101 protein-coding genes and 1 pseudogene (1 of these 102 running past the window's edge) are annotated in these 114293 nt (G+C 66.8%); 52 read left to right on the forward strand and 50 right to left on the reverse strand.

Annotation, left to right across the window (positions count from 1 at the left end):
* Window positions 1-21: 21 nt before the first annotated feature.
* From AC5P57_RS16870 to moaA, 8 genes are all read right to left on the reverse strand, one after another.
* Complete coding sequence (locus AC5P57_RS16870) at window positions 22-1440, reverse strand: NarK family nitrate/nitrite MFS transporter (RefSeq protein ID WP_142806131.1); 1419 nt, start codon at window positions 1438-1440, stop codon at window positions 22-24.
* A gap of 145 nt (window positions 1441-1585) precedes the next feature.
* Complete coding sequence (locus AC5P57_RS16875; protein WP_099553426.1) at window positions 1586-1951, reverse strand: DUF7009 family protein; 366 nt, start codon at window positions 1949-1951, stop codon at window positions 1586-1588.
* Window positions 1948-2490, reverse strand: a complete 543-nt coding sequence (gene mobA / locus AC5P57_RS16880) for a molybdenum cofactor guanylyltransferase (protein ID WP_262235012.1) — start codon at window positions 2488-2490, stop codon at window positions 1948-1950. Before mobA ends, AC5P57_RS16875 begins: the two co-directional genes overlap by 4 nt.
* Before the next feature lie 108 nt (window positions 2491-2598).
* On the reverse strand, window positions 2599-3099 hold the full coding sequence (locus AC5P57_RS16885) for a molybdenum cofactor biosynthesis protein MoaE (RefSeq protein WP_049444673.1): 501 nt from the start codon (window positions 3097-3099) through the stop codon (window positions 2599-2601).
* Window positions 3100-3102: 3 nt separating this feature from the next.
* Window positions 3103-3363, reverse strand: coding sequence for a MoaD/ThiS family protein (locus AC5P57_RS16890; protein WP_017354494.1), 261 nt, complete (start codon window positions 3361-3363; stop codon window positions 3103-3105).
* Complete coding sequence (locus tag AC5P57_RS16895; protein ID WP_262235011.1) at window positions 3363-4616, reverse strand: molybdopterin molybdotransferase MoeA; 1254 nt, start codon at window positions 4614-4616, stop codon at window positions 3363-3365. The genes AC5P57_RS16890 and AC5P57_RS16895 overlap by 1 nt, the downstream gene beginning before the upstream one ends.
* Complete coding sequence (gene moaCB, locus AC5P57_RS16900; protein WP_099553417.1) at window positions 4616-5611, reverse strand: bifunctional molybdenum cofactor biosynthesis protein MoaC/MoaB; 996 nt, start codon at window positions 5609-5611, stop codon at window positions 4616-4618. The genes AC5P57_RS16895 and moaCB overlap by 1 nt, the downstream gene beginning before the upstream one ends.
* Before the next feature lie 8 nt (window positions 5612-5619).
* Window positions 5620-6600, reverse strand: a complete 981-nt coding sequence (gene moaA, locus AC5P57_RS16905; RefSeq protein WP_142806137.1) for a GTP 3',8-cyclase MoaA — start codon at window positions 6598-6600, stop codon at window positions 5620-5622.
* 194 nt (window positions 6601-6794) lie between these two features.
* Here moaA and AC5P57_RS16910 point away from each other — a divergent pair, with 194 nt between their 5' ends.
* Entirely contained in the window at window positions 6795-7199 is a 405-nt protein-coding gene (locus tag AC5P57_RS16910) for a hypothetical protein (protein WP_024958877.1), read from the forward strand.
* Here AC5P57_RS16910 and AC5P57_RS16915 read toward each other — a convergent pair.
* A complete protein-coding gene (locus AC5P57_RS16915; RefSeq protein WP_005416862.1) occupies window positions 7193-7522 on the reverse strand; it encodes a hypothetical protein in 330 nt (109 codons plus the stop codon). The genes AC5P57_RS16910 and AC5P57_RS16915 overlap by 7 nt on opposite strands.
* A gap of 574 nt (window positions 7523-8096) precedes the next feature.
* On the opposite strand from AC5P57_RS16915, the gene AC5P57_RS16920 reads away from it, so the two are divergent.
* Entirely contained in the window at window positions 8097-8471 is a 375-nt protein-coding gene (locus AC5P57_RS16920; RefSeq protein ID WP_142806139.1) for a hypothetical protein, read from the forward strand.
* A 45-nt stretch (window positions 8472-8516) separates the two neighbouring features.
* Here AC5P57_RS16920 and AC5P57_RS16925 read toward each other — a convergent pair whose 3' ends face one another.
* The 5 genes and pseudogenes from AC5P57_RS16925 to AC5P57_RS16945 all read right to left on the reverse strand — a co-directional run bounded on the left by AC5P57_RS16925 (window position 8517) and on the right by AC5P57_RS16945 (window position 15995).
* Window positions 8517-8852 carry a DUF6984 family protein gene (locus tag AC5P57_RS16925; RefSeq protein ID WP_046986185.1) on the reverse strand — a complete coding sequence of 112 codons (336 nt, stop codon included), beginning with the start codon at window positions 8850-8852 and terminating at the stop codon, window positions 8517-8519.
* A gap of 357 nt (window positions 8853-9209) precedes the next feature.
* Window positions 9210-10221 (reverse strand): annotated as a pseudogene (locus tag AC5P57_RS16930) (RHS repeat-associated core domain-containing protein); the annotation flags it as partial.
* 14 nt (window positions 10222-10235) lie between these two features.
* Window positions 10236-10808 carry a hypothetical protein gene (locus AC5P57_RS16935; protein ID WP_262235010.1) on the reverse strand — a complete coding sequence of 191 codons (573 nt, stop codon included), beginning with the start codon at window positions 10806-10808 and terminating at the stop codon, window positions 10236-10238.
* A gap of 1 nt (window position 10809) precedes the next feature.
* A complete protein-coding gene (locus tag AC5P57_RS16940; RefSeq protein ID WP_262235009.1) occupies window positions 10810-11235 on the reverse strand; it encodes a hypothetical protein in 426 nt (141 codons plus the stop codon).
* A gap of 101 nt (window positions 11236-11336) precedes the next feature.
* Entirely contained in the window at window positions 11337-15995 is a 4659-nt protein-coding gene (locus AC5P57_RS16945; protein WP_262235008.1) for an RHS repeat-associated core domain-containing protein, read from the reverse strand.
* 358 nt (window positions 15996-16353) lie between these two features.
* Between AC5P57_RS16945 and AC5P57_RS16950 the strand changes: the two genes are divergently transcribed.
* Entirely contained in the window at window positions 16354-17175 is an 822-nt protein-coding gene (locus AC5P57_RS16950; protein ID WP_262235007.1) for an alpha/beta fold hydrolase, read from the forward strand.
* 35 nt (window positions 17176-17210) lie between these two features.
* On the opposite strand, the gene AC5P57_RS16955 is transcribed toward AC5P57_RS16950, so the two are convergent.
* Window positions 17211-18005 (reverse strand): AraC family transcriptional regulator, encoded by a 795-nt coding sequence (locus AC5P57_RS16955; RefSeq protein WP_262235187.1) that lies wholly within the window; start codon window positions 18003-18005, stop codon window positions 17211-17213.
* Between the two features lie 166 nt (window positions 18006-18171).
* On the opposite strand from AC5P57_RS16955, the gene AC5P57_RS16960 reads away from it, so the two are divergent.
* The 9 genes from AC5P57_RS16960 to eptA all read left to right on the forward strand — a co-directional run bounded on the left by AC5P57_RS16960 (window position 18172) and on the right by eptA (window position 27719).
* Entirely contained in the window at window positions 18172-20046 is a 1875-nt protein-coding gene (locus AC5P57_RS16960) for an FUSC family protein (protein ID WP_495219684.1), read from the forward strand.
* Between the two features lie 4 nt (window positions 20047-20050).
* Window positions 20051-20260, forward strand: a complete 210-nt coding sequence (locus AC5P57_RS16965; RefSeq protein ID WP_032962478.1) for a DUF1656 domain-containing protein — start codon at window positions 20051-20053, stop codon at window positions 20258-20260.
* Between the two features lies 1 nt (window position 20261).
* Window positions 20262-21146: an HlyD family secretion protein gene (locus AC5P57_RS16970; RefSeq protein ID WP_262235006.1), complete on the forward strand. Its 885-nt coding sequence runs from the start codon at window positions 20262-20264 to the stop codon at window positions 21144-21146.
* A complete protein-coding gene (locus AC5P57_RS16975; RefSeq protein WP_262235005.1) occupies window positions 21143-22579 on the forward strand; it encodes an efflux transporter outer membrane subunit in 1437 nt (478 codons plus the stop codon). Before AC5P57_RS16970 ends, AC5P57_RS16975 begins: the two co-directional genes overlap by 4 nt.
* Before the next feature lie 274 nt (window positions 22580-22853).
* A complete protein-coding gene (locus tag AC5P57_RS16980; RefSeq protein ID WP_430542866.1) occupies window positions 22854-23384 on the forward strand; it encodes a nuclear transport factor 2 family protein in 531 nt (176 codons plus the stop codon).
* A gap of 103 nt (window positions 23385-23487) precedes the next feature.
* Window positions 23488-24162 (forward strand): response regulator transcription factor, encoded by a 675-nt coding sequence (locus AC5P57_RS16985; protein WP_014647407.1) that lies wholly within the window; start codon window positions 23488-23490, stop codon window positions 24160-24162.
* Window positions 24159-25391 carry a sensor histidine kinase gene (locus tag AC5P57_RS16990; RefSeq protein WP_262235003.1) on the forward strand — a complete coding sequence of 411 codons (1233 nt, stop codon included), beginning with the start codon at window positions 24159-24161 and terminating at the stop codon, window positions 25389-25391. The genes AC5P57_RS16985 and AC5P57_RS16990 overlap by 4 nt, the downstream gene beginning before the upstream one ends.
* 59 nt (window positions 25392-25450) lie before the next feature.
* Window positions 25451-25837 carry a diacylglycerol kinase gene (locus AC5P57_RS16995; protein WP_099553388.1) on the forward strand — a complete coding sequence of 129 codons (387 nt, stop codon included), beginning with the start codon at window positions 25451-25453 and terminating at the stop codon, window positions 25835-25837.
* Between the two features lie 73 nt (window positions 25838-25910).
* Window positions 25911-27719, forward strand: a complete 1809-nt coding sequence (gene eptA / locus AC5P57_RS17000; RefSeq protein ID WP_495219675.1) for a phosphoethanolamine transferase EptA — start codon at window positions 25911-25913, stop codon at window positions 27717-27719.
* Here eptA and AC5P57_RS17005 read toward each other — a convergent pair.
* The gene (locus AC5P57_RS17005) at window positions 27623-28543 is read right to left on the reverse strand and encodes a M14 family metallopeptidase (protein ID WP_099553384.1); all 921 of its coding nucleotides are present in this window, start codon (window positions 28541-28543) and stop codon (window positions 27623-27625) included. The genes eptA and AC5P57_RS17005 overlap by 97 nt on opposite strands.
* A 145-nt stretch (window positions 28544-28688) precedes the next feature.
* On the opposite strand from AC5P57_RS17005, the gene AC5P57_RS17010 reads away from it, so the two are divergent.
* From AC5P57_RS17010 to AC5P57_RS17035, 6 genes are all read left to right on the forward strand, one after another.
* Complete coding sequence (locus tag AC5P57_RS17010; RefSeq protein WP_262235001.1) at window positions 28689-29342, forward strand: DUF3348 domain-containing protein; 654 nt, start codon at window positions 28689-28691, stop codon at window positions 29340-29342.
* A 10-nt stretch (window positions 29343-29352) separates the two neighbouring features.
* Entirely contained in the window at window positions 29353-31617 is a 2265-nt protein-coding gene (locus AC5P57_RS17015) for a DUF802 domain-containing protein (protein WP_262235000.1), read from the forward strand.
* Entirely contained in the window at window positions 31614-32252 is a 639-nt protein-coding gene (locus tag AC5P57_RS17020) for an OmpA family protein (protein WP_099553377.1), read from the forward strand. Before AC5P57_RS17015 ends, AC5P57_RS17020 begins: the two co-directional genes overlap by 4 nt.
* Entirely contained in the window at window positions 32242-32619 is a 378-nt protein-coding gene (locus tag AC5P57_RS17025; protein ID WP_142806152.1) for a DUF2894 domain-containing protein, read from the forward strand. The genes AC5P57_RS17020 and AC5P57_RS17025 overlap by 11 nt, the downstream gene beginning before the upstream one ends.
* Before the next feature lie 312 nt (window positions 32620-32931).
* On the forward strand, window positions 32932-35250 hold the full coding sequence (locus AC5P57_RS17030; RefSeq protein ID WP_262234999.1) for a TonB-dependent receptor: 2319 nt from the start codon (window positions 32932-32934) through the stop codon (window positions 35248-35250).
* A 20-nt stretch (window positions 35251-35270) separates the two neighbouring features.
* Window positions 35271-36728 (forward strand): esterase-like activity of phytase family protein, encoded by a 1458-nt coding sequence (locus tag AC5P57_RS17035; protein WP_262234998.1) that lies wholly within the window; start codon window positions 35271-35273, stop codon window positions 36726-36728.
* A gap of 119 nt (window positions 36729-36847) precedes the next feature.
* On the opposite strand, the gene AC5P57_RS17040 is transcribed toward AC5P57_RS17035, so the two are convergent.
* From AC5P57_RS17040 to AC5P57_RS17080, 9 genes are all read right to left on the reverse strand, one after another.
* Window positions 36848-37606 carry a 2,3-dihydro-2,3-dihydroxybenzoate dehydrogenase gene (locus AC5P57_RS17040; protein WP_099553369.1) on the reverse strand — a complete coding sequence of 253 codons (759 nt, stop codon included), beginning with the start codon at window positions 37604-37606 and terminating at the stop codon, window positions 36848-36850.
* A complete protein-coding gene (locus AC5P57_RS17045) occupies window positions 37597-41487 on the reverse strand; it encodes an enterobactin synthase subunit F (protein ID WP_262234997.1) in 3891 nt (1296 codons plus the stop codon). Before AC5P57_RS17045 ends, AC5P57_RS17040 begins: the two co-directional genes overlap by 10 nt.
* On the reverse strand, window positions 41484-41741 hold the full coding sequence (locus tag AC5P57_RS17050) for a phosphopantetheine-binding protein (RefSeq protein ID WP_099498057.1): 258 nt from the start codon (window positions 41739-41741) through the stop codon (window positions 41484-41486). The genes AC5P57_RS17045 and AC5P57_RS17050 overlap by 4 nt, the downstream gene beginning before the upstream one ends.
* Entirely contained in the window at window positions 41741-42373 is a 633-nt protein-coding gene (locus AC5P57_RS17055) for an isochorismatase family protein (protein WP_024958585.1), read from the reverse strand. The genes AC5P57_RS17050 and AC5P57_RS17055 overlap by 1 nt, the downstream gene beginning before the upstream one ends.
* Window positions 42373-44025 (reverse strand): (2,3-dihydroxybenzoyl)adenylate synthase, encoded by a 1653-nt coding sequence (locus AC5P57_RS17060; protein WP_262234996.1) that lies wholly within the window; start codon window positions 44023-44025, stop codon window positions 42373-42375. Before AC5P57_RS17060 ends, AC5P57_RS17055 begins: the two co-directional genes overlap by 1 nt.
* A complete protein-coding gene (locus AC5P57_RS17065; RefSeq protein ID WP_262234995.1) occupies window positions 44022-45215 on the reverse strand; it encodes an isochorismate synthase in 1194 nt (397 codons plus the stop codon). Before AC5P57_RS17065 ends, AC5P57_RS17060 begins: the two co-directional genes overlap by 4 nt.
* The gene (locus AC5P57_RS17070) at window positions 45212-46408 is read right to left on the reverse strand and encodes an MFS transporter (protein ID WP_099553361.1); all 1197 of its coding nucleotides are present in this window, start codon (window positions 46406-46408) and stop codon (window positions 45212-45214) included. The genes AC5P57_RS17065 and AC5P57_RS17070 overlap by 4 nt, the downstream gene beginning before the upstream one ends.
* Before the next feature lie 153 nt (window positions 46409-46561).
* Complete coding sequence (locus AC5P57_RS17075) at window positions 46562-46873, reverse strand: DUF3817 domain-containing protein (RefSeq protein WP_262235185.1); 312 nt, start codon at window positions 46871-46873, stop codon at window positions 46562-46564.
* Between the two features lie 125 nt (window positions 46874-46998).
* Window positions 46999-47934 (reverse strand): TIGR03571 family LLM class oxidoreductase, encoded by a 936-nt coding sequence (locus AC5P57_RS17080; protein ID WP_262234994.1) that lies wholly within the window; start codon window positions 47932-47934, stop codon window positions 46999-47001.
* Window positions 47935-48000: 66 nt separating this feature from the next.
* Here AC5P57_RS17080 and AC5P57_RS17085 point away from each other — a divergent pair, with 66 nt between their 5' ends.
* From AC5P57_RS17085 to AC5P57_RS17105, 5 genes are all read left to right on the forward strand, one after another.
* The gene (locus AC5P57_RS17085) at window positions 48001-48450 is read left to right on the forward strand and encodes a GNAT family N-acetyltransferase (protein ID WP_262234993.1); all 450 of its coding nucleotides are present in this window, start codon (window positions 48001-48003) and stop codon (window positions 48448-48450) included.
* A gap of 129 nt (window positions 48451-48579) precedes the next feature.
* Window positions 48580-50100 carry a thioredoxin family protein gene (locus tag AC5P57_RS17090; RefSeq protein WP_142806166.1) on the forward strand — a complete coding sequence of 507 codons (1521 nt, stop codon included), beginning with the start codon at window positions 48580-48582 and terminating at the stop codon, window positions 50098-50100.
* A gap of 248 nt (window positions 50101-50348) precedes the next feature.
* Window positions 50349-50978, forward strand: coding sequence for a superoxide dismutase (locus tag AC5P57_RS17095; RefSeq protein ID WP_099553350.1), 630 nt, complete (start codon window positions 50349-50351; stop codon window positions 50976-50978).
* Window positions 50975-51550, forward strand: a complete 576-nt coding sequence (locus AC5P57_RS17100) for a flavin reductase family protein (protein WP_099553348.1) — start codon at window positions 50975-50977, stop codon at window positions 51548-51550. Before AC5P57_RS17095 ends, AC5P57_RS17100 begins: the two co-directional genes overlap by 4 nt.
* Entirely contained in the window at window positions 51550-51885 is a 336-nt protein-coding gene (locus AC5P57_RS17105; protein ID WP_142806168.1) for a tetratricopeptide repeat protein, read from the forward strand. The genes AC5P57_RS17100 and AC5P57_RS17105 overlap by 1 nt, the downstream gene beginning before the upstream one ends.
* 5 nt (window positions 51886-51890) lie before the next feature.
* Here AC5P57_RS17105 and AC5P57_RS17110 read toward each other — a convergent pair whose 3' ends face one another.
* A complete protein-coding gene (locus tag AC5P57_RS17110) occupies window positions 51891-53039 on the reverse strand; it encodes a fatty acid desaturase family protein (RefSeq protein WP_099553346.1) in 1149 nt (382 codons plus the stop codon).
* Window positions 53040-53050: 11 nt separating this feature from the next.
* Entirely contained in the window at window positions 53051-54121 is a 1071-nt protein-coding gene (locus AC5P57_RS17115; protein WP_495219676.1) for a ferredoxin reductase, read from the reverse strand.
* 92 nt (window positions 54122-54213) lie between these two features.
* Here AC5P57_RS17115 and fabR point away from each other — a divergent pair, with 92 nt between their 5' ends.
* From fabR to AC5P57_RS17130, 3 genes are all read left to right on the forward strand, one after another.
* Window positions 54214-54870 (forward strand): HTH-type transcriptional repressor FabR, encoded by a 657-nt coding sequence (fabR, locus tag AC5P57_RS17120; RefSeq protein ID WP_262234992.1) that lies wholly within the window; start codon window positions 54214-54216, stop codon window positions 54868-54870.
* Window positions 54871-55147: 277 nt separating this feature from the next.
* Window positions 55148-57307 (forward strand): TonB-dependent receptor plug domain-containing protein, encoded by a 2160-nt coding sequence (locus AC5P57_RS17125; protein ID WP_099553341.1) that lies wholly within the window; start codon window positions 55148-55150, stop codon window positions 57305-57307.
* Entirely contained in the window at window positions 57297-57845 is a 549-nt protein-coding gene (locus AC5P57_RS17130) for a thioredoxin-like domain-containing protein (RefSeq protein ID WP_262234991.1), read from the forward strand. Before AC5P57_RS17125 ends, AC5P57_RS17130 begins: the two co-directional genes overlap by 11 nt.
* Window positions 57846-57885: 40 nt before the next feature.
* Here the strand turns inward: AC5P57_RS17130 and mntR are convergent, their stop codons facing one another.
* Complete coding sequence (gene mntR, locus AC5P57_RS17135; RefSeq protein WP_005413716.1) at window positions 57886-58356, reverse strand: manganese-binding transcriptional regulator MntR; 471 nt, start codon at window positions 58354-58356, stop codon at window positions 57886-57888.
* Between the two features lie 117 nt (window positions 58357-58473).
* Here mntR and AC5P57_RS17140 point away from each other — a divergent pair, with 117 nt between their 5' ends.
* The gene (locus AC5P57_RS17140) at window positions 58474-59805 is read left to right on the forward strand and encodes an Nramp family divalent metal transporter (protein ID WP_262234990.1); all 1332 of its coding nucleotides are present in this window, start codon (window positions 58474-58476) and stop codon (window positions 59803-59805) included.
* A 123-nt stretch (window positions 59806-59928) separates the two neighbouring features.
* On the opposite strand, the gene AC5P57_RS17145 is transcribed toward AC5P57_RS17140, so the two are convergent.
* The 4 genes from AC5P57_RS17145 to AC5P57_RS17160 all read right to left on the reverse strand — a co-directional run bounded on the left by AC5P57_RS17145 (window position 59929) and on the right by AC5P57_RS17160 (window position 64270).
* Complete coding sequence (locus tag AC5P57_RS17145) at window positions 59929-60255, reverse strand: thioredoxin family protein (RefSeq protein WP_005409967.1); 327 nt, start codon at window positions 60253-60255, stop codon at window positions 59929-59931.
* Entirely contained in the window at window positions 60227-60694 is a 468-nt protein-coding gene (locus AC5P57_RS17150; RefSeq protein ID WP_262234989.1) for a flavodoxin, read from the reverse strand. Before AC5P57_RS17150 ends, AC5P57_RS17145 begins: the two co-directional genes overlap by 29 nt.
* 25 nt (window positions 60695-60719) lie before the next feature.
* Window positions 60720-61760, reverse strand: a complete 1041-nt coding sequence (locus AC5P57_RS17155) for a ribonucleotide-diphosphate reductase subunit beta (RefSeq protein ID WP_099553336.1) — start codon at window positions 61758-61760, stop codon at window positions 60720-60722.
* 146 nt (window positions 61761-61906) lie between these two features.
* Window positions 61907-64270, reverse strand: coding sequence for a ribonucleoside-diphosphate reductase subunit alpha (locus AC5P57_RS17160; protein WP_262234988.1), 2364 nt, complete (start codon window positions 64268-64270; stop codon window positions 61907-61909).
* Between the two features lie 430 nt (window positions 64271-64700).
* On the opposite strand from AC5P57_RS17160, the gene AC5P57_RS17165 reads away from it, so the two are divergent.
* The 3 genes from AC5P57_RS17165 to AC5P57_RS17175 all read left to right on the forward strand — a co-directional run bounded on the left by AC5P57_RS17165 (window position 64701) and on the right by AC5P57_RS17175 (window position 68547).
* Window positions 64701-65678, forward strand: coding sequence for a zinc-binding dehydrogenase (locus AC5P57_RS17165; RefSeq protein ID WP_262234987.1), 978 nt, complete (start codon window positions 64701-64703; stop codon window positions 65676-65678).
* Between the two features lie 187 nt (window positions 65679-65865).
* Window positions 65866-66255 carry a hypothetical protein gene (locus AC5P57_RS17170; RefSeq protein ID WP_495219677.1) on the forward strand — a complete coding sequence of 130 codons (390 nt, stop codon included), beginning with the start codon at window positions 65866-65868 and terminating at the stop codon, window positions 66253-66255.
* A 9-nt stretch (window positions 66256-66264) separates the two neighbouring features.
* Complete coding sequence (locus tag AC5P57_RS17175) at window positions 66265-68547, forward strand: TonB-dependent receptor (RefSeq protein ID WP_495219678.1); 2283 nt, start codon at window positions 66265-66267, stop codon at window positions 68545-68547.
* 72 nt (window positions 68548-68619) lie between these two features.
* On the opposite strand, the gene betT is transcribed toward AC5P57_RS17175, so the two are convergent.
* From betT to AC5P57_RS17205, 6 genes are all read right to left on the reverse strand, one after another.
* The gene (betT, locus tag AC5P57_RS17180; protein WP_099553326.1) at window positions 68620-70599 is read right to left on the reverse strand and encodes a choline BCCT transporter BetT; all 1980 of its coding nucleotides are present in this window, start codon (window positions 70597-70599) and stop codon (window positions 68620-68622) included.
* A gap of 233 nt (window positions 70600-70832) precedes the next feature.
* On the reverse strand, window positions 70833-71540 hold the full coding sequence (locus tag AC5P57_RS17185; RefSeq protein WP_142806176.1) for a phosphotransferase: 708 nt from the start codon (window positions 71538-71540) through the stop codon (window positions 70833-70835).
* A 122-nt stretch (window positions 71541-71662) separates the two neighbouring features.
* Window positions 71663-72223 carry an acyloxyacyl hydrolase gene (locus AC5P57_RS17190; protein ID WP_164136350.1) on the reverse strand — a complete coding sequence of 187 codons (561 nt, stop codon included), beginning with the start codon at window positions 72221-72223 and terminating at the stop codon, window positions 71663-71665.
* A 208-nt stretch (window positions 72224-72431) separates the two neighbouring features.
* Window positions 72432-73736, reverse strand: coding sequence for an ATP-binding protein (locus AC5P57_RS17195; RefSeq protein WP_164136351.1), 1305 nt, complete (start codon window positions 73734-73736; stop codon window positions 72432-72434).
* A 1-nt stretch (window position 73737) separates the two neighbouring features.
* Window positions 73738-74424: a winged helix-turn-helix domain-containing protein gene (locus tag AC5P57_RS17200; protein WP_315974199.1), complete on the reverse strand. Its 687-nt coding sequence runs from the start codon at window positions 74422-74424 to the stop codon at window positions 73738-73740.
* Between the two features lie 111 nt (window positions 74425-74535).
* The gene (locus AC5P57_RS17205; protein ID WP_099553317.1) at window positions 74536-74916 is read right to left on the reverse strand and encodes a VOC family protein; all 381 of its coding nucleotides are present in this window, start codon (window positions 74914-74916) and stop codon (window positions 74536-74538) included.
* A gap of 150 nt (window positions 74917-75066) precedes the next feature.
* Between AC5P57_RS17205 and AC5P57_RS17210 the strand changes: the two genes are divergently transcribed.
* The 3 genes from AC5P57_RS17210 (at window position 75067) to AC5P57_RS17220 (ending at window position 79544) form a co-directional block, all read left to right on the forward strand.
* Window positions 75067-75585: a sigma-70 family RNA polymerase sigma factor gene (locus AC5P57_RS17210; protein WP_099553315.1), complete on the forward strand. Its 519-nt coding sequence runs from the start codon at window positions 75067-75069 to the stop codon at window positions 75583-75585.
* On the forward strand, window positions 75582-76526 hold the full coding sequence (locus AC5P57_RS17215) for a FecR family protein (protein WP_262234984.1): 945 nt from the start codon (window positions 75582-75584) through the stop codon (window positions 76524-76526). The genes AC5P57_RS17210 and AC5P57_RS17215 overlap by 4 nt, the downstream gene beginning before the upstream one ends.
* 69 nt (window positions 76527-76595) lie before the next feature.
* On the forward strand, window positions 76596-79544 hold the full coding sequence (locus AC5P57_RS17220) for a TonB-dependent receptor (protein ID WP_262234983.1): 2949 nt from the start codon (window positions 76596-76598) through the stop codon (window positions 79542-79544).
* Window positions 79545-79646: 102 nt separating this feature from the next.
* Here the strand turns inward: AC5P57_RS17220 and AC5P57_RS17225 are convergent, their stop codons facing one another.
* On the reverse strand, window positions 79647-79970 hold the full coding sequence (locus AC5P57_RS17225) for a DMT family transporter (RefSeq protein ID WP_005409978.1): 324 nt from the start codon (window positions 79968-79970) through the stop codon (window positions 79647-79649).
* Window positions 79970-80323 (reverse strand): SMR family transporter, encoded by a 354-nt coding sequence (locus AC5P57_RS17230; RefSeq protein ID WP_262234982.1) that lies wholly within the window; start codon window positions 80321-80323, stop codon window positions 79970-79972. Before AC5P57_RS17230 ends, AC5P57_RS17225 begins: the two co-directional genes overlap by 1 nt.
* A 160-nt stretch (window positions 80324-80483) precedes the next feature.
* Here AC5P57_RS17230 and AC5P57_RS17235 point away from each other — a divergent pair, with 160 nt between their 5' ends.
* The gene (locus tag AC5P57_RS17235; RefSeq protein WP_262234981.1) at window positions 80484-81335 is read left to right on the forward strand and encodes a LysR family transcriptional regulator; all 852 of its coding nucleotides are present in this window, start codon (window positions 80484-80486) and stop codon (window positions 81333-81335) included.
* Window positions 81336-81410: 75 nt separating this feature from the next.
* Here the strand turns inward: AC5P57_RS17235 and AC5P57_RS17240 are convergent, their stop codons facing one another.
* The gene (locus tag AC5P57_RS17240; RefSeq protein WP_262234980.1) at window positions 81411-82331 is read right to left on the reverse strand and encodes a M14 family metallopeptidase; all 921 of its coding nucleotides are present in this window, start codon (window positions 82329-82331) and stop codon (window positions 81411-81413) included.
* 131 nt (window positions 82332-82462) lie between these two features.
* Here AC5P57_RS17240 and AC5P57_RS17245 point away from each other — a divergent pair, with 131 nt between their 5' ends.
* From AC5P57_RS17245 to AC5P57_RS17255, 3 genes are all read left to right on the forward strand, one after another.
* Window positions 82463-84544, forward strand: coding sequence for a TonB-dependent receptor family protein (locus AC5P57_RS17245; protein ID WP_495219680.1), 2082 nt, complete (start codon window positions 82463-82465; stop codon window positions 84542-84544).
* 62 nt (window positions 84545-84606) lie between these two features.
* Window positions 84607-86379, forward strand: coding sequence for a chloride channel protein (locus tag AC5P57_RS17250; RefSeq protein ID WP_239503731.1), 1773 nt, complete (start codon window positions 84607-84609; stop codon window positions 86377-86379).
* A 101-nt stretch (window positions 86380-86480) separates the two neighbouring features.
* Entirely contained in the window at window positions 86481-87197 is a 717-nt protein-coding gene (locus AC5P57_RS17255) for an MgtC/SapB family protein (RefSeq protein WP_099553298.1), read from the forward strand.
* A gap of 73 nt (window positions 87198-87270) precedes the next feature.
* On the opposite strand, the gene AC5P57_RS17260 is transcribed toward AC5P57_RS17255, so the two are convergent.
* Window positions 87271-87678, reverse strand: a complete 408-nt coding sequence (locus tag AC5P57_RS17260; RefSeq protein WP_099553296.1) for a MerR family transcriptional regulator — start codon at window positions 87676-87678, stop codon at window positions 87271-87273.
* 63 nt (window positions 87679-87741) lie between these two features.
* Here AC5P57_RS17260 and AC5P57_RS17265 point away from each other — a divergent pair, with 63 nt between their 5' ends.
* Complete coding sequence (locus AC5P57_RS17265) at window positions 87742-88569, forward strand: class I SAM-dependent methyltransferase (RefSeq protein WP_099553294.1); 828 nt, start codon at window positions 87742-87744, stop codon at window positions 88567-88569.
* 85 nt (window positions 88570-88654) lie between these two features.
* Here the strand turns inward: AC5P57_RS17265 and AC5P57_RS17270 are convergent, their stop codons facing one another.
* The 4 genes from AC5P57_RS17270 to AC5P57_RS17285 all read right to left on the reverse strand — a co-directional run bounded on the left by AC5P57_RS17270 (window position 88655) and on the right by AC5P57_RS17285 (window position 96426).
* On the reverse strand, window positions 88655-88945 hold the full coding sequence (locus AC5P57_RS17270) for a DUF6959 family protein (protein WP_014037513.1): 291 nt from the start codon (window positions 88943-88945) through the stop codon (window positions 88655-88657).
* A gap of 123 nt (window positions 88946-89068) precedes the next feature.
* On the reverse strand, window positions 89069-89905 hold the full coding sequence (locus AC5P57_RS17275; protein WP_099553292.1) for an OmpA family protein: 837 nt from the start codon (window positions 89903-89905) through the stop codon (window positions 89069-89071).
* A 61-nt stretch (window positions 89906-89966) separates the two neighbouring features.
* Complete coding sequence (locus AC5P57_RS17280) at window positions 89967-95210, reverse strand: ESPR-type extended signal peptide-containing protein (RefSeq protein WP_495219682.1); 5244 nt, start codon at window positions 95208-95210, stop codon at window positions 89967-89969.
* 235 nt (window positions 95211-95445) lie between these two features.
* The gene (locus AC5P57_RS17285) at window positions 95446-96426 is read right to left on the reverse strand and encodes an AraC family transcriptional regulator (protein WP_315974198.1); all 981 of its coding nucleotides are present in this window, start codon (window positions 96424-96426) and stop codon (window positions 95446-95448) included.
* A gap of 693 nt (window positions 96427-97119) precedes the next feature.
* Between AC5P57_RS17285 and AC5P57_RS17290 the strand changes: the two genes are divergently transcribed.
* The 13 genes from AC5P57_RS17290 (at window position 97120) to AC5P57_RS17350 (ending at window position 109728) form a co-directional block, all read left to right on the forward strand.
* Window positions 97120-97323: a Flp family type IVb pilin gene (locus tag AC5P57_RS17290; protein WP_099553287.1), complete on the forward strand. Its 204-nt coding sequence runs from the start codon at window positions 97120-97122 to the stop codon at window positions 97321-97323.
* Window positions 97324-97412: 89 nt separating this feature from the next.
* Complete coding sequence (locus AC5P57_RS17295) at window positions 97413-97958, forward strand: A24 family peptidase (protein ID WP_142806188.1); 546 nt, start codon at window positions 97413-97415, stop codon at window positions 97956-97958.
* On the forward strand, window positions 97955-98431 hold the full coding sequence (locus AC5P57_RS17300; RefSeq protein WP_099553282.1) for a TadE/TadG family type IV pilus assembly protein: 477 nt from the start codon (window positions 97955-97957) through the stop codon (window positions 98429-98431). Before AC5P57_RS17295 ends, AC5P57_RS17300 begins: the two co-directional genes overlap by 4 nt.
* 23 nt (window positions 98432-98454) lie before the next feature.
* Entirely contained in the window at window positions 98455-99492 is a 1038-nt protein-coding gene (gene cpaB, locus AC5P57_RS17305) for a Flp pilus assembly protein CpaB (RefSeq protein WP_262234976.1), read from the forward strand.
* Window positions 99493-99510: 18 nt separating this feature from the next.
* On the forward strand, window positions 99511-100866 hold the full coding sequence (locus AC5P57_RS17310) for a type II and III secretion system protein family protein (RefSeq protein WP_262234975.1): 1356 nt from the start codon (window positions 99511-99513) through the stop codon (window positions 100864-100866).
* Window positions 100867-100894: 28 nt separating this feature from the next.
* The gene (locus tag AC5P57_RS17315) at window positions 100895-102151 is read left to right on the forward strand and encodes a CpaE/TadZ family protein (protein ID WP_099553276.1); all 1257 of its coding nucleotides are present in this window, start codon (window positions 100895-100897) and stop codon (window positions 102149-102151) included.
* On the forward strand, window positions 102136-103485 hold the full coding sequence (locus AC5P57_RS17320; protein ID WP_099553274.1) for a TadA family conjugal transfer-associated ATPase: 1350 nt from the start codon (window positions 102136-102138) through the stop codon (window positions 103483-103485). Before AC5P57_RS17315 ends, AC5P57_RS17320 begins: the two co-directional genes overlap by 16 nt.
* A 2-nt stretch (window positions 103486-103487) precedes the next feature.
* Window positions 103488-104444, forward strand: a complete 957-nt coding sequence (locus AC5P57_RS17325; RefSeq protein WP_099553272.1) for a type II secretion system F family protein — start codon at window positions 103488-103490, stop codon at window positions 104442-104444.
* 28 nt (window positions 104445-104472) lie between these two features.
* Window positions 104473-105408 carry a type II secretion system F family protein gene (locus tag AC5P57_RS17330; protein ID WP_099553270.1) on the forward strand — a complete coding sequence of 312 codons (936 nt, stop codon included), beginning with the start codon at window positions 104473-104475 and terminating at the stop codon, window positions 105406-105408.
* Window positions 105408-106298 carry a tetratricopeptide repeat protein gene (locus AC5P57_RS17335; protein WP_099553268.1) on the forward strand — a complete coding sequence of 297 codons (891 nt, stop codon included), beginning with the start codon at window positions 105408-105410 and terminating at the stop codon, window positions 106296-106298. Before AC5P57_RS17330 ends, AC5P57_RS17335 begins: the two co-directional genes overlap by 1 nt.
* On the forward strand, window positions 106295-106753 hold the full coding sequence (locus AC5P57_RS17340; protein WP_262234974.1) for a DUF3613 domain-containing protein: 459 nt from the start codon (window positions 106295-106297) through the stop codon (window positions 106751-106753). Before AC5P57_RS17335 ends, AC5P57_RS17340 begins: the two co-directional genes overlap by 4 nt.
* An 8-nt stretch (window positions 106754-106761) precedes the next feature.
* Window positions 106762-108915, forward strand: a complete 2154-nt coding sequence (locus AC5P57_RS17345; RefSeq protein WP_099553264.1) for a TadG family pilus assembly protein — start codon at window positions 106762-106764, stop codon at window positions 108913-108915.
* A gap of 99 nt (window positions 108916-109014) precedes the next feature.
* Window positions 109015-109728, forward strand: a complete 714-nt coding sequence (locus tag AC5P57_RS17350) for a DUF2968 domain-containing protein (protein ID WP_012480553.1) — start codon at window positions 109015-109017, stop codon at window positions 109726-109728.
* Between the two features lie 78 nt (window positions 109729-109806).
* Here the strand turns inward: AC5P57_RS17350 and AC5P57_RS17355 are convergent, their stop codons facing one another.
* The gene (locus tag AC5P57_RS17355) at window positions 109807-110202 is read right to left on the reverse strand and encodes a hypothetical protein (RefSeq protein WP_262234973.1); all 396 of its coding nucleotides are present in this window, start codon (window positions 110200-110202) and stop codon (window positions 109807-109809) included.
* Between the two features lie 186 nt (window positions 110203-110388).
* Here AC5P57_RS17355 and AC5P57_RS17360 point away from each other — a divergent pair, with 186 nt between their 5' ends.
* Window positions 110389-111213, forward strand: coding sequence for an alpha/beta fold hydrolase (locus AC5P57_RS17360; protein WP_099553260.1), 825 nt, complete (start codon window positions 110389-110391; stop codon window positions 111211-111213).
* 122 nt (window positions 111214-111335) lie between these two features.
* On the opposite strand, the gene AC5P57_RS17365 is transcribed toward AC5P57_RS17360, so the two are convergent.
* The 3 genes in view from AC5P57_RS17365 to AC5P57_RS17375 are tightly spaced (each overlapping or abutting the next) and all read right to left on the reverse strand, a layout consistent with a single transcriptional unit that may run on beyond the window.
* Window positions 111336-112985 carry an MFS transporter gene (locus AC5P57_RS17365; protein ID WP_262234972.1) on the reverse strand — a complete coding sequence of 550 codons (1650 nt, stop codon included), beginning with the start codon at window positions 112983-112985 and terminating at the stop codon, window positions 111336-111338.
* The gene (locus AC5P57_RS17370) at window positions 112979-114262 is read right to left on the reverse strand and encodes an alginate export family protein (RefSeq protein WP_262234971.1); all 1284 of its coding nucleotides are present in this window, start codon (window positions 114260-114262) and stop codon (window positions 112979-112981) included. Before AC5P57_RS17370 ends, AC5P57_RS17365 begins: the two co-directional genes overlap by 7 nt.
* Window positions 114241-114293: the end of an amidohydrolase gene (locus AC5P57_RS17375; RefSeq protein WP_262235184.1), read on the reverse strand. 1795 nt of this gene lie beyond the right edge of the window; 53 of the gene's 1848 nt are visible here — the last part of the coding sequence; the start codon falls outside the window, past its right edge — the gene reads right to left on this strand; its stop codon occupies window positions 114241-114243. Before AC5P57_RS17375 ends, AC5P57_RS17370 begins: the two co-directional genes overlap by 22 nt.

Here is a 114293-nt window from a genome sequence, read left to right on the forward strand (position 1 = left end):
CTGCGGTGCGTTTTCATGTCGTCAGCAGGGTGTCTCGGCACCGCGCCGGTAGTACCACCACCAGGTCACGGCCAGGCAGGTGACATAGAAAACAACGAATCCGTACAGCGCCATGTCGGGGCTGCCGGTCAACGTAATGGACGAGCCGTAGCTCTTGGGAATGAAGAAACCGCCGTAGGCACCGATCGCACCGGAGAACCCGACCACTGCGGCCGACTCGATGCTGGCCTGGTGTGCGGCCGTGGCCTTGCCCTCGGCGTTGTCGTTGGCCGACCAGCGCTCATGCAGGGTGCGGAAGATCACCGGGATCATGCGGAAGGTGGTGCCGTTGCCGATGCCACTGAGCACGAACAGCGCCATGAAGCTGAGCAGGAAGCCGTAGAAGTTGCCACCCTGGCCATCGCTGGGCAGGAAGTGCAGCACGCCGAACACTGCCGCGATCATCAGCGCGAACACCCAGAAGGTCAGGCGTGCGCCACCCCAGCGATCGGCCATGCTGCCACCCACCGAACGCATCAGTGCGCCCAGCAGTGGGCCGATGAAGGCGTAGGCCAGCGGGTTCACGTCCGGGAACTGGCTCTTCACCAGCATCGGGAAGCCGGCCGAGAAACCGATGTAGGAACCGAAGGTGCCGATGTACAACCAGCACATCAGCCAGTTGTGCTTGCGGCGGAAGATCACCGCCTGCTCGGAGAACGAGGAGCGGGCGCTGGTCAGGTCGTTCATGCCGAACCAGGCCGCGATGGCGCACAGCGCGATGGCCGGCACCCAGATGAAGCCGGCGTTCTGCAGGAACAGCGGCGCCCCACCCTCCACCGCGGGCTGCGGTGCACCACCCAGCGCACCGAACACGCCCACGGTGATGACCAGCGGAATCACCGCCTGCGCCACCGACACGCCCACATTGCCCAGGCCGGCGTTCAGGCCCAGCGCCAGGCCCTGCTTCTGCTTGGGGTAGAAGAAGGAGATGTTGGACATCGACGACGAGAAGTTCGCGCCACCGAAACCACACAGGATCGAGATGGCCACGAACACCCAGTACGGCGTGGCCGGGTTCTGCACCGCAAAGCCGAGCCAGAGCGTCGGCGCCAGCAGCGACGCGGTGGACAGCGCGGTCCAGCGGCGGCCGCCGAAGATCGGGATCACGAACGAATAGAAGATGCGCAGGGTCGCGCCGGACAGGCTGGGCAGCGCCACCAGCCAGAACAGCTGGTCGGTACTGAAGTTGAAGCCGATCTTCGGCAGGCTGATCGACACCGCCGAGAACAGCACCCAGACCGAGAAGGCCAGCAGCAGCGAGGGGATCGAGATGACCAGGTTGCGGGTGGCGACCCGCTTGCCGGTGCGCTCCCAATAGCCGGGGTCCTCCGGCGTCCAGTCGCTGATGACGCGACCGGGACTGGCAGTGCTGCGGACAACAGGATCGCTACCGACGGTCATACATGGCTCCAAGGCTGTGGAATGACGTGGGTACTGCGTTTCAAGTTGTGACCCGTCGTCATGCAGCCATTAGGCCGTGCAGCACGGACGACGGGGTTGATCTGGATCAATCAGGGGCCGGTTTCCACCCTGCCCCTGACAAATGTCAAACCGATGAAGCGGTGCTGCGGCGGGTCACCCCGCGCTGGCGCACGCTGTCGCGCACGTCTACATCGAACTGCAGCTGAAGCTGGCTGCCATCTTCCAGGGCAATGTCGAATGGCAGGCCATCCCGGCACGGCAGCCGCGCCGCCAAGGCCTCGACTGCCGAGCGCGGCAGTACCAAGCGGCAGAAGGTGCCTCCGTCGAGCAGTACCGGTTGATCGCCGGCATGCAGCGACACCGCCATGCCCCAGCCTTCGATACCGCCGAAGCGGGTCATGTTCTCGACCGATTCACCGGCCAGCAGGCGCGCCAGCTCGGCCTCGTCCAGGCGAAGCCGTACCGATTGGTCCTGCAACTGCACTTTCATGACGCAACATCCTCCCATTGTTCGGGGGTATTGCAGTTGACCAGCCCGGCCTCGTCAACCGGCACCAGCGCCACGGTGTTCACGCCAAGACGACGCTGCAGGGCCTGCAGCGAGCGCGGACCGTCCGGGTCATCCAGCATCGATCCAAGTACATTGCGACAAGCATCGTCTATATCCACCAGCATGGGCAGGGGCTGGCCCGCAAAGATCGTGCATGGACCGCGATGGCCGTCACGCAATTGCTCCAGCAATCGCGGCGGCAGCAGCGGCGTATCCACCGGCACCACCCAGGCAGGGCCATCGGGCATGCGCATCGCCACACTGTAGAGCCCGCCCAGCGGCCCGCAACGTGCCACGCGGTCCGGCACGCCGCCGAATGCCGGGTAATTTCCGCTGACCCATACCTCGCCTGCGCCGGCCTGCATCAACAGGCCCCGCATGTGTTCCAGCAGCGTGCGGCCCTGCCACGGCAGCAGTGCCTTGTCGCGGCCCATCCGGGTGGACAGGCCACCGGCCAGCACGATGCCGTTGATGCTCATCGCAGTAGAGCCACGCCATGCGTGGCTGCGCCGGCCGGATGCGCGGGAAAGGCCTCATCCACGCATGGCGTGGATCTACTGAACCCCGCGCCCCCCTGAAGGGCGGGGTCAATGCTGGTGATCGTGCGCATGGTCATGGGCATGAGCGGGTTCGCTGTCCGCATGGCACAGGCTGCAGCCCTCGCTCCACTCGCTGTCGCCGTCCTCGTAATGCTCCTGCTTCCAGATCGGGCACTGGTGTTTCACCACCTCGATCAACTGCCGGCACGCGCGGAACGCTTCGTCGCGGTGCGGGCTGCCGGCGGCCACCACCACCGCCACATCGCCGATGCCCAACCGGCCCTTGGCGTGGGCCACATACAGCTTCAGCTTCGGACCGAACGTCGCCTCGACCTCGGCGGCCAGGCGCTTGAACTCGTTCAGCACCAGCGGCTCGAACAGGTCGTAGGTGATCCCGGTCACCGGCCGGCCGATGTTGACGTCACGCACCTTGCCGATGAACACGTCGATGCCGCCGAAGCCCGGATCGGAGACCGCAGCAATGCCCTCGGCCGGATCGATCGCCGCCTGCGCGCGGTCCACCACCTTTGCGATGATCTTCTCGCTCATCGCTCAGCCCCCGCTCACCGGCGGCAGGATCGCCACCCGGCCGTCATCGGGCAGCGCCTCGTGGTCGCGCAGCACGCGTTGCTGGTCGGCAAACGCCGAATAATCCAGCAGGCCCGCGCGAAAACCCGGCCAACGCACCGGCAGCAGCTCGCGCAGCGCCTGGCGCAGATCGGCCACGGTGCCACCGGCCACATCCACGGCAATCTCGCGGCTGGCATCCAGGTCGGAAAACGCACCGAACAACTGCAGATTCACTTGTTTCATCATGACTCCTGGCTCACCAGCTGCACCGGTTCGTGGTGACCCCAGCCCTGCACGCGCACGTAGGTGCCAGCGCTGGCCAGGTCTCCCTCGGCCTCCAGCACCACCCAGGCGTTGGCCTGCAGCATGGACATCAAACGGAACGACTCCTGCCCGGACAGCACGCGCGCACTCAGGCGCCCCTGCCCGTCCATTTCCACCCGCGCACGCGCGTGGAAGCGCAGGCCCGGCGGCTTGCGCACGTCGGCCTGCAGCGGCAGCTGCAACATGAGCTCCGGCGCCAGCCCCAACAGGCGGCGCAGCACCGGCTCGACGAAGAAACGCTGACCCACGGCCGCCGACACCGGGTTGCCCGGCAGCCCGAAGTACAGCGCGCCATTGGGCAGCACCGCGAACAGCAGCGGCTTGCCTGGGCGGATCGCCACCTTGTGGAACACGATGCGCGCACCACGGCCGCGCAGCGCATCGGGAACGAAATCGTAGCGCCCGGCCGACACTGCCCCCGTACTGATCAGCACCTGCGCGCCAGCGGCCAGCGCTTCATCCAGCACCGCATTGAACGCGGCCACGTCGTCGCCCACCGTGCCCTGCCAGACCACCTCGGCACCGGCGGCCTGCAGGCGGCCGACCAGATACGGCCGGTTGCTGTCACGGATCTGCCCGGATTCCAGCGTCTGCGCCGCTTCGGTCACCAGCTCCTTGCCGGTGGCGATCACCGCCGCCTTCGGCCGTGCCACCACCGCCACCTGGCCCACGCCGATGGCATGCAGCAGCGTGCGCGCATTGATATCCAGCACCTGCCCGGCCTGCAGCACGCGCTCGCCTTCGCTCACGTCCTGGCCGCGCAGGCGCACGTGCTGGCCCGGCTTCACCGATGCCTTCAGGGCGATGCGGGTCGGGCGTCCCTCCTCGCTGGCGAGGATGTCCACGTTCTCGACCGGAACCACTGTGTCCAGCCCGGACGGCATGCGCGCACCGGTCATGATTTCCCAGGCACCCTCGCCGCCCTCGGCGCCGGCATCGCCGGCCGCCTGCCAGCCCTGCACCGCGAATTCGGTACCGGCCTCGAACGTCGCGCCGTTGGCGCGCAGCGCGAAGCCGTCCATCGCCGAATTGTCGAACGGCGGCAACGACTGCCCGCTGTGGATGTCACTGGCCAGGGTACGGCCGCCGGCCTCATGCAGCGGCAGGCGCTCGGCCGGCAGCGGCGTGGCCGCGTCCAGCAGGTGCTGCAAGGCTTCGCTGTAGGCAATCATCAGTGGCCACCACCCTCGACCATCGCCAGGGCGTGGCCCAGTACCGGCGCCAGGATATCCAGGCACTGCGCCGCCGCCTTCGGGCTGCCAGGCAATGCGAACACCAGCATGTTGCCCAGCTGCACCACCTCGGCGCGGCTCAGCCAGGCCATCGGCGTGTGCTGTGCACTCAGTGCCCGCACCATCTGCGCCAGGCCATGCACCGGCCGCGCGTCCAGGGAACGCAGCGCCTCCGGTGTCAGGTCACGCGGGCCCAGCCCGGTACCACCGGTACACAGGCACAGGCGCACGCCCTCGGCGGCCAGGGCCTGCAGGCGGCCCGCCAATGGTTCGATGCCATCAGGCAACACCTCGGCGGCCACCACCTCGCCGCCCAGCCTTTTCAGGCCGGTCACCAGGGTCGGGCCGGACACATCCTCATAGGTGCCTTCGCTGGCACGATCACTCAGCGTGATCACCGCGCAGGCCGCGCCCTGCAGGCCCTTCGGTGCACGCGGCTTGAAACGCGCGCGCTCGGCATCGTCCATGCCGTCGGGGTGCAGCCAGACACCGCGCTTGCCGCCTTCCTTGAACAGCAGGCGGATGCCTTCGATGCGCAGCGCCGGTTCCACCGGCTTGCTCAGGTCGTACAGGGTCAACAGCGCCGCGTTGACGCCGGCCAGTGCCTCCATCTCCACGCCGGTGCGTGCCTCGCTGGCGCACTCGCACCACACGCGGATCGCCTGCCGTTCCGGCACCGGCGCGCAGAACACCTGCACCAGTTCCAGCGGCAGCGGGTGGCACAGCGGCATCAGCATCGAGGCCATCTTGGCGCCCTGCAGGCCGGCAATCTCGGCCATCACCAGCGCATCGCCCTTGGGCAGGCGGCGCTCGACGATCAGCGGATAGGCCACTGGACCGGCATGCAGCTCGCCCACCGCCACCGCACGGCGGCGGGTGATGCGCTTGTCGCGGACATCGGCCATATGGAAGGCCGCATTCAATTCCCCACTCATCGTGTTGCTCATCCTCCGATGGAGGCCAGGTGCGGGGTCAGCCCGGTCTGGCCCTGGTGCAGTCCATGCCCGGCCGCTTTCAGGCCAAGCTGTGTGGTGATGCGTGCCAGCAGCGCGTCGTGGTCGTCGTCGCTCTGCAGCAGCGGGCGCAGCGGCACGCCGAACTCGCCGAACAGGCACAGCCGCAGGTCGCCCTTGGCGGTCACCCGCAGGCGGTTGCAGCCCTTGCAGAAGTCACGCGAATACGGGGCGATGATGCCGATGCTGCCGCGATGGTCGGGGTGACCGAACTCGCGCGCCGGGCCGGCATCGGCCGCGCGCGGACGCTCGTGCCAGCCAGCGGCCAGCAGCTGCTCGATCACCACGTCGGCGCGCAGGTGGTGGCGCTGGAAATAGGCTTCGTTGTCGCCGGTGCGCATCAGTTCGATGAAGCGCACGCTGAAGGGGCGGTCACGCAGGTAGTCCATCCACTGCGGCAGCTCGTCGTCGTTCAGGCCACGCAGCAGCACCGCGTTGAGCTTGATCGCCGGCAGGCCCAACGCCTGCGCCAGGGCCAGGCCCTGTTCGATCTCCGGCAGGCGGTCGTGCCCGGTGATGGTCTTGAAGCGTTCGCGCTGCAGGCTGTCCATGCTCACGTTCAGCGCGGTCAGGCCAGCCCGGTGCCACCCCGGCAGGCGCCGCGGCAGCAGCGTGCCGTTGGTGGTGATGGCCACCTTGCGGATGCCCGGCACCGCCGCAACCGTGGCGATGATCTCGTCCAGGTCCTTGCGCAGGCTGGGCTCACCGCCGGTCAGGCGGATCTTGCTCATGCCCAGCGCGGCAAACGCACGCACCAGGCGCGAGATTTCATCCACCTGCAGGAAGCGCGGGCGGCCATCGGCCTGGTAACCGTCGGGCAGGCAGTAGCTGCAACGGAAGTTGCAGGCTTCGGTCAACGACAGGCGCAGGTACGGAAAGCTGCGTCCGAAACCGTCGGTGAGTTGGCTCATGGCTGGTCCACCTTGTTGCTCCACCGTCTTGCCTGTGCCCGGAACGGCCCGGACACCCTCGCCTGCTGGAACGATTGCCAGAGTACGCGGCCTTCAGTTCCATGGGCATGACTTAAATCAATCGCGTTCGGCCCCGCGCGGCAGGCGTTGTGGCAGCATGCGGCTTTCCGTGCAGCGGGCGTGTGACAACCCTCATGATGATGAACGATTTCCAGCAACTGCTGCATGCCGCCGGCGAGCAGGCTGAACCGCAACGCCTGCTGTTCGTATTCGTGCGCGCCGAGCTGCCCGAATCGCCCACCAGCGACCAGCGCGACCGGCATGACCGCCGCGAGGGCGGCACCCTGTCGCCGGTGCTGTGCGTGGACAAGCTGCCGGCCGAGGTGCCCAGCTTCCAGGCGCTGGCGGCCGAGTCGACCACCACCGGCATCGACTGGGACCTGGTGTTCGTGGCGGCACTGGATGGCAGAGGCGGTTTCGCACCCAACAGCGACGAAGCCGCGCGCCCGCTGAAGCTGATGGTCAACGCCATCCATGACGGTCAGATCGGCCGCTTCGCCGCCTTCGACCGTGGCGGCGAGCCCGTTCAGTTCTATTGAGCCACCAGCTGCAGGGTCAGGAAGAAGATCACCAGCACGGTGTTCAGCCCCCAGGCCACGGTCAACCCGCGCGCGGCCACGCCCAGGTTGGGGTTGTGCGCGGTGGGCGCCGCCCGCCAGACCGCCGGGATGATCCAACCGGTATAGAGCAGCAGCACGGCAAATACCCCCAACAGCAGCGTGGTGCGCTGGTTGGCCAGCGCCCAGAGGGCTACCGCCCACAGAATGTTGCTGGGAATGACGCCCTGCAGCCAGAACACACTCCAGAGGCGGGAACGGCCCTGGGTGTCGGGGGTTGGGTGCAGCGAAGCGGTCGCGGTCATTAAGTCTCCCTCTGATTAGGAAACGTGCTGAACAAGCCTGCGCTTGGTGGCTGGGAACGTCAACCCGAGTCGCACATCACGCTTTGACGCCTGTAGAGGCCAGCCATGTACAACTCAGCCCCCTCCCCGCAGAGCCTGTCGCCATCACCCCTCCCTGCTTGTTCCCTAACGCCCCCCAACCTCGACACCTGTCGCAGATTGCACGGTGCGGGTGGACCGCCGCGCCAGCCAGCGCTGGCAGTGCTTAACAGCGTGGGAGAATACCGAAAGCGTCTCCAATCGAGTGATGTTTGCAACTCTTCTGATTGGCATTGCACAGCGCCAGGGGCTCAGATGGCGTGCCACCGGAAAAGGGTGGCCGGGCTTCGAACACCCGAGTTGATGTTGATGTATGCGCTTGCCAGTCGGCGCCACCTTAGCGTGGCGCCGGCTGGCAATCCGTCTGCCGGCTATGGCGGGCGGTGCGTGGGGGCCTTCGGGCCCGCCGGACTGACATCAACCCGGTGTTCGAACCACGTACCGTCCGCCACTTTTATGGGTGGCGGCTACCGATTGCCCTGCACGGAGCCTTGCCATGAACGAATCGGACTTCCCGCATCTGCACGCCTACCGCAGCACCGCCCGCGACGACGGTTCGCCACAGACTGCGCCTGCGGTGGACAGGAACACCTTCATTGCCAACCTCAACCGCATCGGCTCCGGTGCAGCAGCCGACGGACAACCCTGGCCGGAGCGCCACCAGCTGCCTGGGCGCTGCCTGGCCCTGGCCGATGCAGATTGCGCGTTGAGCGGGTTGCGGGTGGTGCTGGAAATGCTGCTGGCGGCGGAACGAACCCGGCAGAACGGCGAGCCGGAAGAGTACGTGGGCGACCGGGTGATGGAGGGGTTGGTCATGGCCTGCCAGTCGTTGTGCGCGCAGGCGGTGGGGCGGTTGCAGCCCGAAGGGTGAACGCGATGCGCCACGCCCTTCGGCGAGGACCGCTTTCAGCAGGTGTCAGTGCTCGCTGAAAGCGCTCCTCAGATCGACCCCGATGATCGGTGAGAAGTCCACTTTGCACAGCTCCAGCTCGAAGAGCTGATCGTGATTGTCCAGGCACAGGGTGACTCTCACCGGCACGCCGTCGGCATCGGCAAGCATTGCAGTGGCAATGTCGCTTCCGAAGACCTGGGTCGTGCTGGACAGGAACACCACGCCTCCGAATCCGACGACCTCCACGTCCTCCACCTGGGCGAGCGCCAGATCCTTCAACAACCGTTCGGACAGCTCGGTCGTCTCGGGCAGCAGCCTGTGGATGAGGGAGACCTCGTCGGGGGTGAGGGATCTCGGCATCTGACGTCCTTCAGAGCACCGCATCCAGCCTCCCCCGCAAAGACTACTGTGAGTAATTGACTTCTTTAGTGACATTTCCACTTCGGTCGTACCATCGCCACACACCGGCCTTATGCCCATTCTTAAACTGTCCACGCAAACGAATATACCCACCATCTGCGGCGACAAATGGACCATCAGCAATCTCGCACCCCTTCAAAGAGCCCGCTTTTCCCCACGGCTCGATCTTCAGTCGAGCGGGCTCAACACATTCCATCCGCTCGTCGTCGAACGAATTCGTCGTTGCGCCCTGCTTCTGGTCCGCACATGCCGAAGAAAGCAACGCCAGCAGGACGCATGTCATGTATCTCTTCATACCTACCTCAGCCCAGGAACCTTCGAGTTGAGCAATCGTTTGTTCTGCTCTTGCTGCAGTTCGACTGTACTAGCATTCCAAAGTGTCTTGGCTACAAATGATTGGCAATGATTGGTAGGCCCCCACCTACCAAGTGATCTCCCTATCTGAAGCTGGGAATTGACTCTCGCTTCGTCGACATTTTTAACCACTTTGCATGATGCTCCAGGCTCATTGCTACGACCGACATGGTTGGTCACCTGCACGGGATCGCCTGGCATGTCTCCACTGTCGTTACCAGGTACGTTTCCACGAGTGCCACCCATGCCTGCCTCAACTGTATCCGTACGAATCCATTGGTGATCAATTGGATTGTTGGATACTCCAAAGGCCGGCTGACTACATACAAGTACTTCCAAGCCCTCAGGGTCAATCCAACTCATCGGATTTCCCATCCCGTAGCCAAAGGTATTTGGCCCCGCTGCGAGCCCAATCGGATCAGTCTGCGAATACCGCCCGACCGCCGGGTCGTACTCGCGCTGGTAGTTGTAGAACAGCCCACTCGCATCCGTGGCCTGCTGGCCCGGGAAGCGCAGTGCCAGTTCGTCGGCACTCGGAATCTGGATGCCGAACACCTCGCTCTTGTTGCTCCACTCCCAGATCGCGACATTCCGCACCGGGTCGATCACCACGCGCGGTGTGCCCAGATGATCCGGTTGGACGTAGGCCAGTTCCGGCACGCCGGTAGCCGGCACATTGATCAGCGCTACCGGATAGTTGTCCAGCCAGATCGCCAGCTGCTGCGCCTGGCCCGAGGTCGAGTAGTTGCCCAGCCACTGCCCAGCCTCGTCGTACAACGTGATCTGCGCTGCGCCACCGGCAGGGGTACGCAGCACGCGCTCGCCGCGATGGTTGTAGGCGTGGCCTTCCTGCACGGAATTACCCTGCTTCACCGCGTTCATGCGGTTGGTATCGCTGCAGGTAAACGCTCTGCTGCCAGAGCGTGGTATTCCCTGCTGCGTTAGGGCTGCGTGCAGCGAGACGATTCGCTACCGTCCGCTGCCCCAGGAGCTGCCGCCGACTAATCGATCAGTCTGAACAGACCACGCCTCCAAAAGATGCTGCGCGCCCGATTCACCACCATTCTTCAGTACAGAAAGAATCGCATCCAATCTACTTTTAATAGCATTGGACATTGGCAAAGCCAGGAGATTCTTCAGCGTCGCATCCGCTGCCACGAAATCGCCAAGCCGGATGGCAGATATGTATTTTACCCATTCTGAATAGTCGCTTGTGAAGTCAAGACTGTCGACATAGAGCAACAAGTCTGCCGCCGTTCTCACTGCCTCAAGCTTTTTGGCATGCGCCTCATGCGTTCCACAGAAAAAACCTTTATCCACCTCCGCGCTGGCAATCCTCTGGCCTAGAGACATGTGCAGGTAGGGCAAATCATCATATGTCGGAATTACGAAGGTCCATATATAGGTAGAGGATGGCGCAGGATCCAACGTGAAGCCTGAGATAACATCGCGCGCATGAAATGCAATCAAAAAGTTGCCAACGACCCGCAGACCGCTCCTCTTGGCCTCGCGCTTCATTCTCCAAAGCGCAATGGATTTCATGCTAGGGTGCCGACTTTTCAGAAGAACCAGAGACGGCGCCTGGCTGACGATCGTACAAAGCGATAAATGCCTCCCAGCCGAATTCCTTCTCAATGGCTTGCCGCACCAATCCCGAAGTCGCGAACCAAGAGGTATTGGTATGCATGTCAAGACCTTCAGGGCCGAACTCGTCTAAGAGGTAGAGCATCTTTCTTCTAGACATCCTCGCCCTCTCGTCCCGAAGAATTGCGCGACGATGTTTTTTCATAAGCAATCTGAATTGCTTGGCCGTTGTAACACCGAGCCGCGCAAGCTCATCCAGCAGTTCTTCGGGCTCGAAATCACCATAGTCGTGCCGGCGATGGAACAGACTCCCCACTATTTTTCTTAGAGCCCTTGCAGTCAAGGGCGCCAGGTCAATCTTCGCTCGCGAATGCAATGACTTCACTATCAACTCCACGTCCTGTCATCTACAGGCATGCTACGAACCATCACGGAATCCAGGCCGCATTGTGCCTGGAACCATGAAGATCGACGGATCACTGCCTATCACTGCAAATTCAATGACGGCCCCTCAGTGGGACACATCGCTACGTTGGGTTCGGCGAAGTCAACATTGCCACAGACCTCAGGGAACAGAGTACAGAGCGTCTTGCAGGAGGCAAGGTCGCCATTCTCACAGGCTACCTGAAGGGCAACCCGGAGGGCCAGACCCGGCCCGATTGCCTTTGGGGGAAGCAGGTAGTGCGGTTTCTTTTTGTACTTCGGCTTACCTGAATGGCCATCCAGCTGCCAACCCCATCCTGGCCGCTTGGGATCATCCTTCCAATGCTTATCTGGGTTGCCTGTGCCATCTGGCGAGCGAGTCAAATTGCGCTCGCCTTTGCGTCGCGACATTTCCCCTAGAGGATCAACATAGGACAGAGGATTGCTTTCAGCGTAAGAAAATGTGGAGATGCCGCCATCCAGCCCGATGGGATCACTCTGAGAGTAGCGCCCCACCGCCGGGTCGTACTCGCGCTGGTAGTTGTAGAACAACCCACTCGCATTCGTCGCCTGCTGGCCCGGGAAGCGCAGCGCCAGCTCGAACGCCACACCATCACCATCCGGATCAGCGCTCGGAATCTGGTTGCCGAACACTTCGCTCTTGCTGCTCCACTCCCAGATCGCGACATCGCGCACCGGGTCGATCACCACGCGCGGTGTACCCAGATGGTCCGGCTGGACATAGGCCAGCTCCGGCACGCCGGTGCCCGGCACGTTGATCAGCGCCACCGGGTAGTTGTCCAGCCAGATGGCCTGCTGCTGCGCCTGGCCCGTGGCCGAGTAGTTGCCCAGCCACTGCCCTGCCTCGTCGTACAGCGTGATCTGAGCTGCGCCACCGGCCGGGGTACGTAGCACGCGCTCACCGCGATGGTTGTAACCGTAGCTTTCCAGCACCGCATTGCCCTGCTTCACCGCGTTCATGCGGTTGGTATCGCTGTAGGTGAACGTCTTGCTGCCGATGCTGGTGGTGTTGCCCACCGCGTCATGGTTGCGCGCTTGGCCATCCACCGCAGTCAGGCGATGGCTGGTTGCGGGATAGGTGTAGCTGGCGGTGCCTGCCGAGGTGGTCAGCGCAGTGCGATTGCCGGTGGCGTCGTAGGCATAGGTTTCAATCGGCGTGCCGGTCGTGCCGTCCTGGGTCTGGGTCAGGCGGCCCAGCGCGTCGTAGGCGTACTTGGCCAGCACCGTCGAACCCGCGCCGTTCTTCAGCTCGGTGATCGAACCGACCGGGTCATAGCCATAGCCTAGCGACAGGCCGCCTGCGGCCGGGTCATGCACCGACTGCGGGCGGTAATCCAGATCCAACGGACGCTGCAGCTGGCGGCCGTTGCCGTAGGTCCAACCGGTCGCGGGACCGAAGGCCGCATAGGTCACGTTGTTCACCACGATCTGGCGCGCCTGGCCGGGGCGGGTCAGGCCGATCTGGCTGATGCGGCCCTGGGTATCGCGCACGTAGTCGGCGACGCTGCCATCGGGATACGTCAATGCCGTCAGGCGACCCGACTTGCTGTAGGCGTAGCGCAGCGTGCTGGCCACACCATTGACGGTCTGCACTTTACGGGTGACCTGGCCGAAGCGGTCGTGGCAGTACTGGGTGCTGCCGTTGGCGTGCAGCACCTGCCCCAGGCGGCCCTTGGCAAAGCGCTCCTCGGCGGTACACGCAGCAGGCGGCACGTCATAGCTGTAGCCCACGTCCAGATTGGGGTCCGGGTAGGCGATGCCGATCACGCGGTTGAGTGCATCGTAGTGATAGGTGGCGGTGACGCCGCGCGCATCGGTGGCCGTCTTGCGGTTGCCGGCGGCATCCACGGTGAAGCTGCTGGCGCCACGGTCCGGGCTGACCTGGCCGGTCAGGTCACCGAACCCGTTGTAGGCATAGGTCGTATGCAGGCCCTTCGGGTCGGTGACCTGGGTGACCTGGTCCAGCGCGTTGTACTGGCTGCGGATCTCCGCCGCGACGCCGCCGACGTCCTGCAGGGTCTGGGCGAGTCGGTTGAGCGGGTCGTACTGCTGGCTGGTCACGCGCTGCAGTGCGTCGGTCACCGTCTGCGGGTTGCCGTTGGCATCGTAGGCAAAGCCGGTAGCGTGATTGCCCGCATCCTTCAGCGCAGTCAGCTGGCCGAGCGTGTTGAACGTCCGTGCCAGGGTACGGCGCAGGGTACCGCCAGTATCCAGCGTGTCTTCCTTGAGGCGGTTACCGGCATTGTCCAATGCGTAGTGAATCGTGTTGCCTGCGTTGTCCTCGATGTCGGTCAAGCGCAGCGCCGCATCGTAGACATAGGAAACGCTGCTGCCATCCGGCTCGGTGATTTTCTGCACCTGGCCGGTTGGCCAGTAGCTCAGCTGGGTAACGCGGTCCTCGGCCGTGCTGGCACCGCGTACGGTGATCGAGGTCGGCCAGCCGCGGGCATGGTAGGTGTAATCAGTCACCACGCCGTTGGCGTCCTTGACCGACAACGACCGTCCGAACGCGTCGTAGGCCAAGGTCTCGACCGTCTGGCCCGCCGCATTGGTCACGCTGCGCAGGTCGCCCTTGCGATAGCTGCAGGCACCATTGGCCGCACATCCCGCATCATCCGCCGGGTAGTAGGCGTAAGTAACGGCATCAACCACATCAATGCGCGGGCCATCCACGCTCTTCAGCAACCCTTCCACCGGGCAGCTGCCTGCCGCAGCCACGTCCGCGGCTTCGCAGTAAGTGTAGCTGGTGATGCGCGTCTGGCCGGATGCGGTGTCGGTCACCGTGTTGGCCGTCGGCTGGCGTCGGGCATTGAAGGCCGTGCGGGATTCGCGGCTGCCGATCCGGGTTGTCAGTACCGCATTGGTTTCGACGTCGCGCGCCGTGGTCACCACACGCTGCTCGGGCAAGCCGACCGCTTCGGTCACGGTATGGATGCTGACGGCACGACCGCTCACCGCATCGGTGCCCTGCGCATAGGTGTGCTTGGTCTGGATACCGCGGCGATCGGTGTAGGTATCCAGGCGCCGGCGGAAGTCGACACTCTGGTCGTAGTAGGTCCGGCTGACGGTTCCCTGCGAATCACTCAGGCCGGTTACCTTGCGCGACGGAGCGGTGTCGCCCCCGGGTGTCAGGGTGTAATCGGTCTGCCGCCCAAGCGCGTCGGTCACGACTGCACCGCCGTTGGGGCTGTAAGCCAGTGTCACGCCATCGGCACCGCCGGCATGCTGACTGGAGATCACACGGCCGATGGAATCGTAGGTAAAGGTGCTGTAGCGGCGACCGTCCTCGGAGGTGATACCCGTCAGGTGCTGGGGGAAAGCCTGGTTCTCGTAGTGATACGTGCGCACACCGCCACCCGCATAGGTCACCGTGGCAACCTGGTTCTGCGATGTATAGGTGTAGGTGGCGAGCGCAATGCCTTCGACCAGGACCGAACTGATCAGCGCCTCATGGTCGTTGGACTGGTAGACGAACTCCAGCGTGCGGCCACTGCTGTGGGTGACGGCTGCAAGGCGGTCGCTGTCATCGTAGATGTAGGTCAGCGACGTGCCATCCGGGAAGCGCGTGGCGGTCAGACGCCCGTCCGCGCCGAAGGTCGAGATGGAGCCCGCCGAATACAGTGTCCAGTTGCCGTTCTGGACCAGACGGTCGCCACTGTCGTCGTCCGCCTCATAGGCCTGGCCGATTTTCTTGAATGCCCGCTGGAAGCCGGTGCTTTCGATGATGCCAACACTGTCAACACCATCCAGTGCCAGGTGGGCTCCCAGCGAATGGGTCCAGCCATAGCCGAAGCCACCGGATGAGGTGGAGATGCCGGAGTGATAGAAGCGCGTCAGTGCGATCCAGCCAAGATCGAAGTCCTGCGCGATTTCGTACTTCTCGCCGGTTTTGACATCACACGGATTGCCGACATTGCCGTCGCAGGTACCGCCGTTGGAGGTCGGGTCCTGGTCGGGAAACGGACTCATGTTCGCCGCTGTATCGTTGCGGGACATGGGGCAGCTGCCGTTGCCGCCGTCCTTGTCGCACTTCTGCGACTTCGAGGCAATGGTCGCAACGAATTCTTCGCTGACGCAGGCGTTATGCTTGTTGGACCACTGTGTGAGGGGGATCGGGCAGTTCAGACGCCGGGTCCGCGTCATCTGGGCATCGCTTGGATAGGGCGTGCACGGCGACTCGGCTGTGTTGTCGCCGGTCATGTATATCACTTCAAAATCACGTGTCTCGATGGTTCCTTCCATGTCCGGACTGAGCGCATACCACTCACTTGCGGGCGTGACCGTTGCACCAGGGCATATAGGATTCTCTGCCTGAACCATGGCCAGATAGTCGGCAACCATTGCCTCTTCTGTTGGGAACTGCGCGGTGCTTAGATACGACCAATCAGGGTCGGAGGGCTGCGACTTTCCCATCCAGTAGGTGATCGACGTATTGCCGTTCAAGTCCACGACTTTCGACTTGATCTTGTCGACAGACTGCCAGCCGAACTGGAACTCCGGCGGGAACGGGCTGGGTGCGGGAAGGCTCTTGATCGCCTGCACCGCCTGCTGCTGGGTCTTGTACTGCGTCGAATTGCCGCCGGGCTGCGAAATGCGCCAGGTAATCTTGCTTTCCTGCGCCTGTGCCACAGCAGGGGCGAAGCAGCCGAGGGCAACAATCGCCAGCACGGCACGCGAGAGGGTCTTCAGTCGTTCCAACATCCCTGTTCTCCTTCCTGGACGAACACAGCGCCGACGGGAACGAGAACGCAGAGGTGCTCCCCCGCGTCATGCTTCGGATCGTCCCTGGTCCGGAATGCGGCAGTGCCACATGCCGTGTTTATCGTTGAGGACGCTTACACATTCAAGTGTGGAGTCGAGTAACCGATCACAGATTCAAGCATCCAACGCCATTCAGCGGACTGCGCCCTGTTCCCATTACTTCCTGCACAGGGGATCGGTGTTATACTTCACTACATTACCAGCACGACCTGTCGCGAGGTCGGCAGGCTGCCGCGCTCCGCTGCAGACCTGACCCATCGGAAGGGCTGGCACGCGCCACGGCCCAGGGGGAATGGCAATGAAGAGCAGTCGACTGACGTTGTGGGTGCTGGCCGTGGTGATGACCGCTGCAGGCATCGCCCACGCCGGGGAGATCCAGGTGGATCGCGGTGCTTACGCACTGCAGGCCGAAGAGACGGGGGCCGGCCCGATCACCGTGGTCTTTGAATCCGGTTTCGGCCAGGGCGCGGGCGCCTGGAAAGAGGTGGTTGCAGGTCTGGGGCGCGACTACCACAGCATCACCTACGCCCGTGCAGGACTTGGCAAGTCCGGCAGCGACGGCCACCCCAAGCGCATTGATGCGCATCTGGCCGACCTCACGGCCGTGATCGATACGCTCGCACCCGGTCGCCGCGTTGTGCTGGTGGGTCATTCCTATGGCGGTCTGCTGGCCACGGAGTTCGCACGCCGCCATCCGGAGCGCCTGCAGGGCCTCGTGCTGGTGGACCCGGCCACGATGGGGCAGCGCCATGCGTTCAAGCAGGCCGACAGTGCCCGCGTGCAAGCGGACGATGCCCAGCTGCGGGCAATACTGCCGCCGGCCATGGCTGCCGACTACGCCGTGCTGACCGAACAACTGGATGCACCCGGTGCGGAGACCCCGCGCACGATGCCGGACGTGCCGGTGGCGCTGCTGACTGCAACCCAGCTCGCTGCCGAACCGCTGTTCTTCGAAGAAACCGCAGCGGGCAAGGCACTCTGGAAGGCACAGCACGCCCTGCTCTTCTCGGGGTTCACGCGCGGTACGCATCGCTATCTGTCGACGGGGCACACCCTCCAGCGCGAGGATCCTGCTGCGGTGGTGGCCGCGATTCAATCAGTCTCCGGTACCTTGAAGTAGCCGTTCCAGGCAACGGCTTTCCGGATTGTTCCCTGCTACTGCCCACGCAGGCGCACCGCAAAATACCGCGTCGGGGAAAGGCCAAGCGCCTTCTTGAACATCGTGATGAAGGCCGTCACCGACTCATAGCCCAGCGTCTCGGAAACGCGTTGTACTGGTGCACCACCGGCGAGTTCACGAATGGCGATGAGCAGATGCAACTGCTGTCGCCAGCGCCCGAAGGACAAACCCGTTTCTCGCTCAATCAGGCGGGTCAACGTGCGCTCGCCCAAGGCCAGGCGCATGGCCCACTGGCGGATGGTGCTGCGGTCTGCCGGATCAGCCGACAATGCCGCAGCCAATGCACGCACCTTCGGGTGATCGCTGACCGGCAACGACAGATGCTCGGCCGGCATCTGCACCAGTTCGTCCAGCAACACCCGCGCCAGCCGGTCGGTGTGGCTGCCATGCGGGTAGTCCGGCGGCACATCCGCCAGGTGCAGGATCATCTCGCGCAGCATCGGAGAGATCGCCAGTGTCACGCACTGCGCTGGCAGTTCGACGATGCCAGGCTCGACGAACAGATAGCACAGGCGGGCGTTGGCCGTGGCGCGGTTGCTGTGCGGCATGCCACCCGGAATCCAGACGCCACACTGCGGCGGCACGATCCACAACGCATTGGCCACTTCGCAGGTCACCGCTCCATGCAGCGCAAGAATGAGCTGACCCTTGCGGTGCTCATGCACGGGAATTTCCGCGTCATGCTCGGCCACCTGCAGGCGGCTGGCAACCGCCGGGCGATCGGTCTCGTCCGGGTCCAGGTCAAAGCCGGGGAGCGAAATGCGAGCCATTCTCACATTGACCGGTTTTAGCGATTGGTTGTCATTGTAGCGAAATTCGCCGCTGCGGCCGATCACTAGCATGGCCCGCATGCACTTCCCCACGTCTTTCCGTCCCCACGTGTTCCAAGCATTTGCCCGGTTGAAAAGCCCCGCCCCCAGGACCGACCAGGAGGCGGTGCTGTTCTCGCTCAAATGCCTGCTCGCCGCGTCGCTGGGGCTGTATGTCTCTCTAAGGATCGGCCTGAATCGCCCGTTCTGGGTGATCGGCACGGTCTATCTGGTGTCGCAGCCCCTTTCCGGGGCAACACTGAGCCGCGGCCTGTTCCGCCTGCTCGGTACCGTGGGCGGGGCCACCGCCACCGTCGCGCTGGTGCCACGCTTCGCCAATGCGCCCCTGGTGCTGAGCGCCGCACTCGCCACGTGGATGGCGCTGTGCCTGTACCTGGCGATGCTCGACCGCACGCCACGTGCGTACGCGTTCCTGCTGGCCGGCTATACCACCAGCCTGATCGGGTTTCCTGCGGTGATGGTGCCGGGAGAGGTGTTCACCATCGCCATCACGCGCGTGCAGGAAATCGCCATCGGCATCCTGGCCGCAACGCTGGTACATGGGCTGGTGCTGCCGCGCCGGGTCTCGATGCGCGTGCACGCACGGGTTGCTGCCGTGCTGGAAGATGCGGAACGATGGACACGCGACATGCGCGCCAGTGCATCGGACATGGTGCTGGCGACGGACCGCTCAAAAGTAGCAGCCGACCTGCTCGAGCTGCATGTGCTGTCGATCCACCTGCCCTTCGACAGCGCCCACGGCGTCGCCCAGGTGCAGATCCTGCGTGCCCTGCATGACCGGATGCTGGACGTACTGATGCTGTCCAGCGCGGTGGAAGATTCCTTCGCCCGGTTGCGTTCACCACAGGCCGGCGCGATGGATCCATCGGGCTGGCGCGATCTGCTGCGGGCCGGCCTGGTCGCGCAACAGGCCGAGCTCGACCTCGCCCATGCCGACTGCCGCGTGCTGCAGGCACAACTGCACACTGCCCGCCCCGACTGGCGCCTGCATGTGCCTGACCGTCTTGCGCGGAATGTGCAGGGCGCAGTGATTCACCGGGATCACAGGAACGCCGCGCGCAGCGCACTGGGGGCGTTCGTAGGCATCCTGCTGAGCTGCGTGCTGTGGATCATTACGGGCTGGTCGGACGGCGCCACGGCGGTGTCCATCATCGGCACTGCATGCGTCCTGTTCGGCACCCTCGAAGCACCGGCACCACACGTCACGCGCTATCTGGTGGGATCGTGCATCGGCGTTGCCGTCGGCCTGGTCTACGGTCTGCTGATCTTCCCGGCGCTGTCCGATTTCGTCGGCCTGATTGCCGCGCTCGCGCCGGTGCTGCTGCTGTGCGGATCGTTCCTGGCCCGGCCGCCTTTCATCATGGCCGCCCTGGGCGTGGTACTGACCTTCCCGCTCATCGCAGGTCTGGGTGCGACCAATACGGTCAACATCGTCGGCGCACTCAACAACAGCATTGCGTTGTTCGTCGGTACGACAATGGCACTGTGCAGCATGCAGTTGTTCCAGACCGCCGATGCGGGCCGCAACCGCGCACGGTTGGAGCGTTCCATCCGTCGGGACATCGCACGACATGCCGCCGGCCAAGGTGATGTGACCCGCGCCTGGCTCAGCCGCGTGCTGGATCGAATCGGGCTGCTCGCTCCCAGGTTGCAGGGCCGTTCCAGTGCGGCACACGACCTGCGGGCATTGTTTGCGGACGTTCGTGCGGCACGTGCATCCAGCCAACTCCGTGCGCTGGAAAAGCGGCTGCACAACCCGCAGGTCCGGGCGCTTCATGCGGTGCTGATCGAACGCATCGCTGCACATTTCAGGGTTCGCGCCCACTCGGCACGCAGTGTCGACATCCGTCTTCTGGAACTGCTGGACCGCATGCGCGAGGCAGCGGCGGCCAGCAGCGGGGCTGATCAGAGGCATCTGTCGCACCTGCTCTGCGGGTTGCGCCGCGACCTGCTGGCATCCCCGCTTACCAATCGGCACTGACCTCATGTTTTCTGACCTTTCCATTGATGGCGTGCTGATCCCCGGCCTGCTCGCCGTGGCCGCCGCCGCGCTGGTGCTGTCGATGCTGACCTCACGTCTGCTCGCCAGCCTCGGCCTGTACCGGTTGTTCGCCGCGCGGCCCTTGGTGGGCCTGTCCCTGTTCGTGATCCTGGCGGAGCTGATGATCCGGCTCTCGCCCCTGCTCGAGAAATGAAATGAAACACCTGCTTGCTGTCATCGGACGCTGGAGCGCAACGCTGGCCGTGTGTGCGCTCGCCGCCATTGCCGCGCTCTCCCTCTGGAATCGTTACGAAATGCGCCCGTGGACGCGGGATGGGCGGGTGCGCGCCGATGTGGTACGCGTTGCGTCGGACATGGGGGGACTGGTCACCCAGGTGCTGGTGCACGACAACCAGCGGGTCAGCGCCGGACAACTGCTGCTGGTGCTGGATCAACCGCGCTTCGCTGCCGCGCTTGAGAAGGCCGATGCAGCGGTCAGCAGCGCACGCGCGACGCTGGCGCTGGCCCGCCGCGAATCGACGCGGGACAACGCACTTGGCAACCTGGTCGCCTCGGAAACACGCGAACGCAATGCCGCCAAGGTCGATACCGAGCTGGCCGCGCTGGCGCAGGCACGGACCGAACAGCGTGTAGCCCAGCTCAACGTGCAACGCACCGAGGTACGCGCGACCACCGATGGCATCATCACCAACCTGGACCTGCACGCGGGCGACTACCTGCAACCCGGTGCGCAGGCGCTGGCGCTGATCGACACCCGCAGCCTGCGTATCGAGGGCTACTTCGAGGAAACCAAACTGGGCTGCATCACCGAGGGCGATGCCGCCGTGGCCCGGCTGATGGGCGACGACCACGACGTCCGCGGACACGTGGACACCATCGCCGCAGGCATTGCCGACGATCAGCGCTCAAGCACACACAACCTGCTGCCCGCCGTGGCGCCGACCTATACCTGGGTGAGGCTGGCACAGCGCATCCCGGTACGCATCCGTATCGATGATGCTCCACCGGATACGCGTCTGATCGTGGGTCGCACTGCAAATGTGACCATCACGCCCTCGGCACAGGGAGCCTGCAAGTGAGTTTGCGAACAGTGCGAGGTGGGCTGCTTGCACTGCTGCTGCCCATGACGGCCTGCGTATCCGGCCCCGACTATCACCTGCCTGCGAACGCCGTCGCAGCCTCCCCCCGGGCGGCGCGGGCGTTCGTCTCGGGCCAGGAGGCATCGTTCAGCCACGACGCGCCACCGGATCGATGGTGGCAACTGTATGGTGACCCCCAGCTTGACGCCTACGTACGCGAAGCACTGGCGGCCAATACCGACCTGCGCGCCGCCGATGCCAACCTTCGGCGCGCCAGCGCAACCGTGCTGGAGTATCGCGCACGCGGTGCCGTGCAGGCCGACGTGGATGCATCGGGCACGCTCGCCCATGCCGGTGGTTACACCCAGGCGTCGGCCGCGCCGCAGTCCTATGCGCTGGGTCTTCACCTCTCCTATCCGCTGGACCTCGCAGGCGGCATCCGCCGCGGCATCGAAGCCGCCAACGCGAACGCGGAGGCGGTTGCTGCGGCACGGGACCAGGTCCGCGTGGTCGTCGCTGCTGCCGTCACCCGCGCCTATCTCCAAGTGTGCACAAGCAATCACACGCTCGCTGCAACCCGGCAGGTGCTGGCGATACAGCGCGCCACGCTGGAGGCAACCCGACACCTGGCTGCAGGCGGGCGCGGAACGGACTTCGATGTCAGCCGTGCCGGTGCAGCCGTCAATCGCAGCGCGGCGGCGATACCGCACCTGCTGGCGGAACGGCAGGCCTCACTGTTCGAACTGGCCGCACTGATGGGCAAAGTCCCGGCAGACTATCCCAGGGAAGCAGAAGGGTGCCCACAGCCCCCTGAGCTGGAGCAAGCATTGCCGGTCGGTGACGGCTGGCAGCTGCTCCAGCGGCGCCCTGACGTACGCGCAGCCGAACGCAGCCTGGCCGCCGCGACTGCAATGATCGGTGTCGAGACGGCGGGGCTCTATCCGCAGATCACTCTGGGCGCCTCTTCGGGCGTGGCTGGCACACCGGCGCATCTGCTGTCAGCCGACAGCTTCGGTGCGAGCATCGGCCCCGTGCTGTCATGGCACTGGCCCAACCGCCGCGCGGCCAAGGCCCGCATCGCAGCGGCTGGTGCCAATGCGGATACTGCTCTCGCTTCCTTTGACGGCATCGTGCTGCAGGCACTGCGCCAGACCGAGACCGCGCTTTCTGCCTGCACGCAGGAGCTTGAACGCGAGCGCAGCCTGGCGCAGGCGCGTGAGGACGCAGCGCGGGCCGCTGGACAGGCACAGCAGCTCTACCGTTTCGGCCGGATCGATTTTCTCGATGTGCTTTCGGCGCAGGCCGCGCTGGCAGATGCGGAGTCCGCGTTGGCCGCCTCGCGCGCGCAGCGCATTGACCGCCAGATGGATCTTTTCCTGTCCCTGGGTGGTGGCTGGACCGCGAGCAGTCCGGCCGATGGTGTGCCGCGCTGAGTCCGTGTTCGCAGCATCGATCGCCCTGCGCGATCTGCCCGCGAAAGCGGCACCCACATCCGTGTTCGCTCGCGTGGCCTGCCCTGTTTGCAGCTCACGGAGTTGCGTGCTGGGCCGCAGCAGCGAGAGTTCTGGCAGTCCGACACTGAGTGGCTGCGCGTTCAGATCGCCACCGGCTTGATTATCGGCGCGTTGCAGCGTTGAATGCGGAACGCGCCGGAGCTCCGCTACCGTGGGCCCGGGCGTGCTTCCCTCACTGCGGCCGACATGAATGATGACAATCACTGGGTTCCCGGGCGCACTGCTCGTCGCTTGCCTTCTCGCAGGCCCGCCGGCGCAGGCAGGCCAGAGGGAATCATCCTCCGATGTTAAGGCGATCGAACAGGTGGTCGAATCGTTCCGCACCTCGCTGATCAACAAGGACAAGCCGACCTACATGGGCCTGTTCTTCTCCGACAAACCGGACGACATCGGCTGGCAATTCGTTTCCGAGGATGTGCGCCTGCAGGACATCCGCAAGGCCAAGCCCGATGCGATCAAGGCACGGCGGATTCCCACCAACAACTTCATCGCGCTGATCGACGGGGCGGTGGCCTCGCCCAAGCCGAAGGAGGAGACATTCTCCAACACGAAAATCGAGACGGATGGCGATGTGGCTTCGGTGTCGTTCGACTACAGCTTCCACGACGATGGGGTGAAGACCAACTGGGGCAAGGAGATGTGGCAGCTGATCCGGACCGAGCAGGGCTGGAAGATCTTCTCGGTGATCTACTCGGTCCGCGATTCACGCAGCCCGGCCGATTGAGCAGGGCTTGATGCGGGCGCCCTCACCCGCGATCCATTCAGCAAGGGCATTGGCATTCGGCGAGCGATCGGGCAGAGTTCGGCCACGCGCAAGGACGCATGCCATGACCCGCCTGCTCATCATCGAAGACAACCCCGAGCTGGTTGCCAATCTGTATGCCTTCTTTGAACCGCTGGGCTACGTACTGGACGACGCCCGCGACGGCGCCAGCGGCCTGCGCCGGGCCACGCAGCACGACTACGACGCCATCCTGCTGGACCTGATGCTGCCGCGGCTGGACGGCATGACGCTGTGCCAGAAGCTGCGCCAGGAGTTCCAGAACCCGGTACCGATCCTGATGCTGACCGCGCGCGATCCGGTCGAAGACCGCGTGCAGGGCCTGGCCCTGGGCGCGGATGACTACCTGGTCAAACCGTTCTCGCTGGTGGAACTGGATGCGCGGATCAAGGCTCTGGTGCGGCGGGCACAGGGTCGCCAGGTCCAGAGCGTGCTGGCGTGGAAGGACCTGCAGGTGGACACGCGCTCGCCACAGGCCTGGCGGCAAGGCCGCTGCATTGCGCTGACGCCCACGTCGCACAAGCTGCTGATGTGCCTGGTGCGTGCGGCGCCCGCCGTGGTGCGCAAGCAGGAGATGGAATACCTGGTCTGGGGCGACGAGCCGCCGGACAGCGGCGCGCTGCGGACACACATCCATGAGCTGCGACTGCAGGTGGACCGCAGCTTCGACACCGCGCTGATCACCACGGTGCACAGCGTCGGCTGGCGCATGCAGGCGTGAGCCCTGCCTCCCTCTACCGCCGCCTGAGCCTGCGTACCCGCATCACGATCTCGTTCGTGCTGTTGATGGCCGGTGCCATGGGGTTCATCGTTCTGGCCGAACAGGTCGACTACGACCAGGTCCGGGCTGCTGTCGTCGCGCGGACCCAGCACGGCGAAGTGCAAAGGCTGCAGGCCGCGCTGGCCCATGGCCAACGCCCCGCCCTGCCACCGGGGACCCAGCTGTTCGATGGCGATGACGTGCCTGTCGTGCTGCGCCAATACGGCCCGGGCCATCACGGCGAAGAGGCGCCCAACGAGTGGCACCTGAGCGTCTTCGACAACGGCGACCAGCGCTACTACCTGCTGCAGGACGCGGCGCACTATGGCTATCTGGAACACCTGATCAATGCCTTCGCGGCACTGGTCATTTCGATCTGCGTGCTCTGCGCCTTCCTGATCGGTCGCAAGGTAGCGACGCACGTCATCGCGCCCATCACGCGATTGGCGGACGCGGTGCAGGACGGCCAGAAGCCCTTTCCCTACCAGGACGCGCGCGATGAGATCGGTGTACTCGCCCGCGCGTTCGCCCGGCACAGTGACGAGCTCGAACGGTTCCTGCATCGCGAACAGTGCTTCAGCGGCGATGCCAGCCACGAGCTCCGCACGCCGCTGGCCATCATCGGCGGCGCTGCGGAGACATTGGCCTGCCAGCTTCCGGCCGAGAGTCACCTGGTTCCCAGCGCAGAGCGCATCCTGCGCACCACCCAGGAGATGCAGCGCCAGCTGACCTGCCTGCTGCTGCTCTCACGCGCCCCCAGCACCGTGCCACGCAATGAGGTGGCCCTGCGTCCGCTGATCGAATCCTGCATGGAGCGTTGCCAGCCCTGGATTTCCGGCAAGCCGGTGATCGTTGCGTTTGATGCCCGGCATGACGCCGTGCTGGACACCAACGCGGATCTGGCGCACAGCGTGATCTGGAACCTGCTGCGCAACGCCTGCCAGTACACTGAAAGGGGCGAAGTGAGGATCACCCTCCACGACACCACACTCATCATCGCCGACACGGGACCCGGCCTGCCCTCCAGTATCGACCCACAGCAGTTCCAGCGTTTCCTGCCCGGCAGCCCGCACAGTGGCGAAGGACTGGGGCTGTCGATCGTGCAGCGCATCGTCGAGCACCTGGGCTGGAGGATGACGGTGCATTCCTCGCAGCAGGGATGCCGGTTCAGCCTGGAGTGGCCCATCTGACGGTTTCCTGACGCGCGCCTGCACATGCTGGGGATCGCTCACTTCACGGCGGAAACGGCATGCAGCACCCCAAGGACAGCGGCAAGTACCCGCACGGCAAGACCGGCCTGAGCCGCATCTTCCACACCCTCATCCATTCGCGCGATGGTTTCATCGCCACCTTCCGCGGCGAGGCTGCCTTTCGCCAACTGCTGCTTCTGCACGCGCTGTTGATCATTGCAGCGTTCGTGCTGGACATCAGCAAGCTCGAACGGGCGCTGGTGCTGGCGGTCTGCTTCATCAGCCTGCTGGTGGAACTGCTCAACTCGGCGATCGAAGCAGTGGTCGATCGCATCTCTCTGGAGCAGCATCCGCTGTCCAAGAACGCCAAGGACATGGGCAGCGCCGCGCAGACCACCGCACTGTTGATGGTGGGCGCGGTGTGGGGCGTGATCCTGCTGGGCTAGTCCGCCCAACCTGACAACTTCCTGATAAAGCGGTTTCGATACTGCGCGCACTCCCGCTCCACGGAACCTGCTCGTGCGTCAATGCCGCCGTATTCCACGGCCCCATCCGATCATTCTGGTCTGGGCCGCCGCACTGTTCTTCACCACGATTGGAAACATCGCCCTCTGGAAGACATTATGGGGGCTGATCGACCTCAACAGCCTGCGCAGCGTGCTGTTCCTGGCCAGCCTGCCGGTGGTGCTGTTCTGCCTGCTCAACCTGATGCTGACGCCACTGCTGGCACTGCCGTTCCTGCGCAGGCCGCTGCTGGTGCTGCTCGTTGTCGTCAGCGCCGCCTGCAGCTACTTCATGCTGCACTACAACGTGCTGATCGATCGCAGCATGGTGCAGAACGTGTTCGAGACCAACCAGGCCGAACTGAACGCCTATCTCTCGCTGCCACTACTGTTGACCCTGCTGGCGCTGGGCGTGCTGCCCGCTGCCGGGCTGGCCCTGGTGCGCACCACCAGCGGGGCCGTTTCGATACGTTCGCTGCTGGTGTGGCCGGCCAGCGCTCTGGCGTCATTGCTGGTACTGCTGGCAATCGGCTTCGCGTTCTACAAGGACTACTCCTCGCTGCTGCGCAACAACCGCCATCTCCGTGACCAGGTGCTGCCGTTGAACGTCGTGCGCCATACCCACGGTTATCTGAAAGGTCTCTACAGCACCCGCCAGCAACCCTTGCGCCCGATCGGCATGGACGCCCGGCGCGTACCGGGCCCGCGTCCGAAGCTGGTGGTCATGGTCGTCGGCGAGACCGCGCGCTCACAGAACTTCCAGCTCAACGGCTACCCACGCGCGACCAATCCCCGGCTCTCGCGCAAGGAAGGCGTCATCAGCTTCAATGATGTCTCCTCATGCGGAACCGCAACGGCGATCTCGGTGCCGTGCATGTTCTCGCAGATGACCCGCAGCCAGTACGACGATGTACGCGCAGCGACCGAGGAGAACGTGCTCGACATCCTGCAGCGCACCGGCATCAGCGTGCTCTGGCGCAACAACAACAACGGCGGCTGCAAGGGTGTGTGCGAACGCGTGCCGACCGAGGACATGCCCGCGTTGAAGGTGGCCGGCCAGTGTATCAATGCCGACGGCACCTGTTACGACGAGGTGCTGCTGCATCAGCTCGGTACACGTATTGACGCCATGAACGGTGACGCCCTGGTCGTGCTGCACCAGCTGGGCAGCCACGGCCCGACCTACTTCGAACGCTACCCGGCACACTCGCGGGCATTCAGCCCGACCTGCGACAGCAACCAGATCCAGCATTGCAGCAACGAGGCGCTGGTCAACACCTATGACAACACCCTGGTCCATACCGACCGCATGCTGGGCAAGGCCATCGACCTGCTGCAGGACTATTCGGACCAGCGTGATGTCGCACTGATCTATGTGTCCGACCATGGCGAGTCGCTGGGCGAACGGGGCATGTACCTGCACGGCACGCCTTACTTCATCGCACCGCGCGAGCAGACCCAGGTGCCGATGGTGATGTGGTTCTCACCGGAGTTCAGCCGCAACGCGGGCGTGGACCTGGCCTGCCTGCGCGAGAATGCCCTGCACCGGGCGCACAGCCACGACAACGTCTTCCACTCGCTGCTGGGCCTGTTCAGGGTCAACAGCACGGTGTACCAGCGCGATCTGGATGTGTTCGCCGGATGCCGCGCGTCGGCGTCGCCGGCTGTGGCCACTTCACCGGCGAGGCAGCGCCGGCTGATGCCGGTCGCTGCCCGGAACGTGGCGCGTTACTGCGCCGCCAGGGCGAAATCCAGGCCCGCACACACCGCCGCCACCTGGGCGTCGTTGCATTCCTGCGGATTGGTGCGCGGGCTGTCCGGATAGACCTCGGTGGTGGTCGCAAAGCGCGCATCGGTGAAGCCGGCGCAGGCGCCGATCGAACGCGATTCACCCCAGACCACGCCCGGCGACTGCAGCGGCAGGCCGACCAGGTTGCCCTCGGCGTCGGCCGGGGCGATGTGGGTGACCGGGGCCACAGCGGTGATCAATGCCTTCTGGAACTCGGCCTGCGGATCTTCGCTGTTGCCGATCACGTAGAAGCCATCCGGAATGGTGTCGCGCTCGAACGGCTTGCCGTCGCGGGCGCAGCGGGCCGGATCGAACTCCTGCAGGTCGCTGTCGGTGGTCTCGTGCAGGTCCAGGTGCACCAGCAGGTTCGGCTTGCGCTCGGCCACCCAGGCCATCAGGGCGGCCGCTTCCTCGATCTGGCCGCCGTCACGGAAGCTGCGGTTCGGGTCGATGGCATCCGGGTTCCAGCGCTGGATGCGCTCGTAGCCCCACGGGCTTACGCACGGCGCCACGATCAGGTTCAGCCGGCCCAGGTAACGCTCGGCCTGCTGTTCCAGGAACTGCAGGGCGCCGTGCACGCCGCTGGTCTCGTAGCCATGCACGCCGCCGGTGATCAGCGCGGTCGGCAGTGCCGGGTTCCAGTCGTGGTTGACCACGGCAAACAGCGGGTAATGGTCCGGCGCATAGTCCAGCTGGCCGTACTGGATCACATCGAAGCTGTCGTCCAGGCGCTCAAGGGCGGCCACCACGTCGTCGTGATAGCTGCGCTGGCGCTGCTGGCGGGCCCGCCACTGTGCGCGTTCCGCGTCGCCCCAGGGCTGTCCGGGGGTGCCGATCGGGTAGAACTGCGCAACGGTCATTGGGGAACTCCAGGGGTCGAACGGATGGGTGCAGCCGGTCATTCTAAGCCTTGTCGCGCCTGCGGGTCCCCTCCCCCGGCCCCGCCTTCATCCAGGCCGGGTCATCTGGTTGTAAAATCAACGGTTTTTGGCCCCTCACCCCTTGATGGCGAACGCAGCGCAGCCGGTCCTGGGTGGACCGGAGTTCCTCCGCCTGCTCGCCCGTCTCAGCGACGGCGCGATGCCGGCCACCAGTCCCGCCCTGACCGATCGCCTCGGCCAGTGGGTGGACTGGAGCCGTGCCGTGGCCCTGTCCGGGGCGCTCGGCGGACGCCTGCCCGAGCGGGGTGAGGCCACTGAAGCGGTCGAGGATGTGCTGGCCGACTGCGCCCAGGCGCACGCCAGCCTGCTGGCCTCAATCAGTGAGGATGCCGAGGCCGAGCGCCTGCTGGACCTGGCCGAAGCCGCCGCTGCACCCAACTTCGCCTCGCTGCGCCAGCGCTATCGGGTACTGCAGCAGGCCATCCAGACCGCCACCGGGCGCCTGCGCGGCCGCCTGCGCGACCAGCTGGTGCAGGTTTCGCCCGAGCTGGCGCGGCTGGCCGAGGTCGATGCGGTGATGGAGCAGACCCTCACCCCGCGCGAGCACAGCCTGCTGGCCACCGCGCCGGCAGTGCTCGACGCCCGTTTTGAACGCGTGCACGGCCAGCCCGGCTGGCGCGCGGCCTTCCGCCATGACATGCGCACACTGCTGCTCGCCGAGCTGCAGCTGCGCTTCCACCCGATCGAAGGGCTGCAAGACGCCCTGCGCTCCCACTGACCGGAACACCATGTCCAGAACTGCTTTCCATGTCGTTGTTTTCCTTGTCGGCCTGCTGGCCGTGTGCTGGATCGGCATTGGCTACGTTTCGGTGCATCCGCTGGGTGCAGCGGTGGCGGCGATCATCGCGGTCTGCTACATCGCCGGTGGCGTGGAGCTGTACCGCTACCGCCAGGCCAGCAACGGCCTGCGCAGCGCACTGAACGACCTGTCCAGCGCGAAGGAAAGCCTCGCCCCCTGGCTGGAGCGCGTGCCGGTGGTCCTGCGCAACGCCGTGCGCCTGCGCGTGGAAGGCGAGCGTACCGCCCTGCCCGCACCGGTACTGACCCCGTACCTGGTTGGCCTGCTGGTACTGCTGGGCATGCTCGGCACCCTGCTAGGCATGATGGACACGCTGCGTGGCACCGGGCTGGCCCTGCAGAGCGCGACCGACATGGCCGCGATCCGCGGCTCGCTGGCCTCGCCGGTGCAGGGCCTGGCGGTGGCATTCGGTACCTCGATCGCCGGTGTGGCCAGCTCGGCCATGCTCGGCCTGCTGGCGGCGCTGCTGCGCCGCGACCGCCTGCAGGCCGTGCAGCAGCTGGACCGCGCCATTGCCGGCGACCTGCATCCGTACTCGCAGGCCTGGCAGCGCGCCGAGTCGCTGCGGCTGCTGCAGGCACAGTCCGCGGCGCTGCCGGCGCTGGTCGACCGCCTGCAGGCGATGACCAGCACCTTCGAACAACACAGTGCGGCCGCCAATGAGCGCCTGCTGGCCGGCCAGGCCGAGTTCCTGACCCAGAGCCAGGCGCTGCAGGAGCGGCTGGCGGTCTCGCTGCAGCAATCGCTGCGCGAAGGTGCCGAAGCCAGCGCCGCCGCCATCGGTGGCGCGCTGCAGCCGATGGCCGAGACCACCCTGGCGGGCCTGGCCCGCCACGGCGAGGCACTGCATGCCCGCGTCGAGCAGGCCGTGCAGCAACAGTTGGCCGGCCTGAGCGACGGTTTCGAGCGCAGCCGCGTCGCCACCGAGGCCAGCTGGGCCAAGGTGATCAGTGAACAGACCCAGGCACAGCAGGCGCTGGTGGGTGATCTGCGCCAGCACCTGCAGGCCTTCAGCGATGGCCAGGCCACGCATGCCGAAGCGCTGGTCGCACGCATCGGCGAGCGCCTGCAGGCCGACGCACAGGGCAATGCAGAGGCCTTGCGCGCCGCCGCCGAACAGCAGCAGGCCCTGAACAGCGCGCTGGTCGAGCGCCAGCAGCAGGCGCTGCTCGCAGCCGGTCAGCAGCTGGACGAGCACGCGCAGGCGTTGCTGCAGGCACTGGAACAGCGCCACAGCGCCAGCCAGTCGCTGCTGCAGAACCACGAACAGCAGCGCTCGCAGGATTGGCAGGCCGCGCAGGCCGCCGCAGCGACCGCGCACGCCGAACTGCAGGCCAGCCTGGACAGCCGCGAGCGGCAGCGCCAGGCGCGCTGGGACGCGGTCAGTGCCGAGCTGCAGCAGGCCCACGCCTCGCTGCAGGCGCAGCTGCAGGCCGGCGACGAACAGCGCCTGCAGCGCTGGAGCGATGCCTTGCAGCATGTTTCCACCGACCTGGCCGAGCGCCTGCACGCCAACGGCGAACGCCTGGCCGCGCAGCAGCAGCAGGTCTGCGACACGCTGGCGGCCACCGCGCAGCAGATCGGCGAGAACGGTCGCGCGCAGGCCAGCGCCACGCTGGCCGAAGTATCTACTCTGCTGCAGACCGCCGCTGCCGCACCCAAGGCCGCTGCCGATGTCATCAACGAGCTGCGCAGCACGCTGTCCGAGAGCCTGGTCCGTGACAACGCGATGCTGGAAGAACGCGGTCGCCTGCTGGCCACCGTGCAGACCCTGCTGGATGCAATCAACCACGCCTCGCACGAACAGCGCACGGCGGTGGACGCGCTGGTCGGCGGTTCGGCCGAGCTGCTGGAACGCGTCGGCAACCGCTTCACCGACCATATCGCCGCCGAGACCGGCAAGCTGGATGGCATTGCCGCGGCGCTCAATGGCAGCGCCGGTGAAGTGGGCCAGTTGGCCGGCACCTTCGGTGCCGCGGTGGAGCAGTTCGGTTCTGCCTCGACCGAATTGTCCGGCCGCCTGGAACAGATCGGTGGCGCGCTCGATGCCTCGCTGGCACGCAGTGACGAACAGCTGGCCTACTACGTGGCGCAGGCGCGTGAAGTGGTCGACCTCAGCCTGCTGTCGCAGAAGCAGGTAATGGAAGAACTACAGCAGCTGGCCACGCGCCGCGGCAAGGCTGGCAGCGCATGAGCGACGAGCTGGAGGTCGACGGCGGCTCACACGCCCCGATCTGGGCCGCCTTTGGCGACCTGATGTCGGTGCTGCTGGGCGCGTTCGTGCTGATTCTGGTCGGCGTGGTTGCCGTGCAGTTGGAGCTGTCGCAGCGGCTGGACCAGGAAGTGAAGCAGCGCCAGGCCGAAGCCAAGCGCCTGCAGACACTGGAACAGGCGCTGGCTGGCCCGCTCGCCGCCGGCCGGGTGACGCTGGTCGACGGCCGCATCGGTATCAGCGGCAGCGTGCTGTTCGCGCTGAACTCCGACCAGCTGCAGCCGGAAGGCCAGGAGCTGCTGCGCAGCCTGGCCGCGCCGCTGGCCGCCTACCTGGGCAGCCGCGAAGAGATCCTGATGGTCAGCGGCTTCACCGATGACGCACCGGTACGAGAAGGCAACCGCCGCTTTGCCGACAACTGGGAGCTGTCCGCGCAGCGTTCGTTGACCGTGACCCGCACCCTGATCGCCGATGGCGTACCGGCCGACGCCGTGTTCGCCGCCGCGTTCGGCAGCGAGCAGCCGGTCAGTTCCAATGCCAATGAAGAAGGCCGCGCACGCAACCGCCGCGTGGAGATCGCGCCGATTCCAAAGCCCAAGGCGCCGGATGGCAAGTAAGCCGCCCGCGCTGGAAGGCCTGCGCGCACTGGTGCGCGACCTCGATGCGGGGTCGCGCTCGCTGCCGCATTACCCGCAGGTGCCGATGCTGCAGCAGGTGCAGCGCGAGTGGTCGGAGCTGCGCAGCGAACTGCAGGTGCGCCGCTCACTGCGCACCGAGGCCCCGGCAGATGGCGGCCCGCTGAACTCGGCGGTGCTGGTGCAACGCATGCTGGACACGATGCAGGCGAGCAGCCCCGGCTACCTGCGCCACTTCATCGACTATGTGGATACGTTGTCGTGGCTGCAGGCGCTGCAGGACGGCGCCGCCAGCAGTGCGGATGCCGCAAAGCCGAAGCGCACGCGCAAGCCGCGCAACGCGGGTTGATCGCGCTTTGACGCCGACCTCGTTCGGCGCCCCTGGATACGACACTCCTGTTCCGCGCGCCTGGTAGACGCCAACCTTGGTTGGCGCTCCACCAACGACGCCGCGCATGCCAACCAAGGTTGGCATCTACCAGTGCATGCGTCGGCATGCCACGCATGTAGCGGTGTCACCAGACAGTCATCTGTCTAGCGCACCATTTTCACGTTGACCCACGGCGCCTGCAGCGTCCGCAGTCACCTCGGTTGTCTCCCCTTTCGACTCCATGAGCTCCGCGCCCGCGCGGTGGCTCGTGCCTGCCTGAGTGTCCGTAACATGACCAAGACTTTGTTGGCCGCCGCGCTCTCGATCGCGCTCGCTCCCGCGGCCTGGGCGCAGGATGCTGCCCCGACCTCCAGCACGCCCTCCGCCACCACCCTCGATGCGATCTCGGTGATCGGCAGCGGCGAAGCCCGCCAGGTGCAGCGCATCACCCGCGAGAACCTCGACATCCTGCCGCCGGGTACCAGCCTGCAGAAGACCCTCAACCTGCTGCCGGGCGTCAACGCGCAGTCGGCCGATGCCCTGGGCACCAACGAGCAGTCGATGACGCTGAGCCTGCGCGGCTTCAACTCGACCCGCCTTGGCTACACACTCGACGGTGTGCCGCTGGGCGATGGCGCGTACAACAACTACAACGGCCTGACCATCAACCGTGCGCTGATCAGCGAGAACATGGCCGGCGCGGAACTGGCGGTGGGCATCGGCAGCCTCGGCACGCCGTCCACCAGCAACCTCGGCGGCACCATCTCCTACACCTCCGACCGCCCGGCCCAGGAGTTGGGTGGCCGCGTGGTGCAGACCTTCGGCAGCGATGCCAACCGCCGCACCTTCGTGCGCGTGGACAGCGGCGAGTACAACGGTTTTTCCGGCTACGTCTCCGGCATGAATGCCGTCTCCGATCTGTGGAACGACCAGACCGCCTACAACAAATCCTCCACCAGGCAGTTCAATGCCAAGGGCGTGTGGAACTTCGGCCGCGGCCAGATCACCGGTTTCGTCGATACCTCGCGCACCACCCAGGCGGACTACTTCTACCTGTCCAAGGACGAGATGTCGCGTGGCCTCGGCTGGGACTGGGGCGGCTACGCGCCGGACTGGAACAAGGCCGTGGCCAAGGCCTACTGCAATACCGCCAGCTTCAACGCGAAGAAGTGCGACAGCAGCGGTCCGGACAAGGATGCCGATGGTGCCTTCACCGCCGGCCAGATCCTGCGCGATGACAACCTGTACTACCTGACCGGCGATTTCTTCATCGCCGATGGCTTCAGCCTGCGCGCCGTGGCCTACCACCACGACGACCGTGGCGAAGGCCACAACTGGAACAGCGGCGCGTGGTCGAACAAGGGTACGGCACAGGAGATCCCGATCATCTTCCGCAACACCATCTACACCATCGACCGCGATGGCGGCACGCTGTCGTTCGACTGGGAGCTGGGCGCACATCGCATCGAAGGCGGCGTCTGGTACGAGCGCAACACCAGCAGCGCCGAGCGCTACCAGACCGCCGTGGATGGGCCGCGCGACCTGAGCGGCATGAACACCCTGCCCTCCGATGTCGGCGTGTTCGCCCAGCGCACGCGCTGGAAGACCCATCAGTTCTTCCTGAAGGACACCTGGCGCCTGCTGGATGATCGCCTGACCCTGGAATTCGGCGCCAAGAGCCCGCATGCCACCTCCGATGCACAAGCATTGCCAGGCGACGCGAAGACGCCGATCTCACCGGCCTCGAACAACCAGTTCGCCACCGGCTCACTGAAGGCCAGCAAGAACTTCCTGCCCAGCATCGGCGCCAATTTCCGCCTGGCCGAGCACCACGAAATCTTCGCCAGCTACGCCGAGAACATCGCCATGTTCCAAGGCGGCTTCAAGCTGGGCCCGCAGGCCGTCAGCCAGGCCACCTGGAATGCGCAGGGCAACCTGAAGCCGGAGGAATCGCGCTCGCTCGAAGCCGGCTACCGCTTCGTCACCGATACCCTGCAGGCCTCGATCGCGGCCTACAGCGTGCGCTTCGACAACCGCCTGCTGCAGTACAATCCCTGCGACTCACGCCAGCCGGTCGGCCCGACCTGCGGCAACCGCTTCTACAACGTCGGCGGCGTCGACAGCCGCGGTGCCGAGCTGACCGTGCTGTGGACCCCGAACGAGCACTTCAGCTGGTACACCTCGGCCTCGTTGAACCGCTCGACCTACGCCTCCAACTACGTGCAGGCCGGTGTGGAGCAGCAGATCAAGGGCAAGATCCAGACCGATACGCCCAAGCAGCTGCTGGCCACCGAGATCACCTGGCGCGACAACGGCTGGTTCGCCAGCCTGCGTGGCAAGTACACCGGCGAACGTTTCTACACCTACACCAACGACCAGGGCTTCGGCGGCTTTACCGTGTTCGATCTGGCCGGTGGCTATGACTTCGGCCAGGTCGGCTTCGCCAAGGGCATGCGCCTGTCGTTCAACGTGACCAACCTGACCAACAAACGCTACGCCAGCAACCTGGATTCGAGCGTGTTCGCACCCAGCGACCCGGCCGGCAAGCTGTACGTGTTCCATGCCTCGGCACCGCGCCAGGTGTTCGGTACGATCGACCTTCGCTTCTGATCGCCCCCCGGAGTCCACCGATGCTCGCGACCGCCCTGCTGCTGGCCACCCTCTCCGCCAGCGGATACTCCGCTCCGCATGAGGCCGCTGGCGCACCGCCACGCACCCTGCAGCTGGGCGGTCGCACCTATGTGGACCAGGGCCTGGTCGCCGCCGGGCGGCTGCCCGCAGGCACGGTGGACTTCCTGGGCGATACGCTGGGCTCGTTCTCGTCGCTGGCGGTGCAGCCCGGCACCTGGAAGCGCACCGCCAACGGCTACGAAGGCCTGCTATGGACGCTGCCAGACCGCGGCCGCAACGACCCCGAGGCCGGCCTGTTCTACGACTACACCGGCCGCGTGGAGCGCATGCAGCTGCGCATCGACATCTCCCCGGGCACGCCTGCGCTTGGCACGCTGACCATGGTGCCCGACAAGGGCGTGGTGCTGAAGGACTTCAACGGCCAGCCGTTCACCGGTGCCGACCCGGGTGACCACACGGTCACCCAGCGCGAGGTGGTGCTGCCCTCGCCGGCCAGCGGCGCAGGCGCGGGAAAGGTCTCGCTGGATGCCGAGTCGCTGCAGTTCACCGCCGATGGCCACTTCTACATCGGCGATGAGTACACCGCCAACGTCTACTACTTCGATGCGCAGGGTCAGCTGCAGGGTGTGATCGTGGCACCACCTGCGATCCGTCCGCAGCGCGAGGGCAAGCCGGCGTTCGGTTCACTGGCGCCACCGCAGACCGGCCGCCGCAACAACCAGGGCGTGGAAGGCATGGGCCTGTCTCCCGACGGCACCCGACTGTTCGTCGCCCTGCAGAGCGCCACGCTGCAGGACAGCGCGCAGGGCAACGCGGCGGGCCGCATCAACACCCGCGTACTGGTCTACGACGTGACGACCTCACCGACGCCACAGCAGCCGATCGGCCATTACGTGATGGCCCTGCCCGCCTACGCACACGATGGCAAGGGCAAGCTGGACCGTACCGCCGCGCAGAGCGAGCTGCGCGCACTGGACGACCATCGCTTCCTGCTGCTGGCCCGCGACGGCAACGGGCTGGGCAAGGACGGCGATGACCCGATCGTCTACAAGTCGGTGCTGCTGGTGGATGTGGCCGATGCCAGCAACCTGGCGGGAAGTTCCTACGAAACCGGCATAGCCTCGGTACTGGCCAGCCCGGCGGACACCGTGTTGAAGGACGGCATCGTGCCCGCACACAGCGACGAACTGCTGAACCTGCTGGACCGCCCGCAGTTGGCCCGTGCCGGGCTGGATCTGGACACGAAGCGCGGCCCGCATGCTGGACTGCTGTCAGAGAAGTGGGAAGCCATGGACGTGCTGCCGGCGCTGGACCCGCAGCACCCGAACGACATACTGCTGCTGATCGGCAACGACAACGACTTCATCGCCCGCCACTGCCGCATGCAGGGCCAGGCCTGCAACAGCCCGTACGACAACGACAACCGCGTGCTGGTGTACCGCCTGACCCTGCCCTGACGAAGAACAGACGTCACGCTCTCTGTAGAGCCGAGCCCATGCTCGGCTGAGGCAGAAAGCAGCCGAGCATGGGCTCGGCTCTACAACCCGCGATCCATTTCATCGCAGATGGGGTGCTATCACCCGCGCAGGGTGGCGCCGCCGTCGACGTACAGGTCACTCATCGCCACATGCCCGGCCTGCTCGGACAGCAGGAACATCACCGAGTGCGCGATGTCCTCCGGGGTGGCGAGTTTGCGCAGTGGAATGCCGGCCTTGTAGGTCTCCAGGTTGCCGGCGATCACCCGCTCGGCACCGTGGTCGTCCTGCCACATGCCGGTCTGCATCGGGGTCAGCGTTGAGCCCGGCGCGACGATGTTGCAGCGGATGCCCAGCGGCGCCAGTTCCAACCCAAGGCAGCGGGTGAACATGGTGGCCGCGGCCTTGGACGCGGCGTAGGCGGCCATGCCGTGCCGCGGCACGCCGGCCGCATTCGAGCTGACGGTAACTATTGCGCCCAGCCGGCGCGGCGACATCACCCGCGCCAGTGCACGACCGACGTGGAACACGCCATCGGCATTGACCGCGAACACCCGGCGCCAGTCATCGTCGCCGGTTTCGGTAACACTGCCCACATGCAGTACGCCGGCCACGCTGGCGGCCAGCATGATCGGCCCGATGCTGGACTCGACCTGGTCCACCAGGGCGTCGACGGCGGCGCTGTCGGTCACATCGAGTGCGAACGACCTGACCCGCGTATCGGCCACGTGTGGCGCCTCACGATCGGTCGCTACCACTGTGCAGCCGGCCTCGGCCAACAGCCGTACCAGTGCCTCTCCGATGCCACCGGATGCACCGGTCACCAAGGCTACACGGCCTTCAAAACCGGTCAACTGCATGTTGCGATCTCCTGTTGCTCGTCCCATTGGCGCAGGCGCGCCGACAACCACGGTGCCAGCTGCGCCACCGCATCGCGGCCGGTCAGTTCGGCGTGCAGGAACGGCAGCTCCAGCGCCTGCACCTTGCGCGCGTGGGTCCGCCACAACGCCGACTGCAGCTGTGGCCGCGCCTGGTGATCACGACCCGCACGGACGTGCACCAGCGTGCCGTCGAACGGTTGGTGGATGTGTTCGCGGATCAGTCGATTGGTGCCGGTCACCGCGCGCACCACGCCATCGAGCACCACCTCCGGCAGGCTGCCGAGTGCACTGCCGCCACGTCGCAGGAACGCCAGAATGCGTTCACGGCTGTCCAGTTCTGGATGCGCATCCGGATCGTGGCCGGCAATCGCCAGCAGTGCCCGCAATGCAGCGATGGCGTCGGGTTCCGGCTCGGCCCGCCAGCACTCGCTGGGATAGGCGTCCAGCAGTACCAGCTCGCCGACGTCGCGGCCGATCTCATGCAGGCGCACCGCCATCGCCTGGGCGAGGATGCCCCCCACCGACCAGCCCAGCAGGTGCACCGGCCCCTTCGGCTGCAATGCGGCCACGCGCTGTACGTAGTCGTTGGCCATCGCATCGATGCTGCTCGGCAGTGGCTGCCGCGCATCCAGTGCCGGCGACTGCAGGCCATACACCGGGCGTGCCGGCTGCAGTGCCCGGGCCAGGCTGCGGTAGTTCCAGGCGATGCCACCGGCCGGGTGCAGCACGAACAGCGGCGTGGCCCCGGCAGCTTCGGTCGCGGCCAGCGCGATCACCGGCCCCAGTGCGTGATCGGCCAGCGCGGGCGGCTCGGCAATGCGAACCGCCAGCGCGGCCACGGTGGGCTGCGCGAACAAGGCACCCAGACCCAGGTCGCAGCGCCAGCGCTGCTCGATGGCCAGCAGCAGGTGCACCGCCGACAGTGAGTCACCGCCGAGACTGAAGAAGTCCGCATCCACCGCCACCGGCGCCTCACGCCCGAGTGCCTGGGCAAACAGCAACGCCAGTTCCTGTTCCAACGGCGTGCGCGGCGCCAAGCCGGCAACTTCATGTTGCGGTGGCTTCGGCAACGCGTTGCGGTCGAGCTTGCCGTTGGCGGTCACCGGCCAGTGGTCCACACCGACAAACGCCGAGGGCACCATGTAGTCCGGTACGCGCGTGGCCAAGTGGCTGCGCAGCATCACGGCATCGGCAAGCGCGGTCGGCACATACGCCACCAGACGCGCTTCGCCGGGAGCATCCCGGCGCAGCAGCACTTCCACCCGCTCCATGCCGGGCAGTTCGCGCAGTGCCGCCTCGATCTCGCCCAGCTCGATTCGCAGGCCGCGCAGTTTCACCTGGTGGTCGCTGCGGCCCAGGTACTCCACCGCACCATCGTGGCGCCAACGGGCTACGTCGCCGGTACGGTAGATACGCTCGCCCGCCAGGAACGGATCCGCAAGGAAGCGCCCGGCAGTGAGATCATCGCGACCGAGATAGCCACGTGCCAGCTGCACGCCACCCAGGTACAGGTCACCGGCCACGCCCACCGGCACCGGCTGCATCCGGGCATCCAGCACGTACAGGCGGGTATTCCAGACCGGGAACCCGATCGGCACCGGCCGCGAGCGGTCCTGCGCCGACGCCGGCCAGTAGCTGACATCCACCGCAGCTTCGGTCGGGCCGTACAGGTTGTGCAGCTCTGCGTGCACGCGCGTGTGGAAACGGTCGCGCAATGAAGCGTCCAGCGCCTCACCGCTGGTGAACACCCGGCGCAGCTGCAGCCCTGCCGAGGCCGGCACGGCGAGGAAGGCATCGAGCATCGACGGCACGAAATGCGCCGTGGTGATGCCATGCCCACGGATCAAGCGCGCCAGTTCGGTGGGATCACGATGCGCGTCCGGCCCGGCGACCACCAGGGTGGCTCCACACAGCAGCGGCAGGAAGAACTCCCAGACCGAGACATCGAAGGTCGCCGGGGTCTTCTGCAGCACGCGGTCATCGGCCCGGATGCCGTAGTGCTCGCGCATCCACAGCAGGCGGTTGACGATGGCACGGTGTTCGACGACCACGCCCTTGGGTTCGCCGGTCGAACCGGAGGTATAGATCACATAGGCCGCATCGCTGGGCGCTGGATCGGCCCATGGCGCGGCGAAACTCAGCGCGGTCCATTGCTCCGGCGCGAGCACCGGTACGCCAGCCATGCGCGCCGAAACCTCCGCGGCGGCCAGTACGCACACCGGCTGCGCCGAGGCGAGAACACGCGCCAGGCGCTCATCGGGATGGGCAAGGTCCAGCGGCAGGTAGGCGGCTCCGGCACGCAGCACCGCCAGCAGCCCGATCACCAGCTCCAGCGAGCGCGGCAATGCCACCGCCACCACGCTGCCCGGGCCGACATCCATCGCCCGCAGCTGTGCCGCCAGCGCGAAACTGCGCGCTTCCAGCGTTGCGTAATCCAACGCAGTGTCGCCGAACACCAGCGCCGGTGCGTGCGGGTCCCGATCCATGCCCTGTTGCAGCAGCTCGACCAGGGTCGTCTCCGGCAATGCGTGCGCGGTGGCATTGAAACCGTGCAGCACCTGCTGCGCCTCCGCGGGCGTCGCCAGAGGCACGGCTGCGATATCGTCAGCCTGCAGTGCCGCCGACACGAAGTGCAGCAGCCGCGCCGCGTGCGCCTCGACATCGTCGCGACTGTACAGCGCGGGATTGGCCTCGATCTCCAGATCCAGAAGGTGCTGGCCATCGCCACGGAAGCCCAGTGTCAGATCATCCACCGGCCCGGTGCACAGCACCTCCAGCGTCGCCTGCACGCCGGTCAGCGCCAGCGGCTTGTAGAACGGCTGCACATTCACCAGCGGGCCGTGCAGACGCTGCTGCGCGCCGACCAGGCCCAGGTCCCGGCGTAGTTGCTCACCGCGGTAGCGGCCGTGCTTGCGGCCCTGGCTGAGCTGGCGACCCAGGCCGCGGGTAAAGGCCTCGACGCTGCCCTCGCCGGCCGCCACGCGCAGCGGCAACACGTTCATCACCATCGCCGGCACCCGCGCCGACGCGTTGCCGAGCCGCCCCATGTAGGGCACGCCCAGCACCACTTCATCGGCGGCGCTCATCCGCCGCAGGTACTCGGCCGACAACGCCGCCAGCACATCCGGCCAGGGCTGCAACCAGCGTACCGATGCCTGCAGCAACTGCTCACGGAATGCCGCATCGAGCGGCTGCACCCAACGCAGCGCGTCGTCACTGGCAGCGAGCGTACCCGCCAGTCCTACGCCCGCCGGTGCACCTTGCATATGCTCACGCCACCACTGCCCGGCCTGCGCGCGGTGCGGGTCGGCACGATAGGCTGCATCATCGGCCAGCACGCCCGCCAGCCCCGGCAGTGACTCACCCATGCGGCCGGCATACAACGCGCACACGCGATCAGTGAACAGCGCCATGCCGTAGCCATCGGCGGCCAGATGATGCACCCGCAGGTACCAGACCCAGCGCTGCCCGCCCAGTTCAAGCAGCACCTGCTGGCTGATCCGGTCGCGGGTGGGGTCGACCGGGCTCAGCCGGTCAGCCTGCATCAGGCTGCGTGCCGCAGCGGCGGCATCCGCCTCGGCGGAAACATCACGCACCGAAAGCAGCGGCACGTGTGCCGGGTCATGCCACTGCTGCGGCTGGCCATCGGCTCCTTCGGCAAACCGCAGCGCGAAGGCCTGGGCTTCGAGCGCAGCCTGGTCTGCCGCTGCGACGAACGCGGCCACGTCCAGCGGGCCGTCGATCCACACCGCATGCGCGGTATTGAATGACGGGTTGTCCGGTGCCAACCGCTGTGCGAACCACAGTCCGGCCTGGGCCTCGGTCAATGCCACCGGCGTGGCCAGCGCGACGGCGTTCATGCGTTCTGCGCGGCCTGCAGCGTCTGCACCACGTTCCACCACTGGCGCAACGTGGTGTGCTCGGCCAGCTGCGAGAACTCCAGCGGCAGGCCGGTGTTGCCCCAGGCCAGCACCAGGCCGAGCATGCGCATCGAGTCCAGGTCCAGGTCGATCAGGTTGTCGTCGTCACCGATCTCTGCTGGCTCGCACTCCAGAACGCGCGCCACGTCAGCACGCATCCGCTCCAGATCCAGCACCTCACCCGTGGCAGCCATCACAGCACCTCCAGCAGCTGGTCGGTGGTCATCGGCACCCCGCTGGTGCGCGCGATCCAGTGCAGCGCCTGATCGTGATCGGCACGCGAGAAGTCCGCCACCGCATCGGCGGCGATGAAGGCCTCGATATCGCGCTGGAAGGCTTCCACCACGGTCGCGGTGCAGCCGATATGCGCGTACACGCCGGTGACCAGCAGCTGGTCGCGGCCACGTACCCGCATCAGTGTTTCAAGGTTGCTGCGCTGGAAGGCGCTGTAGCGGTGCTTCACCAGCACGTGCTCGCCCGGCTGCGGTGCCAGCGCCTCGATGATCGGTTCATGGTCGGCGCTGCGACGCATGCCCGGTCCCCACAGGTCGGCCTGCAGGCCACGGTCACGGCGGTCCTGGTCGCCATGCTGGGCCGTGTAGAACACCGGAATGCCGTGCGCGCGGCAATGCGCCAGCAGGCGTGCGATGTTGTCCACGGCCGGCCGCAGCGGTGCGTTGCCGGCGTCGAACGCAGCCAGGAAGTAGCGCTGCATGTCGTGTACCAGCAGCGCGACGCGATCGCGCTGCGGGCGCCACGGGCCGCGTGCCTGTGGCAGCTCGGCGGCAGTCGGCAAGGGGTAATCGGTGATACGGGGCAGCGCCATCAGCGCGTTCCTCCTGTCTGTTGCAGATGACGCGCGCGCAGTTGCGCGCGCAGTTCGCGGCGGCTGATCTTGCCGACCGCGGTGGTATCGAAACTGTCGACGAACACGACCTGGTCGGGCACCTTGAACGCCGCCAGGCCACGACCGCGCATCCAGGACTTCAGCGCCGGCGCCTTGAACGGCTCGCCCTGCGGAATCACGAAGGCGCAGCTGCGCTCGCCCAGATACTCATCGGGAATGGAGACCACGGCGGCATCGAACACGCCCGGATGTGCCAGCAAGTGGTCTTCGATCTCCTCGGCGGAGATCTTCTCGCCGGCACGGTTGATGTGGTCACCGGCGCGGCCCTGCACCACCAGGTAGCCTCCGGGCAGCTGCTGCACGCGGTCGCCGGTGCGATAGAAGCCATCGTCGGTGAACGAGCGCGCATTGGCCACCGCATCGTTGTGGTAGCCGCGGATGGTGTACGGGCCACGGGTGAGCAGATGCCCCACCTCGCCTTCGGCTACCGGCTGGTCATGGTCATCGACCACGCGCACTTCGTCATCCGGGCTGATCGGCCGGCCCTGGCAGGCCACGATCAGTTCCTCCGGGTCATCCAGCCGTGTGTAGTTGACCAGGCCTTCGGCCATGCCGAACACCTGCTGCAGCGTGCAGCCAAGGCCGTCGATCACCCGCCGTGCGGCTTCCGGCACCAGCTTGGCGCCGCCTACCTGCAGTACCTGCAGGCTGGACAGGTCATGCTTGCTCGTAGCCGCGGCCTGCGCCCACAGCAGCGCCAGCGGCGGCACCAGGCCGCAGCAGGTTGCCTGCTCGCGGGCGATCAGCGGGAAGGCCGCATCCGGCCCGGGGCCGGGACTGAGCACCACGCGGGCACCGGCATACAGCGCGCCGAAGAAGCCGGGCGAGCTCATCGGGAAATTGTGCGCGGCCGGCAGCGCGACCAGATAGACGCTGTCGCGGTCGATGCCGCAGAGGTCATTGCTGGCGCGGAACGAGTAGATGTAGTCGTCGTGGGTACGCGGAATCAGCTTGGACAGCCCGGTGCTGCCTCCGGAAATCTGCAGGAACGCCACCGACTGCGGGTCCGGATCGGCCGGCAGCTGGCTGCGATCGCCCTGCAGTGCCTCCAGCGCGACGAACTCCGCCGCATCGCCGTCGATCACCACATGGCGAACGGCCGGCACTTCGGCCTGCAGCGCCCGCGCCAACCCGCGATGATCGAAGCCATCGTGCAGCTCGGTGGTGATGTAGGCACTGGCTTCGGCCTTGCTGGCAAAGTGGACCAGCTCGGTGATGCGGTGCGCCGGCAACGCGTACACCGGCACCAGGCCGGCGCGGAACAGGCCACAGACCGTGGTGATGAAGCCTGCCGTGTTGCCCAGCTGCACCAGCACCCGCTCGCCCGGCTGCAGGCCGAGTGCCAGCAGGCCGGCACCGATGCGTCCGGCCTCATGCCACAGCTGCGCGTAGCTCAGGCGGACATCACCGGCGACCACCGCGATGTCGTCGGCATAGCGTTCTGCACGTTCGCGCAGGAACGCCGGGAAGGTCTCGCCACGCCAATAGCCGGCCTCGCGATAGCGCGCCACCAGCGCGTCGGGCCACACCTGCTGCAATGGCAGGCGGGAGGAATCAGCGGAGGTGTTCATGCTGCGGGCTCGACGGCAGGCGCGGATTCATGGACACCCAGCGCGTTCAACAGGGCAGCGAACTTCGCTGCGGTTTCGGCCACCTCGGCCTCGGGGTGCGAATCGGCGACGATGCCGGCACCGGCATACAGGCGCAGCTGCCTGCCCTGCAGGCGCGCGCAGCGGATCGCCACGTACCAGTCGCCGTCACCCTGCGCGTCCAACCAGCCCACGGCGCCCGCGTAAAAGCCGCGCGGCACCGGTTCCAGCTCGCGGATGCGCTGCAGCGCCGTCAACCGCGGCGTACCGCAGACCGCCGGCGTGGGGTGCAGCTGCGCCAGCAGTTCGGCGGCCGGCGTCTGCGGATCCTTCAGGGTGGCGTGGATGCGGGTGCCCAGGTGCCACATGCTGGCGGTGGCATGCAGCACCGGGCGCGGCTGCGCATCGATGTGGCTGCAGTACGGTGCCAGGCCCTCGACGATGGCTTCGACCACGTGGCGGTGCTCGTCGTGGTCCTTGGTCGAGGCCAGCAGCGCCTGCGCCGCACGCTCGTCCTCGGCGGCATCGGCACTGCGCCGCGCGGAGCCCGCCAGCGGATGTGACAACAGTTCGGCGCCGCGCTTGCGCAGCAGCAGTTCCGGAGTCGCCCCCACCAGCCACGCCGGGGCCTGGCCCAGCTCCACCGGCAACGGCACCGCGTAGGTCGCCACCGACGGATCCGCGCCCAGGCGTGCCAGCAGCACATCCGGAGACAGCGCCTGGCGGGTATGTGCCAGCAGGCTGCGCGCCAGCACCACCTTCTGCAGGCTCAGTTCGGGCGCACGCAGTACCTGCACCGCAGCAGCCACCGACGCCGCGTACGCATCCGGCGCGGGCTCGGCGCGCAGGGCGCCGTCCAGCGGCGGTGCGGCCTGCGGCTGCAGTGCCAGCGCCGGCAGCAGGCGCTCGGGCTGGAACAGCGCATCGTCGGCACGCGGCTCGAACGGCACCGCGCCAACCAGCAGGCCCGGGCCGCCACGCTGCTGGGCAAAGAACTCCGAGACGCGCTCTGCCAATGTCGCCAGTGCACCGGCCGGCAGCGTGGCGCGGCAGCCGCGTGCGTGCACGTGCTGGCCCGCATGCTGCAGCAGGAACAGCGACGCGTCGTCGGTGCTCTCCTGCGGCGCTGGCGCGGCCTCCGGCCACGCGCCCTGCATCAGGGAATCGTTCATGGGGTCTCCTTCATCCGATGCGCTGCAGCCAGCGCGCACAGCAACAGCAGCAGCGCACCGACCAGCAGGTAAGGCAGGCTTGGCCCGCCGCGATACAACAGCGTGCCGAGCATCGGCCCGGCCACCATGCCCAGCCCCTGCGCGGCAGCGACGGTGCCCGCGGCGGCGCCCTGTTCGTGCGCTTCCACCGCATCGGCGGCCAGCGCCTGGAACGAGGGGAATACGAAGCCCATGCCGAACGCTGCCAGCGCATAGGCTGCCGGCAACTGCCAGGCCTGCTGCACGCCTGCCACCGAAGCGAAGCCGATGCCGGAAATCAGGGCACCCAGGACGATCCAGCGGCGTGGATGTACCTCCAGCTTCATCACCAGCGCCTGCGCCAGGATCAGGCCGACGCCAACGGCGGTGAGTGCAATGCCAGCCATGCGTGCACCGGCCGCGGCATCCAGGCCCAGGCGATCAATCGCGAAGAAGCCGACCGTGACCTGCGCGATGGTCACCGAGACCATGGCGATGAACGCTGCCAGCTGCGGCAGGCGCAGCCGCGTGTCGAGGCGGTTCATCGGCGTGCGGCGCTGTGAGGACGCGCCCACCACGGGCGGCGTGGCCGGCAGCCGCCAGGCCAGCAACGCCAGTGCCAGCAACGGCAGCAGCGCGGCCACGTACAGCGCCAACGACAGGTTCGTATAGGCCAGCCAGCCCGCGGCGGCCGGGCCGAGCACCATGCCCAGCGCGTTGGCGCTGCCCAGGCGGGCGAGGAATTTCGCACGTTGGCCGGTCGGTGCCTTGTCGGCGATCAGCGCGGCTGCGGTAGGAGGCACCGCCGCGTAGAACAGGCCGATCAGGCCACGCGCGCCGACCAGCACCAGCACTGACACCAGTACCGGCGGCACCGCCTGCAGGGCGACGTCGATGAACACCGCCAGCGCGATGTAGACCACGGTGTAGGCACTCATCGCCAGCATCAGCACGCGCTTGCGGCCGATGCGGTCGCTGAGTTGGCCCCAGGGGCGCGCGGCCAGCATCCACAACACGCCTGCGGCGGTGACCGACAGGCCGGCATGCCACTCGGACAAGCCGAGCATGCGGACCACCGGGCCGATCACGGCGACGAAGGACATCATCGCCATGGTGCCGATCAGGGCAGCCAACACCAGCGCCGGCAAGCCGGGAACGACGGGACGTGCGTGCATGGAACACCAGCCGTAACAGGAAAGGATGGGCGGGCGCACCTGCGCGCCCTACCCGGCACCGGCCCTGCTCAGGACCAGACACCATCCTTAAATGATAACGGCTCGTATTTGCATTTGATACCCATTCTCTTGAATGGGCATGCAACAGTGGGTTCAGCGCATTGCACGCAGACCCAGCAGGCCACGGCGCTTGAACCACCATTCCAGCGGCAGCGTCACCAGCGGCGGGATGGCTGCCAGCAGCGCCAGCGCACTGGCCCACCACGGCCAGCGCAGGCGCACCGCCGCGAACAGGGTGACTGCCACGTAGACCAGGAAGGCCGCGCCGTGCAGCGGCCCGAACAGCTTCACCAGCGCCGCGTTGGCCATCGGACCGTACTTCATCCACATGCCGATGAGCAGGCCGGCCCAGGTCACGGCCTCGATGAAAGCGACAGCCGCGAACAGGCGTCCGGTCGGGTGCATGGGGGAACGTTGGGTCACGCGAAGCTCCGGCATCGGGATATCAAATGCGAATGATACGCAGATGCGAACCCCATGTAGAGTCGAGCCGTGCTCGACTGCTGGAGCGTGTCCACCAAGGAGGACACCTACCGGAGCACATGCGGCAGAACCTGCTCCCCGATCTCACGCAGCACCGCGTCCATCGGCCGCCCGTTGTCGACCAGGTTGAACATCACGTGCGCCACGCCCTGCGCATGCACGCGCAGCAGGTAGTCACGCAGGCCATCGCGGCCGACCTTCAGGCCCAGCGGCAGCGGCTCGGCGGGCGCCTGCGGATCGGCCTGCAGATCCAGCAGCATCGACTGCACGAACGGCTTGCCTGGGCCGCCGCGTTGCGCCAGCGCCTGCTGCCACAGGCCGATGCGCCCCTCCTGCGCGGCCTCCTCGCGATGATAGGTGGCCCAGCCTTCGGCCTCGCGCGCGATCCACTGCAAGCTCTGCCGTGCAGTGCCCACCACCAGCATCGGAATGCGGGCTGCCGGCGCCGGCAGCACGTCGAAGCCACCGGTCGCCCGCACTACGGCGGTCCGCTCATCGGCCTCCGGTGACAGCGCCGCGCGCAACAAGGTCCAGCGCTCACGGAAGGTCGCCGCCCTGCCCTCCAGATCCTCGCCGAATGCGGCGAATTCTTCCGGGCGGTCACCCGAACCCAGGCCCAGCACGAAGCGTCCGCCGCTGATCCGGTCCAGGCTCAAGGCCGATTTCGCCACCTGCAGCGGCTGCCGCAATGGCAGCACGATGGCCGCGCTGCCGACCACGATGCGCTCGGTCGCGGCGGCCAGCATGCCCAGCCACAGGAACGGATCGTCCAGCGCGCTCGCTGTCGCGTCCGGACCCTGCGGCACCATCAGCGGGACATCACGCGTCCACAACGCGGCAAAGCCCAGGTCATCGGCCAGTCGTGCGATGCGTCGGGCTTCATGCGGATCGGCCAGCCCATGTGACGCCACCGGCGTCATCAGGCCCAGGCTCAGGCCCTGCTGCGGAAACAAGGCAGCGTAAGCAGGATTGAAATCACTCATGCCGCCAGCTTAGCGTGCAGGCCTGCGGCAACGATGACGCGCCCCCCACCACCGGAAGAACACTGCATGCCGAGGATCCGCCCTGCCCACGTCGATGACCTGCCCGCGATCAGCGCGGTGTGCCTGGCTGCGTTCACTGCGGCGGTGGCGCCTTCGCTCAGTGCGGCCGGCATCGCCACCTTCGGCAGTGTTGCCGCCGCCGAAGCGTTCGGCGCGCGCCTGCAGGGTGACAACCACATCCTGGTGGCCGAGCAGGACGGTCGCGTCGTCGGCGTGATCGAACTGAAGGAAGGCCGGCACCTGGCGATGCTGTTCGTCGATCCCGCCTGCCAAGGCCAAGGCATCGGCCATGCTTTGTTCGAGGCGGTGCTTCCGCAGGTGCGCGAGCCGGTCGTGACCGTGCGCGCCTCGCTCAATGCAGTGCCAACCTACCTGCGCTACGGCTTCGCGCTGGACGGCGAGGTCGGCGAGTTCAATGGGTTGGTGTATCAGCAGATGGTGCGGGCAGCGACCTGAAGGCATCCGCCCGGCGTTGCCCGGCGATGCCCGGTGGGCGTCATGCCCTGCAGCACGCCCGTCATAAGCAAACTGAATCAGCAGGCCCCCCGGCGGTTCCTACAATGGCCTGTCACCCTGCCCTTCGAGATGCTGCCGATGCGCGTCGCGCTTTCCGTGTTGCTGCTGGCTTCGGCGCTGAGCGCCTGCACCCCGGCCCCGGTTTCCACCGCCAACTCCGCCGAGGCGCCCGCGTTGGCCAAGGAAATCTCCTGGCGCCAGGGCGATGTGGACGATGCCTTCGCCGAAGCCGCCGACAGCGGCAAGCCGGTGCTGCTGTACTGGGGCGCGGTCTGGTGCCCGCCGTGCAACCAGCTCAAGGCGGGCCTGTTCAAGGACCCGGCCTTCATCGCGCTGACCAGCAAATTCGTTCCCGTCTACCTGGACGGCGACGAGGAAGGTGCGCAGGCCTGGGGCGAGCGCTTCGGCGTACGCGGCTATCCGACCCTGATCGTGCTGGACCCACAGCGCAACGAAATCACCCGTGTAGCCGGTGGAAACGATGCGGCCGAACTGACCCGCGCATTGACCGTGGCCGCCGGCCGTCGCAGCGCGGTCGCCGCTACGCTGGCCACCGCGCTCGCCACGCCGGACAGGCTGGCCGCCGAGGATTGGCAGGTGCTGGGCGACTACGGCTGGGAAGTGGACGCCAATCGCCTGGCCGGTGAGCGCAAGAGTGCCGACGTGCTGCGCCAGCTTGCCAGAACCGCACCGGATGCCGCCCTGCAGCGCCGCTTCGCGCTGCTTGCCTTGGCAACGGCCGAAAAGCCCGATGCCTCGCCCACCGAAGTACGCGAGCTGCTGCAGGCGGTGCTGGCGCAACCGGCGGAAGTGCGCCGCAACCGTGAGTTGCTGGGCTATGCAGGCGTGCAGCTGGTCAAGCAGGCCAGTGCCGGGCCGGCCACCAGCAATACGCTGGGACAGCAGCTGCTGGTCGCGCTGGAGCGCGCAGATGCCGAGCGCGGCGACCGCGCCGACGACGCGTTGTCGCGTGCGCTGACCGAAGTATCCCTTGCCCGCCAGCAGCAGCCGAAGGGTGGATTGCCCGCCGCGCTGGTTGATCGGGTCAAGCAGCGCGTGGCTGCTGCCGATGCCGCCGCCACCGATGCGCATGCACGCCAGGCCACGATCAGCAGCGCGGTCTATGCCCTGCGCCAGGTCGGTGACGACGCAGGTGCCGAGGCGCTGTTGCTGGCCGAGCTGAGGCGCAGCGAGCAGCCGTACTACTACATGCCCGAGCTGGCCGAACTGGCCGAGCAGCGCGGCGACACCGCCGGTGCGCTGGAGTGGTTGAAGCGTGCCTACGACGGTGCCCAGGGCCCGGCCACCCGCGTGCAATGGGGCGTGCTGTACGTGGAGGGCCTGCTGAAGCTGGCGCCGGACGACGCACCACGCATCGAGCAGGCCACCGCATCGCTGATCGCCGAACTGGAAGCGCAGCCGTCGGGTTACCACCAGCGTACCCGCCAGCGCTTCGAGCGCCTGGCCGGGCAGTTGAAGACGTGGAGCGGCAAGCACCAGGGTGCGGAGACGCTGGCGCGGCTGCAGCAGCGGATGCAGCAGGCATGCGGTGACCCGGTGGATGGTGCGTGCAAGGACTGGTTGAGCTGAGTTGATGAAAACGCTGGCGGCGGGCACATCAGCGCGCCGGTGAGGTTCGAAAAGCGGGTTCTGGTAGTGCCGGCCGCTGGCCGGCAACCCGACCTTCGCTGATTGCCGGCCAGCGGCCGGCACTACCATGCCGCTCTTGCTCCCTTTCACGCATTTCAATCCTTCCCCTTGACCTCAACCAATGTTGAGGTGCGATAACGATCTCCCCACGGCCAGCCCCTCTGGCCTTCCCCACGGAGATTGCTTCGATGTCGTACTCGCTTCCCCCGCTCCCCTACGCCTACGACGCCCTCGAGCCGCACTTCGATGCGCGGACGATGGAGATCCACCACAGCAAGCACCACCAGACCTACGTCAACAACCTCAACGCCGCCATCGAGCAGGCCGGCATCGCCGAGCAGCCGGTCGAGGCACTGATCGCCCGGCTCGATACCGTGCCCGAGGCCCAGCGCGGCGCCATCCGCAACAACGGCGGTGGCCACGCCAACCACAGCCTGTTCTGGACCGTACTCAGCACCAACGGTGGTGCACCCGATGATGAGCTGGCCGCCGCCATCGACCGCGATCTTGGCGGCTTCGATGCCTTCAAGGATGCCTTCACCAAGGCGGCGCAGACCCGCTTCGGCAGCGGCTGGGCCTGGCTGACCAGCGATCGCGATGGCCGCCTGCAGGTGGAAAGCAGCGCCAACCAGGACAGCCCGCTGATGGGTGCAGCCGTTGGCCTGTCCGGCAACACCCCGATCCTCGCACTGGATGTCTGGGAACACGCCTACTACCTGCACTACCAGAACCGTCGCCCGGACTACATCGGTGCGTTCTTCAACATCATCAACTGGGCCGAGGTCGGCCGGCGCTACCGCCAGGCCAGGGCCTCATGAGCGCCGAGACACTGCCGTACGCCGGGCCGTGGGCGGGGGTCTTCCCCGCCCCGGCGCCGGTGCCGTCGGTCGAGATGCCGCCGCGTGCCCTGCGGCGGCTGCTCGGCCACTTTCCTACCGGCGTGGCCATCGTCTGCACGCGCGACGCGCAGGGCAAGCCCATCGGCCTGACCATCAATTCGTTCGTGCCGGTGTCATTGCAGCCGCCCCTGGTGCTATGGAACCTGGCGTTGCACGCGCAGAGTCTGTCCACCTTCCAGCGCGCCACCCGCTTTGCGATCAGCGTGCTGGCGGCCGACCAGGAAACGCTGGCCCGGCGCTTCGCCGATCCGCAGGTACGCAACCGCTTCGACGGCCTGGCATTGCTGGATGACGGCGAGGACGCCCCACCGCGCATCGCCGGTGCGGTCGCCCATCTCACCTGTACCCGCCACGCGATGTGGCCGGTGGGCGATCACCTGCTGCTGGCCGGACGCATCATCGAGGTTCACGAGAACGGCGGCGCCCCGCTGCTGTTCCATCGTGGCCGCTTCCAGCCCGGTCCCACCGAACTGCTGGTGGAGGTGCGTTGATGAACATCGAAGCCCTGGAATGCATGCTTGCCAACGGCAAGGACGGCGCACTGCTGCGCTTCGGCCTGGGCAAGGGCTGGCTGGATGCCGGCAACCCGGTACGCGCGGCGACCCATCTGGGCCGTTGCGTGGTTCTTGATCCGCAGTACTCGGCGGCCTGGAAGCTGCTGGGCAAAGCCTGGCTGGCCAGTGGCCAGCCGCAGGCGGCGCGCGAAGCATGGCAACGCGGCCTGAGCGTGGCCGGCAGCAAGGGCGACCAGCAGGCACGCAAGGAAATGCAGGTGTTCCTGCGACGCCTGGACCGCGAGCAGGCGGACCTGGCGAAAGCGGGCTGAGTCGATCAGCCCGCGTTGGCCGATGCCGGTGCGGACATGATGTCCGACATCGGCAGGCGGCGCGGCTTGCTCGGGAACGCGTGGCGCAGGATGCGCCAGACCACCTGGCCGAACTGGCGCGGCAGCGAGCCGTTGTTGTAGTGCTGGCCGTAGCGGCGGCAGATGTCCTTCACTTCCTTGGCAATGGCCGCATAGCGGTTGGCCGGCAGGTCCGGGTAGAAGTGGTGCTCGATCTGGTGGCTGAGGTTGCCCGACAGCACGTTGATCAGGAAGCCGCCGCTGATGTTGGACGAACCGCGCAGCTGGCGCAGGTACCAGTGGCCACGCGATTCATTGCGCAGGCACTCCTTCGGGAAGGTTTCCGATTCGGCGGTGAAGTGCCCGCAGAAGATGATCACGTAGGTCCAGATGTTGCGCAGGCCGTTGGCCACCATGTTGCCCAGCATCACGGTGAGGAAGAACGGGCCGGCCAACAGCGGGAAGAACACGTAGTCCTTCAGCACCTGGCGGGCCATTTTCCGCGCCACCGGGCGGGTCTGCAGCCACATCGCACGGCCACTGATACGCCCCTTCAGCCAACGGCCCAGGCGCAGGTCCTGCGCGGCCACGCCCCACTGGAACAGCAGCGCGAAGATCGGCGCGATGATCGGCTGCAGCAGGTAGAACGGCTTCCAGCGCTGTTCCGGGAAGATGCGCAGCAGGCCGTAGCCGATGTCATCGTCCATGCCGCGCACATTGGTGTAGGTGTGGTGGCGGAAATTGTGGGTCTTGCGCCAGTTGTCGGCGGTGGCAACGATGTCCCACTCGTAGGTATTGCCGTTGAGCTTGGGGTCGCCGGTCCAGTCGAACTGGCCGTGCATCACGTTGTGGCCCAGTTCCATGTTCTCCAGGATCTTGGACAGCGCCAGCAGCAGCGTGCCGGTGATCGCGGCCGGCCACAGCAGCGGCATCCAGAACAGCGGCGAGAACGCCGCCAGGAACAGCAGGCCACGGCCGCCCACGCCGAACCAGCGCACGGCGGCGGCCACGCGGCGGATATAGCGGGTATCGGAGGCACCGAGGCTGTCGATCACACGGTCGCGGATCGCGTCGAGTTCCTCGCCGAAGGCATGCATCTCGGCAGTACTCAAGGCACGGTCGGTAGCGCGGGTCATGGCAGGCGTCCTCAGAGATCCAGGGTCAGGTCGGTGGTCGGTGCGCTCACGCAGATCCGCACCGGCTGTGCCGATTCGGACTGCAGGTCGCCGGTGCGCAGGTGGCGGGTGGCGCCACTGACGCGATCACAGGTGCAGGTGTTGCAGATGCCCATGCGGCAACCGTGCTTGGGCTTGATGCCATGCGCTTCCAGGCTTTCCAGCAGCGAGCGGCCACGTGGCACGCTCAGCTGGCGGCCACTGCGGGCCAGGGTCAGCGACACTTCACCCTCACTGCTGGCATCGCGCAGCGGCGCCGGCGGGGTGAAGGCTTCGGCGTGGAAGCCGGCCACCTGGTGCGCCAGGCGTTCGCGCGCGGCGGCAACGAACCCATCCGGGCCGCAGGCCAGCACATGGCGCTGCGCCAGCGGCGTGTCATCGCCCGCCACCTGCAGATCGTGGGTATCGATGCGCGCGGCCGGCGCCTCACCTTCGCGGGTGGTCAGCAGGTGCACGCGCAGGTTCGGATGCGCTGCGGCCAGCGCCTGCAGTTCATCACGGAACTGCAGATGGGCGGCGGTGCGCTCCCAGTAGAACAGGTCCACCGGCGCCGCCAGCGGGCGCTGGCAGGCCTCGCGCAACAGGCTGCGCATCGGCGTGATGCCGCTGCCGGCCGCCAGCAGCAGCACCGGCGCCGCGGCCGGCATATGGAACTCGCCGAAGGCGGCATCGAGGCGGAACAGTTCGCCCGGCTGCGCGTGGTTGACCAGATGCTGGCTGACCCGGCCGCCGTCGATCGCCTTGACGGTGATCGCCAGCTCGCGCCGACCCAGTGCGGTAGGACTGTAGCTGCGCTGCCACAGGCGTCCTTCAATCTCGACGCCGAGGGTGACGTGCTGGCCAGCGCGCATGCCGGCCCAGTGCCGGTTGGTGCGCAGGACCAGGGTCGCCGCGCCCTCGCCGGCCGGCTCACGCCGGACCAGGCGGGCCACCGGCTCGCGCAGGGTCCACAGGGGATTGAGCTGGCCCGCCCAGAAATCGAACAGCGACGGCGAGACCCAGCGGTACGGAGAGAACAGGGACGGACGGACGACAGCGCTCATGAGCGAACTATACGGGCGCACATACACCTGTGTATACATGTGTATATTGAACCGGATTGGGTATGATTCAGCCTCGCCCCACCGGAACCCCCATGGCCGCCGCCACCGCCTTGTCGACGCCCGAAGATGCCAACAGCCCGGCCCGCCGTACGGTGAGCCGCGAAGACCTGTTGGCCGCCGCCCTGAAACTGATCGGCCCGCACCGCAGCCTGTCCACGCTGAGCCTGCGCGAAGTCGCGCGCGAAGCGGGCATTGCCCCGAACAGCTTCTACCGGCAGTTCCGCGACATGGACGAACTGGCCGTGGCCCTGATCGACGTCGCCGGCCGCTCGCTGCGCACGATCATCGGCGAAGCCCGCCAGCGCGCCACCTCCACCGCCACCAGCGTGGTGCGCGTATCGGTGGAAACGTTCATGGAACAGCTGCGCGCCGACGACAAGCTGCTGCACGTACTGCTCCGCGAGGGTGCAGTCGGCTCGGACGACTTCAAGCACGCGGTCGAACGCGAGCTGCACTACTTCGAGGAAGAGCTGCAGCACGACCTGGTGCGCCTGGCCGCACTGGATGGCGCCGTGCTGCATGCCCCGGAACTGGTGGCCAAGGCCATCACCCGGCTGGTGTTCGCGATGGGCGCTACCGCCATGGACCTGCCGCCGGAAAAGGATCCGGAACTGGTTGAACAGATCTCCACGATGATCCGCATGATCATCGTCGGCGCCCGTACCCCCGCCGCGTTCCGCCGCGGCTGACGATCGCCCCCTGGGGTCGGATCCCTTTCCAAAGGAAGGGGCTCTGACTCCAGCCTCTCTGCCCGCACGGCAACTCCATCCTCCGGACATGACCACCGGCAGGGTTAGGCCCCTGCGTGTAATGTTATAACACAACCATGATGTGACTCGGCCGGCGCTCCACTCGGAATTGCTTCGGCTTCGTTATATAGCACTTGCTATATTCATAAGCCACTGCTTTTATATGCGTCAGCCAGGTCGCCCTCGCCGCCTTTCTTCCCCCAAGGACGACGCCCTCATGCCCGTTGCCACACCCCTCTTCCATCGGCTGCCCCTGGCCGCCGCCATTGCCCTGACCCTGCCGCTGCCCGCGCTCGCCGCCACCCCGCGACCGACCGAACTGGACCGCGTGCAGGTGAAGGTCAGCACTGCCACCCGCAGCGAACGCCTGCTATCCGATGTCCCGATCCGCACCGAAGTGCTGCGCAAGGAAGACATCGCGCTGCGCGCGGCCACCGACTTCTCGCGCGCCGCCGAGCTGATCAACGGCCTGCGCGTGGAAAGCAACTGCCAGAACTGCAATACCAGCGAAGTGCAGCTGCTGGGCCTGCCGGGAGCGTACAACCAGCTGTTGTTCGATGGCATTCCGCTGCTGTCCACGCTTGGCAGCGTCTATGGCCTGGAGCAGATTCCGGCCGGGTTCGTCGATCGCATCGAAGTGGTCAAGGGCGGTGGCTCGGCGCTGTACGGCCCGGGCGCGGTGGCCGGTGTGATCAACCTGATTCCGCCGCTGCCGGCACGTAGCGGCGGACATGCGCAGGCCGGCGTGGACGCACTGAAGGGCACGCCGCAGAAGAATGCCGACGTGCGCCTGGACCTGGTGGCGAAAGACGCCGACGCCGGGCTTTCAGTGATTGCCCAGCGCAACTGGAACAGCGGCATCGACTACAACGGTGACGGCTACACCGAAATCACCCGCAAGAACCTCAAGGTCGGCGGACTGCAGGCCTGGTACGCGCCCACGCCGGGCACGCGGCTGCGCCTGGACCTGCAGGTGACCGATGAAACCCGCCGCGGAGGCAACCGCCTGGACCAGCCCGAGTACCTGGCCAACATCGCCGAATCGCTGGATACGAAGTACCGGCGAGGTAGTGTGTCGTGGGACCAGGAGATCAATGCCGACGTCGATTTCCGCCTGGCCTACGCCTTCGCCGACATCGACCGCGACAGCTTCTATGGCGGTCTGGGCGACGTTGTCACCGATCCGTCCGCACCCGGCTATGACCCCTCGCAGCTGGACCCGAACGTAGCCGGCAGCGCGGCCTCGCGTTCGTGGCGCCAGTACGGCCGCACCCACAATCCGCTGCACTACATCGACAGCCAGTTGAACTGGCGGTTGGGCGCGCACGCGCTGGCCTTCGGCGTGCAGTACAAGCACGAGGCACTGCGCGACGACAACCGCACCGGTGACGGGCAGCGCCTTGCGGTGCTGGAGGACGCCACCTTCCACAACCTGGGCGCCTTCATCCAGGACGAGTGGAGCCTGCGCGACAACGTCGATCTGGTGCTGGGTGCACGCGTGGACAAGAGCTCGGAGCTGGACAACGCGGTGTTCTCGCCGCGCATCGCGCTGGCCTGGCAGGCCACGCCGAACCTGAAATGGCGCGCTGGCGTCGCCACCGGCTTCCGTGCACCGGAGATATTCGTCGAGGACGTGCATGTCGATACGCTGGGTGGCGAGCAGGTGCGCGTGCGCAACACCGATGGCCTGAAGGAGGAGCGCGCGCTGACCACCCTGTTCGGCTTCGACTGGCGTTCGGACCCGGCCAATCCGGTGTGGAGCTGGGATGCTACCGCCTCCTATGCGCGCATCCGCGACACCTTCGCACTGGGTGAGATCCAGCGCGGCGATGACGGACAGCTGAGCCAGCTGCGCTACAACGCTTCCGGCTCCAACGTGCTGGGCGCGGAAACCAACCTGGGTTGGCAGCCGTCGCCGCAATGGCGCCTGACCGCCGGGGCTTCGTGGTACCGCTCGCGCTTCCGCGAACCGCAGCGCATCTTTGACGACACCGGCGACGGTGGCGACACCGTCATCGAAAGCCGCGACTACCTGAAGACCCCGCGCTGGACCGGTCTGGCCCAGCTCAGCTGGATGCCCGCCGAGCCGTGGGAGACCTTCGTCGCGCTGCGCCATACCGGCCCGATGTCGGTACTGAACAACCGGTTGGGCGAGCTGCACCGCACGCGTTCGTTCCTGGTCACCGACCTTGGTGCGCGCTGGCACCGGCATCTGGGCGCGCAGGCGCAGCAGGAAGTGTCGGTGGCTGCAGGCGTCAAGAACGTCTTCGATCAGCGCCAGAAGGATCTGGAGGTGGGCGCGCTGCGTGACAGCGACTACGTCTACGGACCGCGTTTCGCGCGCTCCTGGTACGTCAACCTTCGCTATGCGTTCTGATCCACTACGAGCGCTGTTGCTGGCCTGTGCCGTGCTGCTGGCCGCACCGGCGATGGCTGCGGACCTGCACGCGCAGGTCTCGGCCTCGCTGATGCGGCCGGAACAGCGTTCGCTGCGGCCGATGCAGTGGACGCCGCCGCCGAAACTGGTGGCACTGTACTTCGGTGCCGACTGGTGTGCACCGTGCCATGCCTTCGTACCCAGGCTGCGCAGCGTGCGCGATGCGCTGCGCGAGGCTGGCGCCGATACCGAAGTGGTGTACGTCAGTCTGGATGAGAGCGAGAGCGCGCTGCGCCGCTACATGCACGCGCAGGAGATGCCGTGGCCGGTACTGGACCCGCGCCGCGCCGCACGAATGCCGGCGCTGCAGGCATTGGCCGGGCTGGCACCGCCGAATCTGGTGCTGATCGATGCCGACGGCAAGGTGTTGGCCAATGGCTGGCAAGGCCGGCGCTATGAAGGCCTGCAGCCGGTATTGAAGGAATGGACGAAACAGGCGTGTGCGCAGGAACAGGCACGCTGCCCGCCTGGATTGTAGGGTCGCGCGAAATGCCGCCGGGCATGGCCCGGCGCTACCGTTACGGCGCCCCGCCCTCGGCCTTGCGCACGAAGGCTTCAAACAACGCCAGCGTCTGCTCGCTCACATGGTGCTCGATGCCCTCGGCATCGCGCCGCGCGGTATCGGCGTCCACGCCCAGCGCCAGCAGGAAACGCTCCACGGTCTGGTGACGCTGGCGACTGGCATGTGCCAGCGCCTCGCCTTCCGGGGTCAGGAACACGCCGCGGTACGGCCGCTGCACCACCCAGCCATCGCGGGCCAGGCGCCGCAGCATCTTCGCCACCGTGGGCTGGGCCACGCCCAGGCGGGTGGCGATGTCGACCTGGCGAGCCTCGCCGCCGTCGGCCAGCAGGTCCGAGATCAGCTCGACATAGTCCTCCACCAGCTCCATCCGGTGCGCCTCGCGCACTTGGCGAAAGCTCTCGACCTGGCGCTCGGCCTCGATCAAGGGGGTGCTTTTCAGCGATGTCGAATCGTCGGTCTTGCCCACGCCTGCGCCTGTCCTTCCGGGGTGATCCGGTGTTGAACCTGAATTCTGGACCAGTAACGCGATAAAGACGATTGTTTCACATTGCTAATGACTATAGCAGGAGCTATATTCGAGCCCATGAACACCCTGGCACCCCGCGACCCTTCGGCCTCCACTGCGGCCAGCCTGGGCGCGCTCAACGCCTCGGTGGCGGTGCCCGACAAGGGGCACTGGTGGTTCCGCCTGCTGGCCTTCCTCGGCCCGGGCTACATGATCTCGGTCGGCTACATGGACCCGGGCAACTGGGCCACCGACCTCGCCGGCGGGTCGCGCTTCGGCTACCTGCTGCTGTCGGTCATCCTGATTTCCAACCTGATGGCGGTGATCCTGCAGGCACTCTCGGCGCGGCTTGGCATCGCCACCGGCATGGACCTGGCGCAGGCCTGCCGCGCGCGTTACCCGAAGCCGGTGAACCTGGCGCTGTGGGCGCTGTGCGAGGCGGCGATCATCGCCTGCGACCTGGCCGAAGTGATCGGCACCGCGATCGCATTGAAGCTGCTGTTCGACCTGCCGCTGCTGTGGGGCGCGGTGATCACCGCACTGGACACGCTGCTGGTACTGCTGCTGATGAACCGCGGCTTCCGGGCACTGGAAGCCTTCGTGATCGCGCTGCTGATGGTGATCTTCGGCTGCTTCATGGTGCAGATCGCCCTGGCCGCACCGCCGGTGATGGACGTGCTGGGCGGATTCATTCCGCGCGCGCAGGTAGTGACTGATCCGCACGCGCTGTACATCGCGATCGGCATCATTGGTGCCACGGTGATGCCACACAACCTGTACCTGCATTCGTCCATCGTGCAGACCCGCGCCTATCGGCGCACCGACGAGGGCCGTCGCAGTGCCCTGCGCTGGGCGGTGACCGACAGCACCCTTGCGCTGACCCTTGCACTGTTCATCAACGCCAGCATCCTGATCCTGGCGGCAGCGGTGTTCCATGCCAACGGCCGATTTGATGTGGAAGACATCGAGCAGGCCCACCAGCTGCTGGCGCCGATGCTGGGCGTGGGCGCAGCGGCGACGTTGTTCGCGGTCGCCCTGCTGGCCTCCGGTCTGAATTCGACAGTGACCGCCACGCTGGCGGGCCAGATCGTGATGGAAGGCTTCCTGCACCTGCGCCTGCCGCCGTGGCTGCGGCGGCTGATCACGCGGGCGCTGGCCATCATTCCGGTGGTGGTGGTGATCATGCTGTTCGGCGACCAGGGCGCGGTAAAGCTGCTGGTACTGAGCCAGGTGGTGCTGTCGATGCAGCTGCCGTTCGCGATCATCCCGTTGGTGCGGATCGTGACCGACAAGGTGACGATGGGCGCGCTGGTGGCCCCGCGCTGGCTGGGCGCGATGGCCTGGGTGATCGCGCTGGTGATCGTGGTGTTGAACGTGAAGCTGCTGGTGGATACCTTCAGCGGCGGGTGATGCCAAACGCCGGGCTCGGTCCTGCCCCAAGTAGATCCACGCCATGCGTGGATGCTCCTGTAGAGTCGAGCCATGCTCGACTCATCGCTCACCGCGCGAACAGCAGCCGAGCATGGCTCGGCTCTACAAATGCAACGCGATCGCGGCCTCGATCTGCTGCGGCGACTGGAACCCGGCCAGGCGCGTGCGTTCGTCACCGTCACGGAACAGGGACAGCGTCGGCGTCTGCCGCAGCCCCAGCTCCCTGAAGAACGCCTCACCCAGCACTTCCAGCTGCACGCGCAGCAGGGTCGTGCCCTGCCCCGCCACGCTGTTGGCCACCCGGTGCAACGACATCTCCAGCATCCGGCACCCCGGGCACTGGTCCTTGTGAAAATCCACCAGCACCCGCGGGTGTTCGGCCAACAGCTGCTGGAACTGCTCAGGCGTGGTGGCGTCGATGATCTGCATCGGTGTTGCTCCAATAGTGGGCCAGGACCGCGTCGGTCCAGGCCTCGATGGCGCCGGCATGGCGTTGGCCATGCGGCATCTGTTCGATCTGCAGCGGCGGGTAGTCGCTGCGGAAATAGCGGATCAGCCGGTGCACGGCGCCGCAGTAGTACTCCTGCCCCCACTGCGTTTCACCGGTGCCGAACACCGCCAGCTGCCGTGGCCGCTCGCCGCGCTCGGCGATGCCTGCCACCCATGCCTTCATCTCCGACGGCGTGCGGCCGGCGTTGTCAGTCCAGCAGCCCAGCAGCACCAGGTCGGCCTCGTCGGCCGCCAGTGGCGGCGCCTGGCGCAGGTCGTCCGCCTCCTGCCAATGCACCGCATGGCCGGCAGCGCGGCAGCGCTCGGCGATCTGCCGGCCGAGTTCGCGGGTGTTGCCGCTCAACGAGGCGACCACCACCAGGATGCTCAGCGCGGCGCTGGGCTCAGAGGTCGTCGAAGCCGTTGTCGACGTTGGTCTTCTTGTAACTTGCATTGCGCATCTCGAAGAAGTCGGTCTTGGTTTCGGTAAAGTTATCGGCGTAGGCCTTGATCCACGGCATCACGTTGTCGGTGGTGTCGCTGTACAGGCGCTCGATGCCGAGCATGCCGGCCATCTTGTTGGCGCGGTACTTCACGTAGCGCACCATCTCGTCCACGTCGATGCCGTCGATGCCATCCAGCACCTCCGACGACCACTGCGTCTCCAGCTCGATGGCGTGCTCGAACGATTGGTGCACGTAGGCGGTCAGCTCGTTGGTCTGCAGCTCGGGGTTCTCGCCGATGATGGCGCGGATCAGCTCGCTGATGAACTTGGTATGCGCCAGCTCATCGCGGTTGATGAAGCTGATGATCTTGCCGGTGCCGTTCATGCGGTTCTGCCGCACCATGTTGTAGAAGTACGCGAACCCGGAATAGAAATTGATGCCCTCCAGGATCGAGGACTGGATCAACGACCTGAGCAGGGTCTCGGCGGTCTTCTCGCGCATGAAATCGTCATACGCCCCCATGATCGGCGCATTGCGCTTGATGATGGTCGGGTGGGTGCGGGCGATCTCGAAGATGCGGTTCTGGTTCGGCAGGTCGGTGATCGAGGCCAGCACGTAGCTGTAGCTCTCGTTGTGGATCACTTCCTGCTGCCCGATGATCGCCGCGTTGGCGTGCGCGGCCGGGTCGGTGATGTACTCGGCCACGTTGTAGATGAAGCGCGTCTGCGGTGAATCGAGCGTGGCGAGCAGGCCGATGATGGAGTCGTAGGCGTTCTTTTCGCGTGCGTTGAGCTCGCCGTACTGGCGGGCATCGAGCTTCATGTCGACCTCGTCGGGAATCCAGAAGTTGGTCGACAGCTCCTTGTAGGCCCGATAGAACGACGGGTATGGGATGTCGTTCCAGTTGAGGATGCCACTGGTGCGCCCGTTGATGATGCCGGTGCTGCGGTTGGGATGGCGTGGTTCGAGGATCTTGATGCGGTCGAGAGGGGTTGCCATGGTTTTCTGCCTTCGTTCTCTTTCCATCGTGTTGCCGGCCAGCGGCCGGCACTACCGTGGATCGCGGGGTTGCCGGCCAGCGGCCGGCACTACCCTGGACGCGGTGCTGCTGGCCAACGGCCGGCGCTACCGTGGGTCGTCGGTGATCAGCTGGAGCACCATTCGCATTCGCTGATGTCGATGTCGTTGGAGCGCACGTAGTAGGTGGTCTTCAGGCCTTCGCGCCAGGCGCTCAGGTGCAGCTCCAGCAGGGTGCTGGCGCGGATCGTGCTGGGCACGTACAGGTTGAAGCTGATCGACTGGTCGACATGGCGCTGGCGGCGCGCGTTCTGGCGCACGCTGGCGAACTGGTCGACCTTGTAGGCACCCTTCTCGTAGTACGGCCAGGTCTCCAGCGACAGGCCCGGCGCCGCCACCGGCCGCCGGAAGTCCTTCTTTTCCTCGTAGTAGAACGCGCTGTAGATCGGGTCGATGGAGGCGGTGGAACCGGCAATCTGCGCAGTGCTCATGTTCGGCGCGACGGCCAGCAGCCAGCCGTTGCGCAGGCCATGCGTGGCCACTTCGCGAGCCAGGCTGTTCCACGCAGCGCCGCTGTAGTCGCGGTCACGGAAGTAGCGGCCGTTGTGCCAGTCGCTGCCCGCGAACATCGGGTAGCTGCCCTTCTCCTTCGCCAGCTGCGCGCTGGCCTGGATGGTCAGGAAGTTGATGCGCTCATACAGGCGGTCGGCCAATTCTTCGGCATCCGGTGATTCCCACTGGATTGCCTGCTGCGCCAGCAGGTGATGCCAACCGAACGTGCCCAGGCCGATGGCGCGGTACTTGCGGTTGGTGATCGTGGCCTGCGGCACCGGCAGCGCATTGAGATCGATCACGTTGTCGAGCATGCGCACCTGGATCGGGATCAGGCGCTCCAGCACGTCGGTGGCCAGCAGGTCATCCGGCGCACTGATCGCTCGACCGAGGTTGATCGAGGACAGGTTGCAGACCACGAAGTCACCGGCCCGCCGTGTGGTGACGATCTGGTCGCCGCTGACGATCTCCTGGATCATCCGCGTCGGGCTCATGTTCTGCAGGATCTCGGTGCACAGGTTGCTGGAATAGATCATGCCCGCGTGCTTGTTCGGGTTCCGGCGATTGACCTCGTCGCGGTAGAACAGGAACGGGTTGCCGGTCTCCAGCTGGCTGAGCATGATCCGCTTGAACAGATCGATGGCCTTCACCGTTCGGCGGCTGATGCGCTCATCCGCCACCAGTTCGGCGTAGCGGTCGCGGAAGCTGCCTGAGCCGCGCTTCTCGTCGTAGAAATCCTGCAGGTACCAGCCCTTGGCCTGCTTCACCTCGTGCGGGTCGAACAGGTACCAGTCGGCGCGGCGCTCGACCGCTTCCATGAACAGGTCGGGCACGCACACCGAGGTGAACACATCGTGCGCGCGCAGGCGCTGGTCGCCGTTGTTGAGGCGCAGGTCCATGAACGCTTCGATGTCGCGGTGCCAGATGTCCAGGTACACCGCCACCGCGCCCTTGCGCTGGCCAAGCTGGTCGACCGACACCGCGGTGTTGTTGAGCTGCTTGATCCAAGGCACGACGCCGCCGGAGGAATTGGCCACGCCGCGGATCGGTGCGCCACTGCTGCGCACATAGCCCAGGTAGGCACCGACGCCGCCGCCATGCTTGGACACGCGGGCGATATCGGTGTTGGAGTCATAGATGCCCTGCAGGCTGTCGTCCACCGTGTCGATGAAGCAGCTGGACAGTTGCCCCCCCACCTTGCCGGCGTTGGCCAACGTAGGTGTGGCTACCGTCATGTACAGGTTGGACAGCGCCCAGTACGCCTCGCCGACCAGCTGCATGCGCCGCTCACGCGGTTTTTCTTCCTGCATGAGGTACAGCGCGATGGTCAGCCAACGCTCCTGCGGCAGCTCGTAGACCTCGCGGCTGCGATCGCTCGCCAGATAGCGCGTGGCCAGCAGGTACAGGCCGTTGTAGGCGAACAGTCGGTCGCGCTCCGGATCGATCATCTCGCCGGCCTGCTGCAGCTCTTCCTTGGAATAGCAGCGCAGGATGTCGTTGCTGTAGATGCCGCGGTCGGCCAGGCTTTCCTGCAGGCCCACATACGAGCCGTACTTCAGGCCGACGTCGTAGAAGCGGTTGCGGCTGGCACGCTTGTACAGGCGGCGCAGGTAGATGCGTGCGGCAAACTGTTCCCACTCGGGTGCGACCAGGTCCACCCGCGACTCGGCCTCGCGGATCAGCAGATCGACCAGGTCATCGGCGCTGATGCTCGGTTTGCGTTCGACCATCGACTGCACTACGCGGCGGTAGTCGCTCACGTCCAGCTGCGGGAACTCGGCATGCACCGCATCGATGCTGCGCTGCAGGCGTTCGGCCTCGAACGGCAGGCGGCGGTTGCCGGCCTCCTTGGTGATCCAGGTCGGCACGCGCTCGCCACCGGCGCGCAAGGCGTCGCCAGCGCCGGCCAGATCGGCCACGCGGAAGGTACTGTCGGTCATGATGGTGAAACTCCAGGCTCGCACGCGCTTTGGCGGTCGATGCCATGGCGGCCCTGAACGCGATACCGGCGCACGGGGCGAACGGGTGGATTGCCAGGGCACGGGAACGTAGGTCGTCGGCATCTGCCTGCGCCTGCGGCCGGTATCCGGGCCGTGGGGGCGACCTGCGTCCGCACGATGGCGGCCGCGTCGACACGGCAAGCCTCAGGGGCGGGCCGCGGGACGTTTGCTGCATGTCCGGCGGCGGCGGCTGACCGGGAGTGACGGCCACAACATAGTGGGGATATCCGAACTCGTCAACACAAGATGCGGTAATCAGCACATGTCGCGACGATCAGTCGCAGGATGCCGTGTTGCACCTGCGGCGCCTTGTCGACAGCGCCTGCGTCCCCAGTTCGGTACAACATCAACTTTCCCCGGAACACCGCCCATGCGCGCTGCCCAGTACCCCTCCTTCGGCGACCCAACCGACGTCCTTGCCATTGCCGATGCGCCGCTGCCTGAGCCCGGCCCCGGCGAGGTGCGCCTCCGCACCGTGCTGGCCTCGATCCATAACCACGACCTGCTGACCGTGCGTGGCCTCTACGGCTACAAGCCGACGCTGCCGGCGATCGGTGGCAGTGAAGCACTGGGCGTGGTCGATGCACTTGGCGACGGCGTCGACGGCCTGCAGATCGGCCAGCGGGTGGCCGCCGCCTCGGTACACGGCACCTGGGCCGAAGCGTTCATCGCGCCGGCACGCATGGTGATTCCGATGCCGGAGACGATCCCGGACGAGATGGCCGCGCAGCTGATTGCCATGCCGCTGAGCGCGCTGATGCTGCTGGAGTTCCTGCACGCCGAGCCGGGCCAATGGATCGTGCAGAACACCGCCAACGGCGCGGTGGGCAAGTCGCTGGCGATGCTGGCGCGGGCACGTGGCGTGCATGTGGCCAACCTGGTGCGCAATGCCGATGCAGTCGCGCAGTTGCAGGCGCTGGGCATCGATCATGTATTCGACACCTCGGTGGATGGCTGGAAGGATCACGTGCGTGAGGCGACCGGCGAAGCACAGGCCGCGGCCGCGGTGGATTCCATCGGCGGCGACGCCAGCGGTGACCTGGTCGACCTGCTCGGCCACCACGGCACCCTGGTGTCGTTCGGTGTGATGAGCGGCGAACCCATGCGCATTCCCGCCGGCGGCCTGATCTACAAGGAAGCCACCGTGAAGGGTTTCTGGGGCAGCAAGGTCAGCCAGGCGATGGCGGTGGACGACAAGCGCCGGCTGGTTGGCGAACTGCTGAAGCGTGCGGCGAGCGGCGAACTGACCCTGCCGGTGGAGCAGATCTTCGCACTGGACGACATCGCCCAGGCCGCGAAGGCCGGTGCGGGTTCGGGCCGCAATGGCAAGGTGCTGCTGCGGCCCTGAGGGTCTCCGGATCGGAGCCCTTTCCACAAGGAAAGGGCTCTGACCCTGCAGGGGTGTGCGGACCAACGGTCCGCACCCACCACAGATCGGTCCGCCCCCACCGAGTGGGTCTGCTCCACCGGGCGCACCGACTCTCGTTAAGAACCTGTGATGTATAACTGAATGCGCTTTCGTCATTGGAAGGCGCATGCGCCTGCATGCGGTACTGACGGCTCCTCCCCCGTTCGGCGTTGTCGCTTCCATGTACCGCACCACCCTGAACCTGCTTGCCGGCGCGATCGCGCTGGGCCTCACCGCCGGCGCTGCCGGCGCCGCTGAATCCGCCGATGCCGGCAAGGACAGCACCACCCTCGGCGCCGTGCTGGTGACCGGCTCCAACATCAAGCGCAGCGATACCGCCGGGCCGAACCCGGTGCAGATCGTCAGCCGCGAACAGATCGAGCAGACCGGCCGCTCCACCCTTACCGACGTGCTGCGCAACCTGTCGGCCAATGCCGGCAACAGTTTCGACGAGCAGTACACCGGCAGCTTCGCCGCTGGCTCTGCCTCGATCGGCCTGCGTGGCCTGTCGCCGTAGAACACGCTGGTGCTGGTCAACGGCTACCGCGTGTCCAACTTCGGCTTCGCACTCAATACCCAGGACACCTTCGTCGACCTCAACGCGTTGCCGATCAGCGCGGTGGAACGCATCGAGGTGCTGAAGGACGGTGCTTCGGCGGTGTATGGTTCCGATGCCATCGCAGGCGTCATCAACATCATCCTGCGCAGGAACTTCCAGGGCGTGGAAGTCGGTGGCGGCTTCGGCACCGCCACCCAGGGCGGCTTGAACGAACGCAAGGCCAACCTGCTGGCCGGCTTCGGCGACCTGGAACAGCAGGGCTGGAACGTGCTGTTCGGGTTGGACCTGCTCAAGCGCGACCGCCTGGATGCCGACCAGCGCGCCTACACCCGCAGCGGCGATTTCCGCGACAAGCCCGGTGGCCGCCTGGCCGGCTGGTCCACCGCCGGTGGCAACTGGCTGTCCAACCCACGCGCGCCGCAGCCGTTCGCCAACTGCCCCGACGGCAGCCAGCTGCGCCCATACAGCGACTTCGGCAGCACCCTGCCTGGCCAGGCCTGCGCCTTCAACGCGCAGCCGTTCAAGACCCTGCAGCCCGGCGCCGAGCGCCTGCAGGCGTCGTTGAGCGCGACCTACCGCTTCAATGACAGCGTCGAGGCATTCGCCGACGTGCTGTACAGCCACAACAAGGCCGACCAGATCTTCAGCGCGCCGCTGACCGTTGGCCCCGGCCTGCGTGCCTATAACCCTGCGACCGGCACGCTGATCGACGTGCCGGCGGTGCTGCCGGTCGGCCACCCGAACAACCCGGGCAGCACGCCGCTGCCATTCGAGTACACCTTCTTCGATATCGGCCCGCGCCTGAAGGACAACACCCAGGTGTTCTACCGTGCCCTGGCCGGCGTGCGTGGCAGTGGCGAGCGCTGGGACTGGGAAGTGGCGGCGCTGACTTCGCAGAGCGCGCAGCGCGAATACGTCGACAACTTCGTCAACCGCTACGCGTTCGAACAGATCCTGCGCGATGGCAGCTACAACTTCCTCAACCCGTCCGCCACGCCGGGCGCGCTGGATGCACTGCGCCTGCAGACCAAGCGCCCGGGCTGGTACAAGCTGCACGCGTTGAACATGAAGGCCTCGACCTCGCTGTGGGAGATGCCGGCCGGTGCGGTCGGCTTCGCCTGGGGTGCCGAGTTCCGCAAGGAATCACTGGACGCGCGCACCAGTGCGCAGGTGCTGTCGGGCACCGAGCTGCGCCCGGCCATCAATGTGGTCAACGGCGAGCGCCAGGTCAGCGCCGCCTATGCCGAACTGAGCGTGCCGCTGCACCGCACCCTGGAGCTGCAGGTGGCCGGACGTGGCGATCACTATGACGACTTCGGCAACGCGTTCTCGCCGAAGGTAGCGCTGCGCTGGCAGCCGCTGGACAGCCTGCTGCTGCGCGGCTCGTTCTCGCGTGGCTTCCGTGCACCGTCGCTGCCGGAGATCGCGCCGGGCCAGACCGTCAGCTATGGCTCGGTGATCGATCCACTGGATCCGCTGCAGCCCGGTGGCAGCCGTGGCGTGACCAACATCCGCACCGGTAACCCGGACCTGAAGGCCGAGCGCTCGCGCAACTTCAACGTGGGCGCGGTGTGGTCGCCCGATGGCGATACCAGCATCGGCCTGGACTGGTACCGCATCGAGCAGGACAACCTGGTCAAGCCGGACAGCGCGCAGTTCATCGTCGACAACCCGACGCTGTTCCCCGGCCGCGTGCAGCGTGATGCACAGGGGCGCATCCAGTTCATCACCAACCAGTACGCCAACCAGGGGGAGCTGACCACCTCGGGCCTGGACCTGGACGCCAACCACACCTTCCGCACCGAGGGCTGGGGCAACTTCACGGTGGCCGGCAGCTGGACCCACCTGCTCAGCTTCAAGCAGCCGCTGGTGGCCGGCCAGGCACCGTACGAGGGAGCCGGCAACAACCGCCACGGCGCACTGCCGCGCACCCGCGGCACCACTTCGTTGAACTGGGCGGTGGGCGACTGGAGCAGCACGCTGAGCCTGCAGTACGTGAGCGGCTATGACCAGCGCGTGGCGACGACGACCAGCAACCCGGGCCTGCGCGACCGCATCAAGCCGTATCACCAGCTGGACCTGTACGTGGCCTACGAAGGCATTCCCAACACCACGCTGTCGCTGTCAGTGCTGAATCTGACCGACAAGGACCCGCCGTTCGATCCGGCAGGTGGCTCCAATGGCTTCGACATCAGCCAGTACAACCTGCGCGGGCAGTTCGTCTCGCTGGGGGCGCGCTACCGGTTCTGATGGGCCACCTGTAGAGCCGAGCATGGGCTCGGCTCTGCGGTGGGTGCGGACCAACGGTCCGCACCCACCGCATCACCGGCTCAGGTGCAGGAACTGCAGGTGCCGTTCGTACTGGCTGATGATGTCGTTGATGATCTGCTTGCGGCTGTACCCTACCAGGTCGTAATCCTGGCTGCCTTCGAACAGGTGCACCTCGGCGCGGTAGTAACGCTGGTTGCGCAGCTGCTGCGCGGCGAACGAAGGGGTCAGGTAGCCGCTGAGGATCACCCGGTACAGGAAGTCCTGCTGTTCGCCGTGGTTGACCGTCAGCTCCATGTCGCCGGCCTCGAAGCGGGTGGATACATCCCAGCCCTGCCCGCGCAGCTGCTCGGCCACCGCCTCCATCGCCGGCTTCACCGTGTCATCCATGAAGCGGTAGACCTGGTCGCGCACCGGGAAGTGCATGGCCTGGCTCAGGCGCTGGCGCCAGCCCTGATGGTGGCGATCGTCGCCGATCAGCGGCGATGGCCGATACTGCAGCGCACGCTTGCGGTGCGACTCGTCACTGAAGGCGCGGGTCAGCCCCCACATCATCAACAACAGGATCGCCGAGAACGGCAGCGATGCCAGCACCACCGCAGATTTCAATGCGTCGATGCTGCCGGCCAGCAACAGGCCCGCGGTCAGCACGGCAATCACGGTGCCCCAGAACACGCGCAACCAGCGCGGGCCGTCGTCCTCGGGTGCGCCGCCATGCGACGACAACGTGGACAACACCACCGCGCCCGAGTCGGCCGAGGTCACGAAGAAGATGAAGCTGACCAGCACTGTCACTGTAATCACCGCGCGGCTCCACGGGTAGCCGTCCAGCAGCGCATACAGCACGGTCGGTGGATCATCCACCGCCAGCTGCGCCAACTGTTGCTGGCCGTGGTGCAGCACCTGGTCCAGCGCGCTGTTGCCGAAGATCGACAGCCAGGCCAGGGTGAAGCCGAGCGGGATCAGCAGCACGCCGAACACGAATTCGCGGATGGTGCGGCCTCGAGAGATGCGCGCGATGAACAGCCCGACAAAGGGCGCCCAGCCGATCCACCAGGCCCAGTAGAACACCGTCCAGCCACCCAGCCATTCGGGGCGGCCGCCGTAGGCATACACATCGAAACTCTTGCCGACCACGCTGCCCAGGTAGTCGCCCAGGTTCTGCATCAGCGTGCTGAACAGGTACTGCGTCGGCCCGGCAAACAGCATGAACAGCACCAGCGTGATCGCCAGCAGCATGTTGATGTTGGCCATCCAGCGTACGCCCTTCTCCACGCCGGAGACGGCCACGGCCACCGCCGCGCCCATCATGCTGACCACCAGGATGATCTGCACCAGGTTGGAGTGCGGGATGTTGAACAGGTGCGCCAGCCCGGCGTTGAGGTGCAGCACGCCGAAACCCATGTCGGCGCCGATGCCGAACACGGTGGCGACGATGCCCAGCGCGTCCACGGTGTAGCCGATCGGGCCGTTGATGCGCTTGCCGATCAGCGGGTACAGCGCCGAGCGCAGCGCCAGCGGCAGGTTGTGGCGGTAGGCGAAGTAGGCCATCGCCATCGCCGCCAGCGCGAACACGCCCCAGCCATGCAGGCCCCAATGCAGGAACAGCAGCTGCATGGCCTGGCGCGCGCCGGCCTCGCCCGCGGCCGGATCGCCCTGCGGCGGCTGCAGGTAGTGGGTCAGCGGTTCGGAAACACAGAAGAAGAACAGGGTGATGCTGATGCCGGCGGCGAACAGCATGCCTGCCCAGGAGAGGTAGCTGAACTCCGGTTCGTCATGGTCGGCGCCGAGCTTGATGCCACCGTATTTGGACAGCGCCACGCCGACCACGAACACCAGGTACAGGGTCATCGCCAGCAGGTAGTACCAGCCGACATTCAGTGCAGCCCAGTCCTGTGCCTTCAGCAGAAGGCGGCCCGCACCGAGCGGGAACAGGCTGACGAACAGCGCGAACGCCACGACAACGATCGCCGCGAAAGCGAACACAGGCCGAAGGGTGCGCACCGGGGATTGTTGCGGCTCCAGTACATCCATGGGGCGGCGTTCTCCGGTAGATCAAGGAATTAGCCGACCGAGTCTGGCTGAACCGCAGTGGACAGAGCATGAAGTTGTGGCCTGCGGTCACAGGTCCGCTCCACCATTCCGTGTTATCACGCGCGCGGGCCGGGGCCAGAACACATCCGGCGCCCCCGCTCCACGCGTAGGACGGATGTGACGTGATCCGTTGCAGAGAAGCCGGCAGTTTCGGCCCGACCGGCACAACCGGCTCAGGCCAGAGCGCGGCGCAGGATGAGCACGCTGTCGCCCAGACCCCTTGCGCGGCGGCCAGCGAAGCGGCACAGCGCCGGCAGGAACCACAGGCGGCGCACCGCACCACGTAACAGCTGCTGGACGTCAGGCCCGGTCTGCCGCAGGCACTGGCCGATCACGGCGACCAGTGCGCCGGCGGGCAGCCCCGCATGGCGGACACTCCCACTGACGAACAGCAGCCAGTCGCGCGCCTGCGCTTCGGCCAGCACCATCACCTGCAGGGGATCTTCTTCCAGGTCGAGGAAGCGTACGCAGCCCGCCACATCCACCGTGATGTTGCGCGCCACAGGCTGGCCGACACAGCAGCCAGCCCAGTGCACGCGCAGCAGTTCGTTGGCAGCAATCCGCATCAGGTGCTCGGCTTCGGCGGGCCCGCAACGGCGCAGGCGCTGCGCCAGACTCGGACCACCATCCTCCAGCAGCAGGGCGGTTTCACCATGGCCCAGCACGCGGGGCACCGGCACCCCATGTGCAGCCAGCTCGCGCAGCCGCCGGCGCTCCAGCTGGCAGGCCTGTTCGGCCTTCAATCGTGGTGGGGGCCGCAGGCAGCGCAGGCCGAGCAGGCGCACGCCCAGGTCCAGCGCGGCCAACGCCAACCAGCGCCGCTCGCCATCATGCTGCTTCAGCCAAGTCCGTCGACCTGCGATCTGCAAGGGTTCGACCATCTTCAGTCTCCCTGCCCTGCACGGGCCAGTCCTGCACCAGCGGCCATCGTGCTCACGTACTGCCTGCATCGCATGCAGGGCCTGTGCTGCTTGTGTAGCCACCGGTAAAGCCTGTGCACGCTTCAGTACTCCACGCGCCAGCTGAGCTGCAGCAGGTCCAGCCCCGGGTTGGGCTTCTTGATGCTTGCATTGGAGTAATGCGAGTAGCGCAGCGATACGCTGTGGCGTTCGGCTACCTGCAGCCCGATCCCCAGGTGATCACCGAACTGGAAGGCGGTACTGATGCGACGACCGCCAACACGGGTGGTATCGAACACGGTCGGGCCGACCCCAGCTTCGATGAACAGATGTGCGTTCGGCCACCAGCGCAGCATCGGGATGGCACTGGCCTGCCAGGCGTGCTGACGCTGCGGATCGCTGGCCTGCCACCGCGCAAAGCCCAGCTCCATCGCCAGCTGCAGTTGCCGCCCCGACGCCAGCTCGCGTTGCCAAAGCGGGCCACTGTCCCAGATCACGCCTGCCCGCTGGTAGTCGCCACGGCCATGGCCCAGCTGCAGGCCTATCGAAGGGCTGGTTTCTGCCGCCGCCGACAGGACCGGCAACAGGGCCAGCGTAGCAATCCAGGACAGGCCGCACCGCTGCAGCAGGACGGCTCGGGGAACAGGGAAGACAGACAGAATCACGCGACAACTCCAGGCGGGAGCCGCACGCCACCCTCACGCCGGCAGGAACCGGCGCGTCACAGGACGTGGGCTGGGGATGACGTGAAGGCAGGCGCGTCCACGAAAGCGTCCGTCACCCGCAAACGCACAGATGACCGCTTCGACATACAGCCTGGGTCACGCCCCCGCCTCGATCCTCGTTACGCGGTATCCGCTATGTAACGGATTGTCAGCGCAGCGCCGGGATCGGCCAGCGAACCACGAACGACGCACCGCCCAAGGCGCTGTCCTCCACCCGCACACTGCCGCGATGGCAGGCCACGATGCGGGCGACCATCGCAAGCCCAAGGCCCACACCACCGGTAGTGCGCTGGCGGCTGAGATCAAGCCGGGTAAAGGGCTGGAACACCCGCTCGCGATCGGCCGCGGCAATGCCGGGACCGTCGTCGCAGACACGTAGCTGCCAGTGATCGTCCTGCTGCTGCAGCTGCAGGACGATCCGCGAATGCGCATGGCCCAGTGCGTTGCGCAGCAGGTTGAGCGTGGCCCGCCCCATGTAGTGCGGGTGCAGCTGCACCTGTGCCGGCGCGCCATCTGCTACTTCGCACTGGATGCCGCTGCCTTGCGCATCGCGACTGATCGTACGCAATTGTTCATGCAGCCAGTCGCGGGCATCGACCGGCTCCTGCTGCAGCCGGCTGCCTACGTGCTCCAGCCGCGCCTCGAACAGCAGCTCGCCGACCAGCTCATCGAGCCCTTGCAGGTCCTCGCGCATCTCCTGCTGCAGTTGCCTGCGCGCCTCCGCATCTTCCTCAACAGCCAGCAGACCCAGCTCGAACTGCAGGCGCGCGATCGGTGTCCGCAGTTCATGCGAGACATCGTTGGTCAACTCGCGCTGACGTGCGACCAGACCGGCGATGCGTTCGCCCATCTGGTTGAACTGACGGGCCAGCGGCGCCACGCTGGAGCGAGGTGAGATCGGCGCACGGGCATCGAGGTCGCCCTCGCCCATACGCTTGCTGGCCGCTGCCAGCCGCTGCAGGTCGCGCCAGGTTGGCCATGCCCACGCCATCAGGAACGCAGCCGACACCGAGACCATGAGCAACACCGCCAGCGCGATGGTGGTCGGGTCCAGCGGCGGTGAACTCGGCAGCCTCAGATGCAGCCACTGTGCTGGCGCAGCGGCGTGCCCGGGCAGCAGCCGATAGAAATCCTGCTGGTCGTTGCGGGCGAGGATGCCGTACTCAAGCAGCACCTGCTGCTCCTCCGCGCGCGGCTGCACCGCATCGGACGCCAGCAGCTCCAGCGCCGGCCCATAGTGCGGTGCCAGACGTTGCAGTTCGGCCGAGCGATCGGCAGCGCTGCGATCCTGCAGCAGTTCGCCCAGGGTAAACAGGGGGCCGCGCACCGCATCGCGGTAGTAGACGTCAGCATCGTCGCTGAATCGCTCCTGCAGCAGCAGCGGCACTGTCCAAAGCGCCACGCCGAAACCAATGCTGGCGAGCAGCAGCAGCCGCAGGAAGAAGCGCAGCACGTCAGGCCCCAGCCGGCAGGAACAGATAGCCCTGACCGCGCACGGTCTTGATCCTGGCCGGATCGCGTGGATCGTCCTGCAGCTTGCGCCGCAGCTTGCTTACGCACATGTCGACGCTTCGATCCAGCCCGTTGAAGTCGATGCCGCGCACGCTGTTGAGGAGATCGTCACGGCTGAGGACTTCGCCACTGCGGCTGGCCAGCGTCCACAGCATCTCGAACTCGCCTGTGGTCAGCTCCAGGCGACGGTCGCCCAGCTGCACCCTGCGGCTACGACGGTCGATGTCCAGCGTATCGAAGCGCAACCGCTGCTCGTTGGGCTGGCGCTGCGCCGGGCGGCGCAGCAGCGCGCGCAGGCGTGCCAGCAGCACCGGTGGCTCCACCGGTTTGATCACATAATCATCGGCGCCGGACTCCAGGCCCAGCACATGGTCCAGCGCGTTGTCGCGCGCGGTCAGCATCAGCACCGGTACATTGCAGAAGTCGCGGAGATCGCGGCAGACCTGCAGGCCATCCCGGCCCGGCAGCATCAGGTCCAGCACCACCACCTCCGGTTGAATCGCCTGCACGGCCGCGCAGGCCTGGCTGCCGTCGTGCACGCAGTGCACGTGATAGCCGTGGGGTTGCAGGTAACGGCCGATCAGTCCGGCCAGCTTCAGATCGTCTTCCACAAGCAGCAATCGGGTCATCGAGTTCCGTCTCATCCGGCGCACGCCTTTCGTTGGCGGGCGCGGCCGATTGTACCCACCGGCGGAAAGGCCGCATCGGTCGGAAGTCCCGGGTCGTAGCCTGCGTTGTGTTCAGGTCATCACATGCACCGCGCACAGCTTGTTGCCATCCGGGTCGCGCAGGTACGCCAGGAACAGCTGGCGCCCGGCCATGCTGCGGATGCCAGCCGGGTCTTCGATGGCCGTGCCGCCATGGGCCACGCCCGCGTCCTGCCAGCCACGCACGGCCTCGGCACTGTCGAGGGTGAAACCAATGGTGCCGCCGTTGGCATGGCATGCCGGCTGCCCATCGATGGGCGCAGTGACGATGAACATGCGGCCATCCTTGAAGTACACCAGCCTGCCCTTGTCATCGAAGACGCCGGGACGTGCGCCCAACGCGGTGAACAGGGCATCGTAGAAGCGATGCGCGACGTCCATGTCGTTCGTTCCAACGGTGATGTGGCTGAACATGCGGGCACTCCCTGTGGAAAACCGCAGTGTCGGCGAGCACGCCGGGCATCGCAAATCCGGCGACCTCCGCCGCTGCGGCATGCGCAGGATTTGTCGTGCACCGCCCGATCATTCTATAATGGGAATCATTCTCATTCATGACCCATGCCGATGGCCGTGCCCGCCGCCTCCAGCACCGCGCTGGCGGGGTTCTACCGCGAACACCATGGCTGGCTGCTGGGCTGGCTGCGCCGCCGCACCCACAACGCCGACTGCGCCGCCGACCTGACCCAGGACACCTTCCTGCGCCTGCTCAGCCGGCGCGTCGATCCGTCCGAACTGCGCCTGCCGCGCGCCTATCTCAGCACCATCGCGCACGCCCTGCTGGTCAACCACTGGCAGCGCGCGGACCTGGAGCGCGCCTATCTGACCGCGCTGGCCGCACAACCGGAGCCGGTGCATCCCTCTGCGGAGGAGCGCACGCAGGCGCTGCAGCTCCTGCATGCCATCGCTGACATGCTGTCCGGCCTGGCCGAGCGGCCACGGCGTGCCTTCCTGCTGGCCCGGCTGTCCGGACTGGGCTATGCGGAGATCGGCCAACAGCTGGGCGTGTCCGAGCGCATGGTCAAGAAGTACATGGCGCAGGCGATGCTGCATTGCCTGCGCCTGTCCGGCGACGCCCCCGAATGAGCACGGCATTGGCCAACCCGGCGCTGGAGCAGGCGGCAGAGTGGTTCGCGCTGCGCCAACAGGGCTGGAGCGACGACGACCAGCAACACTGGCGTGCGTGGCTGCAGGCCGATGCTGGTAACGTCGATGCCTGGCGCCGGGTCGAGGCTGTCTGGCAATCGTTCGCTCCCCTGTCGGCACCGGCGGCCGCAACCGCATTTGATGCTGCGCGCCTTCGCCGGCGGCGGGCGCTGCGCAGCATCGGTGGCGCGCTCGGCATCGGTGCGGTCTCGCTTCTCGGCCTGCACGGGCTGCAGGCGCAGCGCCACCTGCAGACGCAACGCACCGCTGGCGGGCGCACCGGTCATTGGACGCTGGCCGATGGCAGCCAGTTGTGGCTCAACGCCGGCAGCGAAGTGACCGTCGACATCGGCAACGGCAACCGCGCCCTGCATCTGCTGCGCGGCGAACTGCTGCTGCAGACCGGCCACCACCCAGCATTCACCGGGTTGCCCCTGAGCGTGCATGTACCCGGCGCGCGCCTGCAGCCGATCGGCACCCGCTTCGCGGTCGGCCGCGAAGCCCAGGACAGCCGGTTGGACGTGTTCGAGGGCGTGGTGCGGTGCCTGCCGATGTTCGGCGCGGCGCTGGATGTGCCTGCGGGAAGTGCGCTGCAGATCGGACCGATGGGGGGACTCACAACGGTCGCTGCCGATCCCCTGCGCGGCGACTGGCAGGACGGACGCCTGCAGGTGCAGGACACGCAGCTGATCCGGGTGATCGACGAACTGGCCCGTCACCATCGGGGCTATCTGGGCTGTGATCCGGCACTGTCCGCATTGAATGTCACCGCGGTATTGCCGCGCCTGGACAGCCTGCAGGCCCTGAAACTGCTGGCGCGCGCCCTGCCGATCCGCATCGAGCAGCGCTGGCCATGGTGGACCGTTGTGCGTCCGATCTGAAATGGCGGTTCCCTTTCTGCGCGCTCGGCGGGCCCTACAAGGGAACCCATTGCGGATGTCGCCGCCCCCATGAAACTACCCTGCCCCTCCCCTCGCCCGCTTGCCATCGCACTGTGCCTGGCCCTGGCGACGCCGTGCCTGTTGCCGGCCGCCGCCCACGCACAGGATGCTGCCGCTGCCGTTCGCTGGCAGATCCCGGCCGGTCCGCTCGACCAGGCCTTGACCGCGTTCGGCCAGCAGTCCGGCCTGTCCATCGCTGCCGATGCGCGCCTGACCCGCGGCCGGCACAGCGGTGGCGTGCAGGCCTCGCTCAACACCGAGGCCGCGCTTGCACAGCTCCTCGCCGGCACCGGCCTTTCGTTCCAGCGTGATGCCAGCGGCGTGGTGCTGCAGGCCGCCCCCGCCACCGACGCTGGCGTGCGCCAGATCGGCACCCTGCGTGTGGCCGGCCAGGCCAGCGAAGGTGCTTCGCCGTGGGGGCTGGCCGATGCCGACGCCGTCTACCGCGACAGCGGCTCGCGCGTGCACCTGGACCACCAGCAGCTGGAGCGGTTCCGCGGCCAGTCGATCGGTGATGTGCTGGCCGGTGCGGTCGGCGTGCACACCGCTGACGTGCGCAACGGCGGTGCCCTGGACGTCAACATCCGTGGCCTGCAGGGCCAGAACCGGGTGCCGGTGATCATCGACGGCGGCCAACAGGCCATCGATGTCTATCGCGGCTATGCCGGCGTGCAGCAGCGCAGCTACCTGGACCCGGACCTGATCAGTGCGATCAGCATCGAGAAGGGGCCGAGCCTTGCCGCCAATGCCGCCAGCGCGATCGGTGGCGTGGTCTACATGGAAACGCTGAAGGCCGAGGACATCCTCGACGACGACCAGGACTGGGGGCTGCGCGTGCGTGGCGGCGTGGCCGACAACAGCATCGACCGCACCCGTACCTTCAAGCAGATCGCGCGTGGCAGCGACAACCGCAACAGCCTGCGCGACCCGCGCGATTGGAACGGCAGCGTGGCCTTCGCCCAGCGCAGCGAGGACTGGCAGCTGGTCGCGGCCTACGCACGGCGCCGCCAGGGCAACTACTTCGCCGGCAGCAATGGCGCCCACCGCTACGACGACCAGCATCTGTCCAGCGGCGGTACCGGCATGTCCAGCCAGGCCGTTTCCAAGCTGTACCACCCGGGCGATGAAGTCCTGAACACCCACACCGACAACGAATCGGCGCTGCTGAAATTCACCTGGACGCCCAACCCCGACCAGCGGCTTGAGCTGAGCCACCGCTACTTCAACTCCAGCTTCGGCGAGATCATGCCATCGGCGATCGGCCGCGTGGGCGAGTCCAACGAATGGGTGACCTACGTGGACAAGGCCAACACCATGTTCCAGTTCGAGCCCGGGAAAATGCGGCTCAACGCCACCTCGCTGCGCCATCGTTACCGCCCCGAGGCGCACCCGTGGCTGGACCTGAGCAGCACGCTGTGGTTCACCACCGCCACCAGCCGCATGTTCAACAGCAACATCGCCAACACGCCGCTGTTCAAGGACGTGCCCAACGATCAGATGCCCGACACGCTGGGCGAGACCTACGGCCCGGGCCTGCAGTCGGACGTGAAGACCCGGCGTTGGGGCCTGGACAGCAGCAACACGACCCGCTTCAGCAGCGATCTCGGCGACTGGACGCTGCGCTATGGCGCGTCCTTCCAGCACGAAGACACCGCACCCAACTCGCCGGTGCTGCCGGTGGACTACAACAACAACCGCTACCTGCGCTCGGGCACGCGCCGCGAAGCCAGCGTGGTGGCGTCGCTGCAATGGCAGCCGTGGGACTGGCTGTCGCTGACCGCTGGCGGCCGCTTCATCGACTACCGCACCCGCGACCGCAACCGCGTCGCCTTCGTCAGTGAATCGCGCGACCTGCGCTACACCTTCGCGCGCCTGAGCAAGGGCGGCCAGCTGCTGCCGGGCTGGTACAAGGAGTGGTACCCGGATGCACAGGGCAACTACACCTACGACTCGCTGCGGGCCACGCCCTACGGCGACCGCACGCTGGGCCAGAGCTACGACTTCGATGGCTTCATTCCCGACCCGCGCGGCGCGAACGGTTTCTACACCAAGCAGATTCCTACCGCGTGGGGCTACAAGCCGGCGATCCGGCGTTCCGGCCACGGCTTCGCACCCTATGCCGAGGCCCGCTTCAACCTCGACGAGGACATGTTCTTCTACGTGAAGTACGCACAGGGCTGGAAGATGCCCAGCCTGTTCGAATCGACGCTGGGCAACAGCACCTCGGCGCCGGTGGCCGACCTGAAGCCGGAAAAGAACCGCTCCTGGGACATCGGCTTCAGCCTGCTGAAGCAGGACCTGTGGCGCGACGGCGACCGCCTCGCGTTCAAGGTGGCCTGGTTCAAGAACGATATCGACAACGCGATCACCCGCCGCTTCGACTCCAGCAACTGGGCGTTCTACGTCGACAATGTCGACAACTACACGGTGTCCGGCTACGAGCTGCAGTCCGGCTATGACGCCGGCATCGCCTACCTGGACCTGTCGGCCAGCTACTACCAGCGCGCGCGCACCTGCGATGCGGCCACCGCCAAGCGCCTGCGCGAAGACCCGTATGCGAAGTGGAGCAAGCTGGACACCACGCCGGACTGCGTGGACGGCGGCTTCGGCACCTCGTTCGTCAACGCGCAGAACCCGCCCAAGTACTCGATCCACAGCACGCTGGGCTTCCGCCTGTTCGACAAGCGGCTGGATACCGGCATCCGCCGCACCTACAACAGCGGCCCCACCCATGAACTGGACAAGCCCTGGAACACCACCGGCTCGACCGGCCTGCAGAACATCTACCTGCCCACCGCGATCTATGACTTCTATGCGCGCTGGCAGTTCACCCCGAAGGCCGAAGTGGAACTGGTAGTCAGCAACCTGCGCAACACCTACTACATGGACACGCTGGCGATGAGCCTGATGCCGGGCCCGGGCCGCACCACGCGACTGAACTTCACCGCACGTTTCTAACTGCGGCAGAAACAGCAAGGCCCCGGGGAAATCATCCCCGGGGCGCTTGCCTGCGGCGACTCAGCACTGGCAGATGCCAACCTTGGTTGGCACGGCGACGCGTTACTTCGCGGTACTCAGCAGCAGTACCGCGACGGTCACCAATGCGATGCCGACCCAGCCGATCGGGCGCAGTCGGTTACCGAACAGCAGGCGGCCGCAGGTGGCGGTACCGATCACGCCGATCGCACCCCACATCGCATACGCGGTGGCCAGGTCCATGTAGCGCACGGCCTGGCCCAGCAGGGCGAAGGCGATCCAGACCATGACGATCGCACCAACGCCCCAGCGCCAGCGGCGGAAGCCCTCCGACTTTGCCACCATCATGTTGGCGGCAACGTCGATCAGCGCCGAACAGATCACGAAAAACAATGCCAGGGTGTTCATCAGTGCGCCTCCCCGAGGGTGACGCAGACGATGCCGACAACCGCCAGCACCAGGCCGGCCAGCTGCTGCAGCGACAGGCTCTCGCCGAACACGGTGAGGCCGACCACGGTCAGCAGGGTCAGGCCCAGTCCTTCCCACACCGCGTAGGCCACGCCCACGGCGATGCGGCGCACCGACTGCGCCAGGAAGAAGTAGGACAGCGCCAGCGCGCCGGCCATGATCAGATAACCGGTCCAGCCGCCATCGCGGGCGGCATGGGCCATGAACGAGGTGCCGACCACTTCGGCGACGATCGCCACGGCCAGATAGGCCCAGGCGACCAGCGCGCCACGGGCGGGAACAGTATGGGACATGTGAAACTCCTTGCAGGACGGGGACCACGCCGCCTCATCAATAGATCCACGGCATGCGTGGAGGGCCCGGAACGCCCCGCAGACAGGGGCGACGGCGACCAGTATCATCGGCTTTTACGGTGGGATCAAAATGGATTCCATCGATAGTAGCGATGGATCAATGCCCTACTCCCCTGAATCCCTGCAGGCCTTCGTGGAAGCCGCGGCGCTGGGCTCGTTCTCGGCCGCCGCGCGACGGCTGCGCAAGACCCAGTCGACGGTCAGCACCGCCATTGCCCACCTGGAGGCCGACCTGGGCGTGCGCCTGTTCAATCGCAGCGGGCGCTATCCGCAGCTGACCGAGGCCGGGCGCCAGGTGCTGGGCCACGCGCAGGAGATCCTGGCCGCCGATGCCCGCCTGCAGCAGTTGAGCGTGCGCCTGGCGGCGCCGGTCGAGCCGCGCCTGACCGTGGTGTTCTCCGACGTCTACCAGCTCGATCCAGCGCAGCGGATCCTGCAGCGCTTCGCCGAGGCGTTCCCGGAGATCGAACTGGAGTGGCTGGATGCCGAGGGCGAGGACGTGCTGGAGCTGGTCGGCAGTGGTCGTGCCGGGCTGGGCCTGCTGCCCAGGCAGGAGCGCTATCCCGATGGACTGGTGGCGCGGCCGCTGGCGCACCACAGCGAACTGTCGGTGTACGTGGCGCGCGAACACCCGCTGGCCAGCGCCGGCCGTCGCGCCGCCGCACAACTGGCGCGGCATCGGCAGGTGCGCCTGAGCGCGGAGGTCGATCAATCCCGCGTGGTCACCGGCCTGGCCTGGACCGCCACCGACTACCTGATGGTGATGGAGATGGCCGAGGACGGCATCGGCTGGGCCGAGCTGCCGCGGGCGCTGGTGCAGCGCTATGACCGTGGGCGACTGGTGGAACTGGTGCTGCCCGGCTGGCCGAGGCGCATCCACAGCGACCTGCTGTGGCGCCGCGACACCCCGCCCGGACCGGCCGCCCTGTGGTGGGCCGACGCATTGGGATGAACCGAAAAAGGGGACGGAGGGGATTAAGTCGTTTGTGGCACAAACGACTTAATCCCCTCCGTCCCCTTTTACGTGTCAGCGGTGGGCGAGCGCGTATTCCAGCGCCGAGCACACCGCAGCCACCTGCGCGTCGTTGCACTGCTGCGGGGTCGCCCGCGGGCTGTCCGGGTAGACCTCGGTGGTGGTGGTGTACTTCGCGCCGGTGATGCCGGCGCACAGGCCCAGCTTCACCAGCGGGTACTCGATCACGCCATGGGCCACCACCGGCGAACCGATGATCTCGCCCTTGTCGTCGGCGGGGGCGATGTGGGTGACCTTCTCCACCGCAGCGATCACCGCCTGCTGGAAGGCCGCCTGCGGGGCCTCGCTGTCATCCACCAGATAGAAGCCATCGGGAATCAGGCCCGGCTCGAACGGCTTGCCGTCGCGCGCCGCCAGCGCCGGGCGGAACTCGCTCTCGTCGCTGTCGGTGGTTTCGTGCAGATCGATGTGCAGCACGAACTGGCCCTTGTACGGCGCGATCAGTTCGATGACGGCGGTCGATTCACGCGCCGGGCCATCGCTGCGGAAATTGCGGTTCGGATCGATCGCATCGAAGTTCCAGCGGTTGATGCGCTCGAATCCCCACGGGTTCACGCACGGCGCCACCAGCAGGTTGGCCTTGCCGGCATAGTCGGCGGCGTGCTTCTCGAGGAACTCCAGCGCGCCCATCACGCCGCTGGTTTCGTAGCCGTGCACACCGCCGGTGACCAGCGCGGCCGGCAGTGCCGGGTTCCAGTCGCGGCTGCGCAGGGCGAACAGGGTGTAGGTCTCGCCAGCGTAGTCGAGCTGGCCATAAGCCACCTTGTCGAAGCGCGAGGCCAGCACCTCGATGCGGGGCAGCACCTCCTCGTCGTAGCGACGCAGGCGCTGCTGGCGGCCACGCCACGCCTCCCGTTCCGCCGCTCCCCACGGCTGGCCAGGGGTTCCGACGGGGTAGAAAGCGGCTTGGGACATGGCGGATCTCAGCGAGTCAGGAAGCAATCGCCCACTCTACCACCGGGGGAACAGCGTGAACTGGCGACGCATTCCATTGGCGAATGGAATCAGCAATAATTCTCATTTACCACCTTCCACAGCCCGCACCGATGCCCATCCCTGCCCTGCAACCGGCCCGCCTGCCGCTGGCCGCCGCCCTTGCCCTGTGCCTGCTCCCGACCGCCGCCGCCTTCGCCCAGGACGGCGCCACCACGCTGGACAGCATCCAGGTCTCCGGCAGCTGGCTGGGCACCGGCCTGCATGACAGCGTCAAGAGCTTCGCCGGCGCACGCACCGTGGTCGACCGCCAGCGCATCGAGGCCAGCGGCGCGGCCAGCATCGGTGATGCCATGCGCCGCATCCCCGGCGTGCAGGTCACCGACAACTCCGGCACCGCCGGCAGCTCGGTGTCACTGAACATCGGCGTGCGCGGCCTGACCGGGCGCTACTCGCCGCGCTCGACGGTACTGCTGGACGGCGTGCCGCTGGCGGTCGCGCCGTATGGCCAGCCGCAGCTGTCGTTCGCGCCGACCAGCCTGTCCAACATCGAATCGATCGACGTGGTGCGCGGCGGCGGCGCGGTGCGCTACGGGCCGCAGAACGTCGGTGGCATCATCAACTTCAGCACCCGCGCCATCCCGACCGGCGCGGGCCTGCACGGCGAAGCGGGCGTGCGCTACACCGCCTACGACCATGGCGGCGGTGACAGCACCCAGTACAACGCCTTCCTTGGCGGCACCGGCGACAATGGGCTGGGTGTCGCCCTGCTGTACTCCGGCCAGGACGGGCGTGGCTGGCGCCAGGGCAGCGATGACCGCTTCAACGATCTCGCGCTGAAGTTCGCCTACGCCATCGACGAACAGCAGGAGCTGCGTGCCAAGCTGTCATACTACGACGTGCGCTCGCTGACCCCGGGCGGCCTGACCCGTGCGCAGTACGAGGCCGATCCGTTCCAGAACACCCGCCCCACCGATTTCTGGAAGGGCCACCGCACCGGCATCGACCTGGGCTACACCAACACGCTGTCGGCCAACAGCGAGTTCGAGGTGCTGGCCTATTACAACGAAAGCAGCCGTGCCAGCTCGCTGATCAATGCCGCCAATACCCAGCTGACCGTACAGCCGCGTGACTACCGCGTGCTCGGCATCGAGCCGCGCTACACCCAGCGCCTGCACTGGGGCGCCAGCGTGCACGACATCACCGCCGGCTATCGTTTCCTGCGCGAGCGCGGCAACGACCGCAGCTACACCGTCACCCGTCGTACCGGCGTGGCCAGTGCCACCAACCGCTTCGACAACGCCACCGACGCCCACGCGTTCTACATCGACGACCGCATTGCGATCGGCCAGTGGCGGATCACCCCGGGCGCGCGCATGGAATGGATCGACATGGACCGCCGCCAGGCCGGTGGCACGGCGACCTTCAGCAGCCGCAACGACAAGGCCCTGCCCTCGCTCAACATCGCCTACCTGCTGACCCCGCAGCTGACCGTGTTCGGCAACTACACCACCTCGTTCGGGCCGGTGCAGAACATCCAGCTGAACTCGCAGACCGCCAGCAATCCGCTGAACCCGGAAATCGCCAAGACCACCGAACTCGGTGCGCGCTGGCAGGACGGTGCACTGCGCGCGGAAGTGACCGTGTTCAAGATGCGCTTCGACAACCAGATCCTGCAGGTGCCGGGCATCACCCCGCCGACCTTCCAGAACATCGGCGCCACCGACCACAAGGGCGTGGAGAGCGCGCTGGAGTACCACTTTTCCGAGGACGGTGCGCTGGCCGGGTTGGAGCTGTACGCCAACTACACCTGGACCAAGGCGATCCAGCAGTCGGGCGACAACCGTGGCCTGGACGTGCCCTTCTACTCGCGCGACACCGACAGCGTCGGCGCCCGCTACGCGCTGGCCGGCTGGACCTTCAATGTCTCCAGCACCCACCAGAGCGGCCAGTACTCCGATGCCGCCAACACCTGGGCCGAGAGCGCCGATGCGCGCGTAGGCCGCGTGCCGGGCGTGCGCCTGTGGAATGCACAGGTGGCCTGGCAGGTGCCGGGACTGGGCGACAGCGAGATCGCACTGGGCGTGAACAACCTGGCCGACAAGCGCTGGTACACCCGCAACGTCGATGGCAACGCCGGCCGCATGGTGGCCGCGCCGCGCACCTTCTACGTGCAGGGCCGCTACCGCTTCTGACGCCGTAACCGCCCGATGCAGTGACGGTGGCGATCACGGTGGCGGCGTATCATGCCGCCACCATGTCACTGCCTGTTTCGCCATCGCGCCTGCATTCGGCCTTCCAGGGCCTGCGCCTGCGGCTGCGCGGCAGTGATCTGTGGTTCATCGCGCTTGCCCTGCTGGTCGGCCTGATCGCCGGCTACCTGACCCTGCTGCAGTCCGGCATCGCACGCTGGCTGCAGGGCACCCTGTACGGGCTGGATGAAGGCATGCGCCTCAGCTCCCTGCCCTCCCTGACCTGGACCGCGCTGCTGGTGCTGCCACTGGGCGGCCTGCTGGTCGGGCTGGTCAGCCTGGCCGCGACCCGGCGCAAACGCCCCCTGCTCGATGCGGTGGAAGCCAATGCCCTGCATGGCGGCCGCATGTCGATGCGCGACAACCTGATCGTGCTGACCCAGACCCTGCTGTCCAATGGCTGCGGCGCCTCGGTCGGGCTGGAGGCTTCGTATACGCAGATGGGCGCCGGCAGCGGTTCCCAGCTGGGCCGGGTGATGCGCCTGCGCCGCAACGATGTGCGTATCCTGGTCGGCGCCGGTGCCGCCGGCGCCATCGCCGCCGCCTTCGGTGCGCCCCTGGCCGGTGCGTTCTACGCCTTCGAGATCGTCATCGGCGCCTACACCCCGGCCGCACTGGCGCCGGTGGCGGTGGCTGCACTGGCCGGCGCGTTCGTGGCCGACCAGGCCGGCATCGAGGCCTACCTGCTGCCGGCCGCCTCGACGATTGATGTCCGCGCCGCCGACTACGCCATCTACGGCCTGCTCGGCTGCTGCTGCGCGATGGTCGGCATCGCGGTGATGCGGCTGATCGCCTCGATCGAGGGCACGGTCAAGCGCAGCCGGTTGCCGCTGTGGGGCCGCCCGGTGGTCGGCGGCCTGCTGCTGATTCCACTGGCCCTGGCCAGCCCGCAGGTGCTGTCGTCCGGCCATGGCGCGCTGCACCTGGACCTCACTACGCACCTGCCGCTGATCTGGATCGGCGGCCTGTTGACTCTCAAGTGCCTGGCCTCGGGCATCTCGCTGGGCTTCGGCTTCCGTGGCGGCCTGTTCTTCGCCTCGCTGTTCATGGGCACCCTGGTCGGCGCGTTGTTCGCCGGGCTGCTGGCGATGGCCACCGGCGTGCCGGTGATCGACGCCACCTCGGCCGCACTGGCCGGCATGGCAGCGCTGGCCGCGGCGGTGGTCGGCGCGCCGATGACCATGGCCATGCTGGTGCTGGAAGGCACCCACGACTTCCTGCTGACCAGCGTAGTGATGAGCGCGGTGCTGGTGTCCAGCACGCTGGTGCGGCAGTGGTTCGGCTATTCGTTCTCGACCTGGCGCATGCACCTGCGTGGCGAGACCATCAAGAGCGCACGCGACGTGGGCTGGGTGCAGAACCTCAATGCCGGGCGGATGATGCGCAAGGGCGTGGCCACCGCACCGGCCGATCTCGATGCCGCCGCGTTCCGCCAACGCTTTCCGCTGGGCTCGGGCAGCCGGGTGATCCTGATCGACAGCGAAGGCCATTACGCTGGCATCGTGCAGATTCCACGGGTCTACGGCGATGGCGTGAAGCCGGAAACCCTGATCGGCGAACTGGCAGAGAACCGTGACGTCTCGCTGGCACCGTCCTCCGACGTGGTCAGCGTGATGCAGCGCTTCGACCAGACCCAGGCCGACGAACTGGCGGTGGTGGCTGCCGACGGCCAGGTAATGGGCGTGGTCTCCGAGGCCTTCGTCCGCAAGCGCTACGCCGAAGAACTGGACAAGCGCCAGCGCGAACTGATGGGCGAGCGCGTCGAGGACACCGACTGATCCCGAAAAAGGGGACGGAGGGGATTAAGTCGTTTGTGGCCCATCCGGGTATCCACGCATGGCATGGATCCACCGTCACATGACCGGGGTAGACTCCGGCCATGCGCTTCATTGAAACCTTCCAGGCCGGCCCCTTCGCCGACACCGTGGTGAGCCTGCTGGCCGCCTTCGTGCTGGGCACGCTGATCGGCGCCGAGCGTCAGTACCGGCAGCGCACCGCCGGCCTGCGCACCAACGTGCTGGTGGCCGTGGGCGCGGCTGCCTTCGTCGACCTGGGCATGCGCATCGCCGGCAGCGCCGAAGCCGTGCGGGTGATCTCCTACGTGGTCTCCGGCGTCGGCTTCCTCGGCGCCGGCGTGATCATGAAGGAAGGCATGAACGTGCGCGGCCTGAACACCGCCGCCACCCTGTGGTGCTCGGCGGCGGTCGGCAGCTGCACCGGCGCGGACATGCTGGCCGAGGGCGTGCTGCTGACGGTCTTGATCATCGCCGGCAATACCCTGCTGCGCCCCCTGGTGAATGCGATCAACCGCATTCCGATCAATGAGGCCGCCACCGAGGCCACCTACGAGGTGCGCCTGAGCGTGGATGCCGACGCCGTGCCGCGGGTGCGCGAGCGCCTGGTCGATGCGCTGGAAGCCGCGCAGTACCCGGTCGGTGATGTGCAGCTGGTCGAGCATGCCGACGCACCCACCGATGTGATCGCGGTGCTGGTCAGTACCGCCGTGAGTGCTGATGAGCTGGACGTGGTGCTGGCGCGGATGGAGCACGTGCCGGGCGTGCTGCACGCCACCTGGGAAGTCAGTACCCGCGATTGATTCCTCCACGCAGGGCGTGGATCTACCGAGGTCGTGGTGCAGTAGATCCATGCCATGCGTGGATGCCCGTCTCTCACCCACCCGCCATGCGCTGCTGTGCCCGCAACAGTTTTCGGAACGAGCCGCACTTCCGGGCATCCTCTGCCTGCGGGCAGGCCGCCGCACGTTGCAGGTGCCGGCGTACACGTTGCAGATGGGTGATCTGCCGCCGCAGCACATCGGCCTGCGCCAGCAAGGCCTCGCGGTCCAGCGGGATGCACCCACGCTGCGGCGGCAGCGACGCCCCGATCTGCTGCAGCGACAGCCCGGCTGCCTGGCCGAGACCGATCAGTGCCAGCCGTTCCAGCACCTGCTCGTCGTACTGCCGGCGCAGGCCACGACGGCCCAGTGCCTGCAACAGCCCCAGCTGTTCGTAGTAACGCAGGGTCGAGGCCGGCACGCCGCTGCGCCGCACCACCTCGCCGATATCCAGTTCATGCACGGGCTTGACCTCAAGTGACCTTCAAGCGCCAACCTATGGGCAACTACCCACTGAGGCAAGGCCATGGCCAGCACATCCCCCGTTGATCAGAACGCCCTGTGGAACGGCCCTGGTGGCCAGGTCTGGGTTGCGCAGCAAGCCATTCTCGACGGCCTGTTCCAGCCGATGGCCGACCTGCTGGTGGCCGAACTTCCAGATACCGTCACGCAACTGCTCGACATCGGCTGCGGTACCGGCGCCAGCCTGCTGGCCGCCGCCGCAGCGCGCCCAGCGGCACATTGCACCGGCCTGGACATCTCCGCGCCGATGCTGGCGCTGGCCCGCCAGCGCGGCGAGGCGGCAGGACTGGACGCAGACTTCATCGTCGCCGATGCGCAACGGCATCCGCTGCCAACCGCACACTTCGACTGGGTCCAATCTCGTTTGGGCGTGATGTTCTTCGAGGATACCGAGACCGCCTTCGCCAACCTGCACCGCGCCGCGCGGCCGGGTGCCGGCCTGCGTTTGATCGCCTGGCGCAGCGCAGCGGAGAACCGGTTCATGACGACGGCCGAGCGCGCCATTGGCGATGAACTCGATCTACCCCCACGCGCGCCAGGAGCACCCGGCCAGTTTGCCTTTGCCGATGGCCAGCGCGTGCAGCGCCTGCTGCAGGCCGCCGGTTGGACGGATGTGGAGATGGTTGCGGTGAACCTGCCGTGCTCGATCGCCCGCGATGAGCTGCCAACCTACGTTGGCCAGCTGGGCCCTTTGGGCCTGGCGCTGCGCAACCTGCCCGAAGACCGGGCCACCTCGCTCCGGAACAAGGCAGTCGCGGCATTCACCCCGTTCATCGAGGGCGACCGTGTGCGCGTGGACGCAGCCTGCTGGCTGGTACGCGCCCTCGCCTGATGCAAAAAGGGGACGGAGGGGATTAAGTCGTTCTTGCCCCGGCTGTGCCGGAAACGACTTAATCCCCTCCGTCCCCTTTTTTCTTCTACAGCGCCTCGCCGGCGTCGGCCAGGCGCGATTCGATCAGGGCATACCACTGCTGCAACACGTCGATGAGCATGTCCAGCTCGGCGTCGGTGCGCTGTGCGCGGCCGCTGCGCAGGCAGGCCTGGGCTTCCTGCAGCTGGGCCAGGAACCCGGCCACGGTATCGGCCTGCAGGATCAACCCTGGCAGGCGCCGCCCGGGAATGCGCACCACGGCATGGTTGCCGAGCTGGCCATACACACTCAGTGTGGCTTCCGTCTTCATGGAAAGAGGCAGGAATTGGGCATTCATCGCGTGCACCATGGAGAAAACCTGAGCCGCCGGCAGGCGTGGTCGACGGGGGAGACGTAACCACGTCCTGCCGGCGGTCAGGGGGGACTCGGAATACCGGGACACTTCCCCGGCGTGGAACTGTCAGCGCGGCTGGGCCATCCCGGCGATCTGCACGCGCCGGTTCGGTGCCAGGCACGCGATCAGCTCGCGACGGTTGCGCTGCTCGCACTGCACGATCGGCTCGGCTGCGCCCCGCCCTTCGGCGCTGATGCTGGCCGCAGGCACCCCACCCTGCACCAGCGCGCTGCGCACGGCCTCGGCACGTCGCTGCGACAGGGTCTGGTTGTAGCTGGCACTGCCGATACGGTCGGTGTACCCGGTCACCCGGATCGACTGCACCTGACTGGCCTCGCGCACCTGCGCCAGCACGCCCTGCACCGCCTGCTGGCCTTCGGCGCTGAGCACCGCGCTGTCGAAGCCGAACAGCGCGTCGGCCGACAGGCGCAGCGGCTGCTCCGGCAACGGTGCCGGTGCCGGCGGCGCCGGTGGCCGTGGCGGTTCGATCACCGCCGCGCACGATTCCGGCTTCCAGTAGCCCCCCTGGGCGATGCCCTTGCTGTCGAAGCGCACCTGGAACTGGCAGGTGAAGTACTCCGCGCCCTGCGCGGTGCGGAAGTTGAACAGGTAGTTCCACTCCCGCACGCCCCACATGCCTTCGTTGAAGTGCGGCGTTCCCAGCAAGGTATACAGCTGCCGCTTGCTCATGCCCGGCGCGAAGCGGCGCAGGTCGGCGACGTCGGGATAGATGCCTTCCTTCAACGAGGCCTTCGAGGCCTCCGGGAACTGCACGGCGGTGGTTTCGGCAGGGCCGTCGGCGGCCGGCGCATGGCTGCGGCAGGCGGCCAACAGGCCCATTCCCAGGATCAGGCCCAGCACTGCGACCATCTGGCCGGTGCGGGCGATGCGATGCTGTTTCATGTCATTCCCCCTTTGGACGTTTCCGCGATGCCGGGCCGCGCCTGCGGCCCGGCGGCGGCGATCACCACTGGATGCCGGCACCGACGGCCACACCGGCCTCGCCACGGCTGTTGGTCGAGCCGCTGAACTTGTAGATCCAGCGCCCTCCCTCGGAGACACCGGAGATGCCGACCGCCACGCCCGACTCGCCGTTGTAGCTGCCGGCGGCAACCGAGGCCATGCTGCGGCCCGCTTCGCTGGGCTGCGGCAGGGCTGCGGTGGCCATCGCCGACGCGATACCCGCCGAGGCGCGGTTGTCGGTCTTGCGCAGGTCGCGCTCGAAGCCACCCATGCGCTCGTCGGTGTACGCCTTCGACCAATCCAGGGTCTGGGCCATGCCCGACTTCAGCTGGTCCACGTTGACCGCGTCGGTACCGGCGGTGCCGGCGGCGACGTTGCGCACCGTGGTCGGGCCGCTGTTGGTACTGCCCAGCGTGACACTGTTGAAGTTGGTCGCGCCGTTCGCCGTGGTGTCGTAACGGATCGTGCCCTGCTGCGAGGCCTGCAGCTGGCGCACGTTGACCGCATCGGTGGCCTGCGAACCGTCGGCCACGTTGACGACCTGGCGTTCGGCACCGGCGGCACCGACCGAGACCGTGTTGGCCCGGTTCGCCACCGAACCCGCACCCAGCGCCACCGAGTTGTCGGCCTGCGCCTGCGAACCATTGCCCAGCGCGGTCGAGTTGGCACCCGCGGCGGCGGAGCCTGCGCCACCTGCGGCCGAATTGGCCCCGCTGGCGGACGGATCGGCCAGGTTGTTGGTGTTGTTGGCGCGGAAGCTGCCGGCCACGTTGGTGATGTTCTGGATCTTCTGGTCGGTGTACTTCTTCGATTCATCGATGGCGTAGTTCACGCCGTTCTTCAGCTGGCCCACATTGGTTGCGTCGTACGTATCGGAGCCGTCGGCGACATGGGTGATCTTGCGCTCGCTGCCGGTGCTGCCGACCGAGACCTCACCGGCCGAGTTGCTGGCGCCGGTCTGCCCGTAGGCACCGGTGTAGCCACTCTGGGCACCGACGCTGGCCACCGAACCGGCACCCAGCGCCACGCTGTTGCCGGCACTGGCGCTGGCACCGTTGCCGACCGCGACGCTGTTGGCACCGGCCGCACTTGCCTGCGGGCCGACCGCCACCGCTTCCGCGCCGGCCGCCGTTGCAGCCGCTGCCGTCGAGTTCACCGCCAGGTAGGCACTGCCACCGCCACCATTGGTGATGCGCTGGTTGAGAACCTTCAGCGAGCCGTCCACCGCGGTGAATGCGGCGGTGACGTTGTTGTAGTCACCGCTGGTGAAGGTGCCATCGGTAGCGATGCTGGAGATGCTGAACTTTGGTGCGGTCCACACGTTGGTGGTGCCGTTGTAGGCGGTGGTGCCACCGAAGTAGTTGGCGATGGTGCTGTTCGTGCTGAACAGCTGGTCGCCGGTGATGGCATCACTGCTGCCAGCCAGGATGCTGCCGGCGGCGACGTTGGTCACCTTCACAGCACCGGTGCCGGTGCCCTTCAGCGAGACACTGTTGATCACGTTGCCGCCGCCGTCGACGTCGTACTTCACGGCCAGCTTGTCGATCTCGCCGGTCTGGTCGGCCACATTGGCCAGCGAGTTGCTGACCGCGTCGAAGGCCGTACCGACGTCGTTGTAGTTGCCCTTGGTGATCGTGCCGTTGGCGGCCACGTTGTTGATCGAGTAGGTCGGGGCGGTCAGCACACCGCTGGCGTTGACCGCTGCACCACCACCGAGGTGGGTGGCCACGGCCTGGTTGGCGGCGAACAGCTGGGCACCGTTGATGGCTTCACTGCTGGTGGCACTGACCTGGCCCGGGCCCAGGTTGCGCAGCGTGGTGGCGGTGCCGGTCTGGCCAAGCGTGGCGCTGGCGTAGTTGACGCTGCCATCGCCGTTGAGGTCGTAGCGCAGGGCGCCCTGCTCGGACGCCTGCAGCTGGCCCACGTTCACCGCATCGGTCGCCGCCGTACCGGCGGCCAGGTTGGTGACCTGGCGCTCGGCACCGGCCGCGCCGATGGACACACTGTTGGCACGGTCGGCCAGGCTGCCAGCGCCCACCGCGATGCTGTTGGCGGCGGTGGCGCGGGCGTTGGTACCGACTGCGATTGAATCGGTGCCGCTGGCCACGGCCTCGGTGCCGGTGGAGTTCACCCGCAGGTACTTGGTTCCGCCATTGCGGATATCGGTGATCTGCGTGTTGAGGTTGACCAGCGAGCCATCGACGGCCGCGAACGCGTCGGTGGCGTTTTCGTACAGGCCCTTGGCGATGGCACCACCGGTGGAGATGCTGCTGATCTCGAACAGCGGTGCGGTGAAGACACCACTGGCCGGATCGAACGCCGCGCGACCACCGAAGAAGCTGGCGATGGCTGCATTGGTACCAGCCAGCTGGCCACCGTTGACCGCCTCCAGGCTGCCTGCGGTGATCGCGCCGCCGGCCAGGTTGCCGATGGTCGTGGTGCCGGTACCCGCACCGAGGGTGACGCGGCGATAGTTCGGGTTGCCGGCACCGTCCAGGTCGTAGGTCACAGCGGCATCGGCCACGCCGTTGATCAGGCTGATCGCGCCCTTCAACTGGGCCACGTTGACCGCGTCGGTGTTGACGCTGCCGGCCGCGACGTTGGTGATCTGGCGCTCGCCGCCACCGGCGGTACCCACCGACACTTCACCGGCCGAGACCTGCGGCGCAGTGAGGCCGTAAGCGCTGTAGCTGGCCTGCGCACCGCGCAGTGCGGCCGAACGGTAACCCAGTGCCACCGAGTTGGCCTGGTTGGAGGTGGCTTCAGCACCCAGCAGGGTCTGGCCGTTGGCGGTACCCACGGCACTGTCACCGACGATCACCGAATGGCCCATGCGTGCAGCGTAGTCTGCGGTCGGCACACCGGTCGGGTTGCTCGGGTCGTTGACCCCATCACCCGGGAAGGCGACGTTCGCATCAACCTTCGGCAACTCATGACGTGCGTTGGCACCGATCACCACTTCCTTCGAACCGTTGGCGAACGCACCGTCGCCCATCAGCACCTGGTAGTCCTGCGCGGCGTTGACCGCCCAGCACGAGATGTCAGCCAGGGCGATGTCCAGGCACTTGGCTGCCCATGCAGGTGAATCCTTCGGCAACAGCAGGCCCAGCAGGCCGCCCGGATTGCCGTTGTTGATGTTGTAGATGTAGCTGTCGGAGGTGACACCACCGATCAGGGTCAGGTGCGAGCTGCCACCCGTGGCCGCGCCGCCCAGACCGTTGAGCGTGCTGCCCACTGGCGACAGGTTGACCACCGGCAGGCCCAGCACATTGACCGTCGAATAGGTCTGCATCACGTTGGCGTTGCTGAGCTTGAGATTTCCGTTGCTCAGGTAGCCGTTGCCGCCGAACAGGCTGGTGGTGGTCGGCCCGATCAGCTGGCCGACATTGCCGACCAGGCCACCGGTACCGATGATCAGCCCCGCATTCGGGTCGGCCGCCGCCGGCGCCTTCGGGCTGGTCGGCGGGATCGCCGAGGGTTTGGTCAGGCCGAGACCGCCCAGCGTGCCCCCCACCAGGCCACCCACCGCGCTGCCCAGGTTGCCGACCGTGCCGTTGAGATTGCCGTTGAGCAGGTTGCCTACGGCGCTGCCGACGTTGCCAAGCGTGTTGCCCAGCAGGCCACCCAGGCCAGTGCCGGAGCCGGTGGCGCCATTGAGCAGGCCGCCGACGGAACCGACCGTGTTGTTGAGCGTGCCGCCTACCGCAGTGCCGACGCTGCCAACCGTGCCGCCAACGGCGCCTACGGTGTTGTTGAGCGTGCCGCCTACCGCGCCGCCCACACTACCGACGGTGCCATTGAGAGCTCCGCCAACAGCGCCTCCAACCGCGCCGACAGTGCCTGCTGCACCATTCAATGCGCCGCCTACAGCGCCTACGGTGTTGTTGAGCGTGCCACCCACGGCGCCGCCCACGCTGCCGACGGTGCCGTTGAGCGCACCACCGACCGCGCCGCCGACCGTGCCCACGGCGCCATTCAGTGCACCGCCCACGGCGCCCACCGTGTTGTTGAGCGTGCCACCCACGGCGCCGCCCACGCTGCCGACGGTGCCGTTGAGCGCACCACCGACCACGCCGCCGACCGTGCCCACGGCGCCATTCAGTGCATCGCCAACGGCGCCCACCGTGTTGTTGAGCGTGCCGCCAACGGCGCCTACGGTGTTGTTGAGCGTGCCGCCTACCGCGCCGCCCACACTACCGACGGTGCCATTGAGAGCTCCGCCAACAGCGCCTCCAACCGCGCCGACAGTGCCTGCTGCACCATTCAATGCACCGCCAACGGCGCCTACAGTGTTATTAAGCGAGCCACCCACGGCGCCGCCCACGCTGCCGACGGTGCCGTTGAGCGCACCACCGACGGCGTTGCCCGCGGCGCCGACCACGCCACCCACCAGCCCCCCGACACCCAGTGCGCTGTTCTGCGCCGCAACCGTTGCCTGGCCCGCCAGTTTCAGGTTGCGATCAGCAACCACTTCCTGGCCATCCGGCGCCTGCACGCGCACCTTGCCAGCTGCACCTGCATCGAATGCTGCGGTGATCGCCCGATCGTGGGTTTCTCCCGGCAGTTCCTCCCTGGCAGGCAGCGTGATCGCCGCCATCGCCTTTGCCTGGCCCTGGGCGTCGATCTGATGGCCTGCCACCGTCACCTTCGAATCGAGCGCCCCATCAACAGAAGCCTTCAGGCCCCGCAGCGCACCTGTCGGCGCGCCGCTGATGCCGGCGGCCGCCTGTGCACCGGTATCGATTGATGCCACCTGCGCACCGCCGAGGCCGATGTTGGCTTTCGCACGGACATCAGCAGCAAGCCCAGGGACGGCGACCTGCTTCGGCGCCGTGTTCGCGGCCAGCTTCACCTGCACGGTGGCCGGCAGCACGTCACGCACCACCGGCAGCGACGCGGTGCTCAACTGCAGGCCGACCCGCGCATCCGCGCTGATTGCCGGGCTACTCTGGGCCTGGCTTGCGGCAGCCGCGAGGGCTACCTCGGCATCGACCTTGACCGGCATGGGCTGCGTGTACTTGGCTGCAAGTGCCTGCAGATCACGCAGCGATTGATTGGATTCGGATGCCCCTGCGTGGCCACTGGCCAGCGCACACAGCAGGGCCAGGGCGAGCGTGGTGGGCATCAGCAGGAAGGCGCGCGGATCCCGCGCGGCACTGCCACCGCTGTCGCCGGTGGCCAGTTCGGAGGCCACGACCAGAGCATTGAGCTGGCGGTTCCATATACGCCGGTAGATGCGATTCATGAGCACTTCCCCCGTAGGCGAACAACTGGAATGTCAGTGGACTTGCCGTTTGGCAGGTGATTGACATTTCAGCGCTCGCCGCGGCGGCTGCGCACTTCATTCCGGCACGGCAATCGCGCATTCCGGCAAATCCACGGCCGGAATCGGCAGCCGGTTATGCAGAAGCGGCAACGATATCGGCAAGCGCATGCGCAATTCCGGCAGAAACCACCCCGAAACCCTTGCGGCGCTTGATTCAGGCCGGCTGGCCGATCTGCGCGGGAGCGCGCATCAGCGTATCGCGCGGCAGTTCGCCGAAGACCTTGCGGTAATTGTCGGCAAAACGAGAGAGGTCCCAGAGGCCGCAGCTGAGGGCGATCGCCTTCACCGAACGGCGGCTGGAATCGGCCATCGACAGGCTGCGGCAGGCAGCGCACAGCCGCAGCATGGACAGATAGCGGTTGGGCGAGGTTCCGAACAGATCCTCGAAGGCATAGCGCAGGCCGCGTTCGCTGACACCCGCCGCGTCGCAAATCTCGTTCATGTAGATGTTGCGGCGCAGGTTGAGCCGCATGAAGTTCTCCGCCCGCTGCGCGATCAGATAATGCGTGCGCCGCGCGCGGCTGCAACCAGGGCGATCGGCGGCGCCTGCACCGAGCAGGGCCTGCACGTGCTCGTGCAGCAATCGTTCGGTTTCCTCCGGCTGCAGGCCAGCACCCTGGCCGAGCTGAAGATGCAGTTGCTGATAATGATGGACGAGTGGTGCCGAATCGTTCGCCAGATTGAACAGTGAAAGTGCCTGGCCTGCGGGTGGCGTGCTGCGCAGGCTCAGTTCGGTCAGCTTGCGTTGCACCCGTGCGACCGGCACCAGCATCAAGGTCATGTGCGTACCGGGGCTCAGCGTGAACTCGCTGATGCCTTCGGGCATCACCGTCAGCGCCATCCCAGGAGTAAGCGGCACCCCGTGGCACCAGCTCAGTGTTTCATCGGTCGCGTGCAGATACCCCAGCATCGCCCAGTCGGGTGGCAGCATGAAGCGGCCACGGCAATGGAAGCCGCAGCTGATGCTGCAGAACAGGGCTTCCTCATGCACGCGCGAAGCGAAGGCCGCCCGCGGCCCGTTGCCATCGAGCAGCAGCAGTTCGACATCGCACACACGAAGTACGCCGCTCAGCGTCGCCAGATCGATCGATCGCAGGCCGCTGTCGTCGCTGTCTTCTACCCCACCATCGACCATGACAGTGTCGTCCCCCCGTTGATCCGCAACACGCTGCAGCCCCCACTGCCTGACAGGGCCACACCATTCCTCCAGGAACCTTCGCTATTTCCGGGAGGGCTGCGACCGGTGCCGCGCGACCCACCCTGTTGAAAGCAGCAACTTGAAACCGAGTATGCCCGATAATCATCGAAGGTAAACCCGAACCCTGCATTGAAGAAAATAGATACACAGATGAAGAAAATGTGGTCGCCAGTGGCACGATTTTCGCATGCGCCATTTGCGACATCACATTATCTGCACGTCGATGAATCGTTTTGCCAGCGAACGGATATACGTCACAGAAACAGCCTGAAAGTTTAAGGATCGACGCGTTTCTGCCGAATTTGCATATAGGTTCCAGTTGCAGCCAACCGCCATTCAGGCAAAGTCGATAACACGGTGATCCGGTCGCTTCAGAACGGCCACACCTGGGGGAGCGCATGACCACGACCGTATCGCAGAACAGTTCGGCCACCGGCGCAGCGCCGCGTGGTTGCAACGTTGCGGCCGGTATTTCTCCCGGGGCCGATTACCCAGAATGAGCACGGCGGGTCATTCCCGTCATGCCACCCCGCCAGGACGTGCGGGGCCCACGGACGATCCCGGCGGAGCCGGGCCACCGCCCAACAGGTGTCCTGCATCTGCAGACAACAAGTAGAGGGAGACAAGGCCATGAACGCATCCATCCGCAAGTTCCTGAAGGAAGAAGATGGTGTCACCGCGCTCGAGTACGGGCTGCTGGCCGCCGTCATCGCCGGCATCCTGATTGCGGTCGGCAACAAGGAGATCAAGGGGTTCTTCGAGACGCTGTTCAAGAACCTCTCCGACCTCGCCACCAAGGCCTCCGGGTCGACACCTGCGACCGGCGGCGGCTGAGCCTGCGTGCATCGCACATCCCTGCAGCGGTGCTGGGATGTGCCCGGTGGCAACTGCAGACTGTCCAATGACGGACGACGGAGCGTGCGATGACGTTGCTGGGACTATTGGCCATCGGCGTGTGCCTGCGGATCGCGATCAGCGATCTGTATGCCCGCCGGGTGCCCAATGCCTGGCTGCTGTCTGCATCCGTCATTGCCATCGCATTGATCATCGCGGGGCAGTTCAGCGCGCCGCGCCAGCCGTGGCTTGCCCACGCAGCGGGCGCGGCGCTCGGCCTGGTGGCCCTGCTGCCGTTCTATGCCATCCGCTGGATGGGCGCCGGTGACGTCAAGTTCTTCGCGGTACTGGGCCTGATGCTGGGCTGGAAAGCCCTGCTGCCGATCTGGGTGGTGGCCAGTCTCGCGGCCGGCCTGCACGCGGCAGTGATCATTGTTGGCCGCCGTTTGGGCGTGATGCTGCCTACGGGCCTTCAGATGCAGGTCAACCGCGCCAGCAGCCAATGGCAATCACACCCTGCCCTGCGCGACATGCAGGCCGCCCGCCAGGGACGTCACGGCATTCCCTATGCAGCCTACCTGGCTATCGCCGGCATCGGCTGGGTTCTGGCAAGCGTCTATGGAGGTGTGGCATGAACATCCGCAATCCACGGCGTCAGCGCGGCGTGGCCAGCATCGAATTCGCCCTGATGCTGATGCTGGGCCTGCTGCCACTGCTGCTGTTCACGTTCTCCGGCGTGATGATCATGGCCGCGCAACAGACATTGGCGACGGCCTCGGCCGAGGGCGCTCGCGCTTCATTGCGCTATGGCAGTGCCAATGAACGGCGTACTGCCGCCTGCGTTGCAGCCCGCAGTTCGATGCAGTGGCTGTTGAAGTTCTCTGGACAGGGTGTCGACTGCAGCAATGGCGGTAGCAACGCCATCCTGGTCTCCGCACAGGCGCCCTGCGCCGGCCTGGCCACTGCCCAATGCATGACGGTTACGGTCAGCTATGACTACGCCAGCCATCCCTTCCTGCCGGGCACCGCCACGCTTTACAAGTGGGTGATGCAGGCTCCCATCCGTAGTGTCGCGGTCGCCCAGCTCGACCTCGGCAGCGGCAACTGACGATCGGTACAGGAGACGGTTCCATGCTCAAGTTGACCCGCATCGCTGCCGTCGCCCTGATCGGGCTGGCCGTGCTGCTGGCAGTGATCGCCCTGATGATCGGGCGCAAACCGGCCGCGCCGGCGGCGGCTGCCCCCGTCGCGCACAGCGAAGCCCAGGCGATCACCGTGGTCGAAGCCGTGGCCCGGCTGCCTGCCGGTGAACCGATCACCGCCAACGGCCTGCGCCTGGCGCAGCGGACCAACGCGGTAGCCGGTGCTGCCACCACCCTCTCTGCCGTGGTCGGCAAGGTACCGGTGCAGGACATCGCCGAGGGAACCGCCATCAGCAGCAGCGCCCTGGCACAGGGATTCTCCCTGCAGCTGCGCCCGGGCGAACGCGCACTGGCCGTTCCGGTGGATGAACTTGTCGGTGCTGGAAACCGCATCCTGCCGGGTGATTTCGTCGATGTCTTCCTCAACCTGCGCAATGCCCAGCCCAACGCCAGCGGCCCGGCGGAGGCCGCGCAGACCCGCCTGCTGCTGTCACGGCTGCGCGTGCTCAGCTACGGTCAACAGGACATCGCTCCGGTCACCAGCGATGCCGTCGCCGGCAACGAGGGCGATACCCGCAACGACCCCCGCGCCGCCGACATCACCGGTAATGGCAACAGCCATGGCGCTGGCAACGAGGCCACCCAGCCGGCACGCAGCGCGGTGCTGGCAGTGCCGGTGGCCGATGCCAACCGGCTGCTGCTGGGGGCGCAACAGGGAAAGCTGTTCCTGGCCCTGCGCAACCCGGCTGATACGGGGCAACCTGACCTTGCATTGTTTCCACAGGCGCGTGGCGTGATCGATCCTGTGCGTGGCCTCGATGCCGAACAGCAGCTCGCACTGCAGCGGCCGGAGAACCACGCCTTCGCCGGCATCGATGGTGATGCCCTCGCCGGCCGCGGCAACACCGCGGCCCGCAGCAACCCGGAGGCCCCGGCGCGTGCGCCGGCGGCTCGGCGCAGTGCACCGCGTGCGTCGGGCATCGAGATCATCCGTGGCGACAGCTCCGCCCCCCGTGGCTCCCTTTGACCTGCATCGAGCGCATCCATGACCGAACGCCGCCGCCCACGCCCTTCTCCCCGCCAGCGCTGGCTGGCCCTGCTGCTGGTGCTGCTGGCTCCGGCGACAAGCGTGGCCGCCGACGATCTCGTGCTGCAGGCGCGTGAGCAACGCCCATGGACCCTCCCGGCCGATCTGGAACGGGTCGCCATCGCCGACCCGGGCGTCGCCGACATCGTGATGCTGCGTGGGCAGCGCCAGGCACTGCTGGTCGGAAAGGCGCCGGGTACGACGACGCTCCTGCTGTGGCACCGCAAGCAGGCCGAGCCGCAACGCCTGCAGGTGCGCGTACAGAGTGCCGTGCAGGGCGCGGCAGACGCAGGCTCGAAGGGGCTGGTGTTTACCCAGCAGGACAACCAGGGCCTGCTGCAGGGAAGCACCGACAGCGTGCTCTCGCACATGCAGGAGCAGAAGACCGCCGCCATGGCGCTGGGCAAGGACGGGCTGCTTGCCGATGCGTCGACGGTCAGCAGCGGCGGCGTGGTCCAGGTCGAGGTCAAGGTGGTCGAATTCAACAAGACCGCGTTGAAGCAGATCGGCATCAGCTTCCAGAACCGCAATGGCAACTTCGCCTACGGCTTCGCCCGCCCGGGCGGACAGCTGCCGGGCAATACCGGCATCCTGCCGGGCATGAAGGAAGGCAACTCCGGCAATGAGGCCGAGTCGCCCATCTCTTCGGCGTTCCGGCTGGTGTTCGGCTCGACCAAGGGCCTGTGGAACGCCGATGTCGACCTGCTGCAGAGCAACGGCATGGCGCGCGTGCTGGCCGAACCTACCCTCGTCGCATTGTCCGGCCAGAGCGCCAGCTTCCTGGCTGGCGGCGAGCTGCCTATCCTGGAACCGCAGGGACTGGGCACCACCACCATCACCTACAAGCCGTTCGGCATCGGCCTGACCGTGACCCCGACGGTGCTGGCCCCCAACCGCATCGCCCTGAAGGTCGCCCCCGAAGCCAGTGATCTGGACTACAGCAACGCCATTGCCCTCAATGGCGTGCAGATTCCGTCGATCACCACGCGCCGTGCCGACACCACGGTCGAACTTGGCGACGGCGAGAGCTTCGTGATCGGTGGCCTGGTCAGCTCCAATGTCGTCTCCAACGTCGGCAAGATTCCCCTGCTGGGCGACCTGCCGATCATCGGTTCGTTCTTCCGCAACTTCGACTACAAGCGACAGGACAAGGAGCTGGTGATCATCGTCACGCCGCGGCTGGTGCAGCCGCTGGCGCGCAATACCGAGCTGCCGTTGCCTGGCGAACGCGAAGCCAAGCCGAACCTTCCCGAGTGGGGGGCCTGGCTGCTTGGCCCGATCAGCCAGGATCCGGTACCTGGCTTCTCACGCTGATTCTCATGATGCCTGCGATACCACGCCCATGCCCTACGCCACCGCCCAGCCGCTGCATCCGCAAGGACCGCCGATGAATCTGGTCCTGTACGGGATGGATCGCGAACTGCTGCCCCGGCTGGCGGCGAAACTGCCGCCGACCACCACCCTGCACTGGCAGGACAGCAGCATGCCGACCTCCGCACAGGATCTGCAGCGTGGGCCACAGAGCCTGGTGCTGCTCGACTTCCGCCCGGAACACGCCGCGGCCTCCAGCCTGCTGGCGCAACAACTGCAGCAGACCCAGCCCGACCTGCCTCTGGTCGCGGTCGGCGCCACCAGCGCTGCCCAGGTCGAAGGCGTGGTGATCGCGCTGCGCGCCGGCCTGCGCGATGTGCTGGACCTGGACAGCGACAACATCGGCATCGAGGCTGCATTGCGCCGTGCCCTTTCGCCGCGTCCAGCCGCCACCGCCCAGCATGCGCACAAGGCGCGCCTGATCGTCCTGCTGGGCGTGCGTGCCGGGGTCGGCACCAGCACCCTTGCCGCGCATCTTTCGGTACTGGCCCAGCAGACCCGCGCACTGGCGCAGGGCGAGGCCCTGCAGCAGGACGGCCTGTTGATGGAACTGGCGCAGCCGTCCGGCGACCTGGCGCTGTACCTCAACCTGGACAGCCGCTTCCACTACGAAGATGCACTGCGCAACGCCAGCCGCATCGATGCCACCCTCGCACGCACCGCGATGGCTCGGCATGACACCGGCCTGGTGCTGCTCGACCGCGCCAGCGGCAGTGATGCCGTGCCGCCGTCGGACCCGGGCGCACTGCTGCAGCGCCTGCGCAGCGTGTTCGCCAGCGTACTGTGCGATGCCGGTGGCTGCCCGCTGCGGCAGCTGCCGCCCCTGCTGCTGGACCAGGCCGACGAGATCTGGCTGGTCACGGACGCGTCGATCGCCACGCTGGTATCGCTCGACCAGGCCTTGAAACACCTGGCCGGCCAGCGCGAACGCGAGAAGCGCCTGCAGCTGGTGATCAACCGCCACGACGACAGCAGCGGCATGAGCCCCGACCAGATCGCACGCCGATTCGAAGTGCCACTGCTGGCCACGCTACCCGAGCGCCCGCGCGTGCGCCTGGCGGCCAGCCAGGGGCACCTGCTGCTGCAGGACGCACCGCGCGACCCCTACCTGCGTGCCCTCGCCCCGCTCGTGTCGCGCCTGGATCCGGCTGCCTGCCCGGTCCAGGCACACGGCCTGCGGGAAAGACTCTCCCTTGCCCTGGGTGGATCGCAATGGAAGACAAGGTAACCCCGTTCCCGCATGCCGCCACCCGCCCGGTGCTGCCCGACAGCACCCCGGGACACCTGCCGTTCGCGCAGACCGAGCAGTACCAGAAGGTGCTGTCGGCCGCGCATGAGCACCTGCTCAACAGCATCGAGGACGAGCGCATCGACATCGATTCCTGGGCGCCTGACACCATCGCCCGCTGGGTGCAGGTGCAGACGGTCGGCTTCATCCAGGAATGGCGCATCCCGATCAACGAGGAGGAGATGCAGGTGGTCGCCGAAGGCCTGGTCAAGGAGCTGACCGGCTTCGGCCCGCTCGACGACCTGCTGCACGACCCGACGATCGAAGACATCCTGATCAACGGATTCAAGGATGTGCACGTCTCGCAGGGAGGGCAGCTCAAGCGCGCCACCCAGCGATTCACCGACGACACCCACCTTCTGCGCATCCTGCGCCGCATCCTCGCACCGCTGGGTCGCCGCCTGGACGACTCCAACCCGATGGTCGACGCGCGCCTGCCCAACGGCGGCCGACTCAACGCGATCATCTCGCCGCTGGCGGTGGATGGGCCGATGGTCTCCATCCGCAAGTTCCGCAAGGACCCGTTCACCCCCGACGAGCTGCTGGCCAAGGGCACCTTCGATGCGCCGATGCAGGCGCTGCTGAAGGCGATGGTGCTGGGCCGCTGCAACATCCTGGTGTCCGGCGGCACCAGCTCGGGCAAGACCTCGCTGCTGAACGCCCTGGCCAGCTACGTGCCGCCGAACGAACGCGTGATCACCGTCGAGGACACCGCCGAGCTGTCACTCAACCATCCACACGTGGTCCGCCTGGAAAGCCGCATCGGCGGCGCTGAAGGCCATGGTGCGGTGAGCATACGCGACCTGGTCCGCAACAGCCTGCGCATGCGCCCCGACCGTATCGTGGTCGGCGAGGTGCGTGGTGCCGAAGTCCTGGAGATGCTGCAGGCCATGAACACCGGCCATGACGGATCGATGGCGACCATCCACGCCAACTCGCCCCGTGACTGCCTGTACCGCATCGAGATGCTGGCCGGTTTCGCCGGGTTCCAGGGCAGCGAGGACAGCCTGCGCCGGCAGATCGCCAGCGCCATCGACTTCATCGTGCAGATCTCGCGGCTGGGCAGTGGCCGGCGCGTACTGGTCTCGATCACGGAAATCACCGGTGTCAGCGACAACCTGATCACGACCCAGGAAATGTTCCGTCACGAACTGCAGATCGACGGCAACGGCAAGGAAACCGATCGCTGGATCGGCCTGGGCTTCCATCCGCATTCGCACAAGCTGGAACCGTTCCGCCAGCAGTTGCGCGAATCGTTGTACGGAGACTTCTGAGCATGGGCACGGGCCTGCTGCTGGGTGTACTGAGCATCATCTCGGTGCTGCTGGCGCTTGCGGTGTGGCTGTGGGGCACCGCCAGCAACCGCGAACAGCGCCAGGCCTCGCTGCAGCACGCCGAGCAGCAGCTGGCGCGCGGGGGTGCCAGTGGCGGCGCCCCGGCCGGGGCATCCGTGGCCGCCGCCAACGACCCGGCGCGGCCGGCAAGTGCCGGGCGCCGGGTGTTGCCACTGGACGGCCTGCTGCAACGTGCCGGCCTGCAGACGGGCTGGAAGCTGCCCATCATGATGCTGGTGCCGGGCCTGGTGCTTTCGGTCGTGGCCATGCTCAGGCTCGGCACGGCGTGGATGTTCCCCCTGACCCTGCTGCTGTACCTGCTGGCCTGCTGGCTGTGGGTCATGCGCCGCACCACGAAACTGCGTGCACAGCTGCTGCATCAGCTGCCGGACTTCCTCGACAACCTGGTGCGGCTGACCGCGCTGGGCAACAGCCTGCAGGCGGCCTTCCAGGTGGCGTCGATGCAGACCAGCGCGCCGCTGCGCGGACTGCTGGACACCACCGTGCGCTACGCACGCAGCGGCATGGACCTGGACCGTGCCCTGAGCCTGGCAGCACAGCCCTACCGGATGGATGTGCTCAAGGTGCTGTCCGTGGTGATCGGGGTCAGCGTGCGCATCGGCGGACGTTCCGATCAGATCCTGCAGCGCATGGGCGATTTCATGCGCGACCTGGAGCAGGCCCAGCAGGAGCTGGCCGCGACCACGTCGGAAACGCGCATGTCGGCCTGGGTGCTCGGCCTGCTGCCACCGGCCAGCGCGGTGCTGATGGCGATTTCCAGCCCTGAGTTCTTCCAGCCGGTGCTGCACGATCCACTGGGTCACAAGATCCTGCTGATCGCGCTCGGGTTGGAACTGCTTGGCGCGTTCCTGCTCTATCGCCTGGCCAAGTCGCTATGACCACCCGGATCCGCCACGGAGGTGCCCGATGAGTGCCAGCACCTGGTTTGCCCTGTCGCTGCTGGTGCTTGCTGCTGGCGTTGCCCTGCTGGGTATTGCCGGGTGGGTCCGCAGCCACCGCGAACAGCGCACCTCGGCCACCTTGAAGACCGCACTGCAACCCCGGGATGAGGCACGCGACACGGAGGCAGCGCGCCGTGATTCGCTCGGTTGGCTGGAACGCTTCGGGCGCGCACTCAGTGGCGGCCGTCTGGAATCTGCATTGCTGGCCAATGAAGACCGGCTGCTGCTGGACCTGGCGGGCTGGAACACACGCCGTGGCACCGCCATCTATCTTGGCCTGCGCCTGCTGCTGGGCGTGCTGGTGCTGGTGCTGGCCCTGGCATTCAGCAGCGCCCAGGGGCTGGCCAAGATGATGGTCGTGATCGGTGCGCTCGCAGCTGGCCTGCTGCTGCCGAAGTTCATCCTCTCTTCGTGGGTGAAGCGGCGCCGACGCGCCGTCGACAACGAGCTGCCCCTGCTGATCGACCTGCTGCGCCTGCTGCAGGGCGTGGGGTTCAGCATGGACCAGAGCCTGCAGACGCTGGGCGACAAGCTGCGCGATGCGTTGCCGGTGCTCGGCGGCGAACTGCAGGAGGCCAACGTCGCGTACACCCATGGTCGCACGCGGGCGCAGTCCCTGCGCCGCCTGAGCGAGGTCTACGCCGATGATGACCTCACCAGCCTGATGCAGTTGATCCTGCAGGTGCACGCACATGGCGGCGCGGTGCAGGAGCCGCTGCGGCAGTTCAGCATCCGGCTGCGGGAACAGCGCCGCAACACCCTGAAGGAAAAAGTCGGCAAGCTCTCGGTGAAGATGACCGTGGTGATGATGCTGACCCTGCTGCCAGCGCTGATGCTGGTTCTTGCCGGACCGGCGCTGGTCGCGCTGGCCACCACCATGTCCAAGATGGGATCGCCCTGATGCCTGCCCTGCGCACCTCCTGCCTGCTTCTTGCCCTCGCCGCCGTTGCCAGCGGCTGCGCGTCGACGACGCCGAAGTACCTGCGCGCCCCCAGCCTGGCTGCACCCGAACCGGCACCGCAGGACAGCCGCAATGCCTACCTGGAACTGATCGGGCGCATGCAGCAGCAGGGTGCCTGGTATGCATCGCTGGCCCACGTCGATGCCTTCCGCCAGCGCTACGGCGATCCGCCGGCGCTGCGCCTGCTGCAGGCCGATGCCCTGCGCGAGACCGGGCAGGCCGACGCTGCCATCACCCTGTACCGCGAGCTCTCCACTGGCCCGCAGGCCGCTGCAGCCGCCCACGGCCTGGGCCTGATCGCGGCGCGCCGTGACGACGATGGCGGCAGCGAGGAGGCACTGGCCCGGGCCACGCAGCTGCAGCCCTTGAACACCGACTACCTGGGCGATCTCGGCTATGCACGCCTGCGCGCAGGCCAGTTCGAACAGGCCCGTGAACCGTTGGCCAAGGCACTGGAGCTGTCTCCAGGCAACCCCAAGGCCACGGCCAACCTTGCCCTGTGGGCCGTGCTGCGCGGCGACGCCGCCACCGCAGAGCGCCTCGCCGAGCAGGCCAACCTCAACGAGGACACCCGCCGCAGCATCCAGCAGCAGGCCGCGCAGATCCGTGCTCGCCTGCAGCAGCGCCAGGCCGCCGCGGCACAGGTTGCCCCTGCGTCCCCGTCCACCCGCGCAAGCGCCGATGCCACCTCCCGCGCGCCGCAAGGCGCCACGCGCCTGGCCGCCGAACCACGTCGCGACATCCGTGATGCGCGCGATCCACAGCGCCTGCCGCCCTCGATGCTGGAACGCTTCAGCACCTCCGATCAGCCGAACGGGAACACTCCATGAGCGCGATGCCCCTGACCCGACGCCTGTTGCCTGCACTTGTCTGCCTGCTGATGGCCAGCGGCGCGCGGGCGCAGCAGCAACCCCTGACCGGGCAGATGCTCGGCGGCAGCGCACCGGTCGCAGCGGCCACGCAGCCACTGCAGTCCGAGGCATTGGCCACGGTGGACCTTGCAGCCCCTGCTCCATCGGGATCACCGGCCACCGCCCCGCCGATCATTGCCACCGACCACCTCGCACCAGCGCCCCGCCCTGCACGCACGCAGATCGGCGATACCGCGCGCGGCCTGTTCCGCCTGCAGGCATCGGGGCAGCAGGCCGGGCAACGCCTGCCGATCCTCGGCGACCAGGCCACGTTGAGCTACGCCCGCTACTTGAAGAGCTTCGAACACGAGATCCCGGACTTTTTCGAAACCGATGTCGCCAAGTCCAAGGGAACATCCTCATCCGGACGCTGAGGTAGGCCATGAAACGCCCACGCCAGTTCAGTTTCAGCCGCCCACGCGGCGGCATGTCGGTCACCATGATGCTGGTCATGCTGGCGCTGCTCGCCATGCTGGGCCTGATCGAGATCGGCTACCTGTTCTGGGCCAAGCGTGACGCACAGAAGGTCGCAGACCTTGCTGCACTGGCCGGTGCACAACGGCTGGAACTGTGCACGTCTGACAACAGCGACAACAGCGCGGCGCGGCAGAGCGCGGTCACCCAGAACAGGTTTGCAGGCTCCCTGCAGATCCGCTGCGGCAACTGGAGCGCCGCACGCAGCACGTCGAACCGCTTCGTCACCACCGTCGATGCCAGCAACCCACGCAATGCCGTGCAGGTGGTCGCACAGCGCAGCGTGCTGCCGTTCTTTGGCCAGAACACCAGCCTGCCCACCGTCAGCGTGGAGGCGGTGGCCCGACGCTCCGAACCGACTGCGGTGTTCGCGGTCGGTTCGCAGCTGCTGCGCACCAATGGCGACTCGGTACTGCTGTCGACCCTGCGCCTGGTCGGCCTGGATGTCACCAATGCCACCGTGCTTTCCTATGACGGCCTCGCCCAGGCCAACGTCACGCCGTCGGGCCTGCTCAAGGCGTTGAACATCCCGGTCAGCGCCAACCTCAGCGTGGCCGACTTCAACCGGTTGCTGTCGGTCAACAAGATCTCGCTGGCGCAGCTGGTCGATGCCACCGCCACCGTGGTCGGCCGCGATACCACCGTTGGCGTACAGCTGCGCGCGCTGTCCGACCTGGTCGCCACCCAGCTGGACATCAACAAGCTCAATATCGTGCTGGGCAGCCAGTCCGGCGGCGGTGGCCTGTTCGCCGAAGTCGTATCGCCGGATGGCACCGTCGGCAGCGCGCTGGAAACGAAGGTCAACGTCCTCAACCTGATCAGCACCGCCATCTCCATCGCCAACGACGGCAACGGCGTGGCGGTCAAGGGATTGGACCTGCTGGGCATCAACATCCAGGCCGGCGTGGTCGAGCCGCCCTCGATCGCCATCGGTGGTGTCGGTACCCGCGCGTACAACGCGCAGGTGCGGCTGATGGTGGACGTGGACAGCAACAACCTGTTCGCGGTGGGCCCGCTGCTGAACCTGCTCGGCACGCGACTGCACCTGCCACTGCATGTCGATGTCGCCAATGCGATGGGCACGCTGACCGGCATCCAATGCGGCGCCAGCCCACAGAAGGCCACCATTCGGGTCGACTCGTCGGTGCTACGCGCCTGTGTCGGCAATGTCGACCCGGCGCAACGCTTTTCCAGGAGCAATGTCTGCGACGACTCCCTGAAGAACGAGCAGCTGCTGAAACTGCTCGGGCAACCCTTGATCAATGACAGGATCACCCTGCCTGCCCTGACCAGCTCGCAGAACCTGACCCTTGCCGCCGGCGAGACCGCTTCGACCCGGATCAATCCACTTGCAGTGGGCAACGCGGTGTCGGACCTGGTCAATGAACTGCTGCGCGTGTTGTCGGGCATGCTCAGCTCACCCAAGCAGGGCATGAGCGCCAACGACACCGCCAAGGCACTGGCCGACCGCTACCTGCAGGCCACCTTCCCGCCGAACACCCGCTATGAGGTGGACAAGTTGATTCCACTGCTGCGCGATGGCGACGCAAGCCGGCAACTGGCCCCGCTCAACAGCTGGACCGTGCCCGGAGGCCTGCCCTACGCCTGCGGCCTGCTGAACCTGGCCACCTGCCACAAGGACGGTCCGGTCTGGGATGCGTTCAAGGTGACCGTCACCGGCCAGGGACTGGGCGTGCTCGATGGGCTGCTGGGATCGCTGGTGGGTGGCCTGCTGATCAACCGCTGCGACAGCCTGCTGGGCAACCTGATCGACTACAACGGGTGTGTACGCAACAACCTGGCCTCGTACATCCAGACCGCACCGGCCGGCTTCCTCGATGGTACCGGTGGAACCGGCGTCACCAATCCGGATGGCAGCGTGAGCTGCAGCGGCCTGCTGTGCACGCTGCTCAAGCCGATCCTGGCCGCCCTGCGGCCGGTGCTCAACAGCGTCGGCACCCTGCTGACCAACCTGCTGGCGAGCGTGCTGGGCCTGGAACTCGGCCGCACCGACGTCAACGTGCAGTCGATCCAGTGCAGCGCGGCGCAGCTGGTCTACTGACCCGTGACGGGCGCCCTTGGCGGCGCCCGCGCCCATGCTAGACTCCCGGCGGGGAACCACCTTCATCTCAACCCACACTCATCCGTGGATGGTCTAGACATGCGAGAAACTTCAGGGGGCGCGGTCTTCGCCCGGCACGCGCGCGGCGCGGCACTGCTGGCCGTGGCCATGATGCTGGTGGCACCGGCGGCGATGGCTGCCCGTGGCGACCGTGAGGCAGCCGCAGAGCCGGCCGCACGCAGCGCGCCGGTGGTGCGCAACACCGTTGACGAACTCAAGCAGCTGATGGATTCGCGCCAGCTGACCGAGCTGCGCACGACCTACAACGGCAACTACGGCGCCAGCCTGCTGTTCAACGCCAACACCCTGACCTACTACGTCGCCCTGTTCCAGGAGAAGAACTTCTGGCGGGTGATCAAGACCGATGCCGTCGACAACGCCGAGCGGGTCTACCGTACCTTTGCCCAGCAGTCCGAGCAGCTGGCCCAGGTGTACATCGATACCACCCGCCTGGAAGCCGGCAAGCGCTACACCGAGCGCCTGGTGGCCTACAACGAGGAACGCCTGCGCACCCTGCAGCAGGAAATGGAACAGCAGCAGGCGCAGTCGGCCCAGGTCAGCGCGGCCCTGCAGCAGGCGCAGCAGCAGGCGGTCAGCCTCAGCACCGACGTGCAGAGCACCAACAGCCAGCTGGACGCCCTGCAGCGCCGCATCCAGATCCTGCAGGCCGAACAGGGCAACCCGGAACTGAGCCTGCCCAAGCCGGAAAGCGTGCCTTCGCCGGCACCGGCTGCCGCCAGCGACGGTCGCTGAGGCCCGGCCATCCGCATCCACGCACAACGGCGCCAAAGGGCGCCGTTGTCGTTTTCGGCCTTTCGTGAGCCACCACGCTCAGCGGCAGGCGTCGTACACCGCGTCGTCCAGCTGACGGCGTTGCACGAAGTCCAGGCGCTTGCTCCTGGCCAGCACCTCCCCGCGTTGCTGTCGTGCGCGCTCACAGGCCCCGGGGTCCGTATTGATCGGTATCAGCGCGGCCTGCGCCCGCCCCGAGCGCACGATGCGTGGTGGCGCCAGCACCGCGCCACCCGCCCTGGCCGGCTTTGGCACTGCTCCGCGCGACAGCGACTGCTCCTCCGGCACCTCCCAGCGCCATTCCGCGCGCCCCTGGCAGGGTGTCTGCTGATAGACCGGATGCGGACCGTCCACGCATTTGTAGACGTTGGTCTGCGCGTGAACCGCTGTGGCCAGCAGCAGGCACAGCAATGGGCTGCATCGCACTCTCGACATCGCACGCTCCTGGACAGGCCGGCCATCATCGTCAGCGCGGACGCCGCCGGGTTCCAGAGCGATACACGTCACACCCCGGTCAATCCAGCACAGCCGTGCAAGCCACCCACCGGGCCGTGCGCTGTACTGCCGGCGGTACCGGCATGTCCGCCGGCGCCGCCCCTCCCTTCCGCCAAGGAAACCGCAATGAGCAACTTCGTCACCGTCGCCGACGGCGCCCGCATCTTCTACAAGGATTGGGGTACCGGCCAGCCGATCGTGTTCGCCCACGGCTGGCCGCTGTCGTCCGATGCCTGGGACCCGCAGATGCTGTTCATGGGCCAGAACGGCTTCCGCGTGATCGCTCACGACCGTCGCAGCCACGGCCGTTCGAGCCAGACCTGGGATGGCAACAACATGGACACCTACGCCGATGACCTGGCCGCGGTGATCGAGGCGCTGGACCTGAAGGACGCGATCCTCGTCGGCCATTCCACCGGTGGTGGCGAAGTGGCGCACTACATCGGCCGCCATGGCAGCCAGCGCGTGGCCAAGGTGGTACTGGTCGGTGCCGTGCCGCCGTTGATGCTGAAGACCGCCAGCAACCCGGCCGGCACCCCGATGGAGGTGTTCGACGGCATCCGCAAGGGTACCGGTGGCGACCGCTCCCAGTTCTTCAAGGATCTGGCCACGCCGTTCTTCGGCGCCAACCGCGATGGCAACAGCGTCACCCAGGGCATGCGTGATGCGTTCTGGCTGCAGGGCATGCTCGGCGGCGTCAAGGGCCAGTACGACTGCATCCATGAGTTCTCGGAAGTCGACTACACCGAAGACCTCAGGAAGATCGACGTGCCAGCACTGGTGGTGCATGGCGATGACGACCAGATCGTGCCGTTCGATGCTTCGGCCAGGCTGTCCTCGCAGATCATCAGGGACGCCGAGCTGAAGGTGTACGCCGGTGCCCCGCACGGCCTGACCGTCACCCACGCCGACCAGTTCAACGCCGACCTGCTGGCCTTTGCACGCAATTGATGTCCCGCGGCGGCGCCCCACAGCGCCGCCGCTCCCCCGGTAGTGCCGGCCGCTGGCCGGCAACCCGATGAATCCATCGCGATCTGCGCAGACGGCCAGCGGCCGGCTTTACCAGGTGCCGCTCAGATATCGCTGTGGTGGTGTGGGACCCCAGTCCTGGGTAACGGATCGTGGCCGCCCACGAAGTGACGCACCACCGGCGCACGCTCGCCGCGATGCAGCCCACGCAGCACTTCCTGGATGGCCTTGTCGTCGGCGGTGATGCGTTCGTGCTGGCGCAGGTGCTCCAGCCACGAGGGGGTCACGAAATACTCCAGGTGGATGCCCGGGGTGGCCACGTCCTCGACCACGCCCCAGACCACGGCACCATCGCGCCGGCGGATCGTTCCCAACGCGCGCATCTGTGCCTGGAACGCAGCACGATCAGCATCGTCGATGCGATACTCGAGAGTGACCAGCACCGGACCTCGATCGTTTGACACCGGCACCGACAGCTCCGGCGCCGGCCAGTGCCCGGCCGGTTGCAGGTTCAGATCCTCGGTACCAGCAATGCGAACGCGCCACACCAGCAGCCCCCCGATCACCGCGCCTGCGGCAGCCACCAGCAACGCCAGCTCCGGCGAGGTGCGCTGTGCCAGCGCGCCCCAGCTCAGGCCACCGGCCGCCATGCCGGCCGAGAACACCATGATGTACAGCGCCAGCGCACGCGCACGCACCCATGCGGGAACTGCCGTCTGCGCGGCAATCTGCAGCGACGACAGCACGGTGATCCAGGCAAAACCGTTGATCAGCATCACCAATGGCAGCACGTACCAGCTGCGGGTCAGCGCCAGCCCGACCAGGCTGAGCGCCAGCGACAGCGTGGCCAGCAGCACCAGCAGGTCGCGATCCAACTGCGCGCGCAGCTTCGGCAGCAGCAAGGCCCCGCCCACTGCACCGATACCGATGCAGCCCAGCAGCATGCCGTACTGCCCCGCCCCACCCTGCATCTGGCCGCGTACCACCACCGGCAGCAGTGCGTTCATCGCCGCAGCAAAGAAGAAGAAACCCACCGACTTGATCAGTACCGCCTGCAGCCGCCCAGCGCGGCTGGCGTAGCGCAGGCCCGCCTTCAAGCCTGCACCGAAACCTTCCGGTGGCAGGCTGGACTGCTTCGGATCACGCTTCCAGCCCCACACCACGAACAGCATCGCGGCAAAGGTGATGGCATTGAAGCCGAATGCCCACATCGCGCCCAGCTGCGCCACGATCACGCCACCAATGGCCGGGCCGATCGAACGCGCGATATTGATACCGATCGAGTTCAGGGCTACCGCCGAGGCCAGCATCGGCTGCGGCACCAGCTCGGACACGATCGCCGCCTGCGCTGGCATCGCCATTGCCGCACCGCAGCCCATGCAGAAGGTCAACAGCACCAGCAACTGCGGGGTCAGCATGTCCATCGCCGTCAGCGCGGCCATCACTGCGGCCACCAGCAGCATCCACCCCTGGGTCGCCAACAGGTACTTCCGGCGATCGACAATGTCGGCCAGCGTTCCGGCCGCCAGTGCCAACAGCACGATCGGTACCGTTGTGGCCGACTGCACCAGCGCCACCATCAGCGGCGAACCGGTGCGTTCGGCCATCACCCAGGCGGCGGCCACGTCGTTGACCCAGGTGCCGATGTTGCTGGCCAGGATTGCCAGCCAGATCGAACGGAACATCTGGATCTTCAGCGGGGACCAGGCACCTGCGGCCTGTGCGGAGGGTTGCGACGCGTTTGCGTTCACCATTGCCATGCTCCAACGATCGAGGCGAACAGCGTGTCCTGGCCGCCGGCCTGCTTCAGTGCAGGACCGGCATCGACCCAGGCCAGCTGCAGCTGCCATTGCCAGTGTTCGCTGGCCTGCCAGCGGGTTTCGGATTTGTATTGATTACCGATGCGGCGCGCGCCACCGGCACTGCCTGGCAACGCCACCAGCGGCGCCGGCGTGGTGTAGACCGCATCGGCGCGACGATGCTTCCAGGCCATCTGTACGCCCAGCTCCGTCGTCACCGCGTCGTGCAGGCGCAGGGTCAGGGTCGGCTGGACGTCCATCAGATTGGCCGGGGCCAGCAGGCTGGCCTCGCTGAAGTAGGCCGATTTCGGGAACAGTGCATTGAAGGTTCCCAGGCGGCTGTCCCGCGGATTGCCATCGCCGCTGGCGACATCGGCCTTCAGCCCCAGACGCGGTTGCAGCGGCACATCGTTCCAGCGCCAACCGGTATCGGTAGCCAGCGTCCAGGCGCGAATGTCGAGGTTGCCGGTCGCGGTGCGCAGTTCACCGCCCTGCGCCACCAGCTCGCTGTTCCAGTCCAGTGCACCGGCCTGGCCGAACCAGCGCGCACCCAAGGTCTGCCGCCGCTCGATGCCGGAACCCGCCGCGAAGCGTGCGCCTTCACGGCGGTAGTCCAGCAGATACAGGTCCCACTGTCCCGTGCTCTGCCCGCGTGCCGTGGTGGCATAGGTACCCCACAGGTGGGCACCGTGTTCCCCGCGATCATCAAAGGCACCCGGTCGGTTCTCCACCGGTCGCAGTGCCAGCAGATCAAGCGTGCCGAGGCGGCCCTTCCAGCCCAGGCGCGCACCATCGAAGGCCAGGCGGATGTTCGGCCCATCGCGCACCGACAACAGTCGTGAACTTCCGTAGCCGGCTTCCTGCCGACCGAGTTGCAGGTGGAAGCCGCCGCGCTGCCAGCGCCAATACGCCTGCTGCACGTCCAACGCGCTGCGGTCGGTGCGGCCGGGTCCGCCGGCCTTGCCATTCTCGGCATGCACGCCCAGCTGCAGCTTTGCCTGCCAGCTGTCCTCCACATAGGTGGCCGAGGCCAGCGCACGCAGCAGGCCATAGCCATCTTCGCTGCCACCAATACCGAACCGGGTCGGGTCGTAGTACAGGCCACGCACGCGCAGTGAGGCATCCCACTGCAATTGGCCGTCACCGGCGTCAGTGCAGTGGCCACCCTCGCAGGCCAGCGCCAGCGAGGGCACGGCCAGCAGCGCCAGGCTCAGAACGCGAAGCACGAGCATCCCATCGCGCCCCAGAACGCGGTCAGGTCAT

This window comes from Stenotrophomonas sp. YJH_SMC_79 (assembly GCF_059367995.1).

Bases quoted from the DNA above. Each gene is read 5' to 3' on its own strand.
- AC5P57_RS17025 (WP_142806152.1), top strand. From the start codon at position 32,242: ATGGCAAGTAAGCCGCCCGCGCTGGAAGGCCTGCGCGCACTGGTGCGC.
- AC5P57_RS17070 (WP_099553361.1), bottom strand. From the start codon at position 46,408: ATGCACGCACGTCCCGTCGTTCCCGGCTTGCCGGCGCTGGTGTTGGCT.
- AC5P57_RS17270 (WP_014037513.1), bottom strand. From the start codon at position 88,945: ATGAATGCCCAATTCCTGCCTCTTTCCATGAAGACGGAAGCCACACTG.
- AC5P57_RS17200 (WP_315974199.1), bottom strand. From the start codon at position 74,424: ATGACCCGATTGCTGCTTGTGGAAGACGATCTGAAGCTGGCCGGACTG.
- AC5P57_RS17145 (WP_005409967.1), bottom strand. From the start codon at position 60,255: ATGCAGATCATCGACGCCACCACGCCTGAGCAGTTCCAGCAGCTGTTG.
- AC5P57_RS17055 (WP_024958585.1), bottom strand. From the start codon at position 42,373: ATGGCGCTGCCCCGTATCACCGATTACCCCTTGCCGACTGCCGCCGAG.
- AC5P57_RS17245 (WP_495219680.1), top strand. From the start codon at position 82,463: ATGCCCATCCCTGCCCTGCAACCGGCCCGCCTGCCGCTGGCCGCCGCC.
- AC5P57_RS16955 (WP_262235187.1), bottom strand. From the start codon at position 18,005: ATGGCTCGCATTTCGCTCCCCGGCTTTGACCTGGACCCGGACGAGACC.
- AC5P57_RS17005 (WP_099553384.1), bottom strand. From the start codon at position 28,543: ATGACCGTTGCGCAGTTCTACCCGATCGGCACCCCCGGACAGCCCTGG.
- AC5P57_RS17255 (WP_099553298.1), top strand. From the start codon at position 86,481: ATGCGCTTCATTGAAACCTTCCAGGCCGGCCCCTTCGCCGACACCGTG.
- AC5P57_RS17360 (WP_099553260.1), top strand. From the start codon at position 110,389: ATGAGCAACTTCGTCACCGTCGCCGACGGCGCCCGCATCTTCTACAAG.
- AC5P57_RS17225 (WP_005409978.1), bottom strand. From the start codon at position 79,970: ATGAACACCCTGGCATTGTTTTTCGTGATCTGTTCGGCGCTGATCGAC.
- AC5P57_RS17080 (WP_262234994.1), bottom strand. From the start codon at position 47,934: ATGAGTGATTTCAATCCTGCTTACGCTGCCTTGTTTCCGCAGCAGGGC.
- AC5P57_RS17345 (WP_099553264.1), top strand. From the start codon at position 106,762: ATGAAACGCCCACGCCAGTTCAGTTTCAGCCGCCCACGCGGCGGCATG.
- betT (WP_099553326.1), bottom strand. From the start codon at position 70,599: ATGGATGTACTGGAGCCGCAACAATCCCCGGTGCGCACCCTTCGGCCT.
- AC5P57_RS16875 (WP_099553426.1), bottom strand. From the start codon at position 1,951: ATGAAAGTGCAGTTGCAGGACCAATCGGTACGGCTTCGCCTGGACGAG.
- AC5P57_RS16965 (WP_032962478.1), top strand. From the start codon at position 20,051: ATGTTTTCTGACCTTTCCATTGATGGCGTGCTGATCCCCGGCCTGCTC.
- AC5P57_RS16890 (WP_017354494.1), bottom strand. From the start codon at position 3,363: ATGAAACAAGTGAATCTGCAGTTGTTCGGTGCGTTTTCCGACCTGGAT.
- AC5P57_RS16980 (WP_430542866.1), top strand. From the start codon at position 22,854: ATGACAATCACTGGGTTCCCGGGCGCACTGCTCGTCGCTTGCCTTCTC.
- AC5P57_RS17275 (WP_099553292.1), bottom strand. From the start codon at position 89,905: ATGAAACAGCATCGCATCGCCCGCACCGGCCAGATGGTCGCAGTGCTG.
- AC5P57_RS16995 (WP_099553388.1), top strand. From the start codon at position 25,451: ATGCAGCACCCCAAGGACAGCGGCAAGTACCCGCACGGCAAGACCGGC.
- mobA (WP_262235012.1), bottom strand. From the start codon at position 2,490: ATGAGCATCAACGGCATCGTGCTGGCCGGTGGCCTGTCCACCCGGATG.
- AC5P57_RS17280 (WP_495219682.1), bottom strand. From the start codon at position 95,210: ATGAATCGCATCTACCGGCGTATATGGAACCGCCAGCTCAATGCTCTG.
- AC5P57_RS16935 (WP_262235010.1), bottom strand. From the start codon at position 10,808: ATGAAATCCATTGCGCTTTGGAGAATGAAGCGCGAGGCCAAGAGGAGC.
- AC5P57_RS17100 (WP_099553348.1), top strand. From the start codon at position 50,975: ATGAGCGCCGAGACACTGCCGTACGCCGGGCCGTGGGCGGGGGTCTTC.
- AC5P57_RS17335 (WP_099553268.1), top strand. From the start codon at position 105,408: ATGCCTGCCCTGCGCACCTCCTGCCTGCTTCTTGCCCTCGCCGCCGTT.
- AC5P57_RS17160 (WP_262234988.1), bottom strand. From the start codon at position 64,270: ATGACCGACAGTACCTTCCGCGTGGCCGATCTGGCCGGCGCTGGCGAC.
- AC5P57_RS17170 (WP_495219677.1), top strand. From the start codon at position 65,866: ATGCGCCTGCATGCGGTACTGACGGCTCCTCCCCCGTTCGGCGTTGTC.
- AC5P57_RS17045 (WP_262234997.1), bottom strand. From the start codon at position 41,487: ATGAACGCCGTCGCGCTGGCCACGCCGGTGGCATTGACCGAGGCCCAG.
- AC5P57_RS17235 (WP_262234981.1), top strand. From the start codon at position 80,484: ATGCCCTACTCCCCTGAATCCCTGCAGGCCTTCGTGGAAGCCGCGGCG.
- AC5P57_RS16910 (WP_024958877.1), top strand. From the start codon at position 6,795: ATGATGATGAACGATTTCCAGCAACTGCTGCATGCCGCCGGCGAGCAG.
- AC5P57_RS17220 (WP_262234983.1), top strand. From the start codon at position 76,596: ATGAAACTACCCTGCCCCTCCCCTCGCCCGCTTGCCATCGCACTGTGC.
- AC5P57_RS17370 (WP_262234971.1), bottom strand. From the start codon at position 114,262: ATGCTCGTGCTTCGCGTTCTGAGCCTGGCGCTGCTGGCCGTGCCCTCG.
- AC5P57_RS17215 (WP_262234984.1), top strand. From the start codon at position 75,582: ATGAGCACGGCATTGGCCAACCCGGCGCTGGAGCAGGCGGCAGAGTGG.
- AC5P57_RS17340 (WP_262234974.1), top strand. From the start codon at position 106,295: ATGAGCGCGATGCCCCTGACCCGACGCCTGTTGCCTGCACTTGTCTGC.
- AC5P57_RS17155 (WP_099553336.1), bottom strand. From the start codon at position 61,760: ATGGCAACCCCTCTCGACCGCATCAAGATCCTCGAACCACGCCATCCC.
- AC5P57_RS17365 (WP_262234972.1), bottom strand. From the start codon at position 112,985: ATGGTGAACGCAAACGCGTCGCAACCCTCCGCACAGGCCGCAGGTGCC.
- AC5P57_RS17105 (WP_142806168.1), top strand. From the start codon at position 51,550: ATGAACATCGAAGCCCTGGAATGCATGCTTGCCAACGGCAAGGACGGC.
- moaCB (WP_099553417.1), bottom strand. From the start codon at position 5,611: ATGAGTGGGGAATTGAATGCGGCCTTCCATATGGCCGATGTCCGCGAC.
- AC5P57_RS17130 (WP_262234991.1), top strand. From the start codon at position 57,297: ATGCGTTCTGATCCACTACGAGCGCTGTTGCTGGCCTGTGCCGTGCTG.
- AC5P57_RS17205 (WP_099553317.1), bottom strand. From the start codon at position 74,916: ATGTTCAGCCACATCACCGTTGGAACGAACGACATGGACGTCGCGCAT.
- AC5P57_RS16945 (WP_262235008.1), bottom strand. From the start codon at position 15,995: ATGTTGGAACGACTGAAGACCCTCTCGCGTGCCGTGCTGGCGATTGTT.
- AC5P57_RS17355 (WP_262234973.1), bottom strand. From the start codon at position 110,202: ATGTCGAGAGTGCGATGCAGCCCATTGCTGTGCCTGCTGCTGGCCACA.
- AC5P57_RS16895 (WP_262235011.1), bottom strand. From the start codon at position 4,616: ATGATTGCCTACAGCGAAGCCTTGCAGCACCTGCTGGACGCGGCCACG.
- AC5P57_RS17015 (WP_262235000.1), top strand. From the start codon at position 29,353: ATGTCCAGAACTGCTTTCCATGTCGTTGTTTTCCTTGTCGGCCTGCTG.
- AC5P57_RS17240 (WP_262234980.1), bottom strand. From the start codon at position 82,331: ATGTCCCAAGCCGCTTTCTACCCCGTCGGAACCCCTGGCCAGCCGTGG.
- AC5P57_RS17295 (WP_142806188.1), top strand. From the start codon at position 97,413: ATGACGTTGCTGGGACTATTGGCCATCGGCGTGTGCCTGCGGATCGCG.
- AC5P57_RS17285 (WP_315974198.1), bottom strand. From the start codon at position 96,426: ATGGTCGATGGTGGGGTAGAAGACAGCGACGACAGCGGCCTGCGATCG.
- cpaB (WP_262234976.1), top strand. From the start codon at position 98,455: ATGCTCAAGTTGACCCGCATCGCTGCCGTCGCCCTGATCGGGCTGGCC.
- AC5P57_RS17250 (WP_239503731.1), top strand. From the start codon at position 84,607: ATGTCACTGCCTGTTTCGCCATCGCGCCTGCATTCGGCCTTCCAGGGC.
- AC5P57_RS17290 (WP_099553287.1), top strand. From the start codon at position 97,120: ATGAACGCATCCATCCGCAAGTTCCTGAAGGAAGAAGATGGTGTCACC.
- AC5P57_RS17030 (WP_262234999.1), top strand. From the start codon at position 32,932: ATGACCAAGACTTTGTTGGCCGCCGCGCTCTCGATCGCGCTCGCTCCC.
- AC5P57_RS17040 (WP_099553369.1), bottom strand. From the start codon at position 37,606: ATGCAGTTGACCGGTTTTGAAGGCCGTGTAGCCTTGGTGACCGGTGCA.
- AC5P57_RS17010 (WP_262235001.1), top strand. From the start codon at position 28,689: ATGGCGAACGCAGCGCAGCCGGTCCTGGGTGGACCGGAGTTCCTCCGC.
- AC5P57_RS17035 (WP_262234998.1), top strand. From the start codon at position 35,271: ATGCTCGCGACCGCCCTGCTGCTGGCCACCCTCTCCGCCAGCGGATAC.
- AC5P57_RS17115 (WP_495219676.1), bottom strand. From the start codon at position 54,121: ATGAGCGCTGTCGTCCGTCCGTCCCTGTTCTCTCCGTACCGCTGGGTC.
- AC5P57_RS17060 (WP_262234996.1), bottom strand. From the start codon at position 44,025: ATGAACACCTCCGCTGATTCCTCCCGCCTGCCATTGCAGCAGGTGTGG.
- AC5P57_RS17085 (WP_262234993.1), top strand. From the start codon at position 48,001: ATGCCGAGGATCCGCCCTGCCCACGTCGATGACCTGCCCGCGATCAGC.
- AC5P57_RS17110 (WP_099553346.1), bottom strand. From the start codon at position 53,039: ATGACCCGCGCTACCGACCGTGCCTTGAGTACTGCCGAGATGCATGCC.
- AC5P57_RS17330 (WP_099553270.1), top strand. From the start codon at position 104,473: ATGAGTGCCAGCACCTGGTTTGCCCTGTCGCTGCTGGTGCTTGCTGCT.
- AC5P57_RS17140 (WP_262234990.1), top strand. From the start codon at position 58,474: ATGAACACCCTGGCACCCCGCGACCCTTCGGCCTCCACTGCGGCCAGC.
- AC5P57_RS17315 (WP_099553276.1), top strand. From the start codon at position 100,895: ATGCCCTACGCCACCGCCCAGCCGCTGCATCCGCAAGGACCGCCGATG.
- AC5P57_RS17350 (WP_012480553.1), top strand. From the start codon at position 109,015: ATGCGAGAAACTTCAGGGGGCGCGGTCTTCGCCCGGCACGCGCGCGGC.
- AC5P57_RS16870 (WP_142806131.1), bottom strand. From the start codon at position 1,440: ATGACCGTCGGTAGCGATCCTGTTGTCCGCAGCACTGCCAGTCCCGGT.
- AC5P57_RS17185 (WP_142806176.1), bottom strand. From the start codon at position 71,540: ATGGTCGAACCCTTGCAGATCGCAGGTCGACGGACTTGGCTGAAGCAG.
- AC5P57_RS17095 (WP_099553350.1), top strand. From the start codon at position 50,349: ATGTCGTACTCGCTTCCCCCGCTCCCCTACGCCTACGACGCCCTCGAG.
- AC5P57_RS17320 (WP_099553274.1), top strand. From the start codon at position 102,136: ATGGAAGACAAGGTAACCCCGTTCCCGCATGCCGCCACCCGCCCGGTG.
- AC5P57_RS16950 (WP_262235007.1), top strand. From the start codon at position 16,354: ATGAAGAGCAGTCGACTGACGTTGTGGGTGCTGGCCGTGGTGATGACC.
- AC5P57_RS16925 (WP_046986185.1), bottom strand. From the start codon at position 8,852: ATGCCGAGATCCCTCACCCCCGACGAGGTCTCCCTCATCCACAGGCTG.
- AC5P57_RS17165 (WP_262234987.1), top strand. From the start codon at position 64,701: ATGCGCGCTGCCCAGTACCCCTCCTTCGGCGACCCAACCGACGTCCTT.
- AC5P57_RS17065 (WP_262234995.1), bottom strand. From the start codon at position 45,215: ATGAACGATTCCCTGATGCAGGGCGCGTGGCCGGAGGCCGCGCCAGCG.
- AC5P57_RS17230 (WP_262234982.1), bottom strand. From the start codon at position 80,323: ATGTCCCATACTGTTCCCGCCCGTGGCGCGCTGGTCGCCTGGGCCTAT.
- AC5P57_RS16920 (WP_142806139.1), top strand. From the start codon at position 8,097: ATGAACGAATCGGACTTCCCGCATCTGCACGCCTACCGCAGCACCGCC.
- AC5P57_RS17050 (WP_099498057.1), bottom strand. From the start codon at position 41,741: ATGGCTGCCACGGGTGAGGTGCTGGATCTGGAGCGGATGCGTGCTGAC.
- AC5P57_RS16885 (WP_049444673.1), bottom strand. From the start codon at position 3,099: ATGAGCGAGAAGATCATCGCAAAGGTGGTGGACCGCGCGCAGGCGGCG.
- AC5P57_RS16915 (WP_005416862.1), bottom strand. From the start codon at position 7,522: ATGACCGCGACCGCTTCGCTGCACCCAACCCCCGACACCCAGGGCCGT.
- AC5P57_RS17325 (WP_099553272.1), top strand. From the start codon at position 103,488: ATGGGCACGGGCCTGCTGCTGGGTGTACTGAGCATCATCTCGGTGCTG.
- AC5P57_RS17125 (WP_099553341.1), top strand. From the start codon at position 55,148: ATGCCCGTTGCCACACCCCTCTTCCATCGGCTGCCCCTGGCCGCCGCC.
- AC5P57_RS17075 (WP_262235185.1), bottom strand. From the start codon at position 46,873: ATGCACCCGACCGGACGCCTGTTCGCGGCTGTCGCTTTCATCGAGGCC.
- AC5P57_RS16985 (WP_014647407.1), top strand. From the start codon at position 23,488: ATGACCCGCCTGCTCATCATCGAAGACAACCCCGAGCTGGTTGCCAAT.
- moaA (WP_142806137.1), bottom strand. From the start codon at position 6,600: ATGAGCCAACTCACCGACGGTTTCGGACGCAGCTTTCCGTACCTGCGC.
- fabR (WP_262234992.1), top strand. From the start codon at position 54,214: ATGGCCGCCGCCACCGCCTTGTCGACGCCCGAAGATGCCAACAGCCCG.
- AC5P57_RS16970 (WP_262235006.1), top strand. From the start codon at position 20,262: ATGAAACACCTGCTTGCTGTCATCGGACGCTGGAGCGCAACGCTGGCC.
- AC5P57_RS17300 (WP_099553282.1), top strand. From the start codon at position 97,955: ATGAACATCCGCAATCCACGGCGTCAGCGCGGCGTGGCCAGCATCGAA.
- AC5P57_RS17265 (WP_099553294.1), top strand. From the start codon at position 87,742: ATGGCCAGCACATCCCCCGTTGATCAGAACGCCCTGTGGAACGGCCCT.
- AC5P57_RS17090 (WP_142806166.1), top strand. From the start codon at position 48,580: ATGCTGCCGATGCGCGTCGCGCTTTCCGTGTTGCTGCTGGCTTCGGCG.
- AC5P57_RS17210 (WP_099553315.1), top strand. From the start codon at position 75,067: ATGGCCGTGCCCGCCGCCTCCAGCACCGCGCTGGCGGGGTTCTACCGC.
- AC5P57_RS17310 (WP_262234975.1), top strand. From the start codon at position 99,511: ATGACCGAACGCCGCCGCCCACGCCCTTCTCCCCGCCAGCGCTGGCTG.
- AC5P57_RS17020 (WP_099553377.1), top strand. From the start codon at position 31,614: ATGAGCGACGAGCTGGAGGTCGACGGCGGCTCACACGCCCCGATCTGG.